The 115,343-nt window shown below is 41.7% G+C and carries 82 protein-coding genes and 1 tRNA gene (2 of these 83 running past the window's edge); 44 read left to right on the forward strand and 39 right to left on the reverse strand.

Features of this window, described 5'->3' with window-relative positions; all coding sequences use genetic code 11:
* Positions 1-534: the beginning of a S9 family peptidase gene (locus ACFQZJ_RS15110; protein ID WP_379935709.1), read on the reverse strand. Its footprint begins 1,629 nt before the window's first position; 534 of the gene's 2,163 nt are visible here — the first part of the coding sequence; it begins with the start codon at positions 532-534; the stop codon falls past the left edge of the window.
* A gap of 211 nt (positions 535-745) precedes the next feature.
* Here ACFQZJ_RS15110 and ACFQZJ_RS15115 point away from each other — a divergent pair, with 211 nt between their 5' ends.
* Positions 746-2,068 carry a hydroxymethylglutaryl-CoA reductase, degradative gene (locus ACFQZJ_RS15115; protein ID WP_379935710.1) on the forward strand — a complete coding sequence of 441 codons (1,323 nt, stop codon included), beginning with the start codon at positions 746-748 and terminating at the stop codon, positions 2,066-2,068.
* Positions 2,065-2,979 (forward strand): GYDIA family GHMP kinase, encoded by a 915-nt coding sequence (locus tag ACFQZJ_RS15120; RefSeq protein WP_379935711.1) that lies wholly within the window; start codon positions 2,065-2,067, stop codon positions 2,977-2,979. Before ACFQZJ_RS15115 ends, ACFQZJ_RS15120 begins: the two co-directional genes overlap by 4 nt.
* Positions 2,980-3,676: 697 nt before the next feature.
* Here the strand turns inward: ACFQZJ_RS15120 and ACFQZJ_RS15125 are convergent.
* The 14 genes from ACFQZJ_RS15125 to ACFQZJ_RS15190 all read right to left on the reverse strand — a co-directional run bounded on the left by ACFQZJ_RS15125 (position 3,677) and on the right by ACFQZJ_RS15190 (position 22,406).
* Entirely contained in the window at positions 3,677-5,797 is a 2,121-nt protein-coding gene (locus ACFQZJ_RS15125) for a peptidylprolyl isomerase (RefSeq protein WP_379935712.1), read from the reverse strand.
* A 93-nt stretch (positions 5,798-5,890) separates the two neighbouring features.
* On the reverse strand, positions 5,891-7,117 hold the full coding sequence (locus ACFQZJ_RS15130) for a hemolysin family protein (RefSeq protein ID WP_379935713.1): 1,227 nt from the start codon (positions 7,115-7,117) through the stop codon (positions 5,891-5,893).
* Positions 7,118-7,375: 258 nt separating this feature from the next.
* Entirely contained in the window at positions 7,376-7,984 is a 609-nt protein-coding gene (gene lptC, locus ACFQZJ_RS15135; protein WP_379935714.1) for an LPS export ABC transporter periplasmic protein LptC, read from the reverse strand.
* Position 7,985: 1 nt separating this feature from the next.
* On the reverse strand, positions 7,986-9,359 hold the full coding sequence (locus tag ACFQZJ_RS15140; RefSeq protein WP_379935715.1) for a tetratricopeptide repeat protein: 1,374 nt from the start codon (positions 9,357-9,359) through the stop codon (positions 7,986-7,988).
* Positions 9,360-9,398: 39 nt separating this feature from the next.
* On the reverse strand, positions 9,399-10,685 hold the full coding sequence (locus tag ACFQZJ_RS15145; RefSeq protein WP_379935716.1) for a hypothetical protein: 1,287 nt from the start codon (positions 10,683-10,685) through the stop codon (positions 9,399-9,401).
* Positions 10,686-11,414 carry a type III pantothenate kinase gene (locus tag ACFQZJ_RS15150; protein ID WP_379935717.1) on the reverse strand — a complete coding sequence of 243 codons (729 nt, stop codon included), beginning with the start codon at positions 11,412-11,414 and terminating at the stop codon, positions 10,686-10,688.
* Between the two features lie 21 nt (positions 11,415-11,435).
* Positions 11,436-13,166, reverse strand: coding sequence for a hypothetical protein (locus tag ACFQZJ_RS15155; protein WP_379935718.1), 1,731 nt, complete (start codon positions 13,164-13,166; stop codon positions 11,436-11,438).
* Positions 13,159-15,399, reverse strand: coding sequence for a tryptophan-rich sensory protein (locus ACFQZJ_RS15160; protein ID WP_379935719.1), 2,241 nt, complete (start codon positions 15,397-15,399; stop codon positions 13,159-13,161). Before ACFQZJ_RS15160 ends, ACFQZJ_RS15155 begins: the two co-directional genes overlap by 8 nt.
* Complete coding sequence (locus tag ACFQZJ_RS15165; protein ID WP_379935720.1) at positions 15,396-16,673, reverse strand: BatA domain-containing protein; 1,278 nt, start codon at positions 16,671-16,673, stop codon at positions 15,396-15,398. The genes ACFQZJ_RS15160 and ACFQZJ_RS15165 overlap by 4 nt, the downstream gene beginning before the upstream one ends.
* Before the next feature lies 1 nt (position 16,674).
* The gene (locus ACFQZJ_RS15170) at positions 16,675-17,571 is read right to left on the reverse strand and encodes a DUF58 domain-containing protein (RefSeq protein WP_379935721.1); all 897 of its coding nucleotides are present in this window, start codon (positions 17,569-17,571) and stop codon (positions 16,675-16,677) included.
* A gap of 56 nt (positions 17,572-17,627) precedes the next feature.
* Entirely contained in the window at positions 17,628-18,620 is a 993-nt protein-coding gene (locus ACFQZJ_RS15175; RefSeq protein ID WP_379935722.1) for an AAA family ATPase, read from the reverse strand.
* Positions 18,621-18,629: 9 nt separating this feature from the next.
* Entirely contained in the window at positions 18,630-19,250 is a 621-nt protein-coding gene (locus tag ACFQZJ_RS15180; protein ID WP_379936122.1) for a DUF4159 domain-containing protein, read from the reverse strand.
* Between the two features lie 171 nt (positions 19,251-19,421).
* The gene (locus ACFQZJ_RS15185; protein ID WP_379935723.1) at positions 19,422-20,738 is read right to left on the reverse strand and encodes a TldD/PmbA family protein; all 1,317 of its coding nucleotides are present in this window, start codon (positions 20,736-20,738) and stop codon (positions 19,422-19,424) included.
* Between the two features lie 27 nt (positions 20,739-20,765).
* Positions 20,766-22,406, reverse strand: a complete 1,641-nt coding sequence (locus ACFQZJ_RS15190; protein ID WP_379935724.1) for a TldD/PmbA family protein — start codon at positions 22,404-22,406, stop codon at positions 20,766-20,768.
* Positions 22,407-23,253: 847 nt separating this feature from the next.
* Between ACFQZJ_RS15190 and ACFQZJ_RS15195 the strand changes: the two genes are divergently transcribed.
* Both ACFQZJ_RS15195 and ACFQZJ_RS15200 read left to right on the forward strand, forming a co-directional pair.
* Positions 23,254-23,326 (forward strand) — tRNA-Phe (locus ACFQZJ_RS15195).
* Between the two features lie 150 nt (positions 23,327-23,476).
* Positions 23,477-23,761: a GIY-YIG nuclease family protein gene (locus tag ACFQZJ_RS15200; RefSeq protein ID WP_379935725.1), complete on the forward strand. Its 285-nt coding sequence runs from the start codon at positions 23,477-23,479 to the stop codon at positions 23,759-23,761.
* A 170-nt stretch (positions 23,762-23,931) separates the two neighbouring features.
* Here ACFQZJ_RS15200 and ACFQZJ_RS15205 read toward each other — a convergent pair whose 3' ends face one another.
* A complete protein-coding gene (locus ACFQZJ_RS15205; protein ID WP_379935726.1) occupies positions 23,932-25,500 on the reverse strand; it encodes a glycoside hydrolase family 32 protein in 1,569 nt (522 codons plus the stop codon).
* A 77-nt stretch (positions 25,501-25,577) separates the two neighbouring features.
* On the opposite strand from ACFQZJ_RS15205, the gene ACFQZJ_RS15210 reads away from it, so the two are divergent.
* From ACFQZJ_RS15210 to ACFQZJ_RS15225, 4 genes are read left to right on the forward strand one after another with little or no spacing between them, the layout of a single operon-like run.
* Positions 25,578-26,072: a rhodanese-like domain-containing protein gene (locus ACFQZJ_RS15210; protein WP_379935727.1), complete on the forward strand. Its 495-nt coding sequence runs from the start codon at positions 25,578-25,580 to the stop codon at positions 26,070-26,072.
* A gap of 53 nt (positions 26,073-26,125) precedes the next feature.
* Positions 26,126-26,803, forward strand: a complete 678-nt coding sequence (locus ACFQZJ_RS15215; protein WP_379935728.1) for a TIGR04282 family arsenosugar biosynthesis glycosyltransferase — start codon at positions 26,126-26,128, stop codon at positions 26,801-26,803.
* The gene (locus ACFQZJ_RS15220) at positions 26,800-27,615 is read left to right on the forward strand and encodes a purine-nucleoside phosphorylase (RefSeq protein WP_379935729.1); all 816 of its coding nucleotides are present in this window, start codon (positions 26,800-26,802) and stop codon (positions 27,613-27,615) included. Before ACFQZJ_RS15215 ends, ACFQZJ_RS15220 begins: the two co-directional genes overlap by 4 nt.
* A gap of 44 nt (positions 27,616-27,659) precedes the next feature.
* A complete protein-coding gene (locus ACFQZJ_RS15225) occupies positions 27,660-28,364 on the forward strand; it encodes a TIGR04283 family arsenosugar biosynthesis glycosyltransferase (protein WP_379935730.1) in 705 nt (234 codons plus the stop codon).
* Positions 28,365-28,366: 2 nt separating this feature from the next.
* Here ACFQZJ_RS15225 and ACFQZJ_RS15230 read toward each other — a convergent pair whose 3' ends face one another.
* The 7 genes from ACFQZJ_RS15230 to ACFQZJ_RS15260 all read right to left on the reverse strand — a co-directional run bounded on the left by ACFQZJ_RS15230 (position 28,367) and on the right by ACFQZJ_RS15260 (position 35,414).
* The gene (locus ACFQZJ_RS15230) at positions 28,367-29,401 is read right to left on the reverse strand and encodes an N-acetylmuramoyl-L-alanine amidase family protein (RefSeq protein WP_379935731.1); all 1,035 of its coding nucleotides are present in this window, start codon (positions 29,399-29,401) and stop codon (positions 28,367-28,369) included.
* Between the two features lie 212 nt (positions 29,402-29,613).
* On the reverse strand, positions 29,614-30,558 hold the full coding sequence (locus ACFQZJ_RS15235) for a hypothetical protein (RefSeq protein ID WP_379935732.1): 945 nt from the start codon (positions 30,556-30,558) through the stop codon (positions 29,614-29,616).
* 33 nt (positions 30,559-30,591) lie between these two features.
* Positions 30,592-31,857: an outer membrane protein assembly factor gene (locus tag ACFQZJ_RS15240; protein WP_379935733.1), complete on the reverse strand. Its 1,266-nt coding sequence runs from the start codon at positions 31,855-31,857 to the stop codon at positions 30,592-30,594.
* A 71-nt stretch (positions 31,858-31,928) separates the two neighbouring features.
* Positions 31,929-32,645 (reverse strand): hypothetical protein, encoded by a 717-nt coding sequence (locus ACFQZJ_RS15245; RefSeq protein WP_379935734.1) that lies wholly within the window; start codon positions 32,643-32,645, stop codon positions 31,929-31,931.
* Positions 32,642-33,649, reverse strand: a complete 1,008-nt coding sequence (locus tag ACFQZJ_RS15250; RefSeq protein ID WP_379935735.1) for a glycoside hydrolase family 113 — start codon at positions 33,647-33,649, stop codon at positions 32,642-32,644. Before ACFQZJ_RS15250 ends, ACFQZJ_RS15245 begins: the two co-directional genes overlap by 4 nt.
* Before the next feature lie 57 nt (positions 33,650-33,706).
* Positions 33,707-34,660: a hypothetical protein gene (locus ACFQZJ_RS15255; RefSeq protein WP_379935736.1), complete on the reverse strand. Its 954-nt coding sequence runs from the start codon at positions 34,658-34,660 to the stop codon at positions 33,707-33,709.
* A 25-nt stretch (positions 34,661-34,685) separates the two neighbouring features.
* Positions 34,686-35,414, reverse strand: coding sequence for a DUF547 domain-containing protein (locus ACFQZJ_RS15260; protein ID WP_379935737.1), 729 nt, complete (start codon positions 35,412-35,414; stop codon positions 34,686-34,688).
* 273 nt (positions 35,415-35,687) lie between these two features.
* On the opposite strand from ACFQZJ_RS15260, the gene ACFQZJ_RS15265 reads away from it, so the two are divergent.
* The 26 genes from ACFQZJ_RS15265 to argH all read left to right on the forward strand — a co-directional run bounded on the left by ACFQZJ_RS15265 (position 35,688) and on the right by argH (position 68,619).
* On the forward strand, positions 35,688-37,037 hold the full coding sequence (locus ACFQZJ_RS15265; protein ID WP_379935738.1) for an NAD(P)/FAD-dependent oxidoreductase: 1,350 nt from the start codon (positions 35,688-35,690) through the stop codon (positions 37,035-37,037).
* 71 nt (positions 37,038-37,108) lie between these two features.
* Positions 37,109-38,689 (forward strand): 4Fe-4S binding protein, encoded by a 1,581-nt coding sequence (locus ACFQZJ_RS15270; protein ID WP_379935739.1) that lies wholly within the window; start codon positions 37,109-37,111, stop codon positions 38,687-38,689.
* A 158-nt stretch (positions 38,690-38,847) separates the two neighbouring features.
* On the forward strand, positions 38,848-39,330 hold the full coding sequence (locus ACFQZJ_RS15275) for a toxin-antitoxin system YwqK family antitoxin (RefSeq protein ID WP_379935740.1): 483 nt from the start codon (positions 38,848-38,850) through the stop codon (positions 39,328-39,330).
* On the forward strand, positions 39,330-40,019 hold the full coding sequence (locus ACFQZJ_RS15280; RefSeq protein ID WP_379935741.1) for a glycosyltransferase family 2 protein: 690 nt from the start codon (positions 39,330-39,332) through the stop codon (positions 40,017-40,019). The genes ACFQZJ_RS15275 and ACFQZJ_RS15280 overlap by 1 nt, the downstream gene beginning before the upstream one ends.
* A gap of 1 nt (position 40,020) precedes the next feature.
* Positions 40,021-41,505 (forward strand): cellulose synthase family protein, encoded by a 1,485-nt coding sequence (locus ACFQZJ_RS15285; protein WP_379935742.1) that lies wholly within the window; start codon positions 40,021-40,023, stop codon positions 41,503-41,505.
* A gap of 478 nt (positions 41,506-41,983) precedes the next feature.
* Positions 41,984-43,273 carry an alginate export family protein gene (locus ACFQZJ_RS15290; RefSeq protein WP_379935743.1) on the forward strand — a complete coding sequence of 430 codons (1,290 nt, stop codon included), beginning with the start codon at positions 41,984-41,986 and terminating at the stop codon, positions 43,271-43,273.
* 82 nt (positions 43,274-43,355) lie between these two features.
* Positions 43,356-43,949 carry a cytochrome c nitrite reductase small subunit gene (gene nrfH, locus ACFQZJ_RS15295; RefSeq protein WP_379935744.1) on the forward strand — a complete coding sequence of 198 codons (594 nt, stop codon included), beginning with the start codon at positions 43,356-43,358 and terminating at the stop codon, positions 43,947-43,949.
* 12 nt (positions 43,950-43,961) lie between these two features.
* A complete protein-coding gene (gene nrfA / locus ACFQZJ_RS15300) occupies positions 43,962-45,467 on the forward strand; it encodes an ammonia-forming cytochrome c nitrite reductase (protein ID WP_379935745.1) in 1,506 nt (501 codons plus the stop codon).
* 93 nt (positions 45,468-45,560) lie between these two features.
* Positions 45,561-48,707 (forward strand): cytochrome c biogenesis protein, encoded by a 3,147-nt coding sequence (gene ccsA, locus ACFQZJ_RS15305; protein WP_379935746.1) that lies wholly within the window; start codon positions 45,561-45,563, stop codon positions 48,705-48,707.
* Positions 48,708-49,143: 436 nt separating this feature from the next.
* The gene (locus ACFQZJ_RS15310; protein ID WP_379935747.1) at positions 49,144-50,007 is read left to right on the forward strand and encodes a polysaccharide deacetylase family protein; all 864 of its coding nucleotides are present in this window, start codon (positions 49,144-49,146) and stop codon (positions 50,005-50,007) included.
* A 65-nt stretch (positions 50,008-50,072) separates the two neighbouring features.
* Positions 50,073-50,849: an agmatinase gene (gene speB / locus ACFQZJ_RS15315; protein WP_379935748.1), complete on the forward strand. Its 777-nt coding sequence runs from the start codon at positions 50,073-50,075 to the stop codon at positions 50,847-50,849.
* Positions 50,850-51,610: 761 nt separating this feature from the next.
* Complete coding sequence (locus ACFQZJ_RS15320) at positions 51,611-53,608, forward strand: monovalent cation:proton antiporter-2 (CPA2) family protein (protein ID WP_379935749.1); 1,998 nt, start codon at positions 51,611-51,613, stop codon at positions 53,606-53,608.
* Between the two features lie 251 nt (positions 53,609-53,859).
* Positions 53,860-55,203 (forward strand): mannosyltransferase, encoded by a 1,344-nt coding sequence (locus ACFQZJ_RS15325; protein ID WP_379935750.1) that lies wholly within the window; start codon positions 53,860-53,862, stop codon positions 55,201-55,203.
* A 235-nt stretch (positions 55,204-55,438) separates the two neighbouring features.
* Positions 55,439-56,080, forward strand: a complete 642-nt coding sequence (locus ACFQZJ_RS15330; protein ID WP_379935751.1) for a GNAT family N-acetyltransferase — start codon at positions 55,439-55,441, stop codon at positions 56,078-56,080.
* A gap of 150 nt (positions 56,081-56,230) precedes the next feature.
* On the forward strand, positions 56,231-57,427 hold the full coding sequence (gene argG, locus ACFQZJ_RS15335) for an argininosuccinate synthase (RefSeq protein WP_379935752.1): 1,197 nt from the start codon (positions 56,231-56,233) through the stop codon (positions 57,425-57,427).
* Between the two features lie 361 nt (positions 57,428-57,788).
* A complete protein-coding gene (argC, locus tag ACFQZJ_RS15340; protein WP_379935753.1) occupies positions 57,789-58,763 on the forward strand; it encodes an N-acetyl-gamma-glutamyl-phosphate reductase in 975 nt (324 codons plus the stop codon).
* A gap of 92 nt (positions 58,764-58,855) precedes the next feature.
* The gene (gene proC / locus ACFQZJ_RS15345) at positions 58,856-59,650 is read left to right on the forward strand and encodes a pyrroline-5-carboxylate reductase (RefSeq protein WP_379935754.1); all 795 of its coding nucleotides are present in this window, start codon (positions 58,856-58,858) and stop codon (positions 59,648-59,650) included.
* A 373-nt stretch (positions 59,651-60,023) separates the two neighbouring features.
* A complete protein-coding gene (locus ACFQZJ_RS15350; protein WP_379935755.1) occupies positions 60,024-61,151 on the forward strand; it encodes an aspartate aminotransferase family protein in 1,128 nt (375 codons plus the stop codon).
* Positions 61,148-62,347, forward strand: coding sequence for a glutamate-5-semialdehyde dehydrogenase (locus ACFQZJ_RS15355; RefSeq protein WP_379935756.1), 1,200 nt, complete (start codon positions 61,148-61,150; stop codon positions 62,345-62,347). Before ACFQZJ_RS15350 ends, ACFQZJ_RS15355 begins: the two co-directional genes overlap by 4 nt.
* Positions 62,347-63,129, forward strand: coding sequence for a glutamate 5-kinase (proB, locus tag ACFQZJ_RS15360; RefSeq protein ID WP_379935757.1), 783 nt, complete (start codon positions 62,347-62,349; stop codon positions 63,127-63,129). Before ACFQZJ_RS15355 ends, proB begins: the two co-directional genes overlap by 1 nt.
* A 9-nt stretch (positions 63,130-63,138) precedes the next feature.
* Positions 63,139-63,645, forward strand: coding sequence for a hypothetical protein (locus ACFQZJ_RS15365; RefSeq protein WP_379935758.1), 507 nt, complete (start codon positions 63,139-63,141; stop codon positions 63,643-63,645).
* A gap of 45 nt (positions 63,646-63,690) precedes the next feature.
* Complete coding sequence (locus ACFQZJ_RS15370) at positions 63,691-64,629, forward strand: acetylornithine carbamoyltransferase (RefSeq protein ID WP_379935759.1); 939 nt, start codon at positions 63,691-63,693, stop codon at positions 64,627-64,629.
* Between the two features lies 1 nt (position 64,630).
* Positions 64,631-65,380: an SDR family NAD(P)-dependent oxidoreductase gene (locus ACFQZJ_RS15375; RefSeq protein ID WP_379935760.1), complete on the forward strand. Its 750-nt coding sequence runs from the start codon at positions 64,631-64,633 to the stop codon at positions 65,378-65,380.
* A 38-nt stretch (positions 65,381-65,418) separates the two neighbouring features.
* Positions 65,419-66,195 (forward strand): acetylglutamate kinase, encoded by a 777-nt coding sequence (argB, locus tag ACFQZJ_RS15380; protein WP_379935761.1) that lies wholly within the window; start codon positions 65,419-65,421, stop codon positions 66,193-66,195.
* A gap of 1 nt (position 66,196) precedes the next feature.
* Positions 66,197-67,282, forward strand: coding sequence for a M20 family metallo-hydrolase (locus ACFQZJ_RS15385; RefSeq protein ID WP_379935762.1), 1,086 nt, complete (start codon positions 66,197-66,199; stop codon positions 67,280-67,282).
* Between the two features lie 59 nt (positions 67,283-67,341).
* A complete protein-coding gene (argH, locus tag ACFQZJ_RS15390) occupies positions 67,342-68,619 on the forward strand; it encodes an argininosuccinate lyase (protein WP_379935763.1) in 1,278 nt (425 codons plus the stop codon).
* An 87-nt stretch (positions 68,620-68,706) separates the two neighbouring features.
* On the opposite strand, the gene ACFQZJ_RS15395 is transcribed toward argH, so the two are convergent.
* The 3 genes from ACFQZJ_RS15395 to ACFQZJ_RS15405 all read right to left on the reverse strand — a co-directional run bounded on the left by ACFQZJ_RS15395 (position 68,707) and on the right by ACFQZJ_RS15405 (position 70,757).
* On the reverse strand, positions 68,707-69,033 hold the full coding sequence (locus tag ACFQZJ_RS15395) for a hypothetical protein (protein WP_379935764.1): 327 nt from the start codon (positions 69,031-69,033) through the stop codon (positions 68,707-68,709).
* Between the two features lie 85 nt (positions 69,034-69,118).
* Complete coding sequence (locus ACFQZJ_RS15400; protein WP_379935765.1) at positions 69,119-69,901, reverse strand: DUF4349 domain-containing protein; 783 nt, start codon at positions 69,899-69,901, stop codon at positions 69,119-69,121.
* Positions 69,902-69,962: 61 nt separating this feature from the next.
* A complete protein-coding gene (locus tag ACFQZJ_RS15405) occupies positions 69,963-70,757 on the reverse strand; it encodes an SH3 domain-containing protein (protein WP_379935766.1) in 795 nt (264 codons plus the stop codon).
* A 212-nt stretch (positions 70,758-70,969) separates the two neighbouring features.
* On the opposite strand from ACFQZJ_RS15405, the gene ACFQZJ_RS15410 reads away from it, so the two are divergent.
* Positions 70,970-71,332 carry a hypothetical protein gene (locus ACFQZJ_RS15410; RefSeq protein ID WP_379935767.1) on the forward strand — a complete coding sequence of 121 codons (363 nt, stop codon included), beginning with the start codon at positions 70,970-70,972 and terminating at the stop codon, positions 71,330-71,332.
* 4 nt (positions 71,333-71,336) lie between these two features.
* On the opposite strand, the gene ACFQZJ_RS15415 is transcribed toward ACFQZJ_RS15410, so the two are convergent.
* Positions 71,337-72,161: a PIG-L deacetylase family protein gene (locus tag ACFQZJ_RS15415; protein ID WP_379935768.1), complete on the reverse strand. Its 825-nt coding sequence runs from the start codon at positions 72,159-72,161 to the stop codon at positions 71,337-71,339.
* A 544-nt stretch (positions 72,162-72,705) separates the two neighbouring features.
* Between ACFQZJ_RS15415 and ACFQZJ_RS15420 the strand changes: the two genes are divergently transcribed.
* The 3 genes from ACFQZJ_RS15420 to ACFQZJ_RS15430 all read left to right on the forward strand — a co-directional run bounded on the left by ACFQZJ_RS15420 (position 72,706) and on the right by ACFQZJ_RS15430 (position 89,082).
* Positions 72,706-79,866 (forward strand): BspA family leucine-rich repeat surface protein, encoded by a 7,161-nt coding sequence (locus ACFQZJ_RS15420; protein ID WP_379935769.1) that lies wholly within the window; start codon positions 72,706-72,708, stop codon positions 79,864-79,866.
* 1 nt (position 79,867) lies between these two features.
* Positions 79,868-80,806 carry a PorP/SprF family type IX secretion system membrane protein gene (locus tag ACFQZJ_RS15425; protein ID WP_379935770.1) on the forward strand — a complete coding sequence of 313 codons (939 nt, stop codon included), beginning with the start codon at positions 79,868-79,870 and terminating at the stop codon, positions 80,804-80,806.
* 167 nt (positions 80,807-80,973) lie between these two features.
* A complete protein-coding gene (locus ACFQZJ_RS15430; RefSeq protein WP_379935771.1) occupies positions 80,974-89,082 on the forward strand; it encodes a BspA family leucine-rich repeat surface protein in 8,109 nt (2,702 codons plus the stop codon).
* Positions 89,083-89,164: 82 nt separating this feature from the next.
* Here the strand turns inward: ACFQZJ_RS15430 and ACFQZJ_RS15435 are convergent, their stop codons facing one another.
* Positions 89,165-90,007 (reverse strand): pseudouridine synthase, encoded by an 843-nt coding sequence (locus ACFQZJ_RS15435; protein WP_379935772.1) that lies wholly within the window; start codon positions 90,005-90,007, stop codon positions 89,165-89,167.
* Between the two features lie 128 nt (positions 90,008-90,135).
* Between ACFQZJ_RS15435 and ACFQZJ_RS15440 the strand changes: the two genes are divergently transcribed.
* Entirely contained in the window at positions 90,136-92,928 is a 2,793-nt protein-coding gene (locus tag ACFQZJ_RS15440) for an alpha/beta hydrolase family protein (RefSeq protein ID WP_379935773.1), read from the forward strand.
* A gap of 6 nt (positions 92,929-92,934) precedes the next feature.
* On the opposite strand, the gene ACFQZJ_RS15445 is transcribed toward ACFQZJ_RS15440, so the two are convergent.
* The 4 genes from ACFQZJ_RS15445 to ACFQZJ_RS15460 all read right to left on the reverse strand — a co-directional run bounded on the left by ACFQZJ_RS15445 (position 92,935) and on the right by ACFQZJ_RS15460 (position 96,980).
* A complete protein-coding gene (locus ACFQZJ_RS15445; protein ID WP_379935774.1) occupies positions 92,935-93,888 on the reverse strand; it encodes a carbon-nitrogen hydrolase family protein in 954 nt (317 codons plus the stop codon).
* Positions 93,888-94,793: a geranylgeranylglycerol-phosphate geranylgeranyltransferase gene (locus ACFQZJ_RS15450; RefSeq protein WP_379935775.1), complete on the reverse strand. Its 906-nt coding sequence runs from the start codon at positions 94,791-94,793 to the stop codon at positions 93,888-93,890. Before ACFQZJ_RS15450 ends, ACFQZJ_RS15445 begins: the two co-directional genes overlap by 1 nt.
* Before the next feature lie 17 nt (positions 94,794-94,810).
* Positions 94,811-95,749, reverse strand: coding sequence for a mevalonate kinase family protein (locus ACFQZJ_RS15455; RefSeq protein ID WP_379936123.1), 939 nt, complete (start codon positions 95,747-95,749; stop codon positions 94,811-94,813).
* A gap of 136 nt (positions 95,750-95,885) precedes the next feature.
* Entirely contained in the window at positions 95,886-96,980 is a 1,095-nt protein-coding gene (locus tag ACFQZJ_RS15460; protein WP_379935776.1) for a diphosphomevalonate/mevalonate 3,5-bisphosphate decarboxylase family protein, read from the reverse strand.
* Positions 96,981-97,218: 238 nt separating this feature from the next.
* Here ACFQZJ_RS15460 and ACFQZJ_RS15465 point away from each other — a divergent pair, with 238 nt between their 5' ends.
* Positions 97,219-97,692, forward strand: coding sequence for a TspO/MBR family protein (locus ACFQZJ_RS15465; RefSeq protein WP_379935777.1), 474 nt, complete (start codon positions 97,219-97,221; stop codon positions 97,690-97,692).
* Between the two features lie 165 nt (positions 97,693-97,857).
* On the opposite strand, the gene ACFQZJ_RS15470 is transcribed toward ACFQZJ_RS15465, so the two are convergent.
* From ACFQZJ_RS15470 to ACFQZJ_RS15500, 7 genes are all read right to left on the reverse strand, one after another.
* A complete protein-coding gene (locus tag ACFQZJ_RS15470; protein WP_379935778.1) occupies positions 97,858-98,394 on the reverse strand; it encodes a DUF1697 domain-containing protein in 537 nt (178 codons plus the stop codon).
* A 5-nt stretch (positions 98,395-98,399) separates the two neighbouring features.
* Entirely contained in the window at positions 98,400-99,677 is a 1,278-nt protein-coding gene (locus tag ACFQZJ_RS15475) for a BaiN/RdsA family NAD(P)/FAD-dependent oxidoreductase (protein ID WP_379935779.1), read from the reverse strand.
* On the reverse strand, positions 99,677-100,420 hold the full coding sequence (locus ACFQZJ_RS15480) for a glycerophosphodiester phosphodiesterase (protein WP_379935780.1): 744 nt from the start codon (positions 100,418-100,420) through the stop codon (positions 99,677-99,679). Before ACFQZJ_RS15480 ends, ACFQZJ_RS15475 begins: the two co-directional genes overlap by 1 nt.
* Before the next feature lie 2 nt (positions 100,421-100,422).
* Positions 100,423-102,291, reverse strand: a complete 1,869-nt coding sequence (locus ACFQZJ_RS15485; RefSeq protein WP_379935781.1) for an alpha-amylase family protein — start codon at positions 102,289-102,291, stop codon at positions 100,423-100,425.
* Positions 102,292-102,575: 284 nt separating this feature from the next.
* Entirely contained in the window at positions 102,576-104,867 is a 2,292-nt protein-coding gene (locus ACFQZJ_RS15490) for a glycoside hydrolase family 65 protein (RefSeq protein ID WP_379935782.1), read from the reverse strand.
* A 244-nt stretch (positions 104,868-105,111) separates the two neighbouring features.
* Positions 105,112-105,774 (reverse strand): beta-phosphoglucomutase, encoded by a 663-nt coding sequence (gene pgmB / locus ACFQZJ_RS15495; RefSeq protein WP_379935783.1) that lies wholly within the window; start codon positions 105,772-105,774, stop codon positions 105,112-105,114.
* A gap of 11 nt (positions 105,775-105,785) precedes the next feature.
* Positions 105,786-106,808: a LacI family DNA-binding transcriptional regulator gene (locus ACFQZJ_RS15500; RefSeq protein WP_379935784.1), complete on the reverse strand. Its 1,023-nt coding sequence runs from the start codon at positions 106,806-106,808 to the stop codon at positions 105,786-105,788.
* Between the two features lie 353 nt (positions 106,809-107,161).
* On the opposite strand from ACFQZJ_RS15500, the gene ACFQZJ_RS15505 reads away from it, so the two are divergent.
* The 4 genes from ACFQZJ_RS15505 to ACFQZJ_RS15520 all read left to right on the forward strand — a co-directional run.
* On the forward strand, positions 107,162-110,149 hold the full coding sequence (locus tag ACFQZJ_RS15505) for a TonB-dependent receptor domain-containing protein (protein WP_379935785.1): 2,988 nt from the start codon (positions 107,162-107,164) through the stop codon (positions 110,147-110,149).
* Between the two features lie 9 nt (positions 110,150-110,158).
* Positions 110,159-111,751 (forward strand): RagB/SusD family nutrient uptake outer membrane protein, encoded by a 1,593-nt coding sequence (locus ACFQZJ_RS15510; protein WP_379935786.1) that lies wholly within the window; start codon positions 110,159-110,161, stop codon positions 111,749-111,751.
* Positions 111,752-111,868: 117 nt separating this feature from the next.
* Positions 111,869-115,156 carry a VCBS repeat-containing protein gene (locus tag ACFQZJ_RS15515; protein ID WP_379935787.1) on the forward strand — a complete coding sequence of 1,096 codons (3,288 nt, stop codon included), beginning with the start codon at positions 111,869-111,871 and terminating at the stop codon, positions 115,154-115,156.
* A protein-coding gene (locus ACFQZJ_RS15520) for a hypothetical protein (protein WP_379935788.1) crosses the window boundary here: on the forward strand, positions 115,131-115,343 show its beginning. Its footprint extends 378 nt past the window's final position; only the first 213 of its 591 coding nucleotides appear in the window; the start codon lies at positions 115,131-115,133; the stop codon falls past the right edge of the window. Before ACFQZJ_RS15515 ends, ACFQZJ_RS15520 begins: the two co-directional genes overlap by 26 nt.

Raw genomic sequence — 115,343 nt, forward strand, 5'->3', positions numbered from 1 at the left:
TTTTACGCCGTCTTTCGTTATTGGTTGGGTTTGTCCACTTTCCAAATCCATCAAAAACAAGTTATTATCCATAACGTAGGCCACCCTATTGTTATCCGGAGATAATGTAGGCTCCTGAATCTTGGCGTCATTTATTTTTATGAGTTTTTTAGTAGCAATATCATACACATAAAAAATACCCAAGGTAGACCTCCTAAAGATAGATTCCACCTCTGTTGCGAGCAATAACTTGCTTTCGTCTTTGCTAAAACTATAGGAAGAAAAATCCTCCAACCCCTCTACATCGCCGGTAGAGATAAGGGTCTCTACTTTTTTCAAGGTACTATAATCGTATAAGTCTACGGAAACCAGACCTCTGTAGGGATCTTTGTTCAAAACCGTATACTGTTTCCCGTTGTTCATAGACCGCAATACATCCATACCCTGGGTAGCAAATTCATCTGTGTAAATATCGTTGACCGAAATTTGCTTTTTTTGTGCGGTGAGCAGCGTATTGGCACAAAGTAAAACAAGTAAAAGATTAATAATTCGCATAAAATGATAAATTTTGTTCCAACTTTCAAGTTTACCACTATTTCTGTAAAAAACCTTGAAATACGGCAAAAAAGACGCCCATTTTAAGACACTTAAGCACTGTTTCCGTTCTAGTCAATATCATTATCTTTACTTTTTATTTTCCAAATTTAACCAACACGCTTTGTTAGGTGCCTTATGCAGTTTTAAACAAGCGTAGAAACCTGAACAGATGACAACCCCGATAGCTGGATTTTCAAAACTTACCAAAACGGAGAAAATAGCATGGCTCACCAGCCAGTATACCAAGGACCCGGAGGCTTCCAAGCTACTCTTAGCTACCTATTGGAACGAAGATGATGCCGTACAACAATTGCACGATGAGTTCATAGAAAACACCATCACCAATTTATACATGCCATTGGGTATAGCGCCGAATTTTCTGATAAACGATAAACTATATGCCGTTCCTATGGCAATCGAAGAAAGTTCGGTGGTTGCCGCAGCTAGTAAGGCCGCCAAATTTTGGATGGACAGGGGCGGATTTACAGCTACGGTTACAGGCACTGAAAAAGTAGGGCAGGTACATTTTATTTTCCAGGGCGATTTTAAAAAACTTAACTTATTTTTTCAGTCGATCCAAGAAAAACTATACCAAGACAGTGCCCACTTAACGGAAAGCATGGCCAAACGAGGTGGTGGCATCTCATCTATCGAACTCCGGGACAAAACGGACGACCTGGCCAACTACTATCAACTGCACTGCACCTTTGAAACCAAGGATGCCATGGGTGCGAACTTTATCAACAGCTGTTTAGAGCAGTTTGCAACGACCTTAAAGAAAGAAGCTTTAAACCAGCACGCCTTTACCGATGAAGAAAAGAATATAGAAGTAGTGATGAGCATCTTGTCCAACTATGTGCCCAATTGCTTGGTAACCGCATCTGTAAGCTGTCCTGTAGAAGAACTAACCCTATCCTCTGATATTTCCCCGCAACAATTCGCGGAAAAAATGATACGTGCCATTACCATTGCCAAGGCGGAACCCTACCGTGCCGTAACACACAACAAGGGCATTATGAACGGTATCGATGCCGTGGTGTTGGCAACAGGAAACGATTTTAGGGCCATAGAGGCAGGGGTACACGCCTATGCCGCAAGAAAAGGTAGCTATAGCAGTCTTACCCATGCAGAAATCAAGGACGGAATTTTTAGATTTTGGATCGAGCTCCCCTTGGCGCTGGGCACGGTAGGAGGTTTAACAAAACTACACCCGTTAGTAAAGCTTAATCTGGAAATATTGCAAAATCCGTCTGCAAAGGAATTGATGCAGATCATTGCAGTTGCGGGACTGGCACAGAACTTTGCGGCGGTAAGCTCTTTGGTAACCACGGGCATACAAAAAGGACACATGAAAATGCATTTGTTGAACATGTTGAACCAGCTCAACGCAAATGCGAAGGAAAAGGAGCAATTGATAACACACTTTAAAACCAATACGGTAACCCATAGCGGAGTCACAAATGCACTTAAGCAATTGAGAAACCCATCATGACAGATTATTTTTATAGCAACGGAAAACTATTACTTTCTGGAGAATACGCCATTTTAGATGGTGCAGAAGGATGGGCCATCCCTACTAAATTTGGGCAAGGTTTAAAGATAACCCCATCTTCCTCAGGTATCCTTACTTGGAAAAGTTTGGATGTGGATAAGAATACCTGGTTTAAAGCAAGCTATACCTTAGCAGATTTTAAACAGCTATCCGCATCGGACGAAGCTATTTCCAAAACCTTGATCGGTCTTTTGCAAGAGGCAAGGGCCCTGCAACCTGCCTTCCTAAGCGAGTCAGCTGGCTGTGCAGTGGAAACCGAACTGTCCTTCCCAAGAAATTGGGGTCTGGGAACCTCGTCTACCCTGATAAACAATATAGCACAATGGGCAAAAATAGATGCCTATAGCCTCCTTAAAAAAACCTTTGGCGGCAGTGGTTATGACCTAGCCTGCGCCCAACACGACCATCCAATACTATTTAAAATTGAAGAGGGCCAAGCCGTTGTACGGAAAGCAAACCCTACACTGTCCTTTGTAGATCAACTGTACTTTGTGTACTTAAACCAGAAAAGGAATAGTAGGGAAGCCATAGCTGCATATAGAAAACGGTCTATAAATAAATTAGAACTGACCACAAAAATAACCGAGATAACTTCGGCACTTATTAGAGCAGGCTCCTTATCGGAATTTGAAAGGCTCTTAAATCTGCACGAGCACATCCTCTCCACTGCTTTGGACGTGCGTACCATAAAAGAACAGCTATTTTCCGATTATGAAGGAAGTATAAAGAGCCTAGGAGGTTGGGGAGGTGACTTTCTACTGGTAACGGCAAGAAAAAACACCTTTGATTACTTTAAGGCAAAAGGGTATAGCACCATCATATCGTATTCCGACATGATACTGAAAAATTAAATTATGGCCAGTTAAATTCCTTGATTGACTTAAGCAATTAATTAATACTCTTTATTAAGAATGGGCTAAGCCCAATGTCATTTAGTTGCCCGATTTCTAAGCTCGGGTCCGTTCCATGTTTTCATGGGAAGGACTCTTAAAGGCTCCTCTCTTGGGATCCCTGCCTCCGACGAACGAAGTATGAGTGAGAGGAAGGCACAGGTGTCCGCCAAAGGTGGACGGAGGGTTTGACCCGCAAACTTGCTCACGCCAGCTTGGTTCTTGACACGCATGCCGTTACCGACGCCAAGCTGAAAGAATGCACCAAACTTCCCCGGATTATACGGTGACGCCCCATACGTGGGCAATTTTGCGGTCATATCTCCCCGTCAGCAAAGCTGCCGCCCCTCTTTTCTAAAGAGGGGAGCAAAAAAATATGCATACATGATGTAACCGTAAGCCGAAATTTAACAGGTATGATGGCAAAGCAAGCTTAATAAATTACTGAAATCCAATAAACGTAGGGCTTAACATTTATTAGCTAAGTGCCTAAGTCAATTCCTTGATTCACTAAAGGGACTTTGGACATGGATACGACATTTCCCTAAGTCTTTGCATACGATATAACAATAATCGACTCTCCGGACGACTACGACTTATTTCATAAAAAAAGCCTCCGATATCTCGTAGGCTTTTTTATGGATTTTAGAAATAAAGCTTAATAAAAGGTGGCTCTTTTATCCTCTATTTCAGCACCTTCCTTTAATGCGTTATATACAGCTGTATTTACTCTATTTGCCGCATTCGTTTTTAAGGTATTAGCGTAGGTACTATAGTTGTCCAAGTTCGGTGCTTCCGTTCTGTTGGTAACCTCTATCATAAAGACACCTGTGTTGCCCTCCAACAATCCAGAAGTTTCGCCCGTTCCCATACCGTACGCTGTTCCTACTACAAGTGGCTCGCTACCAGCACCCGGAATAGTTGGCGACTTTACGGTTAAGGCGGATGCAGTAGAAACGGACACGTTGTTATCCTTTGCAAAAGCATCCATAGCCTTGCCCTTGTTCGCCGCTATAATTTGAGCAGCTTTACGTTCTTTCCTTAAAATAGGCAATACGGTCAAGGAAGCATCTTCAGGAGCCATTGGCCCTTCTTTATATTTTCCGGTAACCTGTACAACAGCATAACCGTTATTAATATTAAAACGCTTGATATCACCAACATTGGTATCCTCATTAAATGCCCATTGCACAACAGGACGCTGTAAACCAAGACCTGGCAAGTTCTCATCTAATTCCTTTATACGGTTTACAGGCCGTACCACATATTCGTTGGTTTTTGCAATACTAGAAAATTCATTTTCATTAGCGATCGTTTCCATTTCAAATTTAGTGGCACTTGTAAACAAAGCATTTGTGGTTTCCTCAGAAGCAACCACCTCCCTTGACAGGGTTGCCAGTTGCACGATATCTTCTTTATCATCTACCTTGATAATATGAAAACCGAAATCGGTTTCTACCAGACCTACTTCGTTAACAGGGTTGGAAAAAATAAAATCATTGTACTCCGCGGCCAATCTTCCTTGCTGAAAATACCCTAAGTCACCCCCTTGCGGAGCAGAAGGGCCGTCTGAATTATCCCTTGCAAAAGCGGTAAAATCAGCTATATTGTTCTTTACTTGCGCAAAAAGCTTCTTTGCCTTTGCCTCCGCTTCTTCCTTGGTCCTCTTAATTTCAGGATTTGCACGTGTTGCACCTTCGTAAGTAATTAATATATGACTGGATTTTACGGAACCATTTGGTTTTCTATCCATCATTTTAGTAACCTTATAGGAAGCACCATCTTTATAAGGACCATAAAACTGCCCTACCTGCAAACTCATTAAAGTATCCGCAACACTTGATGGCAACTCTTTTTTCGCTTTGTAAACCGTATCTAACTGAACATCGGAATATCGACTTAAAAAGGCGGCCATATCCTGTGTATTCCTGAATCCTCTTATGGTGTCGTTACGATCTGTTTGGGCGTTATACTCTATGGTGTCATCCAACAATTGCGTAACCGAAGCCTTAACCGCTTGATCATCTGCCTCCGATGGTTTTTCTTCAAAATAAACAAATCGAATGTCCCTAGCCTTTTCTTGCTTGTAATCCTCCTGATGCTTATCGACATAGGCCGCAATCTCCGCCTTACTAACCGTAATGGTACTATCGGCAATACTACTGTAGGGAACACGTACATATTTTATGTCCATTTTTTCGGTAGCCAGCTTATACTCCAATTCACCCTCTTTTAAAGTGGCGCCTACACCGGCTTTTACCAAATTAAAATAGGTCTGTTCCTTGGCCATCTGTACTATTTGCTCTTCGGTCTGCAACCAAGCCTCATATTGCGGAGGGTTGTTTACTTTCCAGTCCATTACCGTTTGACGGAACAAATTGGCATCGAACATTCCGTTTGCATCTTGAAACTGAGGGTTTTGACCGTAACCTGCCGTTTCTAAAAAATCAACAATTTGATCTTTTTCGATACCGATACCCAAATCGTTGAACTGCGCTCCAAGAATACTATTTCTAACCTCTTGGTCCCAAACCTGATTCATTACTTGTAAGGAAGAGGCTGTTGGCCCCATCTGCCTGGAGGCAACCTCCACTTTCTGTCTAAACTCATCAATCGAAAGTTCGTTACCGTTAATTTCCGCAACGGAGGATCCTACTTTAGTACCACCACCAAACTCACTGCTGGTAAAAACACCCGATATTACAAATGCAAACAAGGCCAGACCAATGATCAAGATCAAAACCGTAGTACGTTTTCTTATATTTTCTAAAACTGCCATTATATGGAATAATAAAAATTAGGTGGCGAAATTACCATTTTTAATTGAAATAATAAAAACTAAAAACACTGGAAACGATAGCAATAAAACCAATTAGTCCAAGTTTAGCAATTCTAGTGCAACCAAGTCTATCTTGGTACTGGACACCTCTATAATGGTAAACTTGAAATTATCCATTATGATCTCCGATTCCTTTTCGGGAATCTCACCTAATTGATGTACCAACATACCTCCCAAAGTCTCGTACTCATCCGATGAATTTAGATCAAGCTTGTAGTTTTCGTTGAGGTAGTCTACCTCTAAACGTGCGGAAAAAAGGAAATGTGTTTCGTCTATTTGCTCTTCCCTTAAATCCGTGCTATCATGTTCATCCTCTATCTCTCCAAAAAGTTCCTCTACAATATCCTCGACCGTTATAAGGCCCGATGTACCACCATACTCGTCCAATACAACGGCAATACTCTTTCTTTTTTTTATCAGCACATTTAAAATATCCTGAATAAGCATGGTTTCCGGAACAAACTCTACGGGAAGAAGGATACTTTTGATTGTTTTGGGTTTTTTGAACAGCTCGTAGGAATGTATATATCCAATTACATTATCAACGGTATCCTTAAAGACAAGAATTTTTGAAAACCCTGTCTCGGTAAATATTTTTGCTAAGTTTTTAGGGGTTTCATGTAGTTCTACCGCCATAATCTCGGTTCTTGGAACCATGACCTCGCGAGCCTTTACGGCCGCAAACTCCAAAGCGTTCTGAAATATCTGTATTTCCGAATCTACTTCGTCCTCCTCCTTTACGGTTTCCATTTGCTCGGTAATATAATCCCCAAGTTCTATTTTGCTAAAGGCTAGTTGCACATCATCACCCGGAGTACGGAACACATATTTCAATATAAAATCGGATACTCCGATAATGAACTCGGATATCAAGGAAAAGGCGATGTAAAAAACATAGGCCGGTATCGCCAACAATTTGAGTAGGGTGTTCGCATAAATTTGGAACAGGACTTTTGGAAGAAATTCCGCCGTAATAAGAATAACCAAGGTAGATATAATCGTCTGTGTCAACAAAACAAAATCCGTTAACATCAACTTTAGGAAGGCATTTTCAGGAGCTAGACCCGAAAACCAAGTTATGAGCAATTCACCCATAAAGAGACCATAGATCACCAAGGCGATATTATTGCCAATAAGCATGGTGGCTATGAACTTGGAAGGCTTTTTGGTGAGTCTGGTAAGCACTTTGGCCAAAAATCCTTCTTGCTTTTTTTCGATTTCTATATGAATCTTATTTGCAGATACAAATGCGATTTCCATCCCCGAAAAAAAAGCGGAAAAAAAAAGGGACAGTACTATAATTAAAACGTTTGGATCCACTATTGGCTGTCCTTATCCTTTTGGCGTTGTTCAAATTTCTTGCGATAATTTCTACGGAAAAGAAACATACCCGTGGATACAATTGCAAAAAATATAAAAAAATAAGCTTTGGACCTATCCGTACCCCAGTCCGTAAAAATCCTGTATAACGAAAAAACAGCAACTATTGCGTACAAATACTCTGTATATCTTAAAATCTTAATCATCTTCTTTTTCCTCTTTTATAAGCATTAAGCCAAATGTTTTGTGTGCCTTCATAATGCTAAGGTCTTTCTTTATATCCATGCCTTTACCGTCCATTACGGTGCCGTCTTCCGGATTGGTAAATTTAAACTTTTCTTGGGTAAACGCCCATTCGTTACTACGATCATAATAAAGCTGCGGCGTTTCGAGTTTTTTACCGTCATCGGATTTAATGATAACATTGCCTTTTAAATCTACAACCCCTGTAGCGGAATAAAGAATACCAAAATCGGCTTCTATAGTCGTACGCTCGTTCTTGTCATTAAAAATTTCCACAAAAAGACCCTCAGGGAACGTTTGATGGGGAAAAATCAAATTTTCAAAATCGTTCCTTATCGGACCCGAAAGTATTGCCATTACTTTTGATGAACCTGTATCCTCAGAGGTTATCTTTTCCGGTATTTCTGTATAGGTAAGAACAAAATTCTTGGCGACCCCCTGCGGAAAGATCTGCTTTTTAGCTTCGTCCCCAACACGTTTATAACCGTCCTTACAAGAAAAAAGCATTGCCGCGGTTACTACCACGGCAATGCTTTTGCAACTATCTAAAAAAGATTGTATCATCTTATAATGTAGGCACCTTTACGCTACCGCCTACCCAGCAAGAAAACGAAACCGTCTTACCTGCCATTCCGGAACTAAAGATCATTTCCTTACTCGGAGCTTTTGCCCTGTAACTTGCCACTGCCTGGTTTGCAGATGACCGTACAGAAGGATCTACCCTACCTGCTTTTGCGGCCATATCCGCTGCTTTCCAGTACATGGCACGCTTTTCAAAAGGTGTTGTTCCACAATCATTGGCACTAGAGGCATATAAGTTGGCGATCAGTAAATAAGCTCTTCCATTAGAACCATTTGCATCAATTGCTTTTTGCGCATAACTCCTTGCCGTAGATTTGCTACCCTTTCTTTTATTTATCGTTGCCACCTTCATGGCTATTTTAGATTTCTTAACTCCGTCTGTTTCCAGGCTCAAAGCTTTATCAAAATCCTTCATCGCTCCGCTAGAATCTCCACCTTTCATTTTAAGCGTACCTAAATAGACGAATATATCCGCAGATGGGTCTAAATTCTTTTGTGCTTCTACCAACTTCACAAAAAGGTCGTCATCCGTACACTCCTTGCTGAACATTCTAGAAACAGCACCCTTCACCCATTTAACATCGTTCTTTTTAGCTTCAAAATTCTTCTCATATAAAGGAATAAGATTGCTACAGTCTGCCAAGGCGCCCAACTTGGAATCTATACTACCAGCTATTTTACCGTAATTTTCGGAATAGGAGTTATAGGATTTTAGGGCGCGCTTTTCCTTTGATGTCAAGGTGCCGGCTTCTTCCTTTGGCAAAAGTTTACCGATTTTTACGGTAATTGCATCGTTCTCTTCCTCTATTTTAGTGGTGACCTCATCGTATACATCAAAGACTTCCTGCAACTCTTTTTTGCCTGCATTATGCAAGTCTACCAAAGAAGAAAAATATAGGTATAGGGCCTTAGGGTTTGTAAAGTTCTTTTTGTCTTTTCCGAAAGCATCGTTCAACATGCCGTACATCTTCTCGTCATCTATCATTTTCTCATCGCTCATCAACATAGCCTTATCGATATCCGTTTCGGCTATACTTGTTTTGGATGCATAATATTCCAATCTGCTATCGTACACATCCAATAACATTTGAACAAAGGCCTGCCTTTCCGCAGCAGGACCTTTCTCTATTTTTTGTTTTAAAATACGCTCACCATAAAAATAGGTGGCATAATTTAATTTAGGACATGTCTCATAGACCATTTTCCATGGTTCGTAAGCTGCATCATAATTTTTGACTTTTGCATGCTCCGAAAAAATAGAGAGATTGGTCATACATTCAGGATTCTGTGCCTGTGCATTACTTACCCCCATCATTCCTAGGAACATAATTGCCGTGAAGTAAATTTTAGTTTTCATCTTGTTTGCGTTTAAAGTGGTTAATGTACTAAATATTTTTTAGTTAATTTTTCTCTTCTGGAACCAGCGATCGTTTAATGAAAGTCCTACGTTTATCTTAATATAATTTTCCTCTATCAAATTTGCCCGTGTTGTTCCTCTTTTTCCTAATTCAAAACCTAGGTTAAGATTGGATAAACTTCGTCCCAGTGGTAGTCCAACTCCAAAAGTTATGCCAAAGTTATTAATTTCCACATCACTGACCACCATTCCGGTCTTGTCCAAACGCAGTCCTGCCCTGTATGTCATTTGTTTTAAATAACTTGAAAAAGAACCACTGTCCGGTGTAATAAATCCACCTAGTGCAAATGAACTCGCATCATTGTAAACCACATTTTCAACCCCTAAAAACGAATTTTCAAAAGCACTTAGCCCCTGAAAACTGTACTCCCCTCCAATGAACCATTTTCTATTTTCACCAAATCCCAAACCTAGGGTCGTTGTAGTGGGAATCTTGAGCTCGGTATTTTTTAAGTTCTGCGCCTCCAGATCTATGTTTATCTCTTCTATGGAGCCCCCTGTTGCCACCGAAAAAGAACCTATCCTACGTTCGTTCTTGCTCACAAGATTACCTTGTGTATTTACCCGTACAGAAGTATGTAGCGTATATTTATCGCTGATTGCGGGGGTGTAGTTTAAAGCGTAGTTGAAATCAAATCCATTTACCCTAGAGTTCCTTCTGTCAAAAGACCCGAACTGCACATCTTCTACCTGCTGTAACCGCTCACTGTCAAAAGTTCCAAAATTGTAGTTCACGGTCGCTCCAATGCTAAGGTTCTTTATAATTTCATAGCCAACGGAATAATACACCCTGTTCAGTCCGCCAGACCCGTTAAAGACATTTGTAAGCGGTTGGTTTCCCGTTTCTTGTTCATCGAAAAAATTATACCCTACCGAGGAAAAGGGCATTATCCCAAAACCCATACCTAATTTATTACCCAAAGCAAAACCTAAGGATAGGTAATCCAGGTTGGTAACGGCACTACTTTGTTCAGAGGTGAAATCCTCTAAACGAAATCGCTTATTGGATATGCCCGCAGTATATACTACCAAACCTTGATTATTCAATATATCCAAACCTAACTGTGCGTAAGCGGCCGGATTTCTATGATTGATGTGAATACTGTCAGCATAAACAGCAATACCTCCCATCATTTGATTTTCTACGGTGCCGGCAGTTCTTAAATCACCAATACCGAAATAAGAATAAGGAGAAACGGTTCCTTCTTGGGCGTACAAACCCGTGGTGGCGATGCACACAATTGCAACTACAATTTTTCTGATCATCTAATGCTTATTGTATTCTAGCAAATAATTAAGCCCCTTAAGGAGGAATTTGGAATCCGCAAAGATGGTATTTTTTAGTCGTTTAGACAAAAAATGACTATCACCCCCTGTTAAAATAACTGTTAAATGTTCAAAACGATGTTGGTATTGTGAGATTACCCCTTCTATTTCATTCAGCACGCCATGGACTACCCCACTGTGCATACAGCTGCTTGTAGCATTTCCGATAAAATCCAAGGGCGCTTCTTTTTTCAACAATGGCAATTTTTCCGTTTGTTCGTGCATGGCCCTGTATCTCATGTTGATTCCGGGGGAGATAGCGCCACCCAGGTACTCATTAAAATCATTTACAAAATCATAGGTAATACAGGTACCGGCATCTATGACCAAGGTGTTTCCTCCTTGATTATGGTAAAAAGCAGCCGTAGCCAGCGCTATTCTATCGATTCCCAAGGTTTGTGGTGTTGCATAACTATTTTTAAAAGGCACTTTTGAATTTTGGGACACTACATGAACCTCGCAAAACAGCATCAGTACCTCAAAGGCTTTCTCGTCCAGGTTTCCGACCGAGGCTAGTATTGCATGGTTTATTGTTGGAAAGCTATCAAAAACCGACTTCACTTTCTCCACAAAAACCGATGCTTCAAAATACTCATGGAACAGCAATTCGTTCTTTTTGAAAACCGCAAATTTCGTATACGTGTTTCCTATATCCACTACTAAATTCATGCTGTAAAGGTATAAAACAGATTAGGCTTTTAACTTTGGTGAACCCCATAAATATCCCATACAACCCAGAAAAATCAAAAAGAACCACCACCGACTTATTTCCGAGGGTATCGTTTTTTGTACGGCTGTATGCGCTACGGAATTAAAAAATCTATTGTTCTTTAGTATGTTGTCCGCTGCTGTTGCCGCTTTCCAATGAATGGTGTCCATAACATAATAATGCGCGGTAACACTCGTATCGCCTTCCATCCGCAGTGTATGCCAACCCTTACTTTTAGGATAGGTCCTGCCGTGCCACTTATCTTTGATCAAGGCGTTTTTAATAAGTGGGATGTTGTATGATGCATTGACCGCTACCTTAGGTTTTGACGTCCCCGTTCGTAAAGAAAATGATATTGGTCGATGCACAAAAGAAAAGGTCGATAGCTTTTCAAAAGTCCCCGTCACTTCTTTGGATTTGGCCATTGTATTTATAATATCCGTCCATATATTTTGGTAGGCATTCCTCTTCCCATCCAACATCAATTGATAGGTATTGTTTAAAATAGTGGTACCCACCAGTCCTTTCCCTTCTGCCAAGGCATACGAATGGTTCTCTACGGCAACACCCCTAGGGTCCGTTTTCCGAAAGTTGTATGGGTAGGTTTCAACCATACCTGTTTCAATTCTTACGTTCTTCCTTGATGCATCTCTCTCCATATCAAAATTAACCAACAAACCGTTAGACCTAAACAAAGTTTCATTGGGTTGCACAAAAATGCCCAATCCTTTTTCCCTTGTCAACTTTATAAGCACATCCTTGCTAGTTTTGGATAACCCCAAATACGTATCCGTATCCAAAACTACCAGATCAAAATCGTTTAGCTCCTTTTCACGAAAACCGTACACCGGACTTTGCTCGGTATTAAAATACTCGAACTTGTACTTGCCTTTGGTCATTTGACTTCGCACTACCACTTCATGACCTTCTTCCGCCAGGAAGTTTTTTAGATACTTGCTTTCAAAAGAGGGAAACCTATTACTTATGAACATCCGTAATCGTTTCTTTGCCAAAACTTCGACAGGAACGGGATCTGAATTCAGCACAGCACCGGTACTGTCTTTCTCACTGAGCCTATAAACAAATTTTCCTTTTGTTTTTACACTACCTCGTAAAGTAAAGCCTTGTTCTGCACCATCGTTTAAACGTATAGAATCCAAACCTTCGCCGCCAGGGGTTTCCAACACCAATAGGTTCCCTATAACTGGCTGGTTAAATAATCCGCTTACCAATACATCCTGTCCTGTTCGCAGGGTATTCCCGTATTTCAACTTAACGATACCTTTGGGATCAACTCCCTTAAGATAGCTCACAGAAACATCCTTAAGCTGCCAAAAGTCAAAATCCTGCAGCCCGTCGCCCAACACAATAATTTCATTTATTGAATCCAAAGCCTTCGAAAAATCCAAGCCCGGTCGGTATCGAATGGTTCGGATAGATTTTTCGGTGTCTTTGATACTATCCAACTGGGCAACCCTGTAATTATCCGTTAATACCATCGCTTTTCCAGAAACTTCCGTAAGCAATGTTGGTCTCAGATAAAGCAGCACCAAGGCCGTAATTCCTAAAAAAGCAACAAAGCTATTTACTAAGACCCGAGTGTGGAATTCCCCTCGCCATTCTTTCCACACAAAAAGCAGCACCATTGCAACGGCAAGAAGTATTACCGCCCACCACAACTCCTGATTTATAAAGTGAAGTCGATCAATCATTGCTTTCAAGGGCTTCTAAAAAAAGGTGATTTAGTTGTCCGGTGTAGCTATTACTTGCGCTAGGAACGGCTGTTCGGTCGGGCAGGGCTCGTAGCAATCCGGCATAGGCCAGGTTGATTCGGACCATATCTAGCTGCTCAGCTTCTGACAGCCATTTTAGATTTTGTAAGGTGTTGAGATACCTGTTAGGTTGGGCAATGGCCAAGACTGCAAGCTCATCTCCGGCAGCTTTTAATACTGACCTATCCTCTTCGGACAGTGTTCTATTCTTAGCGCGCACCAATGACAAAACTTGTAAGGCAGCTTTCATATTCGGATAGATTTCGTCCATTTTTAATTCCTCTGTCTTACGGAATCCTTTTACATCCTTTAATTCGCCACTTAAACGTTTTTCCTCTTTTATAGGTGGCGGATCAAAACCGATACGGTGCACATAAATTCGTGCGCTATTTTTTATTTCCTGAATCAGTTTCAAGGCCTTGTACTGGTACGGAAGTGATTTTTCGGGTTCGTAAAGGCGCAGGTACAATTCGGCATCCCACATTTCGGCCATGGCGTCCTTCAGCATACTTTTTAAGGACTTAGCGAACAAAGTAGATGCTTCCGGATCGCCATGGTTGTGTACATAGGCTTCCAGAGGGTCTTCCTCGGAGTCCGCTCCGCTCATCTGCTCGTCACCGTGATCATGATCATGGTCATGGTCATGCTCTTCATCGGCAACTAAATTATGTTCGTTACTGCCATCGTGTTTATGAGAGTATTCGTCCAGCATGTCGCCTGGAACGGTAGCCGCACCAATTTCTTTAGGTGCGGTGGGCGCTTCCGTTTCGTCGCCCATAAACTCGCCATATTTTATCCTAAGTGCTTTTTGATCAAACCCCAGTTCATTACTTCTAAAATTAAAATCGGGTTTCTTTAGCGCCGGTTTTTCTAATATTAACTGCTCCGTATCAATGATCAATTGCCGTTGGCTCCTAAAATAATCCGGCATCAGATCGGCCCCCATGGTGCCTTCCACGGCAAAAGCGTCTGTTGCGGTATCCTTGATGACCGAGAAATAGGTTTCGGTACGGGTGATATTGGCCTTGGGCTCCTTGTTGTCCTTTACTTCCACATAAAAATAAAGTTCATCGCCCGGTTCCATGCGCAGACTTCTTAAATCCATTTTCTTTTGAAGCGTGGCCGACTTGGATAATTTTTGCAACGGGGTATCAAAAGCTAAACGTTCCTCCCTAAATTTTACCGACTCGCCCGTGCCTTTACTTACCGTTGCTATAATCGCTACATCGGCAATACCAAAATCATCGGTAATACTGCTTGTGAACGTGAATTCTTGGGAATCCGTAGCCTCAAAAGAAGAAAACTGGGGCAACTTGTTCATCCTTACCTCTGGAGGTTCATCTTTAAACACTTCAAAACTGTATAGCGCGGACAGGTATTCGTTTTGTAGGGTATCCGTGAATTTTAAGCTGTAAAAACCAGCATTGCTTGCCTTTAGGCGATGCGTGTAAAGCGCATTATCCCATGTCATATCGGTTTCATCGGCACCAAACTGAAAAACGGCTTTTTTTATAGGTTGATTAAACCTGACAGCCCAATCTACCGTCGAGCCTTCCAATACTTTTACATTCATATCAGAAGTAACGGATGCCGACTTTCCCGTATACGACGGATAGCGTACCGTAATTTTTTGGCTTTGAACCACCGGCGGAACCACCTCCACGGAAAGCGAATCCAAAGGCTGAAACACTATTGCATCGTTTTGTGGAGGCGTATTTTTTGTGGTTTCAGCAGGTAACCTAATACCTGAATACTGAAGTAGCAACCCTAGACCAACGCAGCCTAGAGCAATACCTAAACTCTTGCCTATCTTATGTTTTAACCGAATTTTTCTCTTGCTAAAAACCAAGGTTTCGGCCGTTCGGTACTGTTGGATTTTGGCTATTGCACTCAATTCTTCATCTTTTGAAAACAACAGGTAAGTACTATTCTCCAATTCCTTTAGTGCGCTATCCAAATAACTACATACCTCCCTTACTCCAAATTTCCACGGCCTTACCCAAACCCCGTATAGCAGAATGGCAACCAGAAATACTACTGCGGCCATCCAAATACTAGGAAAAAGACAATACACCAATACGGCAATACCCAAGGAGACCAAACCGATTTCCGCTGTGCGGAAGAGGCGCCACCTAAGGAGTGTATTTTGTATAATTTGTTTGGCCGCTATCATTGTTTTCTAAATTTAGCCAATAGTCGCTCCAACATCAAAACGATCAGAGCGGCAATCCAAAACCAATTCGCCATTCCGCGCTGTTGCCTATCGCTATCAGCAGGTGCGAGATCTGCCCTAATCGGTAAAAAATCCGCCTCGGGCATTGTTCTTTTATCCAGCATACGCATTCTCTCTTCTAGTATGGGCCTATCTATCAAAATCATCGCTAATTCATCCGCCAGTCGTTCGTTTAAAACACGTTCTATCGTAAGACGCCGCGTAAGATAGTATAGCGTTTTGGTTGCCGTTTTGTTAATGCTACTTGTTGCAAGACTATCCGCCAGGTATTGTATTAATTTTCCCTTTATTTTTGGAGGTGTACTCCTTTTTAACCAGACAGAAAGGTCAAAATAGTTTTCATTGAAGGTTTTCGAATCAGCAACTTCCTTCAATTCTAGATGGCTTTGGGTATACTTGCCAACCGCCTTGAAAGCCGCGGCCAACAACTCCTTCTCCTTTAAAAACTCGTCATCGTAAGTGATTCCAATACGTAAGGTATCTTCAAGGCTTAGGGGAATATTTTTACTCGCACCATTTTGGGTTACCGAGATACTGTCTTTTGCACCATAAATTATATCCTCTTTTAAAATATGCTCCTGCACGATATCCGTATTGCCGGCTTCGCTCTTTACTGTATGTAAAATAACTCCATCTTTTACCGCCGTAGCTCCAACAAGGCTGTCTGTTGTAGCATCCTCATCCATAAGCACCCAACGCACATTCTTGGATATTGTGGGACGCATTCCTTGAACACCTTTTATCTTTCCCGTTGAAAACACCACAATACTTTCCGACTCAATATGTTGCAGCTCTTGCGCCAATTGCCAATATTTTGGGGTTTCTATGGGTATATTGTCCCTATCAACTACTGGAAAATCTTTTAAAAAAAATCGTTTGGGAACTTCCTGAGCGTCTCGCAAAACAGCATCCATTTTACCATTGTTCAATAAAGAAGGTTCAATGATATAGGTTAACGGAACTTTCGTCTTTTTAGTTGACAATACGGGTTGGGCCATGGCACACACCAGTAGCGACAATAAGAACATCCGCAAAAACAACAACAACAATTCGTTGAGCTTTATCTGGCGGGTCTGCTTGGTTTCCTGCTCCGTGAGGTATCTAATACTACCCACCTTTATCGTTTTTGCGTCGCCCTTGTTCAACAAATGAATCACAAAGGGCACCAATACTGCAAATAGCCCCCAGAGGTATGTTGGTTGCAGGAAACTCATATTAACTTAGTCGGATTCTTTTCTTCAAAAACAACTGCAAGGCCTCGTCCAAAGGAGCGTCGCACCTAAAAAGCTCAAAGCCGATTCCGTTGGATAAAAAGGTGTTTTTAACCGTTTCTAGATGTGCTTCCATAGCTTTTTGGTAGGATTTTTTGGCTTGTTTTGCATCTACTTTTATATGTTTTCCCGTTTCCAAATCTTCAAAAACTTTAGCGCCTGTGTAGTTAAATTCCAATTCATTGACACCCATAACCTGTAAAACGGCAACCTCGTTTCTTACTGTTTTTAATTCGGTGATCCATTGGGTGAGTTCGTTCTTATTCTCGTGCATATCGGTAACAACGAACAGTAATTCTTTCTGGTTTCGTTGGTGGATTTTGGCAAGGTCCTTCCTATCCATGGGCCAGCTCCCTTTATTTTTAAGGGTAACCAACTCGTTTAAAAAACGGTTAAAGTGTTGTTTGTGGGTAGTTGGATGTAGCATTTGCAACTGGGTGTCGTTAAGACCAAAAAGACCTATTTTATCCCCTTGCTGTTGGGCCAAATATCCAAGAGAGGCGACCAATACCCGTACATAGTCCATCTTTGAAAGGCCCTCTTCCCGATGCAACATGGAACCACTCGTATCTACAACGAATTTTACGGCTATGTGGGTGTCTATATCGGATTCCTTGATGTAATACCTACCGGAACGGGCCAACATTTTCCAATCCAACAAACGCATATCGTCTCCGGATTGGTATCCCTTATACTGACTAAACTCCAAACCCGGACCTACCCTTCTACTGCCATGCGAACCCGCCAAAAATTCGTCAACGATGACACGTGCTATGAGTGCCAAACCAGAAACGCTATTGATAATCTTAGGCTCTAAAAGTTGTTTGTACTCCTGCTTCACATTTTTATTATTTTGGATTTGTCGTTGTTGGCTCCGGACAGCTGCCCCTAAGTACGCTACTCTTGATTATCGAGTATGTTTTGGGTAACGGTATCCGAGGTAATACCTTCTGCCTCTGCCCTAAAATTTACGATAATCCGATGTCGCAATACAGGAAAGGCAACTTTTTTCAGGTCTTCCAAGGTCACTGCAAAACGCCCTGCCTGTAATGCCCGTGCTTTTGCTGTCAGAATCATGGCTTGCCCGGCTCTTGGTCCGGCACCCCAGCTTACCCAGTCTTTTACATAACCGCTGTTTATAGTTTCAGGTCGCGTAGCCCTTACGACTCTGTTTACATACGCGATAAGCTCCTTACTAATAGGCACATCCCGAACCAGTTTCTGCAACTGTATGATATCTTCGCCATCCAAGACCTTTTCTACCTTTACTTTTTTAGACCCTGTAGTCAACTCTAAAATTGATGCTTCTTCTTGTTCCGATGGATAGCCGATTTTAATGTAAAACAAAAACCGATCCTGCTGTGCTTCCGGCAAGGGAAAGGTGCCGGATTGCTCAATGGGGTTTTGGGTAGCCAAGATGAAAAAGGGTTTGTCCATAGGATAGGTCTGCCCGGAATAGGTTACCTCGAATTCCTGCATGGCCTCCAACAAAGCTGCTTGGGTTTTGGGCGGAGTTCTGTTGATCTCATCCGCCAAAATAATATTGGCGAAAATGGGACCTTTGTTAAACTTGAAGAATTTTTTGCCCGTGGTATGGTCTTCTTCCAAAATCTCGGTGCCCACGATATCCGATGGCATCAAATCCGGTGTGAACTGTATTCTAGAAAATTTTAATTCTATAGCCTGTGATATGGTTTTAATGAGCAGGGTTTTAGCCAAGCCCGGAACTCCTTCCAACAAGGCATGCCCACCCGCTAAAAAAGTAATCAGAAGTTGCTCCACCGTATCTTCCTGACCTACTATTACCTTAGCTATTTCTTGTTTTAGCACCCCTAGCTTCTTCGTAAGTGCCGTTATTTCCTTTTCCGCCGTTAGCAGCTTCTCGTCCATTTTATCCTGTTAAGAGGTTAATGCGTACATCACGATATTTACGCCAAACCGTGTGTTGTCTATTTTATACCAGCGTTTGTTCCTAAAATCATAATCCCACTCGCAGCCATAATCCTTATTACTGTATAGTACGCCGATTCTACCGTTTACTTCTATGGCCTTTAGATAGTCGTGTACCAAGTCGTCTCCCCAGCCGTTAAGTTCCTGGCTCGTTGTCGGCGGCCCGTCTTCAAACTTAAAAAAGATGGAATAGATTTCATGATCATTGGGTATTTTTTGCAAGGCATCCGCACCAAACAGTTCGTCCATCTGACGTTCAAAAGACTTGGCAAAAAGTCCATCTATATCATGGTTACAGTCATCAACGAAGACAAAACCACCGTTCTCCACATACTTTTTAAAGTTTTCCTTCTCCTTTTTGGTGAACTGCACCAGTTTGTGGCCAGAGAGGTAACAAAACGGACTTTTGAAAACAGCATCGTTGGCCAGCGGTACAATATTCTCCAGCGTATCCACTTTTAATGTTGTATACTCTACTAACGAATTTAAGAGGTTAGAAGGCATACGCTGGTCCACGTCCCAATCACCGGATTCATATTGTAGTCTCGTAAAGAAAAAAGCATTGCTCAAGGGCGGATTGAAATTGTAGATTATCAATTAAAGCTATCTAAAAGCAAACGTCTTTACGAGCATAGCGAAGTAATCTGTTGGTTTATAACCAAAAAGATACAGATTGCTTCGTGCCTCGCAAAGACGTCATGCTATTGTTTTAGACAATTCGCAATTATCACTTGGTCTAAACTATACCGCGTCCGAAAGACTGGTAAAGGTAAAGTCCCGAATCTTCATGTAGGGAATTAGATTCCCATCAACCCTAACCTGCTTACCAAGTGTTTCTAAATTATTCAACATGATAATTGGGCTTTCATTAAACCTGAAATTCTTTACAGGGTATTTAATAGCTCCATTTTCAATGTAAAAAGTACCATCACGTGTCAAACCTGTGTACAGCAACGTTTGTGGATCTACAGAACGTATGTACCATAAACGTGTGACCAATATTCCCTTTTTGGTACTCTTTATTAATTCCTCTAAAGATGCGTCACCACCGGCCATAATAAAATTACTAGGAAAAGGTACAGCATCAACTCCTTTTTCCTTGGCCCAAAACCGGTCATATGCCAAGTTTTTAACTACGCCATTTTCAATCCACGAAGTTTTCTTTAAAGGCTGACCAGCACCATTCCAAGTTGCACTGGGCACTTCAGAATTTAAAGGGTCTGACCAGAGATGAACACGTTCATCAACAATTTTCTCTCCTATTTTAGTGCCACCTCCTTCTTTAGACATAAAACTGCGTCCCTCATCCGCTTGACGAGCATTTATTGAACGACCGATACCATTTAAAAGGCCAAGCGCTGCGGAAGGCTCTAATATTACGGTATATTTCCCGGGCTCTATTGCTTTGGCCTCCTTAGAGAGCACTGCCTTGTCTATGGCAACCTTAGCGGCCTCGTTAGGATCAAATTTATTAATATCGTTAAAATCCCTGGAAACCCAACCTGAACCCGTTCCGTCATTACTTCGCATGGTTACGGTAAAGTCAACGTTCGTAGATTTGTTGTACGCAAAAAGTCCTTTTGAGTTCATCATAGCGCTAAAATCGCTGGAATCATCCAAAAATCCTGCCGCCGTAACATCTTTTGCCTTAGCTGGCTCAATACTGGCCTTTGCTACTTCTGCTCGGTAATCCGGACTTATTTTTGCCGTTGCCTCTACATAGGTAATAGATTCATCGTACACCTGAGGCCCTAAGGGCTCCATAAATTCGGAGTTTTCCGGAGAAAGCTTTGCTAGTTCCTCTGCACGTTTTACTACTTTTTCCAAGGAAGCATCATCGAACTCGTCTATGGTAGCCGTTCCCGATTTTTTTCCGAAACTGGACTGTATTACCAAGGTCTGGTTGGACTGATGACCCGCCGTGGAGACCGAGTTACGGGCATACCGTATATTTCCGCTCTCGCTTCCGCTTAGATTTACCTCGCAGACATCCGCGGTGGAAAAGCTGAGTGCTTTTTCCATTATTTTTCTAGCTTCTTCTTCTGTATATATTGCCATTGTCTTTTCTTTTGAATTGTGGTGCGTTTAAATAGAACGACCTGTGTTGATTACATTGATATCATTGAATCGGGTAGTAGAACTACCATGCGATACAGCACTTACCTGAGAAGGCTGCCCTTTCCCATCAAAGAAAGAACCGAACATACGGTAATCCCCTTCATCACAAATCTTAGCACAGGAATTCCAGAACTCCTGCGTGTTGGATTGATAAGCCACATCGTTTAACATGCCTACGATCTCCCCGTTCTTTATCTCATAAAAAACCGTTCCGCCAAACTGAAAATTGTAGCGCTGTTGATCAATGGAATACGAACCTCTACCGGCTATATAGATACCTTTTTCAACATCCTTGATCATTTCGGCAATGGAATACTTCTCTTTGCCAGGTTCCAAGGATACATTTGGCATCCGCTGAAACTGTACATCGTTCCAACTCTGTGCATAACAGCAGCCATGAGATTCGTTCTGGCCTATAATATTCACTTGATCCCTAATGGCCTGGTAATTCACCAAGGTACCGTTACGCACCAGATCCCATTGCTTGCACTTTACCCCTTCATCGTCGTACCCAACAGCACCCAGACTGCCTTCCATGGTTTTATCCGCAACAAGGTTCACGATGTTGCTTCCGTAGTTAAAATCGCCCGACTTCCATTTGTCCAAGGTCGCAAAACTGGTTCCGGCATAGTTGGCCTCATAGCCTAGTACACGATCCAATTCTAGCGGATGTCCTACACTTTCGTGAATGGTCAATCCTAAATGATTCGGCTCCAGTACCAAATCGTACTTTCCTGCATCCACGGATTTTGCGGTAAGCATTTCTGTAGCTTGTTTTGCCGCCTGTACCGCATCTTCTAAAATATCATAACTTTTTCTGTACAGGGTAATTCCGGCAGGACCTTCCAATTTTTCCGAAGCAATACCATCCATATACTCATATCCCATTCCCATTGGAGCGCTCATGGCCTGTCTGGTCTTAAAGGTACCGGCGGCACGATCTACGGCGGTTACTCCGAAGGTAGGCCAAATACGATGTACGTCCTGGTCTATATAAGAACCATCGGTAGAGGCAAAATATTTCTGCTCGTTTACCATAAACAAGGCCGAGTTTACAAAATTGGCACCATTGTCCATGGCAGCGGCATTGGCGCTCAATAATAGATCCACTTTTTCGGATACGGGAACTTCCTTAAAATCTTTCTTTATCGGTGTTTTCCAAGATACCTCTCCATGCGCCTGAACGGGAGCTAATTTAACTGGCTCCGTTTGTATTTTAGAGTTGGCCTTGGCGATGGCGACGGCTTGCATAGTGGCATTTTTAATTCCGTCCTCGGTAACACTATTGGTCGAGGCAAAGCCCCAGGTACCGTTAGCGATTACTCGAATCCCAATTCCGAAAGATTCTGTGTTCACCACATTTTGAACCTTGTCCTCTCTTGTAAAGACATATTGATTAAGATACCGGCCAATACGAGCATCAGCGTAGGTAGCGCCCATGGATTTTGCCGTATTCAAGGCCACATCTGCCATTCGTTTTTTTACAAGTACATCCATGCCCGGCTCTAAAAGCGCCTCTGAGTGAATGTTGTTCCCCATCATCGTTGTTGGCAACAATAGCGATGCTGCACCCATACCGGATAATTGAACAAAATTTCTTCTTTTCATCTAGTGTTTGATTAAGTCTGTGGAATTTCCCGTTACTACTATTGTAATTAGCTGAAGTACCACAGAGGAGTTTAGTCAGTTTAGAGCTATGTTTTCACATAATTCACGATTAATTTTTATTGATTTTCCTAAAATACAGAATTATACGGTGTGTCCTTATGCACTTTTAGATTTTATTAAGAAGAATTTATGATAATAGAAATTAATTCCGACCCCTATATATGATCGGAATTTAAATTTTAAATAGATCAGAATTATATGAATTTATAGCGTGTTGAAATACAATTACTTATATTTAAAAAAATACTCCGCCAAAAATCTTACTACGCTTTTTTTAAGATTTAGTTGGTATATCCTAAATTTGAAATTATATTTGCAGCCGCTTATGGCGACATGGTGCCTTAGCTCAGTTTGTGAGTCCCGAAGTTTCGGGAGACTGAAAATCCATACGTCCCTGGCCTGGCCAAAAGCCGCGGAGTTGAATGAAAATTGAAATATTGATAGTAATGGTGCCTTAGCTCAGTTTGTGAGTCCCGAAGTTTCGGGAGACTGAAAATCCATACGTCCCTGGCCCGGCGAAAAGCCGCGGAGTTGAATGAAAATTGAAATATTGATAGTAATGGTGCCTTAGCTCAGTTTGTGAGTCCCGAAGTTTCGGGAGACTGAAAATCCATACGTCCCTGGCCTGGCCAAAAGCCGTGGAGTTGAATGAAAATTGAAATATTGATAGTAATGGTGCCTTAGCTCAGTTTGTGAGTCGCGAAGTTTCGGGAGACTGAAAATCCATACGTCCCTGGCCCGGCGAAAGGCCGCGGAGTTGAATGAAAATTGAAATAATGATAGTAATGGTGCCTTAGCTCAGTTGGTAGAGCAATGGACTGAAAATCCATGTGTCCCTGGTTCGATTCCTGGAGGCACCACAAAAACTCCCTGTAGACTTTAAGTTTACAGGGTTTTTTGTTTCAATTAACTCTTTAAAAGAAAAAGCTATGTTGGTTCCCCCGAAATTTCGGGGCTGGAAGCACCACTCCCCTACAGACGTAAAGTTTTTTCTTTATATTGATTTCACAATGCATTATCTATACATTCTTTACAGCGAGAAAATTGATAAATACTATATCGGAGAATCACCTGATATTGTCAATAGATTGGAACAACACAATTCTCATTATTTTGAAAAGGCATTTACCAAAGCTGCCGATGATTGGGAAATTATAGTTTCTGAGAAATTGAACAATAAGGGTGATGCAGTCTATCTGGAAAAATTCATCAAACGAATGAAAAGCAAAACCTTCATTCAGAAAATCATCAAGGACAATGACATTCTAGCGGATATCTTAAGTAAAAAACCATAACGCTGGTTCTCCTGAAGGATTGGTGTTGGAGACACTAAATGAATAACATATATAATCCAATATGCGCAAGGTTTTTAGTTGTAGAAGTGGTTTAAACTTTTATCCTCTTTTTCTTTAGTATTTTTCATTTTTATAATTATTCCTTCTTTCTTATCCGATTCAGACTACCACTACCAAACCCGTTTCACCCCACACTCACTAAACTGATTCACTTTAATCTCCTTATTCGACCTATTCAAAAATTCCAGTTTGGTGTAGACATCCCTAGGAAATATCTGATTCGTCATCACATACTGCCCTTGGTTCACAAACAGTTCTATGGAGGAGGCGTCCAATAAAATACGGATTTCAATGGGGCCATCGGGCAGGTTGGGCATAGGCATTTTTTGCACTCCGGTGGCGAAGTTGTCTTTGAAGTCGGTTAATCCGGAGGTTCGCCTATCAAAGTTGAGCATGTTATTTTTCCCGTCCATCGCAATAGCGAGACTGTCGGCACTATCATTTTTTAGGCTTACAACAAAATCCCTGGCGGTAGTCGTAAAACGAATCTCCGATTGGTTTTGCCCTATCATTTTCATGGTATGCGTTCTATTTGCCGCAATAGGGATATCCTGTGCCGTTACCCCCTTATCCAACAGCGATTCAAAATTAGGGATCGGGTAATTGTTTAGCTCATAGTTTCCGTTAGGCTTATGCAACGATAACGTTCTGGGAACGGTCATGGCACTGCGCCATTTTTCGGTAGGGGTATCCCGGGCATAGTCCCAATTGCTCATCCAACCTATAAAAATACGTTCGTTGTTTGGGGTGTTGTTATAGGTAACGCCAGCGTAGTTGTCCCTTCCCAAGTCCAACCATTTGTTTTCTTTCTGGTCGGAAGTAAAGGTCTTACCGTCAAAATCGCCTACAAAATACTGGGTGCCACTACCCCCATTGGGTGCGCCGGGATTAATACTGATCAGTAGCACCCATCTCACCTCATCGGTTCCTTCTACCTGTAAAGGAAATAGATCCGGACATTCCCAAACTCCGCCGTGGGCGCCTTGGTCTTTTCCAAATTCGCTAACATACTCCCATTCCTTTAAATTGGGTGAATTCCATATCTGCAAATGGTCCCCTGCCACCAAGAGCATGGTCCAAAGTTCTTCTTTTTCGTTCCAGAACACCTTAGGATCCCTAAAATCCTTGATTCCGTAGTTTCCAATGACCGGATTGCCTTCGTACTTCATCCAGCTATCCCCATTATCCAAACTATAGGCAATGCCTTGGGTCTGGAAATCTTTCCTTCCTGCTTTTTCGCCTTCCATTAAGTGATAGGTGAAAATGGCCACCAATGCTGGGTTCTCTTTTGTCCCAAAACCGGAGGTATTATTGATATCTAACACCGCACTTCCAGAAAATATGAGTCCGTTTTCATCAGGGTAAAGGGCAATAGGCTTGTGTTCCCAATGCACCATATCCTTACTTACCGCATGGCCCCAATGCATAGGCCCCCAAACAATGTCATCCGGGTAATATTGATAAAACAAATGGTATACTCCTTTATGATAGACCAATCCGTTAGGGTCGTTCATCCACTTTTCTTCCGGGGTAAAATGAAATTGCGGCCTGTAAGGCTCCATATAGTAGGTAGAACCTTGTTCTTCTTTTACTAGCTCTTTTTTCTCCCCTTCCTCTTTGCAAGAAAAGAACGTTATGGCAAGGGCAATTACGAATGTTATTTTGAAGTTAGATGGCATAGTTTAGCTATTTTTTGGCTTTCTCGCTCGGTTTTCAACCCTACTAAAATACTACCTTTGTAAAAACAAAATATCAGATGATGCGATTTCTTTCCCTTTTAGTCCTACTGCTCTTGTTGCAATCGAGTGTTTTTGGACAGACCAAATTGGACAAGACCTTAAAAAAATGGAATACGGAATCCGTACCCTATATTCAGCCTGAAAACCTTACGGACACCCGATCCTTTACCATTTTGGATACCCGTAAAAAAGAGGAATACGAAGTAAGTCACCTAAAAGATGCCCTTTGGGTGGGCGACAAAGCCTTTGACCCCAATAAAGTCCTTGAAGAAATTCCCGATAAAGCAGCACCCATAGTTGTGTATTGCTCTATAGGTGTCCGTTCCGAGGATATCGGAGAAAAGTTATTGGCACTTGGCTATACCAACGTACAAAACCTGTATGGCGGTATCTTTCAATGGAAAAACAATGATAGGGCCGTTTATAATGCTAAGAACCAACCTACGGACAGTGTACATGCGTTTAGCAAACATTGGGGCAGGTTACTTTCGAAAGGGGTTAAAGTATATTAAGTAGTAGTTGTAGTAGTTGTAGTAGTAGTAGTAGTAATAATAAAAAATAAAGATTGGGAATACTTCAAACGAACAAAACGGAAAAGGACGAAAAGACCATTGATTTTACCTTGGCGAAATCTAAAAACCTATTACTTATTTTTACCAGAAATCCACAATTGGGCAAGTGCAAAACACGTTTGGCGGCCAAAGTGGGCGATGAGGCTGCCTTGGATATTTATAAATTCCTATTAAACCATACCGTGCAGATTACGGCTGGTCTGTATGCAAAAAAAACGGTCTACTATTCCGAAGAAATTTGGGAAGAAGATATCTGGAACAACAGCATTTTTGACAAAAAGCTCCAAAAAGGAAATGACCTTGGCGATCGCATGGCAAATGCTTTTTTAGCCGGTTTTCAGAATAATTTTGAAAAAATCATCGTTATAGGGAGTGATATGCACGACCTGTGCCAAGAAGAATTGGAAACAGCTTTTAAGGCCTTGGATAAAAATGATTTTGTACTAGGGCCAGCAACGGATGGCGGATACTATCTACTGGGCATGAACCGTTTTAAACCGGAACTATTTAAACATAAAACTTGGGGCACGGATACAGTATTACAGGATACCCTAGAGAACCTAAAAGACGAAACGCTTACACTTCTTGAGGCCAAAAACGATGTGGATATGTATGACGACATTAAGGATAATGCGGCGTTTGCCCCTTTTTTAAAACATATAAAATTATGATGAAAAAACAATTGGAAGAATCGGTTGCCTACCTGCAAAGCAAAGGTTTTGACCAGCCCGAAATAGGAATCGTACTGGGTACCGGTTTAGGGAAAATGATAGATGAAATTAGAGACCCGATCGAAGCGCATTACAACCACATTCCATTTTTCCCCTTGGCTACGGTAGAATTTCATGCCGGAAAATTGGTCTATGGTAGTATTGAGGGTAAAAAAGTAGTGATGATGCAAGGCAGGTTTCACCTGTACGAAGGTTACGACCTGTTGGATATCACCTACCCCATTCGGGTAATGCATCAACTGGGTATCAAAAAACTGTTTATATCCAACGCCGCGGGTGCCATTAACCTAAATTTTAAAAAAGGGGACATGATGCTTTTGGAAGACCACATTAATTTACAGGGCGGCTCACCCTTGGCTTTTAAAAACGTAGCAGCATTCGGCGAACGTTTTGCAGATATGTCCGAGCCTTATGATGTTCCAATGCGTCTTAAACTAGAAGAAATAGCACTAAAGCACGGAATATCCTTAAAAAAAGGGGTGTACGCCTCCGTAGTGGGGCCTCAACTAGAAACCAAGGCAGAATACCGAATGTTAAAAATCATAGGTGCAGATGCCGTGGGAATGAGCACGGTACCCGAAGTTATCGTGGCCAACCATTTGGGACTGCCTATTGTGGCCGTATCGGTACTAACGGATGAATGCGACCCGGATAACCTTAGCCCTGTGGATATTGCCGAGATAATTGCCATTGCGGAAAAAACGGAGCCCAAAATGGTACAGCTATTTAGGGAATTGATCAAGCATTTGTAACGTTCTGGCCGCTAAAACTACTATTTGGGAACCTCCCTAGTTCTATGAAAGAAAACAGCCCCCAAATCAGTGTTGTCATTCCCGTTCTTAACGAAGAAAAATATATTAAAAAGGTACTGACGCACATCAAAAAGAATGCCCGTAGTGGTCGTATTCTAGAAATATTGGTCGTTGATGGAGGTAGCACGGATGCTACCGTTGCCATCGCAATTTCTTTAGGGGCAACAGTAATTTCGTCAGACCGTGGCCGGGCCAGACAAATGAACCTTGGAGCAAAAATGGCAGCAGGGGAACTGCTGTATTTTTTACATGTGGATACCATACCTCCCCTAAACTTCGATACCGATATTCTTAACAGCTATGTAAACGGATTCGAGGCCGGTTGTTTTCGACTGCAATTCGACACTTCTCATCCCGTACTTCGATTTTTCGCTTGGTGTAGCCGCATGAACTATCAAATCTGTAGAGGAGGAGATCAATCCCTCTTTATTTCTAAAAACCTATTCCTTAGATCCGGAAAGTTCAATGAGTCCTACATCATTTATGAAGACAATGAATTTATAGGCAGGTTATATAAATTGGCAAACTTTACGATAATACCTACTGCGGTTAAAACCTCGGCCAGGAGATATCGTCAAAAAGGGATCTTCACCTTGCAGTATCATTTTGGTGTGGTACACCTAAAACACTATTTAGGTACCGGTCCGGAGGCATTGTATTCCTACTACAAAAAGCATATTGCCGTGTAAGCTTACTTTGCTTCAAAATCCAATAATACGCCTTCCCCTATCCATTTGGCAAGTGCCTGGCGGTTATCCGGATCCAAAATACGGCGTTGGTCTTTGCTGTTTTTTATGTTCCCGATTTCTATAAAGGTCATGGCGGGGTGGGTCTTTTTTACCAAATACAGGGCCGTACGATCTTCAAAAGTACCTGAGTAGGTACGGTTGGGCTGATATTTTTTATACTTTGCCTTAAAAGTCTTATGAATACTCTCCGCTAATTTTTTCCCGTTTTTACTTTTTTCATGATGATAAAAGAAAACATCGATATTCTGTCCCACACTACGACTATCTACATGGGTAACTATGAGTCTTTGGTACTTCCCTTTATGTTCCCTGTAGAGCCCGTTTACAATATCAACACGTTGTTTTAAACGGGCTACCTGGTTCAGGGGAATGGTTTTGTCCGGGTAGGCGACCTCATCCCTATCTATCTCCAAAATTCTATCGTCACGTATACCATCATCCTCATCCCTTATAATAATATATACCGTAGCACCATGTGCCAATAGTTCCTTGGCCAAACGCAAGGTAATATCATAAGCATATTCGTCTTCGGCAATAGCCGTATTGGCATAAACGGCCATAGCACCCGGGTCCGGCCCACCATGTCCGGAAACCAAGTAGTACACATTGTCTTTTAACCGCTTACTTTTTTCAACGACGGTTTTATGTTTTTCCCCAAAAATATCAAAGGTCTCACTCTTTATTTCCTTAACTATTTTTGATGCTATCTGAATTGAATCTATTTTTTGAATACTATCGATTACACCAGGAATTTGGTAAGAACGCCCTTCGTACAAATGAACGCTATCCCTTAGGTTTTGGATATTGAGAGCAATAAAATTATCATAATACTCGTACGGACTCACTCCATTTTTTCTCAAGAGCGAAAGGATTCCGTCCCCTTTTTCTGCAACTACCGTTTTAAGGGAGTCTTGTGCACTCCCTAAAAATCCTATCAAAAGAAAGGTAAAACCAAAAATAAAGGAGCATCTAACCATAGCAATCAAAAAAAACAAAATCTATGCCGAAATTAGGAATAATACCAATTTAAGTTTTGAATGTCGTATTGAAAATTTGAATTATTTTTTTCTCAGTTTAGGAATGAAATCCAAACATAGTATTGGCTATGGTTCTATTTTATGACGACAAATGAGTAAAAAAGAAACTTGGATGCGACATCTAGAATTTAAATTGGTATAAATGGCCAAGCTCACTCAGCACTGTTCGTAGCCGCGTGATCTTGGAGAATACCTTTGGCTACCAGTTGCGGCAATGAAGATTTTGCAGAACGTATAGGTATGCCATTTGGTTCACCGTTAATATCCATAATCGTTAAGGAGGGCAGTAGATTCTTCGCCAGGTATACATTTGGAGCATCAATGAAAGGAGAAATACCCTGATCGGCCTTTACTTTTCCCAGGGCGTTCTTTTTAAAAAGTTCCCTAAAAGCGACTGCCAATCCATGACCATCAGCACTTTTATCATAGTGATGCATCGCAATGGATACCCCCTTTTTACGCTGTTTCAAATCACGAATCATAAGGACTCGTTGATACGCACCGTTATGCTTTAGATACCTCTTGTTAACGATGCTCGTGAGTTCGCCAAAATCGGCAATCGTATTTTCAATTTCCTCGGTCGTGCTATCCTTAGGTAAAGGTATGTTCCCTTTTTCCAGAACATAGACCCTTGCTCCGCGTTCCATTAAATCCTTGGATAAGTTTAACGTAAAATCGTCCAAGGGCTTGTCCATTTTATCCTGATTGCCTTGTGCATCCACGCTAGTATACAGCAAATAGTACACGGTTTTGTTTAAGGTAGAGTCCCTTTTCTTCATAGTTGCCAAGTCGGTATCGAACAGCGGTATCTCTTCATTTTCATCTACACGAATTAAGGTACCCATTCTTTTAAAAGAGTCGGGCGCATCTGGCAGTATATATTTCCTGCCCACGACCAATTCGCTTGCACCTTTTATTGCGTCCTTGTTCAATTCCAAAAAGTTCACATAATAATTTACGGGATGTATCCCCGATTTCCTTAAAATAGAAAATATACCGTCTCCTTTCTGGGCCACTACGGTATCTAGCTGTTCTTGCCCAAAAGTTATGGAATAGCTACATAAAATAATTAAAAAAAAGAGGGGATTCATTTTCATGCGTACCGTATGATTAGGTTTGAACAAATATTGTTAAAAATATTGACCAATTCCAAAGACTATTCCACGATCACCGTCTTTTGTAATACCATATCCATAATCTATTCTAAAAATCGCGTTAAAAATCCGTTTGTGCATAAAGCGAAAACCTACACCCGGATAGATCCGTATGTTTTGATCATCCAAAAAATCGCTGAAATCGCCTCCAGGATTTCTCCAAGAACCACCGTCCACAAAAAAATTGCCCTGTAATACAAACCAGTTTTTATCTATCAGCGTATGGCGATATTCGGTATTGAAAACAATGGCTCCGGTACCACGGTCTATGGTGTTTCCTACCCCGCGTATATTCAGGTTGTTATCTACGGTAAAGGGCGCGAACGGACTATTAACATTGCTCGCCAGGCCCAATCGTAACCTATTGGCCCAATTTCCGCTGGCACCTACCCTTTTGTAATACATAAAGTCGTTGAACCCAATAAGAAACTCGGGCAAAGCACTATCCGAACTCCCTACGTACTGAAAATTAAGGTTGCTCCTAAAACCATCTAAATAGTGGTAAAAATAATCGATGTCGTCATACTCATATATCAGTTTGAACAGGTGCTTGTCCACATTCAAATTTAAGGGTACGTTGGGCCGTGTCGCCCCGGCAAGGTATTGGTAATCCTCTGTAAAAAGACTAAAGCCAAGTTCCATCCGGTGCTTAAAACAAAACTCATATAGGCCTAAAAGTTCAAATCCGGTGTTGCTATACCGATAGTCTGCCGTATCATCGGAAAAAAAAACGGGTTCTTGTGTGGTAAAATCATTATAGTTGAAAGCCAAGCCCAGTTTGTTGGAAAACAAATAGGGCGCCCTGATGCTTAATCCGTAGGAATTAAAAACATCCAACTGATAGAATCCGCCTAAAGTTATATTGTTGCCCAGAAAATTAAATTCCTGTAGTCCGATCCTGAATGCAAAATCGTCATTGGCAGAACTAAAAAGGTTCGCAAAGGGAATTAAGGTAAAATTCTCTTCTATGGTATAGGTTACAGCGTATCTTTTATCTACCGTGGGAGCAACGGAGTAGTAGGCATGGGATACGGACGGCAATCTTTTTAATCGGGTTATATCTTTACCCAACAACACAGAATCCAAATACATTCCCGCCTGTAATGCTATTAGTTTTTCTATTGCCGCAGACTTGGTTTTTTTAAGACCTGCCAACTTAATCTCCGAGATGGTCCCTTCCTGAGCCTGTAAAAGGGCGCAACAAAAGCCTACAACAAAAAATATACTAAGGTTTAACTTCATTGCCTATTTAATAGCAGCTCAAAAATAGGTATAACTTGCTGTAAAAGTATCACAATATGGATGGATGCTTATTATGGTGTAAAACCGGTTACTGCAAAAAGGTTCACCCAATTATCCTCGCTAACCGCTAAAAGGGTAACACCATAAGGTGTGTTTGACTGTAATGCCGTAGGCGCACCCGGAGTTATATTCAAGACCACATTATCCAACACGTAGAATCTAAAAAACCGGTCTAAAGTATAGGTACCGGAAATTAAGTTATTATCGGCATCTGTAACCACTTGAAAATAGATTCTTGTATCATCGTATGACCCATCTTCCCACATAATCAAGGGATTACTACTATTTTGCTCCACGGTAATATTGGTAGTACTATATTCCGTGGGTTTTGTCCTATTTTTTATTCTTATTGGATTGGAAAGGTGTACGGCACCGTCTTCTTCAAAACTTACAATGACCCATTTCTCTTGATCGATCGCAACATCAAACTTTTGTAAAAATCCATTAAAAACATCGGAGAGGGGCGCCACTAGAGGCGTATAGCTCTCAAAATTGTTCTTGTCGATCCTATCGCTAGTCGCCTCAAAATATTGAATGTTGCTTGCTCCAGGTCTGGGATACAGAAAAACACTGACCAAATCATCGGTTTCATTACTTGCCGCACATGCTATTACGTTATCTAGCACTACCTCCCTATTTTGAAGATACAAGGCTAAGGAGTTCTCCTCTACCAAATCCTCCGAACAAGAGGCAAAAAAAAGAAAACAATAGAAGATGTATTTTTTCACTCGCTAAACAATTTAAACTGACTTTCTATCACTTTCTGCGCAGGTTTGTTCTGCGGCGTAAATCTGTTATCGGCCTTACCCCCAGATTTATCGTGCTGTATGAACCATTTCCAGACATAGCCGCCCGCGAACCAATCTTCCGACCAAAACTCTTGAAAAATAGCTTTCTTGGCATTTACCTGGGCCTGCAGATTAACACCTTCCTCGGTGCGATCTACCAACCATGGTTTTTTTGCCGTAAAATCCATGCTGCGATACCCGAACTCGGTAAACAGTACTTGCTTATCGTTTGCCGTGGCCACTTCTATTATCTTGGTTTTCCACCGTTGCCAACCTTCCCTAAGCTCCGCTACCGTAGGTGTTTTAGCATCCGATAAGGGAAAATAAGCGTCAATACCTATGTAATCCAGTTCTTTCCAGAACGGCGTGCGCTTGTATTCGTCCCAGTTGGCGGCATAGGTTAGTTTGCCCTTGTATACTTTCCTAATTTTAACGATAAGCCGGTGCCAATACTCCGGCCTGTTTTTTACAAATTTTTCAAGTTCGGTACCAATACAAAAAATAGGCACTTGGGTCTCTTGGGCCAAGGCGGCATAAGAGAGTATAAAACGTTCATAGGAGTCCTCAAACTCCAGCCATTGTTCCTCTGTCTGCATGGTTATGGTTCCGGTAAACTCGCCCTTCCATACCCAAATTTGGGGTTTCAACATTACGGATATACCGTTCTTTTGCAGCAGTTCTATATATTGCTTGGCTCCTTTCTTCGTTTCCCCAAACCATTGCCTATCGGTATCAAAAATTATTTCAGGATGCACCGTTTCGCGCATAAATCCAAAGGGCATAACGGCGGCACTATTGGCATTTACCTTTAGCACCTCCGCTACGTGGGATTGTACCACTTCTTCCCGCGATGCTACAAAACTCACCCCATTTATTTTCTGTTGTGCCTCACCGGAACAGCAGCATTGTAAAAAGCAAAGAAAAATTAAGCCTAAATTTTTCATAGAAGGTAGTTTAGCCTTCTAAAGTAGCAAATTTCCCTGCTGCGAATAGAACATCGCTTAAAAAATACCTCTAACCCCAAAGTTAAATGTTTGGCCGAGCCCCGTATTGTTACCTCTAACGAAATTAGTGTATAAGACTTCAAAATTCAGTGCATTGGTTAATTGATATTTTGCACCGCCGCCCAACGCGGTAAAATCCTGAGCAAAATTATTTCCAAGGTCCAAACGTTGTGAGTGCTGTGCCAAGGCCAAAACCGTAAATTTAGAACTTGGAAAATAACTAATAAAAACACCGGGGTTTATATTCAGGCTGTTATTCGCAAAACTTCCTCCTACAGTATTTTCATTCGAATCTTGAGTTGAAGCCTTCCCAAAATTGAATTCTGTGGTAAGCTCCGTAAATAATTGCCATTTATTTCCCGGAAAGGTATAGTCGTAAAACAGTCTATTCTGCCAAGCAAACCCATTCTGCTCCAAGAAAATGGAGTTTCTTAACCGATTTCCATCAGCATCTAAGATACCATCTTCCGTTTCATTATCTATTAAAGGAATAAAGAAAGAACTCTGTATGCTAAAATTACTGATTGAAGGAAATGGTACAAATTTAATAGATGGAGCCAAAGCTGTTAAGCCAGATCGGGCAACCCCGGTTTCCCCACTAAAATTAAAAACATCTAAGGCACCTCGATCATCATTTGGAGAACTTTGTATATTAGATCGCAACCTCGCGATAAAACCTAGGTTAAGCCTCTTGTTTTTTCCAACGCCTGTATAAAACTCCAAAGTAGACGTAAAAAAAGATTGTCTGGGTTGTATACCCTCGGCGAAGGTACTTTCCGTTTCCGTATATAGGTTATTGAACCATTTAATATCAACCTGCCCTTTACCTATAAGCTTAGACGGAGTATATTGTTGAATATTAGTTAATTGCGGTATACTGTCTTGTGAAAACCCTGAAAAAAAAGCAAAAAGGGTTACGATAAGAAACGTGTTTCTTTTAAAATAATTCATTAGTGGTGATTTATGTTATTGTTTGTTATTTAATTGACTCGTTCAAGGTCCAATCGTAGGGATAATAAGAGACCTTACTATCTTTTGGCAGTTTTTCGGTTCTATACGTATTGATGTAGTCTACCAGACTCGTACCGTTCTGCGTAAAATCTCCGGTATACCATTCAAAAATTTGGGAAATCTGCACTTTCTTTTTCTTTAGTCTGATGAAGTTGTTATCGTTAAGTGCCTTTACTGTCTGTTTTTGCAGTTGCTCATCCAATGTATTTGGCATATACGCGTTAGGAATAATTGGAGGACACCCCAACCCGGCACAGACCAATACAAAGTGAAACCGTGCCTCTTCCGGGAAATTGGCACGCAGCAATTTATTTTCTATATCGTTCAAGGTGATGTTCTCGCCACCCACATCGTGGGTTATCTTATCAAAAAAACCAGGTACGTTTAAAGGTGATTTTAAAGGATAATTGTTCACTACACTATTGATTACCAAAATATTATAGGTATTGATCCAAAACGCTTGGTAATTGGCGACATCTGTTTTCTGTACGCTAACTTTCTTAGCAGCTGCCACTAGCTTGTTCAATTTTTCCGGGTTGTTTTTTATGGCCGCATAGTCAACACGACCATTTTGTACGTTACTTTTTAGAAAGCTGTCCGTACCGGCGAAAAAATCATTTACACCCTGAGCTGTAATTCCCTGCGAAAACATTACCAGCGCTATAAGGCTTAGATATTTCATTTTATTTTTCATAGTAATTTTAATTTGATCGGTAATGTGGCATCTGTCGTAACTTTTTGTTTAACCCTACAACACCTCTTCTTTTTTGTGATTAATTTAAGATTTTCTTTCCTGCATCTTTATATGAACGCTTCACCTTACTATAAACAACACTAAATCAATTACTTTGCAAACATCAACCTTAAGTATCACGATTTTATAACGAATTTAAAATCTCTTAAAATTACGTATCCCTTGTTAAGTTATTACCTTTAGCTACGACACACCTATCAACAAAACCAATTTATGAACCATATTGTTATTATTGGAAACGGCATATCCGGAGTTACGGTGGCACGCCATGTACGAAAACTATCCGACCATAAGATTACCATTATTTCTGCCGAAACAGACTATTTTTTCTCCCGTACAGCACTCATGTACGTGTATATGGGACACATGAAATTTGAACACACACAGCCTTATGAAAATTGGTTCTGGAAAAAAAACCGGATAGACTTGGTAAACGGCTTTGTGAACAAGGTAGAAACCTCCGATAAGAACGTTGTTTTATCCAACGGAACTAAAATCAGCTACGACAAACTGGTTATTGCAACAGGTTCCAAACCCAACAAATTTGGCTGGCCCGGACAGGATTTAAAAGGCGTACAAGGGCTGTACTCCAAACAAGATCTGGATGAGCTGGAAAAGAATGCACCGAACAAGGAAACCTGCAAAAGAGCAGTGATCGTTGGTGGCGGACTCATAGGCATTGAAATGGCAGAAATGCTCCGATCCCGAAAAATACCCGTTACTTTTTTGGTACGCGAAAAAAGTTTCTGGAACGGTGTTTTGCCCGCAGGGGAATCTGCCCTTATAAACGAGCACATTCTGGAACACCATATAGATTTACGTTTGGACACCAATTTGGTAGAGATCATAGCCGATGAACATGGAAGGGCCAAGGCCGTAACCACCGACAAAGGCGACACGATCAATTGTAATGTAGTGGGATTAACGGCCGGAGTAACCCCCAATATCGACTTTCTTAAGTCTTCCGACTTAGCACTTGGTAGGGGCGTAAAAGTAAACCGGCTTCTAGAAACCAGCGCAAAAGATGTCTATGCCATTGGAGATTGTGCAGAACAACATGAGGCCATTGGCAACCGCAGACCCATAGAGGCCGTTTGGTACACCGGCCGTATGATGGGCGAGGCTTTGGCACAAACCTTATGTGGTAAACCAACGGAATATAAGCCAGGGCATTGGTTCAACTCTGCCAAATTTTTGGATGTAGAGTACCAAACCTACGGATGGGTGTTTAGCGAGCGTTCTAAAAAAGACAACGAACAACATTTTCACTGGCGCCACCAAAAAGAAAAAATCTGCATTACGATAGCCTACGACCAAGAAACTAAGTTGTTTTTAGGCATCAACACTTTTGGAATCCGCATGCGGCACGAAGTTTTTGACCGCTGGCTCACGGAAAAAAGAGGTGTAGACCACGTTATGGAATACCTGAAAGACGCCAATTTTGATCCGGAGTTTTATAAAGCATACGAGGATGAAATTGTTACCAAATACAATAAAGAGCAAGGAACGAACATCGCTACGAAGAACAAAAGCTGGACACGGATCTTTAGCGGGGCAAACTAAGAAAATAGGAGATCCCCATCTTAATCCAAACAGGTTGGGCACAAGCGTGGGCATACTAATTACAGATATTTATGAAAGCAATAAAAAACATAGGACTGGTTATATTTCTAATAGGGCTGGCCATATTTACGATACTTCCGGTTATCGGTACTTATAAACTTAGCTCGGACACCTTTGCAGCGTTTGTGGCCTCAAAAAAAATCAAGAGCGAACTCTTCGTTTCTGAAATAGAAGCGAAGGTAGTAGGGACAACTTTTGAAGGGATGATGGCCTTCTCCCCACAAATAACCGAGGCGCTGGAACTGGCCAATGCATCACATCGAAAAAACAAGGAGTACAAAAAAATCATTTACACCGGCCCGCATGATATGGCCGCGGAGCTGGGCAAGAAATCGGGCGTTGGGTTTCTAGTCGAAAATAAAGGTTTGATGTGGTTTTTGACCTTTGGCCTAGGTATTATAGGATCGCTTATGTTTATTCTTCCCAATGTAATTCTTTTGGGACAAAAAGGCATTAAAAATGACGGCATATACCACCAAAGCAGTACCAACCAAGGGTGGGTCGCCTGGATGGTGTTTATCTTTTTAGTGGGTTTTTATTTGATTCTATACTTCCGTTCGGAGTATGCCGTAAACTGGACCTATTTGGTAGACCCCATTAGCGAAAGCCTGAGCGGAAACCCTGCAGGACATTGGTTCGTTTATGGATTTATGTACTGTGTAGTAATGACCGTAATGGCGGTTCGGATGTACATAAAATACCGGCATAACATCTACCAAGTGTTTCGTACCACATCGGTACTGTTTTTCCAAATCGTATTTGCATTTCTTATTCCTGAAATCATGGTACGGTTACAAATGCCCTACTATGATTTTAAAAATGCGTTTCCGTTGGATTACGATTTCTTTTTTCAGTGGAACTTAAAATCGCTCTTGGCCAGTGGCGGCATTGGTATATTCATTCTATTTTGGGGCGTTTTGCTCACCTTGGTCATCGTACCCGTAATGGTATATTTCTTTGGCAAACGCTGGTACTGTTCTTGGGTGTGTGGTTGCGGTGGTTTAGCGGAAACCTTGGGAGACCCTTACCGGCAACACTCCAGCAAATCGCTCTTCTCTTGGAAAGTGGAACGCTGGTTGGTACATGGTGTTCTTGTTTTCGCAGTAGTCATGACCGGACTAACCTTATATAGTTTCTTTGCAGAAACGGGTACTGTGTTGGGTATTAAAACTTCAAGTGTGCAAAGTACCTATAGTTTGTTGATAGGAGCGGTTTTCGCCGGCGTCATCGGCACAGGGTTTTACCCTATTTTTGGTAACCGGGTCTGGTGCCGGTTCGGTTGTCCTTTGGCGGCCTATCTCGGTTTTGTGCAACGGTTTAAATCTCGATTTAGAATTACCACCAATGGCGGACAATGTATTTCCTGCGGTAATTGCTCTACCTATTGCGAAATGGGAATAGATGTTCGGGCGTACGCGCAAAAAGGAGAAAACATTGTTAGATCTAGTTGTGTTGGCTGTGGAGTATGTTCCGCAGTATGCCCTAGAGGGGTCTTAAAACTGGAAAACGGTCCGGAAAAAGGGCGCATAAATCCCACCCAAGTGCTTTTGGGCAATGATGTGGACTTAATAGAGCTGATGAACGAGAAATAGATCTTAACGGTTAGAAAATAAAAAATGATAGTAGGAAACAGCATTGAAAAAAGAACTGTTTTTACGCACAGGGAGCCTTAATATCTTGTTTCTTTACCACGAGTCCAAAAACAAATGTTAGTATTTTTCAATACCTTCGACCTATTAAAACAAAAACCGTGTTTCGAAGAATATACATCCTATTGGCCTTTGTTTTGCTGTCGGCTACGGTTCCAGAAGACAACACCTACGAGAAGTCCTACTATGAAAATGGCAAGCTTAAATCCGAAGGTTGGCTGCGGTTTAACGTTAAGACCGGCTATTGGAAATTCTACCATGAAAACGGAAGACTTTCTTCCCAAGGGCATTATGAATATGGTAAAAAAGAAAAATACTGGTATTTCTACAGTAAGCATAGTGTACGGGAACAAGAGGGCCATTTTGCAGATGGAGAAAAAATAAACTGGTGGCTTTTTTATGACAAACAAGGTCGTATCAACCATAAATGCCAACTCAACAAAGGAGTAAAAAACGGGTTTTGCCTAAAATATATAGATAACGAATTGACTTCTGCCGAAAAATATAAAAATGGAAAAAAAATTAAGGAATGGTCCAGTTTCGGTGCTTTTAGAAAAGATAATTCAATGTCCGACTTAAAGTAATGGCAGTTATCACAGTAATCATTCCCGCATTTAACGAGGCAGATTCCATTGGTCCAGTTATAAACGAGTTACCCTTATCGGTATCTGAAATAATCGTAATAAACAACAACTCCACGGACCATACTGTAAAAAATGCTCAAAACGCTGGTGCAACGGTACTATCGGAAAATAGGAAAGGCTATGGTTACGCCTGCCTTAAAGGGTTGGATTATGTAGCCAAACAGTCCAAAGCACCCGATATCATCGTATTTATCGATGGAGACTACTCCGATTATCCAGAAGAATTGGATAAGGTGGTAGCTCCCATTTTAAAAAATGACATCGACTTTGTTGTAGGCGCTCGTGTACAAAAGTTAAGGGAAGAAGGTTCCATGACTCCACAACAGATTTTTGGCAACCGGTTGGCCACTTTTTTAATGCGTTTATTTTTTGGCGCAAAATTTACGGATCTAGGTCCGTTTAGAGCCATTAAGTACGAAAAACTCAAAGAATTGGAGATGGAGGACAAGACTTATGGGTGGACGGTAGAAATGCAGCTGAAGGTTTTGAGAAAAAAAATGACATATACCGAAGTACCAGTACGTTACAAAAAAAGAATTGGTGTTTCTAAGGTGTCCGGCACCGTAAAAGGCAGTATATTTGCCGGCATAAAAATATTGACTTGGATATTTAAATACAGTTTAAAATAATATGGCACTAACCATTGCTTACATCATTATTGCAATTTACAGTATTTCGCTGCTGTTGATTTTCTTTTATAGCTTGGCCCAACTAAATTTATTAGTAAATTATTTGGGACAAAAAAGACAAAATCAAACGGCCCCCAAATACAACTTGTTGGACCCAAAAGAAATCCCGTTCGTAACCATCCAGCTCCCCGTCTACAACGAAGAGTATGTAATGGAGCGTCTTTTGGAGAATATTGCCAAGATAGAATACCCTAAAAGCAAACTGGAAATACAGGTGTTGGACGATTCTACGGATGAATCTGTCCTCGATACCGCTAAAAGCATAGCTGCTTTAAAAGAGACAGGATTGGACATTACGCACATTCGTAGAACAGACCGCTCAGGATTCAAAGCAGGTGCTTTAAAGGAAGGCTTGGAGATTGCAAAAGGTGATTTTATCGCGATATTCGATGCCGATTTTCTTCCTGCCCCGGATTGGCTAAAGAAAACCGTCATTTACTTTAAGGACCAAGAAATAGGTGTTGTACAGACCCGTTGGGGCCATATTAACCGGGATTATTCTACCTTGACCAAGATACAGGCCTTTGCACTGGATGCGCATTTTACCCTGGAGCAGGTTGGACGTAACGCCAAAGGGCATTTTATTAATTTTAACGGTACCGCAGGTATTTGGAGAAAAGAGTGTATCCTAGATGCAGGGAACTGGGAAGGTGATACCTTAACAGAGGATTTAGATCTAAGTTACCGTGCACAGTTAAAGAACTGGAAATTCAAATATTTGGAAGACGTGGAAACACCCGCAGAACTTCCTGTCGTGATCAGCGCGGCAAGGTCCCAACAGTTCCGATGGAACAAAGGTGGTGCGGAGAACTTTAGAAAAACCGTGCTAAGCGTTGTTTCTGCAAAGAATATTCCCTTTAAAACAAAATTTCACGGAGTTATGCACTTGTTGAACAGTTCCATGTTCCTTTGTGTATTTATCGTGGCATTTTTAAGTATTCCCATGTTATACATTAAAAATATGTACGGTCATTTGGCTTGGGTATTCGAGGCTACGAGTTTCTTTATTATAAGTACTTTAATCCTTTTTGTTTGTTATTGGTTTACCTACAAGAGCATTCAAGGAAGTGGTTTCAACAAATTTGTAGATTACATCAGATTGTTCTTTACATTTTTCTCCGTGGCCCTTGGTTTCTCTTTACACAATTCCATAGCCGTATTGGAAGGACATATAGGTAAAAGAAGCGAATTTGTTCGCACACCAAAATTCAATATTAACAACCTTACGGAGAGCTGGAAAGGCAATAAATACCTAACCAAGAAACTTTCCCCTAATATGATCTTGGAGTTCGCCTTAATGGTGTACTTCCTGTTTGGTATGTATAGTGCTATTCCATTAAACGATTTTGGATTGTTTCCGTTTCACTTAATGTTGTTCTTGGGTTTTGGGTTTGTTTTCTTTAAATCCTTGACAGCTAGGGCGTAAATACCTTATACAATCGATATTCAAAAAAGAGGGCCAATTGGCCCTCTTTTTTTTGGTTTCATTTTGAATTGTTGGACGGCCTATGGACCTCATTGGTCCATATAAAAATATACCTACTTAGCCTGCTCCAATCGCATATCGACTAAAAATGAAAATCTTTGAATCAAGCACAAGAAGTATGCCTTGGAAACCTTATAACAACCGCACAAATAATGGTCAAAAACTTTCCACAATAGCGGAAAACGACCTGCCAAATAAGAGCGTTTCATATTTTTTTCAAGAAAATTTGCTCCAATAAAACATTCTTTTTTTAAAATAGAGTAACGCCGTCAAGCTCCGTTTAGCTTAATCTCATAGCACTCTAGACTAATCAAAAACAGCTTACAAATCGATTAGCCGGAACTGAAAATATGACAATTGTCATAAGTTTCCCCTGCACTATTCTGTTCCTTTGTGCCATACTTCTAAAGAAGGTGTGATGAGACAAAACAACCAACTACCACTACTTAAAATTTTTCTTTTTATTGCACTATTTGGCTTTGTACAAGAAGCTTTTTCCCAATTGGAAATTAGTGCGGACATACGCCCAAGATTTGAGTACCGACATGGGTTTGGAAACCTTTTTCCGGACAACACCGATCCCGCCGCTTTTGTGGTGCAACGTTCCCGTTTAAATTTCGATTATCGGATGGAAAAGCTTACCATGGCGATAAATGTGCAGGATGTAAGCGTATGGGGAGACACCAGACAAATAGATCCCACGGATAGGAATAACTCTTTTTCCTTGTTTCAGGCTTGGGTAAATTATAGTTTCAACGAAAATTGGTCTACCAAACTGGGCCGCCAAGTTATTTCCTATGACGACCAACGTATTTTTGGTGAGCTGGATTGGGCAATGCAGGGTCGTTTTCACGATGCGGCGCTGTTAAAGTACCATAAGGGTACCTTTAACGCTGATATAGGTTTTGCATTTAGCCAAGAAGGAACCAATTTCGAGAACAACGGTTTCTTTTTACAAGGTGCCTTTACCTATAAAGCGATGCAATACGCTTACTTAAAGAAAACTTGGGAGAGCGCATCGGCCAGCTTTTTACTTTTAAACACCGGTTTTCAAGATTTTACGGATGCCACCAATACGGTACCGGATGGTGTTTTTTACAGACAGACCATTGGTTCGCATTTTAAATTTCCAATCAGTACCCTAAACTTTATTGGCTCGGCCTACTACCAAGGCGGAAAATCCAACGGTACCACTGACCTCAGTTCCTATAATCTGGCCTTGGAAGCGAACTACAAGCCCAACAGCGTCCTATTTGGATTAGGATTCGAAGTACTTAGCGGTACCGATCAAGATGGGGATTCCAAAAACAAGTCTTTCTTTCCCCTTTACGGCACCAATCACAAGTTCAACGGTTTTATGGATTATTTCTATGTGGGCAACCATGCCAATAATGTAGGACTTAACGATCTATACGCGAAAGCAGTTTTTAAGACCGGTGAAAAATCGACCTTACTCACCAAAGTCCATTATTTTGGAGCCAATGCAGAACTAAGCAACAATGCGAATGCATATCTGGGAACAGAGATAGATCTGGTCTACACGCAACAATTGATAAAGGCGGTAAAACTGAATATTGGCTACTCCCACATGTTCGCATCGGAAAGTATGAGCCTCATCAAGGGTGCACGACCAAACGACAATACCAACAATTGGGCGTGGGCTCAACTAACTATCAAACCGATGCTTTTTACAAGCGGCAAGGACTAATTGTACAGCGCTAAAGAGACCAAAACAAAAGAAATATAGGATTTAAAATAAAGTAGCTATTTCATTAACATAAAATTGAGAATTGAAATTTAACGTTAACATATTGCCCAAAAGTGGAAAATGGAGGAAAACCGCAGGTTTTTTTATCGCCGTGGTCATTGGCATAGGTATGTTCATAGCCCATGAGGCCAAGATTACTTCTTACTTATCGGACGACCCCCAGGCCTGCGTTAACTGCCATGTAATGACTCCGGTGTACAATAGTTGGATGAAAAGTTCGCACCGCGAATGGGCCAATTGTAACGATTGCCATGTACCACACGACAATGTGCTTACGAAATACTATTTCAAGGCCAAAGATGGCCTCTACCACGCATCGGTCTTTACGGCACGGGCAGAACCGGATGTCATAAAAACAAAAGAAGCCTCACAGGCGGTAGTACAACAAAACTGTATCCGTTGCCATGTACAGCAAGTGACCCAGACCAAATATGACGGCTGGCTGGAAGGTCATGATGAAAGCAGGACCGGCAGGCAATGCTGGAGCTGCCATACCCATGTACCGCACGGCAAGGTGCGCGGACTTACCACGGTAAAATACAACCTGGCACCCTTACCCACAGATAGGGAAGAAGCGGTCATACCTTCTTGGTTGGAAGAAGAACTAAAAAATTAAAATACAGAGAAGATGAAAAATAAAGTATTGTTTGTCGTAACCATCGTAGTGGTATTCCTGCTTGGACTTTTGGCTTCGAGCATTATCAATAGAAAATCCGAGGCAAAATACCAATATGTTCCTAAAGTGAACATTGCGGAAAACGAACCCAGAAACGAGGTATGGGGCGAAAATTTCCCCTTGGAATATCAATCTTCCCTACAGACCCTGGACACTACCTTCCGGTCTTACCAAGGTGGTTCTGGAATGACGGACATGCTTGAGGAATATCCAGCCTTTGTTATTCTATTCGCCGGCTATGGCTTTTCAAAGGATTACAACCAAGGCAGAGGTCATGCCTACGCTGTTGACGATGTACATAATTCCTTACGCACCGGAGGCCCACAAGAAAAGGACGACGGCCCCATGCCCGCTACCTGCTGGACCTGTAAAAGTCCGGATGTACCCAGATTAATGAACGAGATCGGGGTGGCCGAGTTTTACAGTGGCACTTTCGCCGAAAATGTATCCGAAGTCGTCAATCCTATTGGCTGTGCCGATTGCCACGACCCAAAAAGCATGAAACTGCGTATTACAAGACCTGCGCTTGTAGAGGCTTTTGACGCTATGGGAGAGGACATCAACCTAGCTACACATAACGAAATGCGTTCCTTAGTTTGTGCACAATGCCACGTAGAGTACTATTTTGACAAGACCAGACCCGGCGAAGAGGGCGTTCCCTATCTTACTTTTCCTTGGAAAGACGGTATGACAGTGGAGGATATGGAAAACTATTACGATGCCATTGAATTTACCGACTGGACACATAAATTAAGTAGGGCGCCCATGCTAAAAGCGCAACACCCAGGTTACGAAACCTTTAAGACCGGAGTACATGCAGATCGGGGCGTTTCCTGTGCGGATTGCCACATGCCGTATAAGAGTGAAGGCGGACAAAAATTTACGGACCACCACATCCAGTCCCCCCTTAACAACGTCTCCAATGCCTGCCAGGTTTGCCATAGGGAGGATGCCAATAAATTGATAGAAAACGTATATGAAAGACAGCGTAAATCTTCCGAGACGCGGGAAAAATTGGAACACCTATTGGTAAGTGCGCACTTAGAAGCCGAAAAATGCTGGAACTTAGGTGCAACGGAGGAACAGATGAAACCTATCCTTACCGATATCCGCCATGCGCAATGGCGTTGGGATTATTCCGCGGCATCACATGGTGCTTCGTTTCACGCACCTGTAGAAATTGCAAGGGTCATAGGTAGCGGCTTGGCAAAAGCCCAGGAAGCCCGTGTAAAACTGGCACGTATGCTGGCGGAACTGGGCCACAACAAACCTATTGATATGCCGGACCTTTCTACCAAAGCAAAAGCCCAGGAATATATTGGCCTGGACATGCAAAAAGAAAATGCCGCAAAAGCCAATTTCAAAGAAAACGTATTGCCAAAATGGTTGGAAGAAGCCAAGGCACGGGAGGCCAAAATGGACGATGCCAAGACCGTTGTTTCCACGGCGAACGATTAATGTATAGTAGCTAGTATTTTAACCAATAGTACATAGAGGTCGTTTAAAAGATAGCGTATTGTTTTTTGAACGACCTTTATATTTTACCCAATTATGAACAAATTATACCGCTTTTTGGCCTCGCCCAGTCTGGCCGTTGTACTGCTTTTTGTATATGCAGTTGCCATGGGTGCCGCCACCTTTATAGAGAACGATTTTGGTACCGCTACCGCTTGGAAACTCATTTATGATGCCTGGTGGTTTGAGTTGGTGCAGGTAGGCCTAGGCGTCTCTTTTTTAATGAACACGTTCAAGTACAAGCTATGGACCATAAAAAAATGGCCCATATTGTTATTCCACCTATCCTTTATCATAGTGCTATTGGGCGCAGGCATTACCCGTTACATCTCTTACGGTGGCGTTATGCGTATCAGGGAGGGGAAGGCCAGCAATACCATTATTTCGGATGCCAATTACCTGCATGCCCACATGTCCAAGGACGGCACCGTAAAAATGGTAAAGGAACACCTTAATTTTTCCCCATTAAGTGATAACGATTTTACCATTGCGACCGATTTTAACGAGCAACCCGTTATCATATCCTATAACGAATTTGTAGCCGATGCGGTTCCCCAAATTATAGACAACGCCCCCAACGGAAAACCCATGATACAGATGGTGGTTTCATCGGGCAGCGGTAGGGAAACCGTTTTTCTGGAAAAAGGGGAAATCGAGGCCATTGGCGAGCACCGCCACTTGGTAGGCTTTGATGTTGATGAACCGGACGTTATCAATATTAAAGAGAAAGACGGGGTGTTCAGCCTCTATTCGCCCCGTACCCTCAGTTCTTTCGTAATGGCTACGGAAACGGCAAGTACCTTAAAAAAGGACACCTTGCACACCATACAATTAAAAACCCTGTACCGCGACGGCGATGCCTCCTTTGTTCCCACTACCTATCACCCCAGCGGAGAAATTGGTTTGGTAAGTTCTGCCGAAAAAATAAAGGACAACGACGAGCAAAAGGACGATGCCCTAGTGGTGAACGTTACCGTGGGCGACCAAACGGAAACCGTGACCCTACTCTACCGTCAAGGTTTTTTACCTACCAAACATGAGATTACCGTCAATGATGTAAACCTGTCGCTCTCCTATGGTGCGGAACCCATTACCACGCCCTTCTCCATTCAATTGGACGATTTTCAGCTAGAACGCTATCCCGGTTCTACGAGTCCATCTTCCTATGCAAGCGAGGTACAGGTTATAGAAGGCGAGACAAAAACCCCGCACCGCATTTTTATGAACAATGTACTGGACCATGCCGGCTATCGCTTTTTTCAGGCCAGTTATGATACGGACGAGAAAGGCACCGTTTTAGCGGTAAGCCATGACGCCGTGGGAACCTACGTAACCTATCTGGGGTATTTCCTAATGATGGTAGGTATGTTCTTTACCCTTTTTGGGAAAGCAAGTCGGTTTACCCTGATCAACAAAAAATTAAAGGCCCTAAAAAATACGGCCGTATTACTATTTGCCCTAGGTTTTTCATTTAGCGCAAAAGCACAAATGGAGGCGCCACAGGAACCCGTCATAAATCTACAGACCATTACCCAGCAGACCATAGACACACAACATGCCGATATGTTCGGTAGGTTGATGGTGCAAGATCTCGATGGCAGAATAAAACCGATAAACACCTTGGCCTCGGAATTCTTGCGAAAACTGTCCCGAAAATCTTATTTTATCTATACCGAAAAAGGTAAAAGTGTCCGTTTTAATGCCAACCAGACCTTTTTGGCCATGCAGGCGGCCTCCAACCTGTGGCAATTTATTCCGATTATAAAGGTCGATGCGGATAAGGGAGGTGAACTCTTTCAAGGTTTGGACATTAGCGAGGACGGACTGGTTTCCTTCAAAGGCCTCTTGGGCGAATCGGGCAAATACCTCTTGGCCGATGTGGTCGAGGCAGCCAACAAAAAGAAACCTGCGGAGCGCAGTGAGTTTGACAACGAAGTCTTGGATGTGGATGAGCGTTTCAACATTCTTTTTAATGTGTTTTCGGGCAATTATTTGAAGATATTCCCTAATAGCCTGGACGATAACAATACCTGGCACAGCCATACGCACCACTTTCAGGATTTCCCTAGGGAAGACGGCCAGTTTGCCCAACAGATCATTCCCAACTACTATAAGGATGTGAATAATAAGGACTGGCTAGCGGCAAGCGATAAATTGGCCTATATCAAAACCTTCCAAGATGTTTTGGGCGAAGAAATCATCCCCGGTAACCAGCGGGTAGAGGCAGAACTGTGGTACAACCAGCTGAACCTCAACTTTTGGCTGTTTCAGGTATATTTTGCGCTGGGCGCGTTCTTATTGATTTTGGCAATCATAAAAATATTCACCCAGAAAAAAGGCATCGATGTTGCTTGGAACCTCCTTATTATTGCGACACTTATAGGGTTTATACTCTTTACCGGCAATATCATTTTACGCTGGTACGTGGCACAGCACGCCCCCTGGAGCAACGGCTACGAAATGCTGGTCTTTGTCGCGTGGACATTGGTACTCTGCGGACTTTTGACGTTTAGAAAATCGGACTTTGCCTTGCCCTTGGCAACGCTATTTGCAGGTGCGCTCCTGTTCGTTAGCTATCTGGACTGGCTAAGTCCCGAAATCACCAACCTCATGCCCGTACTCAAATCCTTTTGGCTAAAAGTACACGTGGCCACCATTGTAAGCAGTTATGCGCCCTTGGCCCTATCCGCCATCTTAGGTTTTATGGCCTTGATACTTTATATTGTGCGCACAAAGGCCACAAAAGCGGTCATTAACGTAAAGATCAAGGAGATTACCTATATCAATGAAATCGCCATGACCATTGGTCTTTTTGTATTGGCCATCGGCACCTTTTTGGGCGGCGTTTGGGCCAACGAATCCTGGGGCCGCTACTGGGCTTGGGACCCCAAGGAAACTTGGGCGCTTATTAGTATTATCATCTATGCCATTGTACTGCACCTGCGCTTTATCCCTGCGCTAAAGAGCCGATATGTACTAAATATGGTGAGCATGTTCGCCTTCGCCTCGATCGTCATGACCTCTTTTGGTGTCAACTACTACCTCAGCGGCCTGCACAGTTATGCCTCTGGCGATCCCGTGCCCATTCCTAGCTTTATTTATGTGTTGATTGCGATAGGGGTAATAACAGCTATTTTGGCCTATGTGAGGAAGAACGCTTTTGAGAGGAAGAAGGTGTTGTAAGGCGTTGGCGGTTTTTGATTTGCACAAAACTTGCTGGTACACGAAAGTTATGTGTACTATTAACACAACCGAAAAACTCTTTTAAAATCCGTATTTTGACCCAATAAAACATCAGGTATTAAAATCATTGTGAAACACATTCGAAGACCATTCCTTGTTCGCACAAGCATCAATATCTTACCGAACCGATTAAGCAAGTAAAACAAGGGCCACAGCTTATAGCCTGGTGAAATTTCTTTCCTTGTCCGGCGGAAGCCAGGCGCTCATGCCATACCGATAAAGTAGCACATATAACCGATACACAAACAATAGCTTGGCAGTAGCTCTGCCTTGATTATCCTAACATAGCTACCAGCCAAAGTAAAGCTAAAACCCATTTTTTTCTTTACATTGTAAACGCGTACAATTAGTATTAATAGTTCCTAAAAAAAACCACATGAACATCGCACAACAGTTAGGATACCAAGAGCAAACCAAACTACTGATCATACATGCAGACGATGCCGGCCTATCCCATTCCCATAACCGGGCAACCATAACCTGCCTAGAAGCGGGGCTTGTAAATTCCTACAGCATTATGGTGCCCTGCCCTTGGTATTATGAAATGGCGGTTTTTGCAAAGAACAATCCCCACTTTGATTACGGCATACATCTAACGCTTACCTGTGAGTGGAAAAATTATAGATTCGGGCCGGTTGCACCGCTATCGGAAGTCCCTAGTTTGGTAGACGAACACGGCCATTTCTTTAAAACAAGGGAAGCACTTAGGGCCAACGCCAAACCGGAACACGTTGTCAAGGAACTGGATGCGCAAGTACAAAAAGCACTACGTTTCGGGTTACAACCAACGCATTTGGATGTACACATGTACAGTGTTGGAGCAGATGAAATTTTTTTTAATAGCTACAAAGCCCTGGGTGCAAAATATAAACTACCGCTAATGATCAACAAACAGCTAATAACCATGACAGGATTGAACCCAGAAACCACAATTAGCCCTAAGGACCTGTTGACCAAAAATATTCTCATTGGCAACTTTGAGCTTTTCAAAACAGGAAAACTTAGTGATTACTATGCCAATACAGCGGAAGAATTGGTTCCAGGGCTTAATGTGCTTTTGATTCACCCAGCATATAACGATGATGAAATGCGTGGTATTACGGTAGACCATCCTAATTTTGGAGCGGAATGGAGACAAATAGATCTTGACTTTTTTTCAAACCCACAGCACAAAGCATTGTTTCACCAAAAGGATATTCAACTCGTAACTTGGAAACAAATCGGGCATATACACAGCTAGAGCTATAGTTCTAAACTTAAAACCCAACCTAGCCATTCTGAATTAATCGATAACAAGAAAACAACATGAACAACATAGCAATCCAAGGCCTACAATGGGACGCCAAATCTTCTTTTCAACAAGGCCCTGCAAAAGCACCTGCCTTAATCCGGAAAGTACTTTATAACGATGCTATGAACCTGTATTCCGAAAACGGTATTTCCATAGAACACAAAGCAATTACGGATAAAGGGGATTTTAAAATTTCGGACTATTTTGATATTGAAAAGATTACCCGTGAGCACTTAAAAACAAACAACAAAATCCTTTCCTTGGGCGGGGACCATTCGGTTACCTTTCCCATTGTAAAGGCATATCACGACAAATACCCCAAACTGGATATTTTACATATCGATGCCCATGCGGACCTATACCACCAATACGAAGGCGACCCCTATTCCCACGCCTGCCCCTTTGCAAGGATTATGGAAAATGGCTTTGCCGTAAAACTCGTTCAAGTAGGAATCAGGACCTTGAACCCACACCAAGCGGCACAGGCAAAAAAATATGGGGTAGAGATACATGAAATGCGGAACTTAGATGTAGATGCGATTCCAAAATTTGAGAATCCGCTCTATATTTCATTGGATATGGATGGCTTTGATCCCGCCTTTGCTCCCGGTGTTTCGCATCACGAACCTGGCGGACTCACTTCTAGGCAGGTAATCAACCTTATACAAGGAATAAAAACGGAAGTCGTTGGTGCAGATATCGTGGAATACAATCCTGATCGGGATTTTCAGGATATGACCGCCTATCTGGCCGCCAAGATGATGAAGGAACTTTTAGGTAAAATGATATAGCGACACCCTTGGGCATCCGCATAAAAAAATAAATTAGTGGAACGATACGGACACCTACATTGATTTGCCCAAGTATGACGAATTCTTACGGCAAAAGCTCCTGTTCTAAAGATAGGCATGGCAATTCTATTGACCATACCATTCCAGCTTAAAACTAGCCCTCGGTATCCTTGTTGGCGTTTTGGGCTAGAGTATCAAAAAAGGTTGGTCAAAAGAAATTTCCTCAGCAATAATCCTAAGCTAACCTATACCCTTATACCGGTTCGCGTTTAAAATTCAGCCAAAGAAATTGAATAGTATTTTTGGCCTGCGTGAAAGAAAAATTAGGCATAGCCTAGCCACGGCTTATTTTTATTTTGAAGTAGGATGTAGAAAGACATAATTTATCGGCTTATTTTCAATTGGGAAATGGTAATACTTACCTCTGGTACAACAAAAACACTTTGTTTCCTTTAAATGATGTACTTTAACATAGTGTACCAATTTAAAGTCTAGATTCCGCATAAAATCAGTTTGTTTTTTACCCCTTTGTCGTCATAGAATAGAACCGTAGCCAATGCTATGCTTGGATTTCATTCCTAAACTGAGAAAATAATAATTCAAATTTTTAATACGACACTTAAAACATAAATTGGTATTTCTACCGGAACCATTACGTTCTGCTTTGGCCCAAAGGACAAAAAAAGCCTGATATCTCTTTTACATAGCCGAATTTGTTCCCTTTTTTTCGTTTAATTTTACCCTTTTAATAAATGCTACAAATGATATTACCGCTTATACAAATCCCATTACTTCAGGACATATTGGTGCTATTAGTGTTTTCGGTGGTCATCGTATTTATCCTTCAACGCCTTAAATTACCTTCCGTAATCGGGTTTTTAATCGCCGGTGTCATTATTGGCCCCTACGGCTTAAGTTTGGTAAAGGAAGTTGAGCAGGTAGAGATTCTTTCCGAAATTGGCGTAATCCTGCTACTGTTCGTCATCGGTATGGAACTGTCCATTAAACAACTGGCATCCATAAAGAAAACCGTTTTTTTGGGTGGTTTTTTACAAATGGGAATTACCCTGGCCGCTGCGGGTCTTATCTACTACTTTCTTGGTAATTCTTGGAACGAATCCGTATTTATCGGGTTTTTATTTTCGTTATCCAGTACCGCCATTGTGTTAAAAACACTACAGGATCAACACGAAATGAATACTCCCCATGGTAGAAACGCCCTCGCTATTTTAATATTTCAGGATATTATCGTGGTTCCTATGATGCTAATAACCCCATTGATCGCTGGAGAATCTGGAGATTTAACCACTAGCATACTAAGTTTACTATTAAAAACGGGCGTTGTTATCGTACTTACGGTATTACTTGCACGCTATGTAGTCCCGGAACTCATGCATGCCGTAGCAAAGACGAATAGCAAGGAACTATTTTTACTTCTAACGGTCACCATCTGTTTTGCGGTGGCCTTTATAACTTCGGAAGCCGGACTCTCACTGGCACTAGGAGCATTTATGGCGGGTCTTATTATTTCGGAATCGGAATACAGTTACCAAGCCACAAGCGTAATATTGCCCTTTAGGGAACTGTTTATCAGTTTCTTCTTTGTCTCCATAGGCATGTTGTTGGATCTAACGTTCTTCTTTGATAATATTCCTACTATTCTACTGTTGCTCCTTGCCGTTTTCGTAATCAAATCCTTAGCCGCATCCATAGCGGTGGCTTTGTTAAAATATCCGAAAAAAACGGTGATTCTTACAGGTCTTTCACTTTTTCAAGTAGGCGAATTTGCATTTATCCTTTCCAAAGTAGGTATCCAATACGACCTGCTGGATGCAGAAACGAACCAATACTTTTTGTCCGTTTCCATTGTATCCATGTTACTTACGCCCTTTGTGATTATTTTCTCCGAAAACATGGCCAATAAATTCATTGGCGTTTCCCAAAAATTGGGATATCTGAACAATAAAAGCCAGCATCCAGAACTAGAGGAACTTCCGGGAACAGAGTTGAACAACCACCTTGTCATTATCGGTTATGGTATTAACGGAAGTAATCTTGCCAAGGCAGCGGCGGACAGTAATATCCCGTATGTGGCCATTGAAATGAACGCCGAAACGGTAAAACGGGAACGCAAAAAAGGAGTACCCATTATTTTTGGCGACGCCACACAGGACCATATTTTAGAAAAAGTCCACCTTTCTGATGCACGGGTAGCGGTGATTGCCATATCGGATAATGTAGGGACCAAAATTGCTATAAAAAACGTGCGTTCCCATTCGGAGTCACTTTACCTTGTGGTGAGGACAAGGTATGTAAAGGAAACCTCGGAACTCATAGCCCTTGGAGCGGATATCGTTATACCCGAAGAGTTTGAGACCTCGGTACAGATCTTCTCCAGGGTACTGCAAAACTTTTTGATACCCGAGGACGATATTGAACATATTGTGGAAAAAGTACGGGCGGATAATTACCAACTCTTTAAGGACGACCAAAAACGCGCTACCACCTATAAGGCCAAAAACCATCCGGAATTTCATATCACCTGTTTAAAAATAACATCGGATAGCAATAAGTTTTTAGGCAAACCATTAAAGGATTTAAAACTTAGGGCTAACTATGGCATCAACATTCTGGGCATTATGCGAAAAGATGACATTTTGGACGCCATACGCCCAGAAGAAACTTTAAAACAGCATGATATCGTGTATATACAAGGTAATCCACATGATGTTGAACTTTTTCATAAGGTGATAAAATAACGTTTAAGGTAAATGAAGAGTGGGGCAAATACCTTTTGACAGAACGGGTAGGCACAGGACTAGATTTCGATTGTTTCTCTAGCCATTGGAAGGTTTAACACCAATTTAAATGATTTAATTACAACTAGGAACAACAAACACAGACCTTCTAGAAAAATACTTCCTATAGCTGTGCAGGTACCATGTTAATGCTGCACTTCCTCCTTTTTTACATCAAAACAGCTAAATTAGCCAATGCAAGAAACAGATCAATGGCCAATAGATTAACAACATACCTCAAACTCCACAAGGTATCGCTTATACTGGCACTTCTAAGCATGCTCTTCTATTATACCTTTGCCTATCATTTGGAGCGTACCGATTTTCCAAAACTAGTGGGGCTCTTTGCAGCTTTGTTCTTTTTATGTTACAAACTCATACAGTTCGAAAAATGGAACGTAAATTTCCTGTTTTCCGTTGGTCTACTTTCAAGGTTCGTTTTTTTGTTTGCGGAACCCAATCTTTCACAGGATTTTTATCGTTTTATTTGGGATGGCGAATTGGTCAGGAATTTTCTAAATCCTTATGTTGCCGTACCCAATACATTGGTTTCCGAAACCAATCCTATAATCTCCAATGCAGAACAACTACACCAAGGTATGGGCGGTTTAAGCGCTAGACACTATAGTAATTATCCTCCATTAAACCAGTTGTTATTTGCGTTGGCGACATTTTTAGGTGGAAAAAGTATTCTGGGTGCTATCATTGGGTTACGAAGTATTATCATTCTGGCAGATGTAGGAATCTTTTATTTTGGCAGAAAACTATTGAAAAAACTCAATAAATCTCCCCACCTTATTTTTTGGTATTTCTTAAATCCGTTGATTCTTGTAGAATTAACGGGCAACCTCCATTTTGAAGGAGTAATGCTATTCTTTTTTGTTTGGGCGCTCTACCTCATTTCCGTTCATAAATGGCAATGGGCTGCGGTGGTCTATGCCTGTTCCATTTCGGTGAAACTAGTACCCTTATTATTTTTACCACTGTTCTTAAAACATCTTAAACTCAAAAAAAGTATTTCGTTCTATAGCATCATAGGTGTAAGCTCGCTTTTGCTTTTTCTTCCGTTCTACTCATCGGATTTCTTGGCCAACTATTCAAAAACGATCGGACTCTGGTTTTCAAATTTTGAATTTAATGCAAGCCTTTGGAACGTGGTAAAACAAATTGGAATCCAGTTCAATGCAAAACCATGGGAACTTATTAAGACCTATGGTAAAGTTACGCCTATACTCACCATTATAACGGTGGTGCTGTTTACCTTTCTTAGAAAGAATGAAAAATTACCGGTTCTTATCACCTCCATGCTTTGGGTCCTTGCCCTCTATTATTTTCAATCTGCAACGGTACACCCTTGGTACATTATTTTTTTGGTGACGCTCACGATTTTTACTCCCTACCGCTTTGCCCTAATATGGTCCGCCATGGCCGTGCTAAGTTACTACGCCTACTCCCAAACCGATTTTAAGGAAAATGCTTGGTTGCTCCTGCTTGAATATATTTCGGTATTTGCTTTTGTAATCTATGAATTCATAACATATCGTAACAAAACCTGATGTTTTTGTAAAAAACAAGGTTTAGATTAGTTGGATTAAAGATAATTTGTACATTTACCTCGTAATGAACGAAACATACTACATATTAACCTCTCCAAGCAGCACTGCTCCTGTACGTCCGTTCGCTCCCCGTCGCCGTCGCCCGTAAGGGTATGAATTATTTATGGAAATAGGTGAGTCCATTTCTGCACAAGCAAAACCAAATTTATTTATTACTTTCTAAAACCATATAGCAATGAAACTTGTTGTTGCTAACGAATCACATTTTAAATACGCCCAGGATATTTGCGATACCATTGAGGAATCCGCAAAAGTACGTGGTACTGGAATCGCAAAACGCACACCAGAATACATCCAGAAAAAACTACAGAACGGTAACGCTGTCATCGCTTTAGATGGCGAAATCTTCGCTGGCTTTTGCTATATCGAAGTCTGGGGGCACGGTAAATACGTGGCCAATTCCGGACTTATCGTACACCCAAATTTTAGGGGGCAGGGCCTGGCGAAGAAAATAAAACAACGTGTTTTTGACCTAAGTAAAGAGAAGTTTCCGGATGCTAAAATTTTTGGAATCACAACGGGACTCGCAGTAATGAAAATCAACTATGAGCTTGGCTACAAACCGGTAACCTTTTCCGAACTAACGGACGACCCGGAATTCTGGAAAGGATGCCAGACCTGTAAAAATTTCGATATTCTTACCCGTACGGAGCAAAAGTTATGCCTTTGCACAGGTATGCTGCACGACCCCAAAGCAAAACCAGAAGTAAAAAAAGACAAAGTAAACAGTAAAGCTTTTAAAAGGTTACGTAGTATTAAGGAGAGCCTGTTTTTAAAAAGAAAGGCATCCCCTAGCCCCTCCCAAGGAGGGAAATAAAAGAAACTGCGATATATATTCATACGCTAAATTGAATAAAACGATAAGGATTACGATACCTGATAAAGCGTAAAATCTCGAAAAAACGAAACGAATTTTCACCCATACCGATATAAACCCAGTACAAGCGTGGAAATAAAAACAAATAACATGAAGAAATTAGTATTAGCCTACAGTGGCGGATTGGACACCTCCTACTGCGCCAAACATCTATCACAGGACAAAGGGTTCGAAGTCCACGCCGTGAGCGTAAACACGGGCGGATTCTCATCCGAGGAAATCAAGAGTATTGAAGAAAAAGCATTGGCCCTCGGTGCGGCATCGTACACCTCTATAGATGCCGTACAGACCTTCTACGACAAGGTGGTGAAGTATCTCATTTTCGGAAATGTTTTAAAGAACAACACCTATCCCTTATCGGTAAGTGCCGAACGTATCGTACAGGCTATAGAAATTGTGAACTACGCTAAGAAAATGGGCGCCAACTATATTGCCCATGGTAGCACAGGTGCCGGCAACGACCAAGTGAGGTTCGACATGATTTTCCAGATTATAGCCCCTGAAATAGAAATCATTACACCCATACGGGACAATAAATTATCTCGCGAGGCGGAAATAGCCTACTTAAAAGAAAACGGTGTGGACTATCCGTGGGAAAAAGCAAAATACTCCATCAATAAAGGACTTTGGGGTACATCGGTTGGTGGCGACGAGACCTTAACCTCCGAAAAACCCTTGCCGGATAGTGCCTACCCCAGTCAATTACAGGAAAAAGAACCATCGGAGGTAAAACTTACCTTTAACAAAGGGGAATTGGTGGCCATCAATGGAGAAAACGACTCGCCCGTTACTAATATTGAAAAATTGGAAGCGATAGCATCCAAATACGCAATTGGCAGGGACATTCATGTGGGGGATACCATTATCGGTATCAAAGGCAGAGTAGGTTTTGAGGCAGCCGCAGCATTGATCATCATTAAGGCCCATCATTTATTGGAGAAGCACACCCTTACCAAATGGCAGCAATTCCAAAAAGAACAACAAGGTAATTTTTACGGCATGTTATTGCACGAAGGCAATTACTTGGATGCCGTAATGCGCAATATTGAAGCGTTTTTAACGGACACACAAAAAACAGTCTCCGGCGATGTTTTTGTGGGCCTTTATCCTTTTCAGTTCCGGCTAAACGGCATCTCATCGCCCCATGATTTAATGAATGCTTCGTTTGGCAGTTATGGCGAAATGAACAAAGGATGGACGGCGGACGAGGCAAAAGGCTTTATAAAAATACAATCCAACGCAGGGAAGATTTACAATCACGTAAATAATCCTGGCGACCAGGTTTAAAAAAGGAGAGCGATGCGTTTAGGTGTGAGAGCTTAATGGTTGGTGGTTAGATGATAGCGAAATTATCTCATGTGCAAAAATATCTTGAAGCACAAAACGTCCCCTCCCCTTGGGGGAGGGCTAGGGAGGGGTCAGCCAGCAGGTTGAAAACTAAAGAAAACAGATATTAAATCATCTGGTTAAGTTGAATCCAATGCAAAATGACCCAACGAAGCACAAAACGTCCCCTCACCTCAGGGGAGGGCTAGGGAGGGGTCCGTTGAAAAACCGAACTATACGATTAGAAAAACGATAAAAACACAATGATAAAATACAAACGAAGTGCATTTAATAGTTGTGTTTCAAATTGAAATTTAAAAATATGATAACAGCAGGCATCATAGGCGGTTCTGGATATACGGGCGGGGAACTCATCCGAATCCTATTGCACCATCCGGCAATAGAGATAGATTTTGTGTACAGCACAACAAGGGCAGGAAAACCATTGGTATCTGCCCATGCCGATTTGTTGGGACAAACGGAACTTAATTTTACAGGTGATGTAAACGTGAACGTGGATATTGTTTTTCTCTGCCTAGGCCATGGGAATTCCACCAAATTTTTACAGGAACATCCTTTTTCAGCTAATACAAAAATCATCGACCTTAGTAATGATTTTAGACTACAGGCCGATGCAAATTTTAATGGAAAGCACTTCGTATACGGTCTACCGGAACTCAACAGAACCCATATAGAAAATGCGCAATACATTGCAAATCCGGGCTGTTTTGCCACAGCGATACAATTGGCGCTTTTACCTTTGGCCAAGGCAAAAAAAATAAATGCGGCCGTACACATTAACGCAATAACCGGCAGTACGGGGGCAGGGGTTAGTCCGTCCGCTACCTCCCATTTTAGCTGGCGAAACAATAACGTAAGCTGGTACAAGCCGTTTACGCACCAACATCTAGGGGAAATAAATGAAAGTCTTACCTCGTTACAAGAGGATACGAACGAGTTATTTTTTCTTCCCAATCGAGGAAATTTCACTAGGGGAATTCTAGCCACGGCATACACACATTTTAAAGAACCTTTGGAAGTAGCACAAGAACTGTATACCCAATTTTATTGGCATGCGCGGTTCACGCAGGTAGCAAAAGAACCTATACATCTAAAACAAGTCGTAAACACCAACCAGTGCCATATTCATTTGCACAAACATGAAAACACCTTGCTCATCACTTCGGCCATAGATAATTTGTTAAAAGGTGCATCCGGACAAGCGGTACAAAACATGAACCTGATGTTAGGATTGGAAGAGGATTTAGGATTGAATTTAAAAGCGGGAGTATATTAAGTATGGAGTATAACATATTCAGTAATAAGAAATTATTGTCAAACAGAAATGAGTACTTCATACTTTGTAATCATTTCTAATTACTATCAATCATGAAAATAGCCATCATAGGAGCCGGAAATTTAGGATTATCAATAGCCAAAGGCATTTTGCACAGTAATGGTGCTACCAGCATGTACCTGACGAAGCGAAATACCGATAGCATAAAGGATTTTGAAAAATACGGGAACGTTACCGTCACCAGAGACAATGCAGAAGCCGTGAAAAATTCGGATATTTTGATTTTTGCGGTGCAACCGGCGCATTTCGCACAAATATTAGAGGACGTAAAACCCCTACTGACCGAAAAGCATGTGGTAATTTCCAGCATTACCGGGTTTGTAATCGATAAGATAGAAGGTATCATCGGCAAGGACAAATACATCATCCGTAGCATGCCCAATACCGCTATTTCTGTCGGTAAATCCATGACCTGTATCTGTAGCAACGTAACAGGAAAAAAACGTATTGAACTTGCTAAGTCCATTTTTAACAGAATGGGACATTCCATGGAAATCCCCGAAAATCAAATGCAGGCGGCCACGGTTATATGTGCCAGTGGCATTGCCTTTTGGATGCGCCTTATCCGGGCTACCACCCAAGGGGCCATTCAGCTTGGTTTCGACGCCAAGGAAGCACAGGAACTGGCCATGCATACCTGTAACGGAGCTGCGGATTTATTAATAGCATCCGGCAACCATCCGGAGGAAGAAATAGACAAGGTAACCACCCCTATGGGCTGTACCATACAAGGGCTCAACGAAATGGAAATACAGGGATTGAGCTCTTCTTTGATACAAGGTATTGTGGCTTCCTACAACAAAATAACCGAGTTTAAGGCAAAGTGAGAAGTGAGAAGTGAGAAGTGAGAAGTGAGAAGTGAGAAGTGAGAAGTGAGAAGTGAGAAGTGAGAAATGAGAAATGAGAAATGAGAAATGAGAAATGAGAAATGAGAAATGAGAAATGAGAAATGAGAAATGAGAAATGAGAAATGAGAAATGAGAAATGAGAAATGAGAAATGAGAAATGAGAAATGAGAAAAATATCCTGAAAAATGATTACAAATTCAAAAAAAACAACGGTTACTTTTTACCAATTACGAACTACTATTGGACTACCCTACCCTCTACCCTCTACCCTCTAAAAACTACCCTCTAAAAACTACTCACTAATGAAAAAAGTACACTATTTAAAAAACCATTGAATTTGAATTTTTAAGACATGAACTTATTTGACGTATATCCACTCTACAACGTAACCCCAGTGTCGGCAAAAGGTATTGTCGTTACCGATGACAAAGGGCAAGAGTATTTAGATTTTTATGGTGGCCATGCGGTAATTTCCATAGGGCATTCGCATCCACACTATGTAAAACGGCTTAAAGAGCAATTGGACAAAATCGGGTTTTATAGCAATGCGGTACAAAACCCGTTACAGGTAGCGTTGGCGCAAAAATTAGGGCAACTTTCCGGATGTGAAAACTACAATCTATTTCTTTGCAATTCAGGGGCGGAAGCCAATGAAAACGCCCTCAAAATAGCATCGTTCCATACAGGAAAATCGCGCGTAATCGCCTTTAAGAACGGTTTTCACGGGCGTACCTCCGCTGCCGTGGCGGTAACGGATAACGAGGCTATAAACGCACCGTTGAACAAACAGCAAAAAGTTACGATCCTTCCCTTGAACGACCTTGCGTCCTTTACCTCCGAAATTGGCAAAGGTGACGTTTGCGGTGTTATCATAGAAGCCATACAAGGAGTTGGAGGACTGGATGAGCCAACGACCGAATTTTATCAGGAAATCGCAAAAGCTTGCCAAATCAACAATGTCGTACTTATTGCAGACGAGGTACAGTCCGGTTTTGGAAGAAGTGGAAAATTCTTTGGTTTTCAACATCATGGCATAGTGCCCGATGTTATCAGTATAGCCAAAGGAATGGGCAATGGATTTCCGGTCGGCGGCATTCTTATTCACGAAGATATAAAAGCTTCCTACGGACTTTTAGGAACCACCTTCGGAGGCAACCACTTGGCATGTGCAGCCACCATGGCCGTTTTAGAGGTGTTGGAAAAGGACAAACTTATCGAAAATGCAGCCGAACTAGGCCATTATTTTAGGAAAAAGGCTTCAGAAATCCCACAAGTGAAACGGGTAAAAGGCAGGGGCTTAATGTTAGGGCTGGAATTTTATTTTGAGGTCTCGGAACTACGTAAAAAACTAATCTACGAACAACATTTGTTTACCGGTGGTGCAAAAGATAAGCACGTACTACGAATTTTGCCCGCGTTAAATATTACCAAAGAACATATCGATATTTTTTTCAACGCCCTAAAAGAAGAACTAACGTGAATACCCAACTGAAAATAGTACAACGTAACGCCGTCCTACTTTCCATGGCAAGACATATCCAGGAAAATAAAAACGCCGTACTAAAGGCCAACCAAACCGATCTGGATGCCTACGACGGTGACAATATTTCTATGCGGGATAGATTAAAAGTGGACCAGAACAAAATCGACGGTATGTTACTCTCCTTGGAACAATTGGCGGCCGAACCGGATCCTTTGGGCATTGAACGGTTCGCGACCACCCATGAAAATGGAATGTATGTTAGCAATAAAACAGCTCCTTTTGGTACCATTCTTATTATTTACGAATCTAGACCGGATGTAACTATTGAAGCTACAGGAATAGCGTTTAAATCAGGCAATAAAATCTTGTTAAAAGGCGGTAAAGAATCCTTGAACAGTAATTCGCTTTTGGTGGACCTATGGCATAAGGCACTGCAAGAAAATAATTGTGACACTAATTGGGTCACGTATTTACAGTTCGATAGAACCCAAACACAGGCATTTTTGCAAAAACCCACACAAAAGCTGGATCTGATCGTACCCAGAGGCGGGGAACGGTTGATCGCATTTGTTAAAGAACATGCTACCTGCCCGGTAATCGTTAGTGGGCGCGGAAATAATTTTGTTTACGTTGATTCCGAAGCCGATCTACAAATGGCCCTGGATATTATCATCAATGCCAAGACGACAAAAATATCGGCATGCAATGCGTTGGACAAAGTTCTTGTTGCTTCAGATCTGGTTCGAAAACATCAATTTCTACTACATTTAATTCAAGAGTTACAAAAATATAAGATTGAAATTCTCGCGGACAATGCCTTGTCAAGTCTTAAGGGCACCCAGCCGGTTACGGATGAACACGTTTGGCACGAGGAGTTTTTGGACTATAAAATAGCAATTGGGCAAGTGTCCGATATGGCGGATGCCATTTCTAAAATAAATACTTATGGCGGTGGACATTCGGCCGCCATCATTACAACGAATACCGAAAAAGCCGATATCTTTATGGAAGCGGTAGATTCGGCCGCGGTGTATCACAACGCCTCTACCCGGTTTACCGATGGCGGACAGTTTGGATTAGGCGGCGAGCTTGCCATAAGCACGGACAAACTGCATCAAAGGGGACCTATAGGCCTACAGCATTTAGTGACCAACAAGTGGTATATAAAAGGAAATGGACAAACGAGGAGCTAATGACGAAACAAAGAATCTTACTAAAAATCGGTTCCAATACCTTGACCAAGGAAACCGACCAGATTTCCAGAGGAAAAATAGAGGATATCGGTAGGCAAATTTCAAATCTAAAGGATGACTACGAATTTATAATCGTAAGTTCCGGAGCAATCGCAGCCGCTAAACAATTCGTAAAATTAGAACATAATGGCGAAGAAATTACGGTTAAACAAGCACTGGCAGCTATTGGCCAACCCCATTTGATGCGCATTTTTCAAGAGAATTTTAGGGAATTGGGACTATTTACATCGCAATGTCTTTTGTCGTATTCCGATTTTGAAAAACCAGAATCAAAAGAGAACATCAAGAACACTATAAATGTCCTGGTAGCCAATAATTTTATTCCTATCATCAATGAAAATGATACCGTTGCCACCGATGAAATTCAGTTTGGCGACAACGATAAGCTTGCCGCTTTAACGGCCTCCCTACTAAAAGTAGACCTATTACTGATCGCTACGAATACGGATGGCATTTACACCAAGGCATCCTTAGAAAATGGAAAACCTGCAACCATCAAAACCGTTTCCCGTATTGATGATCTTTTGAAAGAAGTTCGTCTAGAAAAATCGTCACATGGCACAGGTGGTATGCAATCCAAAATTGAGGCCGGCACCATTGCCCAGGGCGCAGGTATAGAAACATGGATCGTAAACGGGTTACGGGACAATTTTATAATGGATTCACTTGAGGAGAAATCCAAACACACCAAAATAGTGCCTCGAAAGCTTTTGAAGAACTAAAAAAAACGCATGATGAAAACTAAAATAATTCTTTTACTGTTGGGTATCCTATCCCTAGGGAGTTGTAAACAAGAAAAAAGCACGGAAATTAAAACCATCCCTCCGGTAAATTTCGAACAGGAAAAAAAAGCGATTTTGGAAACCTTACAAAGCGAAACTACAGTTGCTTTTCAAAGGAATTATGAAGCTTGGACAGAAAAATGGGTTCATGATGAGAACATCTCAAAAACATATATAAACTTTGAAGATAGCACACATTCAGAAGCTATTGGCTGGAATAAAATAAGTGCATTCGTTAAAGCATTTATGGAAGAACATCCCGAACCGGAACCAGCACCTAAACTAGTGAATGATATTGATGTTCGACTTTACGGAAATGGAGCATGGGTAAGTTTTGAACAGGTAGACTCGTTACGCGGACTAAAACGAGAGACCAGACTCATGGAAAAAATAGAAGGACAGTGGAAAATTGCAGGTATGCACACTACGATTTACGGGTTTGATAAAAACAAATAGTTATAACTAAAGTTAAAAAATAGAACTGAAAATAGCTGCGTACAGATGAAACACTACCTATCCCTAAAAGATATCGATTCCCTACCCGAATGGGTAGCAGAAGCCAGAAAGCTAAAAACAAATCCAAAAGCCCACAAACAACTAGGCGATGGAAAAACCATCTGTTTGCTCTTCTTTAACAATAGTTTGAGAACACGCCTAAGCACCCAAAAAGCGGCGATGAATTTGGGTATGGACGTTATGGTCATGAATTTTGGCAACGAAGGTTGGCAGTTGGAATATGAAGATGGTGCCATAATGGACCAGGGAAAGTCCGAACATATAAAAGAAGCGGCAAAGGTCGTTTCCCAATTCTGTGATATCGTTGCCATCCGTGCCTTTGCCTCCCTAACGGATAAAGAAAAAGACGAAGCGGAAGTGGTTTTGAACGGCTTTATAAGACATGCTTCCATTCCCGTTGTGAATATGGAAAGTTCCGTTGGTCATCCCTTACAGGCCCTTGCCGATGCCATAACATTAGAGGAACATAAAACCAAAACGAAACTAAAAGTGGTGCTGTCCTGGGCGCCACATCCTAAAGCATTGCCGCATGCCGTGGCCAATTCCTTTATAGAAATGATGCAACTGCAGGATGCCGAATTTGTAATTACACACCCCAAGGGATATGAACTGAGTCCTGAGATCACAAAAGGTACAAAAATAGAATACGATCAAAAAAAGGCTTGTGAAAATGCGGATTTTATCTATGTGAAAAACTGGAGCAGCTATACCGATTATGGAAAAGTTTTAAATGAGAATAAGCTTTGGATGATGACGGCGGAAAAACTAGACAAGGCGAAATTTATGCATTGCTTACCGGTACGTAGGAATGTAGTCGTTGAAGACGCAGTCTTGGACAGTGGGCAAAGTTTGGTGATCGAACAGGCGAACAACCGCACCTATGCAGCGCAGGTGGTTTTGAAGAAATTGTTGGAACATAACTAAAATGGATTTAAAACTAAAGGACAAGGTTTGTATCGTAACCGGTGCCACGAGCGGCATGGGAAAGTCCATAGCTACCCTATTTCATGCGCATGGCGCCAAGCTTGTGATATCCGGAAGGAATAAAGAACGGGGGAATTCCTTGGCCAAAGAACTTGCAGGAGCTGTTTTTGTTTCTGGGGATGTAAGCGAACCCCAGTACAACGCACTGCTAGTAAAAACGGCCATGCAACATTTTGGGAAATTGGATATTGTATCACTAAATGCAGGCACTTTGGGTCTTGGCAATGTGGTTGAATTGTCGATGGAAGACTGGCATAAAACCGTAGATGTCAATCTTAGTGCTATTTTTTATATGTCCAAACACGCCATACCCCACCTGGAAAAATCGAACGGCACCATCTTGATCAATGCGTCCATTGCCGCCTATAAAAGTTTTCCTAATCACCCGGCCTATTGTGCTTCCAAAGCAGGGGCCGTTGCACTGATGAAGCAGCTAGCAGTAGAATATGGACCAAAAGTAAGGGTGAATGCCATTTGTCCCGGTCCGGTAGACACACCCTTTATCTGGGATTCTGCCAAAGCCTTTGCGCATCCGGAAAGCGCTGTTGAAGATGCAGGAAAAGCAACGCTCATGAAACGTCTAGGAACCCCTGAGGAAGTATCCAAACTAGCACTATTCCTAGTGTCAGAGGATGCTGCTTGGATTACGGGAACCGCAATGACCATTGACGGAGGAATATTAAATGCGTAAAACAGATTCCAGCCTTCGCTAAAAAGACGGAAAAAATAATGAAAAAACTATCAATCATAAAAATCGGTGGTAATGTCATCGAAAACAAACAGGAACTTAGCACGTTTTTAAAACTTTTCGCTAAACTAGACGGACTTAAAATCTTAGTCCATGGCGGCGGAAAATTGGCCACTCAATTGGCAACTAAACTAGGCATCCAATCGAAGATGGTCGCTGGCCGCAGAATTACCGATGCCGAGACCCTTGAAGTGATTACTATGGTTTACGCTGGGTTGGCCAACAAAAATATTGTGGCCCAATTACAGGCCCATAAGTGCAATGCCATTGGATTGAGCGGCGCTGACGGTAATATGATCCAAGCACATAAAAGACCTGTAACCGAAATTGATTATGGCTTTGCAGGTGATGTAGATGATGTGAACAAAAACATTATTTCCAAACTATTAAAAGCAGATTTAACTCCCGTTTTCTGTGCGATGACCCACGACGGCGAAGGACAATTGCTTAATACCAATGCTGATACAATTGCCTCGGAAATTGCCATTGCCATGAGCGCATTCTACGAAACAACACTTTATTATTGCTTCGAAAAAAAAGGCGTTTTACAAAATATTAAAGATGAAGATTCGGTCATCTCACAAATTAACAATCGGAGTTACACAAAGCTCCTCAACGAAGGTATCATAGTGGATGGGATGATACCTAAAATTGACAATTGTTTTTATGCCGTGGAGCGTGGCGTAGAAAAAGTATGTATCGGACACCATTCAATGCTCGCCACCAAAGACGGACTTTTTACAACAATTACCCTATAACATGACACAGCAGGAACTTACCCAAAAAGCTATCGATTTGCTTAAAACCCTAATTTCGATCCAATCCTTTTCCGGGGAAGAAGACCAAACCGCGGATGCCATCGAAGCTTGGTTCAAATCTTTTGATATTCCTTATGAACGCGTCCATAATAACGTATTTGCGAAAAACCAATACTGGGACGATAGCAAACCAACGCTGCTTTTAAATTCACATCACGACACCGTAAAACCGAACAAGGCATACACTAAAGACCCATTTCATCCGCATATAGAAGACGGAAAGTTATACGGTTTGGGCAGTAACGATGCCGGTGGCTGTCTGGTGTCCCTTATCGCCACCTTTAACCATTTCTACGCTGCCAAAAACCTCAACCATAATTTATTGATGGTAGCATCGATGGAAGAAGAAAATGCAGGTCCCAACAGTTTGCGCGGCTTGCTTCCACAATTGCCAAAAATTGATGTCGCCATTGTGGGCGAACCTACCCTCATGCAATTGGCGATCGCCGAAAAAGGCTTGGTCGTTTTTGATGCCGTAGTAAAAGGGACGCCTTCCCACGCGGCACATCCAAACGATAATAACTCCATTTACAATACCATTGAAGTCTTGCAGTGGTTCAAAAATTACAAATTCGAAAAAACCTCCGAAGCCTTGGGCGATGTTAAAATGACCGTTACCCAGATCAATGGCGGTAGCCAGCACAATGTGGTTCCATCACAAGTGGAACTGGTTATCGATGTGCGCGTGAACGATGCCTATTCAAACAAAGAAATTGCCGATTTACTGAAGGCCGAGGCACCCTGCGAAATCAAGGAACGTGGACTCAAGCTCAACTCCTCAAAAATTGACAAAGAGCATCCGCTGGTGCAATCGGGCATCACTTTAGGAAGAACAACTTATGGTTCTCCTACCCTATCGGACCAAGCAGCACTTAGCTGCCAGTCCTTAAAACTAGGGCCCGGAGATAGTACCCGTTCCCATTCCGCGAATGAGTATATTTACGTGAAGGAAATTGAGGAGGGAATTGACCTCTACATTAAAATATTGAAAGGATTCCTAGCGCCTAATCCCCAAAAAGGGCAGTAAGAGGCAGACTAGAAAACCTTATACTAATTACTACAAACTAACTACTAAATACTGAGCGTATGCGACTCTGGGACAAAGGCTTTAGCACCGATAAAAAAATAGACCACTTTACCGTGGGTAACGATCGTGAACTCGATTTACATTTGGCCAAGTACGATGTCATTGCCTCCAAAGCACATGCTAAAATGTTAGGTAAAATTGGACTACTAACAGAAAAGGAGACCAAAGAGCTCGTTACCGAGCTGGATAACATTACTGCAAAAATCGAAAATGGCACTTTTGTCATAGAAAATAATTTTGAGGATATGCATTCCAAAATTGAGTTTCAACTGACCTTGGCCTTGGGGGATACCGGAAAAAAAATCCATACCGCACGGTCTAGAAACGACCAAGTTTTGGTGGCCATGCACCTGTATTTAAAAGATGAACTAGCGGAAATCAAATCGATGACCAAAACTTTGTTCGATTTGCTGTTGAACCTAGCAGACAAGTACAAAAGAGTACTCCTGCCCGGGTACACCCACTTACAAATTGCAATGCCTTCTTCTTTTGGACTTTGGTTTTCGGCGTATGCAGAGAGCTTGATCGATGATCTGTATTTTGTGGATGCCGCCTATAAAGTAGCCGACCAAAACCCCTTGGGAAGTGCGGCCGGATACGGCAGTTCCTTTCCCATTGATCGCAGTTTCACCACCAAGGAAATGGGCTTTGAGACCCTAAAATATAATGTGGTGGCCGCACAAATGAGCCGAGGAAAAGTGGAAAAAGCAACCGCTTTTGGAATGGCCAGTATTGCCGCTACCCTATCCAAGATGGCCATGGATATCTGTTTGTACATGAGTCAGAATTTTGATTTTATTTCCTTCCCGGATGAATTGACCACGGGTTCCAGCATTATGCCCCACAAAAAGAATCCCGATGTTTTTGAACTGGTAAGGGGCAAATGCAACAAACTGCAATCCATTCCCAATCAGCTTACCACGGTCATCAACAACCTGCCCAGTGGCTACCATCGGGATTTGCAGTTGGTGAAAGAAATTATAGTGCCCGCCATTCAGGACATGAAGGCTTGTTTGGAGATCATGAGCTTTAGCTTGCGCGAAATACAGGTGAACGAAGGCATCTTGGAAGACCCCAAATATGATTATTTATTTAGCGTAGACACCCTTAACGAACTGGTGCAGGACGGTATGCCCTTTCGGGATGCCTACAAAAAAATGGGGCAGGAGATTCAAGATGGTAAGTTTACCCCAAAACGAAACTTAAAACACACCCACGAGGGTAGTATAGGGAATTTATGTTTGGAAGATATTCGGAAGAAGATGGGAGGAATCTAACTCTTTCCTCATACAATACCGTGCGATTTGGGTATAGGTTTTATATGTTCGCCTAAATATTTTCTAATTGGCTAGAGTAGAATGATATTAGTCATTTACAGTCCTTGTTTCCACCTCAATCCCTTCCGTAGCGGGATAATACACTACCGAGGCAACATAGCCGACACACAAAAATACTATAATCAACAGGATTCCCTTAAAGACAGTCTCTCCTATATTCGTAAAAAATACCGCACCCAAGAAACCGAGTAAAAATAGTAACGATGCCCCGGTAGCAAACACGATAAAAAAGAACATACTTAAACCGTCTGCACCGCCATCGCCGTTAAAATTAAAATAATACGTTAACCAACTAAAAAATAAGGTGCCCGTTGCCGTAATGATTATGGGAAGCCTATCCGTGAGCTTATGCATATAAAATGTATTTAATCTATATTTCGACTAGGTTACAAACTAATATTTGGTTACCGAAAACATAACGCTAACCGGAATGTGCGTCTTAAGCTTGTGCCTTCCTAGGCTTTCGCCATACCAGCCAAAACACAATTCCAAAAACCAGAATCAAGAACGGCCAAATATTGATGAGCCCTACAAAGAACCAAATAAGATTGTCCCAGCCGTTTTTGAATCCGTTGGCGAACTTGTTCCCAAACTGGGTTTGAGTGGGTATGGTCCGATAAAAACCCATCGTCAAGGTAGCAAGGGAGACCTGGTTTTCTAAATAGTTCATCCGCCCCTCGATCGACTCTATTTCGGAACGCAGTAGTCCCAGTTGCTTTTCTACCTCCAATAATTCGGTAACGTTTTTGGCTTCTTTTGCGATTTCCAAATACCTATTTTCCAATTCTTTCTTGGTCTTTAAACGCGCCTGTACATCCAAAAACTCCTCTGTAACATCCTTTATTACAATACTTTTACTGTCGAACTTTGTAACACCCTTTGTGGCATCTTTTAGGAGGGCATCAAAATGCGCTGCAGGTACCCGAATCGCTATCGTATTCCTTATACTACTGCTAGATTTGTACTCTTGGTCCGAGGAAACATAGGCTTTGTATTTTTCTACACTCTCAAAAATAGATTTTCTGGTAGCAGCCATATCATTGGTCTCAAAACGTACGTTGCCCTCTTTTATGAGTTTGCGCTGTTGCCCTGACGATTCCGTTTGGGGCAGTGGACTTACTAACGATTCATCCATCATCTCAAATGAACCATTTTCGTTGTTTGAGCAGCCAAAAAAGAGCATCGAACCGAATAAAGTAAAAAGTATGGATTTTAGTTTCATGTTATTTTTTGTGGATTTCTCCCTTTTATAGCACCTTGGATTTAAGAAATCCGCCGCATTACTATTGCTCCGTTCCTTTAGGTAACAATTGCCCGTTCTCCCAACGTAGTTCGCGTGTGGTAGAGCTAATATGGATTTCGTTACTGGCCTCATCGCCATATTCGCCCTTCTCCACTTTATAAACGATACGGTTGGCCACGCCATGCTCCTCCGCAGGGAAAATCAACTTTTCGTTGTACCAATTAACGCCCGCCTCGGAAAAAAGGGTGGTCGCGATGGCTTTTTTAAGTCCGTGCTTGGTCTCAAAAAAATAGATATCGCCCCCTATTACCCCACAAGCCTCGGGGTGGTTTGCTATATGCAAAATGTCCGTGACCCCATCAAGGCCCATGTCTCCCATAAGGGCTATGGTAAGTCCGGCCGGTCCCAAGGCCGTACTGGTCTCCTTAAACACGGATGGGGCATACAGGCTGCGCACCAAAAGATGGTAACCAAACCCCTCTTTTTTATAGGCGAAAAGGTAAGTGGCGGTATCGGTTGTCTTTTTTTCCAAGGAAATCAGTCCACCTAAAACAAACCCCGTTTTACCCTTGTACTTCACTTTATAAAAAGGCGAATCGATGCCGTTGTATGCAATGGTCTTGTTCGTTTTCTCCACGATCTCCACTTCGCTGCCAATTTTGAGCAAGTTCAAGACCTCAGCGTTTAGATCGGGAGCCGTTCTAAATTTTACGTCGTTGCCGAAAAGCGCATACGAGGTGCCCTCCTTAAAATCGACATAGATATCATGATATATGGGATCTTTTGCTATTACTACCGTGGTAACTAAAAATAGAATGGCAAGTATTTTATGCATAAGGTCAAGAGTTTATGATACAGAATATAGCTGATCATTGATTTAACGGCTAAAATACCGCTTAAATTGCCTTGGAAAACCCCTGTAAACCGTGGTATGGATTTGGCCGTAAACAACTAGCGAGAAAACCAGTCTTAGAACTAACTTGCCTTGGCTATAGCTTCTAAAAACTTGAAAATCAGAATCTGGATGGATAAAAACAAGAGGAACTTATGAATAAAACACGTAACCTTGCAACAATTCTGCACCTTGCAACAATACTACTGATCTTAAATTTAAGTGCATGCTCCTCGAATGGGTCCAAGATAGCCGAGGTAGATGTTGAGGGGGGGGTTATCCTTCATTCGTCACCAAATTTTCAAGGGTACTTCTACCAAGGTTCAGATTCCAATTTTCACTACTTCGTTAGCCGGTGGAAACACGTAAAAGACAAACGTTTTAAATTAAGCAATAGCGAAGTATACCTAAATGAGCCTTTCCAATTCGAGACCAACGAGCAGGCTATAGATTTACTAAAAACACAAGCCGCTTTGGGAAAAGAAACAACACGGATACCCTACATTTTTCTTGAATAATCTATTAAAACCTGTTCCGTAGTACGGTATCCAAAGCAAACTTTCTAAAGTACAATACATTGGTGGTATCCTGTTTTTCGGCCTTTATCCAGGCCTCCAATTCGGTTGGGGTGTATTGGCTCCTATGACAGCGCAGTGAGGCAAAAGCCCTTTCTTCGTCTTGGGGGCTGAACCTGATCTTGGTGTGCAGCAGATCAGGATGCGTCCACCCTAAGCCCCAATCCGCGGGGAACTTCTTGGTCTGCTCTTTGGTCCAGGCAAAGTAGTACAGGTCTATTTGGTTTACCCAATTCTCTCGCAGCAAGATCTCGGTCGTAAACACACCTATCATGCGATGGTCCGGATGGCCGGTATCACCCTCGGGACCAAAGGTCAAGATCACGTCGGGGTTCAATTCCTTTATTTTGTCCTTGATACGCTCCTTTAATTGCGCCGCTTCTTCATAGAAATTATGGTAGCCGTTGAGTCCCAATCCGTCTTTGGCCCCTAAAAAGTGTGGTGGATGCACGCCCAGTTCTTCGCAGGCACAGGCCATTTCTTGGGTTCTAACGGCAACTAGGGAATCACCCGCGGACATGCCAAAATGGTCGCTGACCCCGTAGCGGCCATCGGTGGCGATCACCACCTGCACCTTGGCCATAGCGCCATATTTGGCCAGCACCGGACCTACGGCGGTCTCATCATCGGGGTGGGCAAAAATGGCCATGATGGTCTTTGGTTCTTCCCGTATCGCCTTCTGCAAAAATGGCTGACCTGAGGCGCCCATGGAAACAAGTAAAAATGCCGTTGATAAAATTGATTTTAATACTCTCAATGTCTTTGGTTCCATACGTATTTTTGCCTGATGAGTTTTAAAAATAGTGTTTTTGGCCGAATACCGTTCCAAGTGCGAGGGCAATCCTATTTTGTTGCCAGTTTTGGTGGTACCATTCGCCAATTGTTAACACCATCCTATGCATTTAAAACAACCTAAACTAGGATTCACGGTTTTCCGTCCTAAGTATTCCTGATTACCTTACTAACAAACAACCTGGTTACAAAAGGAAGAACAAATTATTGATTCTTTTTGCAATAAATGGTTGCCAATACCCGTATTAACCAAAGAGCGGACATACTGTTCTCCCAAGTTCCCAGCCATTTATGTCATACCTAAAAAGCCTTTAGTATTTATAGAATTTTCTGTTTTACCATATCGTAAAAAAATAACGACCCTGGTGTTAGATCATTCCACTCATTTTTCACGGAAAACCGTGTAACCTTATTATCCCACTTCCCTCACCTTTGTAGCCCTTAACTCACTGAAAACAGTGAAAAATGCTATTTGTTAAAATATTCGCCAAAACAATTCGTTATTGACAAATACCCAAAATATCATGGCTAATCGACTACTCACCGTATTTATACTACTTCTTAACGTTTGTCTATATTCACAATCCTTTACTTCTACCTGGAATACCACATATACAACAACGGGGTCTTCTGCAAATAATGAAATTACAATTCCTACCAATCCAGCTTTTACCAACTACAATTACACGGTAGATTGGGGAGATGGAACTACAGATACAGGAGTAACCGGCAACATTACCCATACCTATATGGCTCCGGGAACCTATACCGTAGCCATAAGCGGCGTTTTTCCAAGTATTTACTTTAATGATACCGGTGATAGGAATAAAATTATTGAAATAATCGATTGGGGAACCATTCAATGGGAAACCATGGAAAATGCCTTTTTTGGTTGCGAAAATATCAACTTTGACGCTATTGGCGCACCAGACCTTTCCCAGGTTACCTCTTTGAGAAATATGTTCAGAGAATGTGCCTCCTTTAATGGTATCTTAAATGGTTGGGATGTAAGTACCATTACGGATATATCAGGTATGTTCGCCTATGCAGAAATTTTTAATAGACCGCTTGATCTTTGGAATACGATAAACGTTACGGATATGTCGTTCACGTTCAACAGAGCAAGAAGATTTAACGAGCCTTTGGACAACTGGAATACCAGTTCGGTCGTTACCATGGAATATCTATTTTCGGAAGCAGGCAACTTTAACCAAAATATAAATAATTGGGATGTAAGCCAAGTCACCAACATGGCGGGTACCTTTAGATATACCAATAGATTTGATAACCCGTTAAATAACTGGATTGTCAACAATGTAACGGATATGTCAGAAATGTTCCAAGGTTCCGCTTTTAACCAACCTTTAAGCACCTGGGTTGTGGATAATGTGACCAATATGAGCGGTATGTTCAGGGAATCAGAATTTAACCATCCCATAGGCAATTGGAACGTATCCAATGTAACGGATATGTCCGAAATGTTCATGAGACACAGGACATTTAACCACCCGTTAAACAACTGGGATGTAAGTAATGTTACAGATATGTCCAGTATGTTCAGTGGCTGGGCTTGGGACGCTATCTACAACCAGCCCTTGGATCAATGGGATGTTGGTAATGTTACCGATATGAACGAAATGTTCCGGGAGAATCATGTTTTTAATCAAGATATTAGTGGGTGGGACGTGAGCAACGTTACCGATATGAGCCACATGTTCGAACAGGCAGATAGCTTTAATCAAAACATTAATGATTGGGATGTTGATAACGTTACCGATATGAGTAGCATGTTTCAACAAGCAGCGGTATTTAATCAACCTCTAGATAATTGGACCGTTTCGAATGTTACAGATATGAGTAACATGTTTTATTTGGCACCTTTATTCAACCAAGCTTTAAACAGTTGGGATGTAAGTCAAGTCACCAACATGGATAATATGTTCAGAAACAGTCCCGTGTTTAATCATCCTTTACATGATTGGGATACAGGGAACGTTGCCAGAATGGAAAATATGTTTAATTCCGCAAGTAGCTTTAATCAGAATTTAGCGACATGGAATGTTAGTAATATAACACGTATGACCAATATGCTATCTAATTCCGGACTTTCTCAAGCAAACTATGACAATACCTTAATCGGATGGGCGGCACAAGCTGTAAACCCAAATGTGAGTTTAGGAGCTACAAATCTGAATTATTGTGATGGTAGAATTGCGCGTGAAGAATTAATAGACAATTTCAATTGGAACATAAACGGAGATATTATTAACTGTTCATTTGTATTGTGCACGAACCTGGTTTCCCCTCTTGATGGAGATACTAACGTACCTACCAATGCCAATTTAACGTGGGCGGCCACTCCTGGTGCTACAGGATACAAGGTTACCGTTAAAATTTTACGGGGAGGCGTGGAGTCCACACCTTTCGATAGTTATGATGTTCCCGGTGGAAATACCGTAGGTCTTAACCTAGAAGACCTTTCAGGTAATGACTTATTGCAAGCGGGCGATGAAGTTTCCGTTCTTATCGTTCCATATAATAATACCGACGGCGATGCCGTGGGTTGTACCGAGGAAACTTTTACCGTGGTGGCAAGTTGGGTCAATAGTCCGGCCGCCTTTAAACTAACCTACGATACCCAAATTACGGATGCCGACACTACCCCCGCCAACCAACTTAAAATAGAAACAAATACAGGATACCCAGATTATCTTACCTATAATTATTCCATTGATTGGGGCGATGACCAATTTGACAATAACGTAACAGGGGACATTACCCATACCTATCTTGCTCCTGGTGTATATACTATTTCTATCATAGGAAATTTTCCGGCACCTTATCACAATTACTCTAACACGGATAATATAAAACTTGTATCCATAGATCAATGGGGAACACAGGAATGGCAGTCTATGTTACGTGCGTTTTATTATTGTAACAACATGGAATACAATGCGACGGACGTTCCAGATCTGAGCACTATTACCTCCATGTCAAGTATGTTTGCAGGTTGTAATCTTTTCAATGGGAATATAGATAATTGGGATGTAAGTAACGTAACCGATATGGGAAGTTTGTTTATTGGTGCCAGGCAATTCAATCAACCTTTGAACAGTTGGAATGTTGAGAATGTAACCAATATGTCGACCATGTTTCTTGCTGCCAATAGTTTTGACCAACCACTAAACAATTGGGATACAAGTAATGTTTTAAATATGTCTCGCATGTTCGAACAAACCGATGTATTCAACCAAAATATCAATAATTGGAACGTTAGCAATGTGACCAATATGTCGGGTATGTTCGAGAGGGCCGAAAGCTATAATCAACCTTTAGATAATTGGGATGTTAGCAATGTCACCGACATGAGTAAAATGTTCAACGGATTCGTGGTAGATATGATTTTCAATCAACCTCTGGACAGTTGGGATGTTGGCAATGTTACCGACATGAGTGAAATGTTTCAAAGAAATATCGATTTCGATCAGTTTTTGAACTCATGGGACACCTCTAAGGTCACCAATATGGCAGAAATGTTTATGGACACGGATAATTTTAACCAACCTCTGGACAATTGGGATGTTTCATCGGTAACGAACATGCAGTCCATGTTTTCGGGTGCTGAAGTATTTAATCAGGATATAAATGTCTGGAATGTCACCAATGTCACCACAACCAGTTCAATGTTCAGTAACGCGGGCGCTTTTAACCAACCCTTGAGCAATTGGGACGTAAACTCCGTTGTGAACATGTCTTCTATGTTTAGGAGAGCAGAAGCCTTTAACCAACCCTTGGACTCGTGGGACGTAAGTGCGGTAGCGAATATGTCTTCTATGTTCGAAAGCGCACTTGTATTTGACCAACCACTTAATTCATGGGATGTTTCGTCTGTAACGCTTATGAACTCTATGTTCGAGGAAGCTTCGGTATTTAATAATTCAATAGGCAACTGGAACGTGGCCTCGGTCACTAATATGGAAGCCATGTTCAAAGATGCTACGGTATTCGATCAGGAAATCCAAAATTGGGATACCGGAGAAGTGCTTACAATGGAAGAAATGTTCCGAGGCGCGGCTGCCTTTAACCAAACTCTCGAAACATGGGACGTTTCCTTCGTTTCGACCATGGAAGGCATGTTCGAGGATGCGATTGCCTTTGACCAACCATTGAGTTCTTGGAACATGGCATCGGTAAATACCATGAAAAATATGTTTAAAGGTGCCACTTCATTTAACCAAAATATAAATTCATGGAACGTAAGACAGGTCAATACAATGGAGGAAATGTTCAGGGGCGCAAGCACGTTTAACCAAAACCTTAACAATTGGAGAGTGGCAGGGGTTGGCACTATGCAATCAATGTTCGAAGACGCCATAGCCTACAACCAAGTTATGGACCAATGGGATTTTGGAACTGTGGATATGAACGCTATGTTTAACAACGCAACTGCATTTGATCAGTATTTAGGCGATTGGGACGTTAGTGGCGTGAACGACATGGAAGACATGCTCAATAACACGGCACTTACAAGGGAAAATTATGACAACACCTTAATTTCCTGGTCGGACCAAACGTTGACAAGTGGTATTACCTTAGGAGCGGATGGATTGCCTTATTGTGATGCATTGGAAGAGCGACAGTCCATGATAGACACCTTCGGATGGACCATTGAAAATGATGTCTTGGACTGCCCAGTGCCGGAATGCACCGTATTGGCATCACCATTGAACGGAGCAACAGATGTTCCGGTCAATACTAATTTAACTTGGGAGCCTGCCCTTTTTGCACGAGGTTACAGAGTTACGGTAGGTACGAATCCAGGGAGCAACGATGTTGTAAATAATGAGACAATAAGCGAAACATCTTACGAATTCACGAACGACTTTGGTACCGGTGATATAGTATATGTAACAATCGTCCCTTTCAATGATGAAGGAGATGCTATAGGGCCATGTACGGAAGAGAGTTTTACTATTTCAAGTGACCCAGCTACTATTCCAGAATGTACCACACTAACTTCACCGTTAAACAATGATACCGATGTTGCCATCAATACAGACCTAAGCTGGACCCCGATAGCAAATGCCGATGGCTACAGAATAACCGTGGGAACTGCCACAGGAGCATCGGATATTGCAAATGTAGATGTAAACAACGTAACAAGTTATGAATTAACAAACGACCTTCCGGAAGATACCGAGATATTCGTAACCATTACACCTTACAACGATGAGGGAGATTCGGTCGGGTGTGCCGAAGAAAGCTTTACCACGGAAATTATACCTGTTCCTCCGGTTTGCACCTCCTTATCCAGCCCGGTAAGCGGAACTACAGGAGTACCCGTAGATACAGATATAAGCTGGAACGCCGTGGCTGGGGCTACTGGTTATTTAGTGAATGTAGGCACCACCCAAGGTGGTATTGAAATAGCCAACGGTATAGATGTTGGAATGGATACGATGTACAGTTTTCCTGAGGACCTTCAGCAAAACAGAACCCATTACGTAACCATTATCCCTTATAATGATGTTGGTGATGCCGTAGGGTGTACAGAAGAAAATTTTAGAACCGGCAGCTCCAGTTTAACAGACCCACCAGCTCGTACAACATTAAGTATGCCAGCTGCGAATGCAACCGATGTGGCCCTGAACACGGATTTAACTTGGAACCCCGCTGCAAATGCCACCGGCTACCGCTTAGCGGTAGGAACCAGTGCAGGAGCAACGGACATCTATTCGGGAGCCGTAGGTAATGTTACCACATGGGATTTAACAAACGATCTACCGGAAAATACGGAAATTTTTGTAACCATAACCCCTTTTAATACCAACGGCGATGCTGTTGGGTGTACTTCGGAAAGCTTTACAACAATAGATCATCTTCAGGTTCCAAATTGCACCACGTTAAGCTCCCCGTTAAACAACGCAAGCAACGTTTCATTGGATTCGGATATATCATGGAATGCGGTAACGGGCGCAACAGGATACCGACTTAGACTAGGTACTTCTGCAGGCAATGCAGACCTTTTTAGCGATGATGTAGGGAATGTGCTCACCTTTAGTCCCTCCGTGAGCTTTGTGGAAAACACGACTATTTATGTAACCGTAATTCCTTATAATTTAGATGGAGATGCCGTGGGTTGCCAAGAGGAAGAATTTACAACGGAAAATAGTATTGAAGTTCCAAGCTGTACCCAATTAAATAGTCCTATGAACGCTGAAACAAATGTTGCCGTTACATCCGCTATTAGCTGGGATGCCGTTACCAATGCAACAGGCTATAGACTTAGGGTGGGTACAAGTACCGGCATGGCCGATATTTATGAAGGAGACATAGGAAATAACTTAACCTATACGTCTATCGGTGCCTTTGAAGAAAACACAACTATTTTTGTAACGGTAACTCCTTACAATGCCGATGGAAATGCAATGGGTTGTGCAGAAGAAATTTTTACCACAGGAACTACCCTAGGTAGTCCCGATTGTACCTCGTTGACCCTACCGTTAAATGGTGCTACGAATGTACCCGTAACTACCGACATTTCCTGGAACGCGGTTTCAGATGCGGACGGATATAGACTTACCATAGGAACCGCATCTGGAGCTAACGACATCATGGATAATATGGATATGGGTAACCTACTTACCTATAACCCAACTGCCGACTTTGAAGAAAACACAGAGGTATTCATTACTGTAGTTCCTTACAACGGTCTTGGAGCTGCAATGAGTTGTACCGAAGAGCGGTTTGTAACCTCAGGTGCCCCAATCTCGGATATACCTATGTGCACCAACTTAAATATGCCTTTAGATATGGATATTTATGTTGTACTTTCTACGAACATATCTTGGAATACAGTAGCCAATGCAGACGGGTATCGATTGTCTATTGGAACCTCATCAGGTGCTACGGATATTTTAAACAGGGAAGATGTTGGCAACAACACTGTTTTTGACTTGGCGAACGACCTACCGGAAAACACAGAGATTTTTGTAACCGTAATTTCGTATAACGGGGATGGGGAGGCAGCAGGTTGTACGGAAGAAAGTTTTATTACGGAAACCTTGGTTCCGGACCTTCCGGTATGTACCGGCATCAACTTGCCCATGAACGGAGATACGGACATTCCCGTAAACACCTCACTAAGATGGAATGCCGTTGGTAACATAGATGGTTATATTTTAACCATTGGCACTAGCGATGGTGCAACGGATATAATCGATGGCCTAAACGTAGGGCTTACCACAAGCTATGAACTAACGGAAGACTTGCCTTCTGGTCAAGAAATATTTGTTAGTATCATTCCATATAGTGGTGACCAGAGATTAGAAAATTGTAGTTCACAGTCCTTCGTTACCCTATTTGAGGAACCAGAGGACACCGTTGACGACAATACCCTTTATGGATTTTCTCCCAATGGTGATGGCATCAATGATTTTTGGACCATAGATGGTATAGAATCCAGTCCGGATAATATTGTAACCATTTACAACAGATGGGGAGATATAGTCTTTCAGGTACAGGGATACGATAACAGGTCCAATGCTTTTAATGGAACCGCGAACAAAAAAAACGATCTTGGGGCGAACGAGTTACCAAACGGCACCTATTTCTTTACTATTGAAGTCACAGGAGAACATAATCTAAATAAACTACAAGGCTACCTAGTCATAAAGCGATAACATGATGAAACACACAAAATTCTATATCGCTATTGCAGTGCTAAGCATACTTGTACAATTTGGCCATCAAAACCTTAATGCACAACAGACCCCTACTTTTGGAGAGTACAATTTCAACCCTTATTTAATCAATACAGCCTATGCAGGTCTTGCCCCAAGTACAGAGGTGACCTTGAACAACTCGGGCTTTTTCAACAACATAGAGGGCAGTCCAAGAAGTTTTGCCCTCAGTATCCATAGTCCGTTCAACCGCGGTAAGGTAGGACTTGGCGCAGGGTTCATCCGTGACGAGATCGGGGTAACCACCTCCACCAGTGCCTTTGCCACGTATTCCTATAAAATTTTCTTCGATACCAAGAACGATAGACCGTATTGGCAGATTTATACGCCAAATTCCCTATCATTTTCCATATCACCGGGTGTACAGCAATACCAGGATAATTTATTGGAACTTGGAATTGTAGGAGACCCTAATTTCGCGGCCAATATAGATGCTACCATCCCTACCGTTGGTGTGGGTATATTACTGAACTTGGCAAACTTCTACGTGGGACTTTCCTCCCCGAACATCCTTGGGGACGCTTTGGCAACCAATGATCAAAATCTTGACTTAAAAAGTCCGTTCTACGGTTATTTTGGATATCGATTTTTCTCTAACCAATTCGAGGAAATTATGATCAAACCAAGTGTATTGCTCAAACGTGAAACAGGTGCGCCGTTACAAATAGACACCAACATATCCTTCAGTTACAAGAACAAATTTGAACTGGGAACGGGGTACCGGTCCAATTCATCCATCAACCTTTTGGCAGGAATCTATGTGGTAAAGAATATAAGAGCGGTCTATAACTATAATGTTACCTTTAATGACTCTCCTCTTGGTAATACACATGGTGTTATTGTTAGCTATCTTTTTGGAGAAGGGTATGCTAGGGATTAAGATTGTAGAATAAAGAACGCCTTATGTACTTTTTCGTAAAAGGCTAACTTGTACATTTGTTTAAAAGTCGGTTTTTACATCTCAACCTTGACCATCTATATTGCTGATTTTCATTAAAAAAGAAAATTATAGAGGTCTAAGAATTTTAACTAAAATATCCTGCAGCTATGTATAAATATTTATTTGCACTTTTTGCCTTGTTTTATATAAGCTCTGTATCTGCAGCAGATATTTTTGTGGATCAATCTGCCGCTTCCGGTGGAGATGGTTCAACTTGGGCTCTGGCTTTTCAAACTATCGAAGAGGCAGTTGCAATAGCAGCTTCTGGAGACACCATTTTTATTGCTGAAGGTATTTACCGACCGGAAAATGAAATTGATATAACGTTTCCTTTAAATATAAGAGGGGGTTATCCTCAGGGTGGTGGTATTCAGAACATCAACCTTTACACCACCCAAATCCAGGCTGATTTTAATGCGGCAAGTTTACTATTAAGGATTTTCGATATTACTACTAATGCTGATTTTTCAATTGTGGGCATTCGTTTTTTTAATTTTAGAACAGCTATTGATTGTGATGCTAACCTATATATTAATCAAGTAACCTTTGAGGGAGCGATCGGCAATGATGTTACACTTGGAGATACGGCATCGTGCTCTATTAACAACAGTATATTTTCCAATAGTGCCGGAAACTCTATATCTGCGAATGACAGCATCATAACTAATCTTAATATATCCAATACCATTTTTGAAAATGGTACGGAAAGAGCCGTATTATTAGGCGATGAGGTTGTAAATTTTACAATGAACGATTGTATCGTAAGGAATTACAATGCCCCAACTAGAAATATAGTGACATCAAGAGCAACCACTGCTAACTTATCGAACATTATTGCTACAGAAAATATATCTAGTGCCGTATTCCTGGTTTCGGATGGTGAAATCACATTTACAGACCTAACTGCTTTAAATAATGTTGGTAGTGGTAGAATTATTCAACAATCAATCAGTGGTGTCTTAAATGTTTACAACTCTTTATTTGATGGTAATAGCGGCAATTCATTTTCATGCATTCAATCTTCCCAGGGAGAATTGAATCTAGATAATAGTGTTTTTACAAATAACAGTAGTATTGGAAGCGCTGCTATCTTAAATAGTAATATGTCGAACACCACCATCACCAATTCCTCATTTAATAATAACTCAGCATCCGGAACATTTAGTAATTCAGTTTTTGACTTTACTGGAAACCAGACCCTTGATATTTTAGTAACTATTGACAATTGCGAATTCAAGAACAACATCTGCTCTTTTGCGGCCCTTGAAATTGAATACTATTTAGACCTAATATTAAACAATTGCCTGTTTGAAAATAACGGTGGAATTAATAGTGGTGATTTAGACTTATTATTGTTAGACAGCGCGAGCATTACCAACAATACATTCAAGAATAATTCAAGTAATAAACCCGTAATTGACATAGGGGTCATGAACGTGAATGCAGCGCTGATTGAGAATAATACATTCATAGATAACAACGGAAGAGATATTAACGCATCCAGAATAGATGACTTTACGGTAGCTAACAACAGGTACTATGGAGATAATGCACTGGTTGGGTTTGATCGCGTTCCCCTGGCCAAAATGACCAATGACTATTTTGAAGGGAACAGCAGTGGTAATCGTTTCATGCTTATTGATGAAACCAGTTTAACAATGACAAATTCAGTTATGATTTCTACCATGCAAAATGGAAATCATAGAATTATTGATTCTGCTAGTGACGTTTCTTTAAACTTAGTCAATTCTACATTTTCAGCCACCGATTTTAACGACACTAATGTGAGTGTAGGCTTTAATGCCGATTCACCTTCAACTGCAAGAAACACGGTAATTTGGTCTGGAAGTGATTTATCACAAAGCGGTTTCCATGGTGCTACCACGAACCTACAGGTTAGAAATTCGCTAATCAAAGGCGAGGACCCTACCGGGGCGGGCAATTTAGATGGCACAATTAACAGCAACAGACCAAGGTTTGCAAATCCTGCCGAAATTGATTTTAGAATGTTGGACTGCTCACCAACCATAAATGTTGGCCTTAATACCTACAATTCTGAATCGTTAGATCTTTTAGGGAATACTCGGATTTTTGAATCTACCATAGACATGGGAGCTTACGAATTACAAGTTCCCGCAAATGCTAGTTGTACAACACCAGATTTACCGGCTTGTACAAACCTAATCGCTCCAGGACCAACCGATGGCGCTGTAGATGTCGCTTTAAACACAACTATTTATTGGAATGCAGACCCCAATGCAACAGGTTATATTCTTAGGGTTGGAACAGCTTTGGGTTTAAGCGATTTAGTAGATGAACTTCTAGGGAACCAAACCAGTTACTCACTTTTAAACCTACCTGTTAACGCTCCCATTTTTGTTAGAATTGTTCCTTTCAACGGAGAAGGTAATGCACCTGGTTGTTCCGATGAAAGTTTTACGACCCAAGATAATTCACAAGAGCTTTCATGTACCTATCTTGTTAGTCCTGCAAATGGGGACTCTATAACTCCCACCAATCTTAATGAAATAATATGGAATGATGTTGCCAATGCAGATGGATATAGAATAACCATTGACGGAAGCTCGAGCAACGTAAACGATGTCACGAATTTAGTGGTCAATGGAAACTCCCATCCTTTCAGTAATGATTTTGACCCTGGAGAAACTGTTTCCGTAAGTATAATTCCATTCAATACTGATGGTAATGCCATGGGATGCACTACGGAATCCTTTACCATAAATTCATCACCCACCAACAGACCTTTTATCACCACTTGGGAAACTACTACGGCCAATGAAACCATTACTATACCTACCAGTACCGTTGTTGGCCCCTACGACTATACCATTGATTGGGGCGATGGTACTATTGACAACAATGTAGCAGGCGATATTACCCATACGTATGCCACACCAGGTATACATACCGTAAGCATCACAGGAACCTTCCCTCAGATGTATTTTTTCGGAACACCGGTTGATCGTGACAAAATATTGACCATAGAGCAATGGGGAGATATTGTCTGGGAGTCATTTTCTAGCTCCTTCCGAGGTTGCAGTAGGCTAAACATCACAAACCCTAATATTGATGTGCCCAATTTAAGCCTAGTAACAAATATGTCGGCAGCCTTTGCGGATGCCACATCCTTTAATGGCGATATAACACAATGGAACATGGGTACTGTCACCAATATGGCCAATCTATTCCAAAGAACTAGCAGTTTTAACCAAGATATTGGCAATTGGGATGTTAGCAATGTGCAAAACATGACCCGCATGTTTGAAAGTGCTATCGCATTCAATCAAGATATCGGTGGTTGGGACGTTGGTAATGTGACCAATATGGCAGTAATGTTTGCCATTGCCACAAATTTCAACCAGGACATTTCTGGATGGAATGTAAGCCAAGTGACCAGTATGAACACAATGTTCGGCTCCGCGGAAAACTTTAATCAAGATATTGGAAGATGGAATGTGAGTAATGTTGAAGATATGGTTCAAATGTTCATTGGAGCAGAAGCTTTTGATCAGGATATCAGCTTTAAACCAGGTCTTGGTATTCCTTCTGGAGATGCGTGGAACACAAGTAAAGTTACGAGCATGTCTTCTATGTTTTGGGGAGCTGAGACTTTTAATCAAGATATTGGAAACTGGGAGGTAGGTAATGTTACCAGTCTCAGGTCAATGTTTGGTAATGCGATAAGTTTCGATCAAAATCTTGGAAATTGGGATGTTAGCAACGTAACAGATTTTGTTTCAATGTTTCAGAGCATAAGTCTTTCTACAGCAAATTACGATGCCCTTTTAATAGGTTGGAACGGCCAAAACTTACAACCTGATAGGTTTTTTACTGTAGGAGGAAGTCAATATTGCGAGGGAGCTGCTGCCAGGGCCAACATGATCGGTTCGGACAATTGGAACATAAGAGATGGCGGACTTGCAGGGCCAACAGTAACTGATTTAGCGGACCAAAATCAAATAAATTCGTATACGCTACCTGCAATAACCGGGACCCAACTAACTGGTGATGAAGCCTATTACACAGAGACCAATGGCGGCGGCACGAGGTACGAAGCAGGAGAAACCATCAATTTTGCCGATTTTCCAACATACCCCATAACCCTATACGTTTATGATGGTGCCGGCTCCTGCTCAAGTGAAGAATCCTTTGAACTGTCTCTTACAAGTACAGCCCCAACAACTGATGCTTTTATAACCACATGGCAAACCACTAGTGCAAATGAAGCGATAACAATTCCCACCATAGGAGGTGGTTACAATTATACAGTAGATTGGGGCGATGGTACAACTACTACTGGTGAAATGGGGGATGCTACGCACACTTATATTACACCAGGTATATATACCGTAAGCATTACCGGTGATTTTCCTAGAATCTTTTTCAACACCAACGGAAATCCGACTGCAACGGACAATTCTTCCAAGATCCTTACTATAGAACAATGGGGCAACAACCCTTGGACCTCAATGGAGAGAGCTTTTACCGGGTGTATCAATTTAACCGGAAACTTCTCTGACTCCCCTGACTTATCCAATGTAACCAACACTTCGGGAATGTTCGCTACCTGTAGACTTTTCAATTCCAATATAGACAACTGGGATATGAGTAATGTTACCGATATGGCTTTTATGTTTCAAAACAATAGCAGTTTCAACCAACCGCTAAACAGTTGGAATGTTTCTAATGTAACGAATATGTTCATTATGTTCCAAGGAGCAATAATTTTTGATCAACTTCTCGATAATTGGATTGTAGAAAACGTCACTAATGCTGACAGAATGTTCGATAATGTTACACTTTCTACAGCTAATTATGATGCTTTATTAGTAAGTTGGAATGCACAAAATCTACAACCCAATGTTATATTCGATGGTGGTGATAGTCAATACTGTGAAGGTGAAGCTGCAAGAGCTAATATGATGGCAAGTGACACTTGGGCAATTACCGATGATGGTCTTGCAGGGCCAACAGTAACTGATTTAGCGGACCAAAATCAAATAAATTCGTATACGCTACCTGCAATAACCGGGACCCAACTAACTGGTAATGAAGCCTATTACACAGAAACCAATGGCGGCGACACAAGGTACGAAGCAGGAGAAACCATCAATTTTGCCGATTTTCCAACATACCCCATAACCCTATACGTTTATGATGGTGCCGGCTCCTGCTCAAGTGAAGAATCTTTTCAATTAACTATTACAAACACATCAGCTCCACCTCTATGTACAGCACTTAATTCACCAGCTGATGCGGCAACCGATATTCCTATCGACCTTCCCGAAATTTCTTGGGATGCCGCCGCAAATGCCGATAGCTATAGAATCACAATTAACGGAAGTACAAGCGATATCAATGATGTGACCGACCTTATCGTCAACGGAACCTCACATCCATTTACCAATAATTTTGATAATGGGGAAACCGTGAGCGTAACCATCGTGCCCCTCAACGGAACGGTTGAGCCTATAACAACCTGCTCTCAAGAAAGTTTTACTATTGCTTCTGGGATTACACCAAACTGTACAAATTTAATAGTTGAGCTTAATAACGCCGTAAATATTCCTATAGATACGGATATTTCTTGGAATACTATTGCCAATGCCGATGGGTACAGGTTAACGGTGGGAACCAGTTCTGGGGGCAATGATATCTTGGACAATGAAGATGTGGGCAACCTAACGACTTATGACCTACTGAACGACCTCCCTGAAAACATACAGATTTTTATCACAATAGTACCTTACAATGCCGTTGGAAATGCAACTGGCTGTGCCGAGGAAAGTTTTACAACCGAAGCCATAACCATAGTTCCGGATTGCACCGCTCTAACAGTTCCTGCCAATAATGCAGTGGATGTTTCCGTAAGTACAGATTTAAGTTGGGTTCTTGTAACGAATAGTGATGGCTACAGGGTAACGATTGGCACAACTTCAGGGGGTAACGATATTCTGGATAATTTTGATGTTGGTAACATAGGCACCTATGATCTAACCGATGATCTGCCAGAAGATGCCGAGATTTTTGTTACCGTCATCCCGTACAATTCTGCCGGAAGTGCAACTGGCTGTTCTGAATCGAGCTTTAGAACAGAGGCCAATGCCTCCATCCCTGAGTGCACTTTATTGACTAGCCCGGTAACCGGTGCAACCGACGTTCTTATTTCTACCAATTTAACATGGACACCCATTGCAAATGCCAATGGATATCTCTTGAATATGGGCGCCACTAGTGGGGGGACCGAAATAACCGATAACCTGGATGTAGGCAATCAAACTACCTATAACGTGATAGGTAATCTTCCACTGAACACTAGGATATTTGTTACGGTCATTCCTTACAACGACTCTGGAAATGCTTTAAACTGCACAGAAGAAAGTTTTACTACAGTAGCTTCGGCCAACCTGCCGGATTGCACAACACTTACCTTACCCGTTAATGGGGAAACCAACGTAGATGTCAATACCAACTTGGAATGGAACGCCATACCCGATGCCACGGACTATCTTATTGGGGTAGGTACCATACCGGGGGTCAACAATATTTTAGGTGCAAACTTTGACACTCCATTCATTGATCTGCCAGTAGCGTTACCAGCTGCAACGGTGATCTACGTAACCATTATACCCTACAATGCTGAAGGTGAATCCATTGGGTGTAGTTCTGAGAGCTTTACCACCGCAGGAGGCCCTACACCACCACGCTGTACCACACTTATCAGTCCTACTGATGGAACTACGGACGTTGCCATTGAACTAACCGAAATTTCTTGGAACCCCTCACCCAATGCGGATGGCTACCGTATCACCGTAAACGGCAGCACAAGCGACGCCAATGATGTAACGGACCTGGTCGTCAACGGAACCGCACATCCCTTTACCAATAATTTTGAAAACGGAGAGACGATAAGTGTCAATATTATTCCTTTTAATGCGGATGGCAACGCCATTGGCTGTGCCCCTCAAACCTTTACGATTACCAACGCTAACGGGGCCAATCCACCCAACTGCACTACCCTTTCATTTCCTTTAGGGAATGAAACGAACATTTCGTCAAGCCTTGATCTAATTTCGTGGAACGGCGTGCCAGATGTCAATGGATATCGAATTACCGTTAACGGCAGTGAAAGTGATGTGAACGACATAAGTGATTTGGTGGTAACCGGAATCTCCTACTCGTTTAACAATAATTTTACTCCTGGTGAAACGGTGAGCGTCACCGTGGTTCCCTTCAATAACGATGGTGATGCTTTAGGTTGTACCGCAGAAACCTTTACTATTAGTGATTCGGGTGAAGACGTACCAAACTGTACCTCCTTAACAGTTCCTGTGAACGGAGCTGTAAATATACCTGTGGACATCAACCTTTCTTGGAATCAAGTCGCCAATGCGGCAGGATATTTACTGACCGTGCAAACCGAGGGCAACGATGTTATTATACCTGAGACGGACGTAGGCATTCTTACATCTTTCGACCTACCGGAAAACTTACCTTACGGTACGGTTATACAGGTTGCGGTCACCCCTTACAATTCCGATGAAGTATCTGTTTCCTGTACTTTTTCGCAGTTTACCACAGCGCAAGAAACAGATGTACCTGTCTGTACTAGCGTAAATTTGCCTATGGCGGGAGACACAGATGTTCCCATAAATACCACCATTCGTTGGAATGCGGTAGGTAACGTCGAGGGCTATATTCTAAACATAGGCACCAGTGAGGGAGGTACGGATATTGTTAGAGATCTGGATGTAGGCCTTGCAACATCTTACGAACTCATGGAAGACCTGCCCCATGATCAAGAGATATTTGTGGGCATTATTCCCTATAACCAAACCTCCAATACAGAAAATTGCGAGTCGCAGTCGTTTGTCACCATATCCGAAGAGCTACAGAAAGATGACGAGACCTCCTATGGCATATCGCCCAACGGTGACGGTATCAACGATTTTTGGGTAATTGATGGTATAGAAAACACTCCGGACAACACCGTATCCATTTATAACAGGTGGGGTGATTTGGTGTATCAGGTACAAGGCTACGACAATGCTTCCAATGCCTTTAACGGAACGGCGAACAAAAAGACCAAATTGGGCGCGAACAATTTACCAAGTGGCACCTACTTCTTTAAAATTGAGGTCACGGAGGCGAACGACCTTAAAACATTACAAGGTTATGTGATTCTAAAGCGATGAATTTTACTCATACTTTAAGACTATGAACCACAATCTGTATCTTTTTGAATGTAAATTTGACTAAAAACCCTGCCCTATAACCCTATTTGACCATATTAAAATTGATAACCTCTTGTTCGGTCAAAAAACGCCAGTGACCTCTCGGAAGATCTTTTTTGGTTAATCCGCCGTACACTACACGATCCAACTTTACAATCTTATAATCAAGTTGATTAAAAAGACGTTCCAGGATTTTGGCACGGGAACTAAAGATTTCAATTCCTACTTCGCGCTTTGGTGCATTGTCGATATAACTGATATCCTGCACACGTACTACCTTTTCGTCTACCATAACGCCTTCCTTTATTTTCTGAAGGTCCGCAGCGATCAAATCGCGGTCCAATACCAAATGGTAAATTTTACGTAATCCGTTGATAGGACTTTTTAAACGTTTGGTCAGGTCTCCATCATTGGTGAACAACAACAGCCCGGTATCCTCTTTTTCCAATTTATCTACCGGCAACAACTTGGATTTGGATGCGTTGGATATTAAACCTGAGACATGTCTTTTTCCTTTTTCGTCCCTAATAGTGGTACTAAAATCCTTGGGTTTGTTCAATACCACATATTCCTTTTTAATGGGATTCAATAGTCGACCATCGAACTTTACCTCATCCGTTAATTTCACCTTATAACCCATTTCGGTTATCGGTTTCCCGTTCACGGTAATATTCCCGGCAGCTATATAAATATCGGCGTCCCGTCTGGAGCATACGCCGGAATTGGCCACATATTTGTTTAAACGGATGGAATTGGGGTCGGAGGCTTGTTTGGGCGCAGTGCTCCTTTTAATGGGTGCATTGCCTCTTGCATAGCTGTTCTTCTTAAAATTACCGCCCTGTCTGCCCGACGCTTTTTTACGCCTGTTGGAATCGTCCCTACTCATAGTACTCATATTTAATGCAAAGGTAGGAAAGCGTTCCATATCAAATTGGAATTGTATGTTTTAAATCGATTTTCGGCATCCTACTTACTTTATTTAATGGCTATATTTAAAAAATTATAAAAACTGTTATGCTTAAACATTCATTTTTACTTTTTGTTGGATTGATGTCCTTATCTGTATTTGCCCAAAAAAAGGTATTGGACCATACCGATTACGAACTATGGAATACCATTCAAAACCCAATGATTTCCTCCAATGGATCTTATGTACTTTACCTACTGGAACAAGGAGAAAAGGATGCGACCCTTATGGTGAAGGATACTAAAGGAAAACTGATTTTTGAGCATGAGCGAAGCAAAAAAGCAGCGTTTACCTATAATTCCGACTTTGTACTGTTCACCATTACCGCTTGGAAGGACAGTATACGTGCCATGAAAAGCAGAAAAATCAAAAAGGCAGACCTCCCAAAAGATTCCTTGGGCATATTAAATCTAAAGACCAACGAACTGACAAAAATCGCCCAAGTAAAGTCTTACCATTTACCTGAAAAATGGTCGGGCTATGTGGCCTATTATCTGGACGAAATTAAAGAGGAAAAGAAAAAAGACACCCTTACCGATGGAAAGGAAAAGAATAAAAAACCAAAAAAAGAAGATAAAAAAAACGGCTACCACCTCGTGTTACGAAATTTGAACACTAACGAACAGGACACCTTGCACTACGTAACGGATTTTGCTTTCGCCAAAGAAAGAAAATCGCTAGCCTACGCCACCACCGGTAAACAAAAAGAAGATGATGCATCCGTAGGTATTCTAGATATCGAATCCCAAACCCGTACGCAGGTGCATAGTGCCAAAAAGGCCAAGTACTTTAACCTAAGCCTTAGCGATTCCGGAAAACATTTGGGTTTTGTTGCGGATACCGATACCACAAAAGTACAGATACGCCCCAATGGACTTTACCGGTGGACAAAAGGAAATGAAAAAGCGACTAAACTACTAGATGCTCCCAGTGTTCCAAAAGGCTACATGGTATCTTCCTATGGTGCTATCGAATTCTCCAAGGACGAATCCAAACTTTTCTTTGGATTGGCAACACCGCCAATTATAAAAGATACTACACTTACAGAGGACGAAATCGTAAAGGTGGAAGTATGGACCTACGACGAACCAAGGTTATATACCGTACAGGAATTGCAGTTAAAAAACGATACCATTGCCTCCTACCACGCCGTTGTGCATCTGGACAACAACAAGGTAATACCCTTGGCAAGTACCGACTTTCCCAATACGGAACTGGGCGATGAAGGCAATGCCAATTATGCGCTAACAAACACCACTTTACCGCACGAACTGGAAAGTCAGTGGACAGGAAGACGGGACAACGATTATAAACTGGTAAGTACCGCAACAGGAGAGACCCTGCTCTCCCTCACAAAAGTACCGCGATTGGGATTAAGCCCAAAAGCACAATATGCCTACGGCTATAACCGCGTAGACAGCACATGGGTAACCTATTCCTTACCGGACGGTAGCTTCACGGCCTTAACAAAGGGCAAACAATTTTTTAATGAAGAAAACGACTACCCTAATTTTCCATCATCCTATGGGTCGGCCGGATGGACAGAAAATGACGACCATCTGATTCTCTATGACCGCTATGATATCTGGCAATTTGACCCAAAGACAGGTACAGGCACGAAACTAACATCGGGCAGGGAGCGTAAAACGGTATATCGGTATATTTCCTTGGATGAAGAACTGCGTTATATCCCTTCCGATAAAAAATGGTTGCTGAGTACATTTAATGAAGAAACAAAAGACGCCGGATACGCCCAGTACCATCCTAAAACCAAAAAAACAAAGGTTCTGGTATCCGGTCCATATCGGTATTCCCAGCCCATAAAAGCAAAACAAGATGACGCCCTCTTGTACACCCGAGAATCCTTTATCGAATTTCCAGATCTACGATTATCCGACCTAAACTTTAAAAAATCACTGAAATTAAGTGATGCCAACCCACAACAAAAAGACTACAACTGGGGCACCATAGCACTCGTGAAATGGATTTCCTTGGATGGCAGGGAACTGACCGGTATGTTGGTAAAACCAGAAAATTTTGATCCGAACAAAACCTATCCCATGCTGGTCAACTTTTACGAAAAAAGCTCGAACGGACTTCATAGGCACCGTGCACCCAAGGCGGAACGTTCTTCCATTAACTACAGTTTTTACACGAGCCGGGGCTATGTTATCTTTAATCCGGACGTTCATTATCGCGTGGGTTATCCTGGTGAAAGTGCCTTTAATGCGGTCATACCCGGTGTCACTTCCATTATTGAAAAAGGTTTTATTGACAAAGACAATATTGGCGTACAAGGCCATAGCTGGGGCGGTTACCAAATTGCCTATTTAGTGACCAAAACCGATATTTTTAAAGCAGCGGAATCCGGAGCGCCCGTACCCAACATGATCAGTGCCTACGGCGGTATTAGATGGTGGACAGGGTTGAGCCGACAGTTCCAGTACGAACATACCCAAAGCAGAATAGGCGGTACCCCTTGGGAATACCCTGCCCGATACGTGGAGAACTCCCCTATTTTTAATATCGACAAAATAAATACCCCATTATTGATCATGCATAACGATGCGGACGGACATGTGCCTTGGTACCAAGGTATTGAATTTTTTGTGAGTTTGCGTAGGTTAGGAAAACCCTCTTGGTTCTTAAACTATAATGGCGAACCGCATTGGCCCTTAAAACTCCAGAACAGAAAGGATTTTAATATTAGAATGGCGCAATTCTTTGATTATTATCTAAAAGGAGAGCCAAAACCCATGTGGATGGAGCGGGGCGTACCACCTATGGAAAAGGGGGTACAACAGGGGTATGAGTTGATACCAACAGGAAGCGAAAGGTAAATTGGCCTACTTATCCTTGAATCTTACCGTAGACTGCCGTTCCCTATTCACGGTCAATTGGGTAATATCCGGTCGGGAATAGTGTCCTACGGCATCAAAATTCTGGCGTTCTTCGTATATACGGTTGAAATCTAAAGTATGGTAAAATAATCCTTCTTTACCTATAATGGGTTCCACCAGCCATTCCCCATCGGGGGCCGCAATGCAAGACCCCCCGTTAGCTAATACATCCGGAGCGGCTGCTAGGAGCTTTTCCAAATGGGGAGTTCCTTCTGGGAAATCCTCTTTTTTCATTAGTGATGAAACCGAAAGTACATAACTACGGGATTCTCTTGCAATAAATCTGGTAATATCCTTCGTATTATGCTCGCTTCCGGGCCACACTGCGACGTGTAAATTTTCTCCTTGACCGTAAAGCGCAGCCCTGGGTAAGGGCATCCAATTTTCCCAACAATTGAGTCCGCCTACCGTAAACTGCTTTAAGGGGTGCACTTGAAGCCCGTTACCATCGCCTGGAGCCCAGGTCAGGCGTTCATCGTACGTAGGCTGTAATTTTCTGTGTACCGATTTAATTTCGCCGTTTTGATCAATATAAACCAAAGACGCATAAATACTATGACCGCCCCGGTCTTTGGGACGTTCCATTATTCCAATATATATTGCAATAGTATGTTGGCGGGCCAAGGTGCACAAACGATCTAATTCCCCTGCTTCGATCTGCACCGAATTCCTAACATAATGGGCATGAAGTTCCTTATTCACCTTTAAATCCCATTTTGCGCCATCCGTTAAGGCCAACCAAAAGGGATAACCGGGCAATAGGGCTTCTCCAAATACCACTAACTCGGCTTTTTGGGCGGCCGCATCCGAAACCGAAGCTTCTATTTTTAATAGGGTGGCTTTCTTATCCAACCAAACGGGAGAAATTTGTGCCAAGGCTACTTTAAGTATATTGTCCATTATAAAATACGATTTAACACCAGATCCACATCGATCAATAAAATTCCAAAAACTCCGGACACGATAATAAACTTCAAGATATTATGCAGCCAAATATAATGTGCCTTGGTGGTCGCTTTTGGCAATAAACTCAAAAAAAGTAGTAATAGTGCGACACAGCCCTTGAAAAAATAGTCCATATACCCTATTTCAAATCTAAAGATAAGTAATAGAGAAGGTATTAAAGTAAGTACTATCAATATACTTATCGCAACCTTGGAAACCTTTGGTCCGTACATAATAGGAATAGTCCTATAGTTCTGAGCCAAATCCCCCGGTATATTCTCCAAGTCCTTAATCATTTCTCGTGCCAATATCAATAAAAACAGAAATACGGCATGAACAAAAATGACCGGTTCAAAATTCTTGTAGTAGACAAACACAACAAAAAATGGGGTAATAGCCAACATGGCCGAAACAAAATTACCCAAGAACGGTACTTTCTTTAGTTTATGCGAATAAAACCAAATACCAAAGATATACGTGGAGAAAAACAATACCGCACGAAAGGAAACATAACTTGCTAAAAAGACCGCAACAAAGTTTAGAACGAAATACGTACTAAGTTTAAACCGCTGACTCACCAAACGATCCAACATGCTTTTGGTAGGTTTATTGATCAAATCTTTCTCCGCATCGTAAAAATTATTGATGATATAACCACTGGCAATGACCAAAGTAGAAACGAGTACGAGCAGAAACAAGTTAATGTCCAATACAACCTCCCGTAGCGGCAAATTGGGTGCAAGTATATAAATGGATGCCAAATACTGTGCAAGCGCAATGACCAAAACATTGTAACCGCGAACAACGGAAAACAGACTCAGCACCTTTAACAGCAAGAGTTTGTTTTTTCTATTAAGCATGTTGGGTGTGGGTATCGCTAAAAATTATAGACCACCTCTAATTGGTAGTCCTTAAGTGCGGATTTAGCCTTATCTATATCTTCTGTAAAACCAAGGATATAACCACCACCTCCGGAGCCACAAAGCTTAAGGTAATAGTCGTTGGAATCGATACCTTGCTTCCAAAGTTCATGGAACTTGGCGGGAATCATGGGTTTAAAGTTATCCAAGACCACATTGGAGAGTTGCTTTAAGTTACCGAACAAGGATTTCACATTTCCGTTAACAAAATCCTCTACACAAGCATCGGTGTGTTTTATAAACTGATTTTTCAGCATGTTCCTAAAACCTTCGTTTTTCATTTGCTCCATGAACAATTGCACCATGGGAGCAGTTTCGCCCGTTGCGCCACTGTCCAATAAAAATACGGCACCCCTACCCTGGGTATGCTGTGAAGGAATGTTGGCAGACTCTATATTGTCTTGCGAATTGATCAATATGGGCAAGCTTAGATAGCTGTTCAAAGGATCCAGACCAGAAGATTTTCCGTGAAAAAAAGATTCCATCTTGCCAAAAATCGCCTTTAGGGACAATAACTTCTCCCTAGTAAGATTTTCCAAAACCGTTATTTTATCGTTGGCATATTTATCATATATAGCAGCTACCAAAGCACCGCTGCTACCAACACCGTAGCCTTGCGGTATGGAACTGTCAAAATACATACCATTGGCAACATCGGCCGCTAAACGTTCATTATCAAAAGTGACCAAGTTTGGCTCATCTTTGGCCAACTGCTTTAAATACGTTGCAAAAGAAGCGAGGCTTTCGTTAGATTTTTTGGCTACTGTAGAGGTATTGTTGTCGCACTTTAAAGCACCGTTATAAAAGTTATAGGGAATCGATAGCCCTTTGGAATCTTTTATGATTCCATACTCGCCAAATAATAATATTTTAGAATAAAATAAAGGTCCTTTCATGGTAGTAACTTCGTCTGAACTGCTCACGCTAATGATATAAAGATAAATACTGTTTAACAAAGTTTGCGCTTTTTTATACAAAAAGACAACTTTATTAGTTCTTTAGTGGCTCTAAAACGTCCTTTTTTAGATTTAATTATGATTCTTGAGGTAAAAACCGTGCCCCAAAACCAATTTGATCGCAAATATACTGTTGGTTTTGACAGAACGCAATCAACTCATCAACAATAAATTGAAGTACTTCCTCCTTTTCATTTTCCGGATATAGTACATGCACATTGGCACCCGCATCCAAGGTAAAGGAAACATGGGTTTTACTGCGCTCCCTAAACGCCCATATTCTATTAATTATCTCTAGGGTATTAGGCTTCATCAATATAAAGTAAGGATGGCTCGTCATCATCATGGCATGTAAGGTCAAGGCCTCGCTCTCCACAATTTTAATGAACGTATCCAAATCCCCCTCTTTAAAAACCTTTTTCAGTTTTGAAAGGTTATCGTGTGCTTGGGAAAAACGCTGTTCGGCAAACGGATGTCCGTGCATTAAGTCATGCCCTATAGTACTGCTCACTTGTTTCTCACCTTTATCGACCAATAATATAGTATCCTGATACTTTTTAAAGACCGTATGCACCTCATGTGGGTATTTTACACCGTACAGGTCAGAACTCTCTTTGGTATTCTCATGCACCCCCCATTGCACCAAATCCCCCTCCAAGCTTCTGCACGCGCTTCCGGAACCCAACCGTGCCAAAAAAGAAGCTTTTTTGGTCAAAAATTCGCCGGACATATTTGGATTCAACTCTTTTTCCAATTGCATCAAACACAGTGCTAGGGCAGACATACCGCTAGCCGAAGACGCAATTCCACTGCTATGCGGAAACGAGTTGGACGTTTCAATTTTAAAATGATACTCCTTAAGAAAAGGAAGATATTGTTCAATACGCTTAAAAAAGGTTTCGATCTTAGGTCTGAAATCTGGCTTGGGCTGTCCCTCAAAAAACAAATCGAAAGAAAAATCAGGGGAGGTTTTCGACAGCTTATCGTACGTAACAAAAGTAGTGGTGGCGCAGGCGTCCAAAGTAAAACTAATAGATGGATTCGCCGGAATCTGATTTTCCTTCTTCCCCCAGTATTTCACCAAAGCTATATTGCTAGGAGATCTATAACCTACTTTTCCTGTTGTTTTCTGGTGGGTATATGCTGAGGGAACAAAATCTTTTTCGGTCATTAAAAATCAGTTTTGTGCAAAGATAGTTTTTAAGCGATTCAAATAAAAGGTATTACACCCAACGCAAGCCCTGAGTCCAAAAAATAAGATGTAAACTTTAAATGAGTACTTGGACCAATAGTACGCCCTAAAAGCGGAAAATAATGCAACTTGCGATTCTAAGCACGCCATACGCCATCTTAAAATGGAGTTTCACTACTAAAAATAAATCCCTATTTTAGGCAAAAACCGCCACACCTTGAAAAGAAAACTTACGTACATCGCTATTAGCGTTTCTATCTGTCTCATTATTGGTTTTCTTGCCAGCGTAGCCACCCAGAGTTCGGTGAATACATGGTTTACTACCCTTAACAAGCCCAGTTTTAATCCGCCAAGTTGGCTTTTTGCACCGGTATGGACCGTACTCTATATTCTCATGGGAATTTCTGCAGGTTGGGTATGGGCCAAGGGCTTTCATCACAAATGGGTAAAAACAGGCCTGTACCATTTTGGCTTTCAATTGCTTTTAAACGCCTTATGGAGTATTGCTTTTTTTGGCTTGAGAAATCCGTTTTTGGCCTTACTGGTCATCATCTCACTTTTAGTAATGCTATCCCTAACGATACGATGGTTCTACGTAGTTAGTCGAGTAGCTGCATTACTTCTTGTACCTTATTTACTCTGGATATGTTTTGCTACAGCATTAAATTATAAGATTTGGGAGATGAATTGACGGAGGAAGGTTCAAGGTTCAAGGTGAGATACGATACATATTTTATGGGCAAGAAACAAAATAAGTTTTGGTTGCTCACAACGTTTAACATGACATGTGGTTTATTCCATGGACCATAGCTGTTCCGTATCTGTATACGATAGTACGTTGGCAAATTTCAAACCATCAAAGTAAGGCCAGCACTTTTTGCATTGTTCTATAATTCCTGGCCGTAGCGGTCACTTGTAACTTGGATTCAACAAGAGTGTTGTTAAGTCTGGCTTTGCCATAACCATTTAGACATAACAGATGAACACAGTTTTCTGTAGTTTTAAACTCTTCGTTGGCAAAACTGAGCCCATTAAAAACCTTTAATAATTCTTGGGCCGGCGGTTCAAACAACAGTACAAAATATGTTTCGTTCATACTGATGTGCACTTCACGATTATACGGACTCTGGGATAAAATAAGTGCTGTTTGTTTTTTGGTCATTACTAAGACCGGAACACTAAAACCAAAAGTGTTTTCTATGGTCTTTCCAATAGTTTCGCTAATTAGATCGGTAGAACGCATCTCACTTTCAAATACTATGTTTCCACTTTGGATATACGTTCTGACATTTTTAAAACCAGCATTTTCTAAGGCCAATCGTAATACCGACATTGGCATCCTGTTCTTACCTCCAACATTTATGCCTCTTAAAAAAGCAATAAAGGTATTCATCTAACTTACTGCTTTTCTTTTTCGCTTTTGATTATCCCCTTTGCGGCCAAATAGCCTCCTGTCCAAGCATTTTGGAAATTGAAACCGCCGGTAATCGCATCCACATCAATAATTTCGCCCGCAAAAAACAATTGTGGCAAGCGTTTACTTTCGTAGGTCTTAAAATTGATCTCTTTCAGTGCCACTCCGCCGGCTGTCACAAATTCTTCCTTAAAGGTACTTTTTCCACTTACCTGAAAGACACATTTTGTAAGTTGATCGACTAGCTGCTGCAGCTGTAGTTTAGAAACTTCGGGCCATGTTTCCTTCTCGCTTATTCCTGCGGCGTTCACCAGGTTTTTCCAAAGACGTTTGGGCACATCCAAAACCTTGGTACGCAGTACGGTCTTGCGTTCCACTTCCTTTACTTCCATAAACAGGTCCAATAATCCGTTTGGATGATATTCAGGAGCCCAATTCACTGAAATTTTAAATTGGTAATTATATTTTTTTAACAACAGCGCTCCCCAAGCCGATAGTTTTAAGATTGCAGGACCGCTCATTCCCCAATGGGTAATCAATACAGGTCCTTCTGAAAACAACACACCTTCCTTTACTTCTTTAGATCTAAGTTTTTGATGCTGCATCTTTTTGTCCAGAACAGTGACCTCGGCCAAAGTACTTAGCCCAGGAATATCGGCGATACGCTTATCGGAAATATTAAAAGTAAACAAGGAGGGAGCCGGTGGAACTATGGTATGACCCAATTGCTGTACTAGTTTCCAAATTTTTGGATTGCTTCCCGTGGCCATGACTACGTAGCGAGCCTTAAAAGTTTTTTCATGTGCTTGCACCTCCCAGAAAACTTCGTTGTCATTTTTCACTAGCTGTATACCTGTCACCGAACAACGGGTATGTAGCTCCACCCCCAAGCGATCAGCCTCCGATGTAAAACAATCTATAATGGTCTGGGAAGAATCACTGGCAGGAAACATTCGGCCATCGTCCTCTATTTTAAGAGCAATGCCCCTTTTTTCAAAAAAGCCCACGGTATCGCCACTGGCATAGGAATGAAAAGGCCCTAAAAGCTCTTTTTCTCCCCTGGGGTAATTTGTGCTTAGTTCTTTGGGATCAAACTGTGCATGGGTTACGTTACAACGGCCACCGCCAGAAATCTTTACTTTGGTAAGCACTTCTTTACCCCGTTCCAAAATAGCTGTTTTTAGATTTGGCAGATCCTCCGCTATGTGTATGGCAGCATAAAACCCAGCAGCTCCGCCACCTATGACCAGTACATCGTACATTACTGTACGCGTTCCGGAAAGTTGGTAATAATGCCATCTACACCCAGTTCTTTCATCGCTTTAATATCCTCGGGCTCGTTAACGGTCCAGGTGTAAATCTTAAAACCTGCATCCTTAATTTTCTTGGTTACCTCAGCATCCAAGTTTTCAAAATATGGGTTTATGGCAACAGCGTTCAACTCTTTGGCAACATCTAAGGCTTCTATGGGATTTCCCTCCGTAAGAACAGCGATATCCACAGTTTCGTTATACTTGCGCATGGCCCTTAGTTCATCCCAATTAAAACTGGAGATGATAAAGTTCTCGGGTGACCAACCTCGAGATTCTGTATAAAACTTAATTGTATGATTCACCTTATCGGCAGTATTTGCCCCTTTAAGTTCAATATTGAGCGCTACTTTATTATCTATCAATTTTAAAACATCTTGAAGCATCGGTATTTTGTGGCCACCATCCAATATTAATCGGCTTAAATCCGAAATATTATACTCCTCAATATTTCCAGGGCCGTTTGTAAGTCGATCTACGGTCTTGTCATGAAAAACTACTACTTCCCCACTTTGTATTTTAAACACATCGATTTCTATCATATCCACACCAAGGTCCAGTGCTTTCTGAACGGATGCCAAGGTATTTTCGGTTTCGTGCCCCATTGCACCTCTATGACCAATGACCAAAGGTTTATTCATATCACAGGAATTAAAAAGAACAATTATGGCTAAGGGAATAATTTTTTTGAACATGTTTATTCTAATTTTAATGTAAAGATAAATGATTCTAGAGGATGAAGGGCAACCGCAATATGTCCTTCACCATTTTGTACCAGTAAGAGTTTCTCGGAACCATAAAGACCGTCTACCACTACATAATCTCCATCTTTAAGTTTCCATTCTTGAATAATTTCTTTCGGAATTCTTAAATCCAGCGCATATCTTTTTTCGCTATCGAAGTTAGAAATTACTACGGTCTTTTCATTTTCTATCCATCGCACGTATGAAAAGACACGATGATCATAACCCGCAGTATGCTCTTTGTTGTAAAAGTGAATTTCTTGATATTCTCCCATTAAAGCATCGCTACCAATGGTAAAGTTCAATAACCGTTTGTAAAAGTCCCGTAAAAGGGTTTCCTCCCTTGTAAGTTGGCCGCCATCAAACTTTTTGTCGTTTACCCATCGCTGAAAACTGGGCACCCCGATATAATCGAAAATAGAGGTTCTGGACGGACTCCCAAATCCTGCATGTTCCGCAGCAGGCTCTCCTGTTTCCTGGCCAAAATAAAGCATTGTAGGTGCGGTGGTAGAAGTTGCGGAAACCACCATGGCCGGCATTCCTTTTTTGGCGTCACCGGCAAATTCCGGACTAGCAATTCGTTGCTCGTCATGATTTTCCAGAAAATGCAACATATTATGTTCAATATCCTGTAGCCCATCCAATACTTTAGGGATATGGTCCGTCCATCCATGGCCCTGCATAATATGTTTTATGCTGTCGTACAATTCTACCTTATCATAGAGGTAGTCCATTTTTCCCTTATGGATGTATTCTCTGTACAAACCTGGATTATAGACCTCTGCCAGTAAAAAAGCTTCCGGATTTTTTGTTTTGATGGCAGAGTTCATATAGCTCCAAAACTCCACAGGAACCATTTCTGCCATGTCGTAACGAAAACCATCTACGCCAAAATCAATCCAATACAGAGCAATATCCTTGAATTTGTTCCAAGAATCGGGTACCTCCTTACCCTTCCAAAACTCAAAATGAGCCTGTACGTCCCTATTCCAAAAATCTTGAGGAAGTTGTTCAAAATCCAAAGTACCATCTGGCCGAACGCCATAATTAATTTTTACCGTTTCATACCAATCGTTCATATCCGGCTGTGACAATCTAGAACCGTTCCCCGTCCATTTTGCGGGTACTTCTGTAAAGGTGCCGTTGGCCAAGGCATTGTTTTCTCCACCTAAGGGCGCATATCCGTCGCGCCACTGCGGAACCTTAAAAGAACTCCCCGGTATATAGTAAAAATTATTGTCCTTATGATAGGCTACCGCGGTATCATCATTGGCACCAAAATCCGACACTCCTATTGGATTGGTACGTCCTTCATAACCACGCGCCACATGATTGGGAACAATGTCTATAATGACTTTCATGCCCTGCTCGTGCGTCCTATTTATAAGGGCCTTAAACTCTTCCAGCCTATTTTCCGGATTAACGGCAAGGTCGGGATTCACGTTATAATAATCCTTAACCGCATAGGGAGAGCCTGCCCTACCCTTTACTACGTCCGGATCGTCGTTTGAAATACCGTATTGGGTATAATCATTGATTACTGCGTGATGCGGAACGCCTGTGTACCATATATGCGTGATGCCTAAATCTTTAATTTCCTTTAACGCCTTGGTAGTGAAATCATTAAACTTACCAACTCCGTTCTCCTCAATGGTACCCCAAGGTTTATTAGTGGTATTTGTGTTTCCGAACAAACGTGTAAACACTTGGTACACGACGATTTTTCTGTTTTTTTTATTTTCTATGTCCATTGGTATCCTTTCTTTCAGGTTAGGTGTGCAACAAAAACCCAATAGCAAAAGTACAATGTAATAGTTCTTCATAAGGCGAAGTGATTTTTTTGTTATGTTTTTAATTCCGAAACATAAACTTCCAAAAAGTATCCGATTTGTACGCTCTCCCATTTGGACGATAGTAACCGCTTTACATCTGTCCTATTATACCCCGTCCAATTTATAAAATCAATCCCTTCTAAGGCGCACCATTCGCCGTTAAGCCGATATCAAATGTCTCTAAATATTGACTTTAAACCTTAAACAACCCTTTGCTTTACACCTTGAACTCTCACATGGCCAAACCTTGAACCTTACATCTTGAAACTTTGTTCTTAAACCGGTTTCAACACCTTGCGCTCGCCGTTCACACGAATGGACATACCTTCCTGGCCACCCTCCAAAACAAACGTCGCACCCTCCTGTGTTACGGTCACCTTTAAAATTCGATTTCTAAAATTGACCTTAAAGGAATAGGTTTTCCATTGTTTGGGTATTTGGGGCGTAAAGGAAAGCTTATCGTCCAACACCCTCATTCCGCCAAAACCTTCAACAATGCTCATCCAGGTACCGGCCATAGAGGTAATGTGCAAACCCTCTTCCACCTCTTTATTGTAATCGTCCAGATCTAAACGGCTAGTGCGCAGGTAAAACCGGTATGCTTGTTCCATCCTCCCTAACTTTGCTGCCTGTATACTATGTACGCAGGGCGACAAAGAAGATTCATGTACGGTAAACGGTTCGTAGAAATCAAAATGCCTTTCTAGGGATTCTGTAGTGAAATCATCCTCAAAGAAGTAAAATCCTTGCAACACATCTGCTTGCTTAATATAAGGTGAACGGAGGATACGGTCCCAGCTCCATTTCTGATTGATGGGCCTTGCCGTTTTTGGCAAATCGGCCACTTTTACAAGTTCTTTGTCCAAGAAACCATCTTGTTGCAGGTATACCTGATGCTTTTCCGAGAATGGAAAATAAAGATTATCCGCTACCTCTTTCCACGCTTCACACTCTACATCCGTTAATTTTGTTTTTCCGATTATCCGACCGTAATCGTCCGAATATCCATCTTTGACCTTGTTCAACTGCTCCAAGGTATACTCAATACACCATTTTGCGATGTAGTTCGTATACCAGTTGTTGTTGACATTGTTTTCATATTCGTTGGGGCCCGTTACACCGAGCATCACAAATTTCCCTTTTTCTTCGGAAAAATTGACGCGCTGATGCCAAAATCTGGATATTCCAATAAGTACTTCTAATCCCATTTCAGGTATATAACTGTAATCACTGGTATATCTATAATAATTAAAGATTGCAAAAGCGATGGCACCGTTCCTGTGTATTTCCTCGAACGTAATTTCCCACTCGTTATGACATTCCTCGCCGTTCATGGTAACCATGGGATACAAGGCCGCTCCATTGGAAAATCCTAATTTTTGTGCATTTTCGATTGCTTTTTCTAAATGATTATATCGGTACTTCAGTAATTTTCTGGCCACAACATGATCTTTGGTGGCCATATAAAAAGGAAGGCAATAGGCCTCCGTATCCCAATAGGTGCTCCCACCATATTTTTCTCCCGTAAAACCTTTGGGACCAATATTCAATCTAGAGTCCGTTCCTAGATAGGTCTGATTGAGCTGAAATATATTGAAACGTATTCCCTGTTGGGCTTTAACATCGCCTTCTATGACAATATCGCTCATGTGCCAAATAGCGTCCCATGCCTCTTTCTGTTTTTTCAACAAGGCATCAAAACCCAAGGCAACGGCTTTGTCCAAAACCGAGTTTGCAGCTGCCACTAGTTTATCGGATCTATGGTTGCGCGAAACAGTGTATCCTCCAAATTTGGTCAAGGTAACTGTTTCCTTTGCTTCTACTTTCTGAGTAAAGGTAAACGAAACAGTAGTGTCCGTTTGATTGACCAAACCTTCGGAAACCAAGTTGCCCTTATACTCCAAAAAGGCCTGCATATAGGTACAGGTCTCAAATTTGGTCTTCATTGTATGTGCTTCGATAAAGGCACGGTTTTCGGTAGCACTTACCTTGGTAGTATTCCAGAATTTATCGTCCCAGTTACTGTCCTCATTGGTGATACCACTGTCCAAATAAGGCGCAAAGACAATTTCCGCATCAGAATTTACAGCTGTAACACTGTAGGATATAGCACCTAATTCGTCAAGTTCCAAACTTAAAAAACGTAATGTTTCCACTTCAACTACTATTCCGTTGGCAAGCGTCGTCACAAAGCTTCTTTTGTACCAGCCTTCTTGCATATTTAGCTCCCTCCGAAAATTAGAAACGGTTTTACACGTGTTCAAATCTAAGGTCTCACCATTTACGTACACCGCTATACCTATCCAGTTTGGTGCGTTCAACACTTTGGCGAAATATTCCGGATATCCGTTTTTCCACCACCCCACACGCGTTTTATCAGGATAGTAGACCCCCGCAATGTAACTCCCCTGAAAGGTTTTTCCGGTATACGTTTCCTCAAAATTGGCCCGTTGCCCCATGGCACCATTTCCGATACTAAAAAGACTCTCGGAAGATTTTACACGCTCCGCATCAAAACCCTCTTCAATGATGGACCAATTGTCCGCTTTTATATAATCTTGATTCATTCAAAAACTCTTATAATCGTTGTTCTTATTTTTTTCTTGGCTATGCTTTATTTTTTTTCGCTATCCCCTTTGAATCCCGAACAATCGGGAGGGAGAACGAATCCGCCTTTGGCGGAGAAAGTGGGGTTTTATCCACAAACTAACCCACGTACTCCTTGGCTTATACTACTGTACGGCAAAACTGTACGTGGGCGAACCCTCCGTCCGAAAGTGGACACCTCCCTTGATATCAAGGGAGGAACTTTTAAACCTCGTACGTAACCAAAGTCTGCAAAAATTCAGTATCCATTTCCGTAAAATCAGCAAAATTATAGTTTGCTTCGGATAAAATTTTAGCATCCCCGATACCAATACTGATCATCCCCGCTGCATTCGCCGCTTGTATACCTGCAAGTGCATCTTCAAAAACGACACAATCCGATGGGTTTACCCCTAGACTTCTGGCTGCAATCAGAAAAACTTCGGGATCAGGCTTCGCTTTTGTTACGTTGTTCCCATCTACAATGGTATCAAAATAAGATAGGAGTCCCACTTTCTCCAAAATAGGACGCGCATTTTTGCTTGCAGAACCTAGGGCTATGGGAATTTGCCTATCCTTGAGAAAGTCTAAGACCCTGGGAACATCCGGTAAAATCTCCGAAGCGTTCATATTTTCGATGTATGCCAAATAATCCTCATTTTTATCCACCATCCACGCATCAAACTGTTCTTGGGTTGCGTTGATATTTCCAATATCCAACAAAATCTCCAAGCATCGTTTTCTGCTTACGCCTTTAAAAAGTTCGTTCTGTTGATGGGTAAACTCAAACCCTAATTCATTAGCAAGCTTCTTCCAAGCCAGGTAATGATATTTGGCGGTATCGACAATAACACCGTCCAAATCGAAAATAAATCCAATGCTACGCATTTATCCTATAATTAATTGATTGTTGACTTCCTTCTAATAATGGTAGCCTGTATAACTTCTGTAGTAAAAACTTCGTCTTCTTCGTTAAAATCGTTCTCTATTTTTTCTATGAGCAATTTTGCGGCCAACGCTCCCATCTTATCCCCATGTTGTGCCACGGTGGTTAATTTAGGAACCGAATACTTGGACAAAATACCATCGGTAAAGCCAATAACAGATAAATCCGTTGGGATATTTAAACCTATACCTTGTGCCGCACTAAGGCAATGCACACCAAATATTTCGTTTACGGTAAGCACGGCATTAATGTTATTCTTTTTCAAGAAAGAACCCACCCCGTCTATTTCTTTGTTATAAGGTAGTCTAAGAATATGGTTTTCATCAACGGTGATATTACTTTCCCGCAATGCCCTCTTGTATCCTTGTTCCCTGGCGTTACTTACACTAAAAAAACTATCCGTGGTGAGCAGGGCAATTCGTTTTCTCCCTTCATTGATCAGGCTCATGGTTGCCTCATAAGAAATTTGCTCATCGTTGAGTACTACCTTATCACAGGCTATTTCATCTGTAACCCTATCAAAGAGTACTAACGGCATACCTTGATCCATCACCTCTCTAAGGTGGCGAAAATCCTTTTTCAACTGTGTTTCGCCTGCCAAAGCCATTATAAAACCGTCTATACTGCCATTGGCCAACATTTCCATATTTACGACCTCGCGATCAAAGGATTCGTCCGATACACAGACTATGACATTATATCCGCGTTGATTCGCATAATGTTCAATTCCCCTAAAAACCGTAGTAAAAAAATGATGTACGATATCCGGTATAATGACCCCAATATTCTTTGTTCGCTTATTTTTTAGACTAACCGCAATGTTGTTGGGCTTGTAATTATATAGTTTCGCGAACGCCTGTACCTTATCCTTGGTATCCTCACTAATCTCACTACTCCCTTTTAGTGCTTTTGATACCGTTGAAATTGACACGTCCAATTCCCTGGCAATATGCTTTAAAGTTATTTTTCTTCTCAAGACAGAAGGTATGAATTAAACTATGATTCTTTTTAAACTGTCAATTTAACGACTAAAATCCAAAATACGCTATTTGAACGGGAATTTATTATTCTAGCACAAAAAAGAGAAAAATGTTAAAGAATTTAAGGAAATAAAAAAGTACTATATTTGTAATATCATATTGAACATGAGGTTTAATTATGAAACTCATAATTCCTAAGGGGCGCTATTACCAAACCCCTAATGACCGAAAGTTATTAACACGAAAACGGTTTCGCTGTTTTCCAATCTGGCTTTTGGTGGTTTTTAACAAATTATTTGTATACTTTTCGTTCCTTAATAAAATTAACTCAACTTTAAATTAACTGTTTATGAAGATTACACTACTAAAAAGTCTGGCGATCGTCGGAGCGTTTTTATGCTTTGGACTATCACAGGCGCAAGAGGTGTCAGGCACAGTTTCTGACGCTAACGGACCTTTACCGGGCGCAAGCATTGTGGTCAAAGGCACAACAAACGGCACACAAGCGGACTTCGATGGCAACTACACCATTTCGAATGTTGCAGCAGATGCAGTCCTTGTCTTTAGCTACATTGGCTACAAATCACAAGAAGTGGCGACCAATGGCCAAACAAGTATCAATGTAACTTTAGAGGAAGACGCACAAGCACTCGAAGAAGTTGTAGTGGTTGGGTATGGTAGTCAGGCCAAGAAAGAGATTACATCCGCAGTTACTAGTGTCAATGCCGAGGATTTCAACGTAGGGGTTGTAGATAATCCTGCGCAATTGCTACAAGGTAAGGTTGCAGGCCTTAGTATTAATAACCCGGGCGGAAACCCAAACCAGTCCCCAACAATACGTTTACGGGGCATATCCACAGTAGGTGGTAATCAAGAACCTTTGGTGGTTATTGATGGTGTTTTGGGTGGGTCATTGGACAGTGTAGACCCTTCCGATATTAAAAACATAACCGTTCTCAAAGATGGTTCAGCAGCGGCCATATATGGATCGCGTGCATCTTCCGGGGTTATCGTTGTTACGACAAAAGGTGGCCGTACAGGACAGCCATTGAGCATTACATACAATGGTCAATTAGGTATTCAGGGAATTGAGAACCAAATTGATATTATGAACCGTGATGAATTTTTGGCAGCCGGCGGTACTGATCTGGGCTCAGATACCGATTGGAGGGATTTGGTCACACAAACAGGCATTGCTCAAGTACATAACATTTCTGCCTCAGGAGGTACCGAAGATATGACCTTTCGCGTTGGAGCCAACTTTAGGGATACCGAATCAATTGCTTTAAACCAAGGTTTTAATCAAGCTAATTTTAGAACTAATTTTACCGGCCGTCTTTTTGACGACAAATTAAAAGTAACGGTTAATACAGCTTTTACGACCAGAACATCCCAAGTTGGTTTTAATGAAGCCAACAGGTATGCAACGCTTTACAACCCTACTGCACCCGTTTTTGGAGATGACGCCCCGTTTGCGTTCAATGGCGCACAGTTTGGTGGTTATTTTGAAACCTTAGGGCTGTTCGATAGCTTTAACCCGGTAGCCATTGCGGAACTAAGCCGAAACGATAGAGAAGCAACCACATTGAACTACAATTTGAACTTGGATTACAAAATTTCTGATTCCTTTTCGGTAAATGTAAATTATGCGGAACAGGATATCAAAGAAAATGGTGACATTTACCACCCTGTAACTAGTTACTGGAGAGGAAATGCACTAAGCCCAACACGTCGTGGACAAGCGGAATTCTTTTCTAGGGAAGAAACCTTCTCCTTGTTCGAAGCCTTCGGTACCTACACGGGTAATGTAAACGACTTCGTAGATTTTACGGTAACAGGTGGCTATTCTTTTCAAGAAACAAACAACAACTTTAATTTTTTATCCCTTGGGGATTTTCCTGCTGGTGTTGATTTTGATTTTAGTAATAGAATCCAAGATGCACAGGACAGACTGGAAGCAGATAGAATTGACGCAAGTAGTTCTCGTGCCGATGGCGACCGTATCATTCGTTTCTTTGGTCGACTTAACGCAACATTTGACGATGCTATATATTTCAATGCGGCTTTAGCACGTGAAGGATCTAGCAGATTTGGGTCAGAAAACCAATGGGGTATATTCCCCGCCCTATCATTAGGTGCAGATTTGAACAAGTACTTACAATTGCCAAAAGTTAACTTGTTAAAAGCCCGTTTAGGTTGGGGGGTTACAGGATCTATCCCACCAGAGGTTGGCTTATTTGCTCAGGCATTCACAGTTCAGAATGGTGCTAATGGCCAGAGCGGTGCCCAAACAACACTAAACGATGGTCGAGCACCAAATCCTGATTTGAAATGGGAGGAGAAATCCGAGATTAACCTAGGATTCGAATTCGCTACAGAACGTTTTGGCGCCACTTTGGACTTGTTCGATAGAGATATCAATGATTTTATTACTTTCGCAAATCGAGACAATTCGGATGGCTTAGGAGACCGTGCATGGGTAAATGGTGGTGTTCTTGGTGTACAAGGGGTTGAATTCTCTGTAAATTATGACGTTATTAAAAGAGATAACCTACGGTATAATACAGGAATCGTTTTCAGTCATAATAAAACTATTTTGGAAGAGTTTCCACAAGGTGATCAAGTTGATGGTAACTTAGGGTCGCCTGGCCAGAATAATACAAACGTAATTCTAATTCGTGAAGGCGAAGAAGTGGGTCAAATTTGGGGACCACGTTGGACAGGAAGTCTTGACGCAAACGGCACACCGATACTTGCAGATACCAATGGTGATGGGAATTTAGTTACTGGTCAAGGTAGTGCCTTGGCCGAGGATGTCGATTTTGAAGTGTTGGGCACAGGATTACCTGATGCAGAAATAGGTTGGTCCAACCAAGCTAATTTTGGCAATTGGGACGTGAACGTATTCTTTAGAGCGGTAATTGGCCATAGTTTGGTGAATAGTTTCAGGGCGTTTTACGAACCTATCATTGGCTCACAGTCCTCTTATAACTTTGTAAATACCGCAAACGCCAACCCAGCAATAAAAACAGCACAATTTAGCGATTACTATGTAGAAAAAGCAGATTTCCTTCGTTTGGACAACATGGCAATAGGCTATAACTTTGATTTGAAAGAAGATAGTTATTTAAAGGGCCTTCGTGTCTCAGTAGCAGCACAAAACCTATTTACGATAACGGGTTACGACGGAGTAAATCCAGACCCTATCGCTGCAGATGGTGGAGATTTAGGAAATCTGAGATCAGCTCAACCGAACGTACTTATTCCTGGTATAGAAAGACGTGAAGCCTATTTTACAGCAAGAACGATTACCATTGGATTGAATGTTAATTTTTAAAAAAAAACTATGAAAAAATTTATTAAACTTACGTTGGCAAGTCTAGCCCTTGTAGCTTACTCTTGCACAGATTTAGATGATGATTTGGAAGACACCTTGACCGAGGAATTCAATGTAGAAGGGGTATCTACAGGATCTAGTGGAGGCGGAGATGGACCTCTATTGGCTGCATACTCCAGACTAAGAGCTGGTTCCGCCAACAATAACGGCTGGTATGCCTCCTCCTCTGTTACCGCAGATGAAATGTCCGTTCCACAAAAAGGAGGTGACTGGTTTGATGGAGGTGTTTGGATTCAGCTCCATCGCCACACTTGGGATGCCGCACACCCACAAATAGAGAATGCCTACAACGATGCGTACGTTGGGATAGGGGAGTGCAACGGAGCATTGGAGAGTGGTAACCTAGATGCAGACCAAACCGCTCAGGCAAGAGTCTTAAGAGCTTACTATTATTGGAGGCTTTTAGATTTATATGGAAATGTAAAAATTATCACTTCAGTTGGTGTTGATGCACCACAATCCGATCGTGAAACTGTATATAACTTTGTAGAGTCCGAATTGTTGGCTGCTCTTGGCATAACGGAAGTTACGGCCAATCTTGATCTGTCTGCTAGTCCTCTGGGAACTGGCGTAAATAACTATAGGATAAACCAGTATGCCGCATTAGGGGTGTTGTCCAAACTTTACTTGAATGCAGAAGTATATATTGGTGTTCCTAAATATCAAGAAGCGGACTGGGCAGCTACGTACATTATAGATAATGGACCTTATGTTTTATGTGCTGACGGGTGTATAGCACCTAACGCGTCTAAAAGGCCATCTATAGATAGTGACCCAGAAACTTTAGAAGGTTATGCAGCTGTATTTGCTACCACGAACGAGAATAATCCTGAAATTATCTGGTCTATTGAATACACTAGTACTGGACTTGGAGGTATGAACTTCGCACACATGACCTTGCATGGCCCTAGCCAATTAACGTATGCGTTAGACGCCGCTCCTTGGAACGGATTTTCAGTCTTAGAAGAATTTTATAATAGCTACGAAGATGGAGATGCTCGTAAAGAAGCCAACTTTTTAGTAGGTCCTCAAACCGATTTCACCGGAAACGCGCTTTTGGACTTTGCTGCGGATGACGACGATTTACAAGTAGATTACACCCCGGCAATCAACGAACTGGAACCTAACGCGCAACGCCAAGCTGGTGCTCGGCTAAAAAAATTCAATTTTGCCGTTTTAGGGAGAAACGATATGGACAACGATATGCCCATTGTTAGATTAGGCGATGTACATTTGTTGCGTGCCGAGGCACGATCTCGGGCTGCCGGAGATTGGAATCTTTCCTTACCAGATGTTAATGCCCTTAGAGCTAGAGCCAATGTTGCACCTTTAGGAACCATAGATGCGGATGGCTTCTTAGCCGAAAGAGGAAAAGAAATGTTCCAAGAAGCAAGCAGAAGAACAGATTTGATTCGTTTTGGAAAATGGTCTGACTCTTGGTGGGAAAAGACAAACTCAGATTCATTTAGAAATTTAATGCCGATTCCTGTAGAGCAAATAAATGCGTCAGAGGGTACGTTAACCCAAAATCCAGGATATTAATCTACGTAATCCTTAACATACTAAAGGGGTTGTTCTTTTCGGACAGCCCTTTTTTTTAGCACTACTACCCATGAACTATCTTTGCAACCTCCTACATTAAAAACAAATATATCATTCATGAAACTTTATGCTTTCCTGATTGTTCTTCTTTTGTTTTCATGTGCGGAACATAGGCAAAAAGAGTCTCCGCTATTTGTACAAAAGGACAGTACTACCGGCTTACATTTTGAAAACAAGCTAGTGTACGACGAAGGCTTTAATCCTTACTTGTACCGGAATTTTTATAATGGTGGGGGTGTAGCCTTAGGAGACATCAATAACGATGGTTTAGTAGATATCTACCTTACCGGAAACATGGTGGACAACAAACTATTTTTGAACAAAGGTAATTGGGAGTTTGAGGATATCACAGCTAATGCAGGAGTTGCCTGTACCAATGTATGGTCTACCGGCGCCACCTTTGCCGATATAAATAATGACGGTTATCTAGATCTTTATGTATGCAAATCGGGAAAACCAGGCGGCACCAACAGACATAACGAACTGTTCATTAATCAAGGAGACATGACCTTTAAGGAAGAAGCCAAGAATTATGACTTGGATATCGAAGGACTATCCATACACTCCGCTTTTTTTGACTTTGACAAAGACGGCGATCTTGATGTTTATATCCTAAACAATTCCCTAAAATCCATAGGCGGTTTTGACCTCAAAGAAGGACAACGAAACATACCCGACGCATCAAAAAACGGCAACAAATTTCTCAGAAATGACGGGGACCATTTTACGGACATTACGGAAAAGGCCGGTATTTATTCAAGTAAAATCGGCTTCGGCCTAGGAATAACCTTAGGGGATTTCAATAATGACAACTGGACGGATATTTACATAGCCAACGATTTTTTTGAGCGTGATTATCTGTACATCAACGACACCGAAGGTGGTTTTAAAGAAGATTTGGACTCCTATTTTGAATCTATTTCGATGGGTGCCATGGGAGTAGACATGGCCGACCTAAATAACGACGCACTTACAGACCTTATGGTAGCGGAAATGCTCCCCGCCACGGATGAGCGTAAAAAGACCAAAACACTTTTTGAATCATGGGACAAACAACAGATCGCCGCAAAGAAAGGCTACTTTAACCAATACGCCAGAAACACATTACAACGTAACTACGGCCCATTCGGTTTTCTAGAAATTGGCCGACAGGCAGGAGTAGCCGATACGGAATGGAGTTGGGGCACCCTCCTTTTTGACATGGACAACGATGGCCTAAAGGATATTTTTGTAAGCAATGGCATTTTTAAAGATTTATTGGACAGGGACTACCTAGCCTTTGAGGGTAATGAAGAGAACATAAGAAACAGCCTCCGTAAACGTGAACAAAATGTCATAACCTCCCTAATAGACGCCATGCCCTCACAAGCAGTGCCGAATGGAGTGTTTCGAAACAATGGGGCTTTTAATTTTGATGCTATTGGCGATTCTTGGGGGTTGGCAACGCCTAGTTTCAGTAATGGCAGTGCTTATGGCGACCTGGACAATGATGGCGACTTGGATCTTGTGGTAAACAATGTAAATATGCCTTCGTTTATATACGAAAACATGACGGATAGCCTTACACATAAAAGCCTAAGGATCAATTTAGTACATGCCACTACAAAAAGTCCCGTAATCGGTGCCAAAGTCATCCTTAAAACTGAAGGAGAAATCATAGGTTACGGTGAAAATTTTGTATCCCGGGGTTTTCAAAGTAGCGTTCCCTATGGGCTTCATTTTGGACTGGGAAGTGTAACCAAAGTAGACTCTTTACTAGTTACATGGCCTAATGGTACTACTGCTGTCCTTACAGATGTAGAAAGTAATAACCTAATAGAAATAAAACAACCTACCCTAACTGCAACTACAGACACAACTTCTTTAGAACATGATATCGAATCAACATACAATGTACTTCAGCCATCATTTCCATTATTTACGTTTGAACATAAGGAAAACCGTTATATCGATTTTGACAACGAGCGGTTATTAAGTGGCATGAGCAGTAACGAGGGACCTGCCATGGCAGTTTCCGATATTAATGGCGATACCCTACAGGACTTTTATATGGGTGGTGCAAAATACCAGTCGGGCAGCCTGTTTCTATCTACATCTTCCGGATACCACCAAATACAAACACCATTTAATGCCGATAAAGAAGCAGAAGAGACCGATGCCTTGTTTTTTGACGCCGACAATGATGGAGACATGGACCTGTATGTATGCCATGGAGGGAAGGCATTTTCATCAACCTCCGTTAGCCTAAACGACGTTCTGTACATAAATACAGGCGAAGGTAATTTTATAAAATCCACTACCGCCCTAAAATTTCCTTTTCCTATAAGTTCTTCCGTAGTTACTGCAGCAGATTATGATAACGATGGAGATATCGATCTATTTGTAGGGGAACGCTACAAGACTAATTTATATGGATTACCGGGGTCTGGCTATCTACTGGAAAACAATGGCGATGGAGAATTTAGTTTACTAGATATTCCATTACTTAAGGACATTGGAATGATTACCCAGGCCCAATGGGGAGACCTTAATGGAGATGGATGGGAGGACTTGATTATACTTGGGGAATGGATGTCTATAAAAGTATTCCTAAATCAAGAGGGGTTACTTGGAGATAAAACCGTAGAACTGGGATTACAGAACAACTCCGGACTCTGGACAGCGCTACATCTTGCCGATGTAGATAGTGATGGTGATCTGGATATTGTCGCTGGTAACTTAGGGCATAATACCTTTTATGCGGAGGGGATGAAAATGTTTATTGCTGATTTTGACGGTAATGGCTTTAAGGAACAGATTATTTGCCAAAAGCGAAATAACAAATACTACCCCATTGCAGATAAAGACGAACTGGTATCTCAACTTCCTAGTTTAAAAAAGAAATTACTCTATTATGCAGATTACGCTAAAGCCGATATGGGTGATATTTTCTCACCGAACCAACTAAGTACAGCCCTACAATTGGAACTGGAAAATATTACCTCTACCCTTTTTATAAATAATGGAAGTACCTTTACAGCGCAGGAATTACCAACAGAAATTCAACATGCACCTGTATATGCCATAAACTCCAAGGATATTGATGGAGACGGTCATACCGATTTATTTTTTGGAGGTAACCAGTTTTTAATAAAGCCTCAGTTTGGGCGCTATGATGCATCAAAAGGATGGGCTATCTTTGGCCCTTACGGCGATAATGAGAATAAAAACAACCTAATTCCTTTGAACATTGATGGTCAAATACGTAAACTAAATTGGGTAAAGGATAATAAAAAAGACATTTTAACAGTAGGAAAGAATAATGAGAAAATCGAGTTTTATGAAGTTAACGACATTAGGAAATAGTGTTATATTTTGCGTACTACTATGTTTTGCAAGCTGCTCGGGTTCAGAATATGACCAATTGGTAAAACAGGAAATGGCAAGTGGTATAGTACATGATTCTCTTTTGTTCGATTTAAAAATGGGACAGAGCAAAGACCATTTCTTTAAATCTTGCTGGAAGTTGAACCAAAAAGGAATTATCTTCAAT

Source organism: Maribacter chungangensis, assembly GCF_042676845.1.
Taxonomy (GTDB): Bacteria; Bacteroidota; Bacteroidia; order Flavobacteriales; family Flavobacteriaceae; genus Maribacter; species Maribacter chungangensis.

Bases quoted from the DNA above. Each gene is read 5' to 3' on its own strand.
- ACFQZJ_RS15210 (WP_379935727.1), top strand. From the start codon at position 25,578: ATGATGCGATTTCTTTCCCTTTTAGTCCTACTGCTCTTGTTGCAATCG.
- ACFQZJ_RS15285 (WP_379935742.1), top strand. From the start codon at position 40,021: ATGGCACTAACCATTGCTTACATCATTATTGCAATTTACAGTATTTCG.
- ACFQZJ_RS15250 (WP_379935735.1), bottom strand. From the start codon at position 33,649: ATGAAAAATTTAGGCTTAATTTTTCTTTGCTTTTTACAATGCTGCTGT.
- ACFQZJ_RS15185 (WP_379935723.1), bottom strand. From the start codon at position 20,738: ATGGCAATATATACAGAAGAAGAAGCTAGAAAAATAATGGAAAAAGCA.
- ACFQZJ_RS15410 (WP_379935767.1), top strand. From the start codon at position 70,970: ATGAATAAAACACGTAACCTTGCAACAATTCTGCACCTTGCAACAATA.
- ACFQZJ_RS15205 (WP_379935726.1), bottom strand. From the start codon at position 25,500: ATGCCATCTAACTTCAAAATAACATTCGTAATTGCCCTTGCCATAACG.
- ACFQZJ_RS15430 (WP_379935771.1), top strand. From the start codon at position 80,974: ATGTATAAATATTTATTTGCACTTTTTGCCTTGTTTTATATAAGCTCT.
- ACFQZJ_RS15505 (WP_379935785.1), top strand. From the start codon at position 107,162: ATGAAGATTACACTACTAAAAAGTCTGGCGATCGTCGGAGCGTTTTTA.
- ACFQZJ_RS15310 (WP_379935747.1), top strand. From the start codon at position 49,144: ATGAACATCGCACAACAGTTAGGATACCAAGAGCAAACCAAACTACTG.
- speB (WP_379935748.1), top strand. From the start codon at position 50,073: ATGAACAACATAGCAATCCAAGGCCTACAATGGGACGCCAAATCTTCT.
- ACFQZJ_RS15240 (WP_379935733.1), bottom strand. From the start codon at position 31,857: ATGAAGTTAAACCTTAGTATATTTTTTGTTGTAGGCTTTTGTTGCGCC.
- proB (WP_379935757.1), top strand. From the start codon at position 62,347: ATGACGAAACAAAGAATCTTACTAAAAATCGGTTCCAATACCTTGACC.
- ACFQZJ_RS15325 (WP_379935750.1), top strand. From the start codon at position 53,860: ATGGCCAATAGATTAACAACATACCTCAAACTCCACAAGGTATCGCTT.
- ACFQZJ_RS15395 (WP_379935764.1), bottom strand. From the start codon at position 69,033: ATGCATAAGCTCACGGATAGGCTTCCCATAATCATTACGGCAACGGGC.
- argG (WP_379935752.1), top strand. From the start codon at position 56,231: ATGAAGAAATTAGTATTAGCCTACAGTGGCGGATTGGACACCTCCTAC.
- ACFQZJ_RS15190 (WP_379935724.1), bottom strand. From the start codon at position 22,406: ATGAAAAGAAGAAATTTTGTTCAATTATCCGGTATGGGTGCAGCATCG.
- ACFQZJ_RS15160 (WP_379935719.1), bottom strand. From the start codon at position 15,399: ATGATAGCGGCCAAACAAATTATACAAAATACACTCCTTAGGTGGCGC.
- ACFQZJ_RS15140 (WP_379935715.1), bottom strand. From the start codon at position 9,359: ATGAAAACTAAAATTTACTTCACGGCAATTATGTTCCTAGGAATGATG.
- ACFQZJ_RS15415 (WP_379935768.1), bottom strand. From the start codon at position 72,161: ATGGAACCAAAGACATTGAGAGTATTAAAATCAATTTTATCAACGGCA.
- pgmB (WP_379935783.1), bottom strand. From the start codon at position 105,774: ATGCGTAGCATTGGATTTATTTTCGATTTGGACGGTGTTATTGTCGAT.
- argB (WP_379935761.1), top strand. From the start codon at position 65,419: ATGAAAAAACTATCAATCATAAAAATCGGTGGTAATGTCATCGAAAAC.
- ACFQZJ_RS15475 (WP_379935779.1), bottom strand. From the start codon at position 99,677: ATGTACGATGTACTGGTCATAGGTGGCGGAGCTGCTGGGTTTTATGCT.
- ACFQZJ_RS15150 (WP_379935717.1), bottom strand. From the start codon at position 11,414: ATGAATTTAGTAGTGGATATAGGAAACACGTATACGAAATTTGCGGTT.
- ACFQZJ_RS15120 (WP_379935711.1), top strand. From the start codon at position 2,065: ATGACAGATTATTTTTATAGCAACGGAAAACTATTACTTTCTGGAGAA.
- ACFQZJ_RS15220 (WP_379935729.1), top strand. From the start codon at position 26,800: ATGATGAAAAAACAATTGGAAGAATCGGTTGCCTACCTGCAAAGCAAA.
- ACFQZJ_RS15385 (WP_379935762.1), top strand. From the start codon at position 66,197: ATGACACAGCAGGAACTTACCCAAAAAGCTATCGATTTGCTTAAAACC.
- ACFQZJ_RS15330 (WP_379935751.1), top strand. From the start codon at position 55,439: ATGAAACTTGTTGTTGCTAACGAATCACATTTTAAATACGCCCAGGAT.
- ACFQZJ_RS15480 (WP_379935780.1), bottom strand. From the start codon at position 100,420: ATGTTCAAAAAAATTATTCCCTTAGCCATAATTGTTCTTTTTAATTCC.
- ACFQZJ_RS15255 (WP_379935736.1), bottom strand. From the start codon at position 34,660: ATGAATTATTTTAAAAGAAACACGTTTCTTATCGTAACCCTTTTTGCT.
- ACFQZJ_RS15115 (WP_379935710.1), top strand. From the start codon at position 746: ATGACAACCCCGATAGCTGGATTTTCAAAACTTACCAAAACGGAGAAA.
- ACFQZJ_RS15260 (WP_379935737.1), bottom strand. From the start codon at position 35,414: ATGAAAAATAAAATGAAATATCTAAGCCTTATAGCGCTGGTAATGTTT.
- nrfA (WP_379935745.1), top strand. From the start codon at position 43,962: ATGAAAAATAAAGTATTGTTTGTCGTAACCATCGTAGTGGTATTCCTG.
- ACFQZJ_RS15350 (WP_379935755.1), top strand. From the start codon at position 60,024: ATGAACTTATTTGACGTATATCCACTCTACAACGTAACCCCAGTGTCG.
- ACFQZJ_RS15450 (WP_379935775.1), bottom strand. From the start codon at position 94,793: ATGCTTAATAGAAAAAACAAACTCTTGCTGTTAAAGGTGCTGAGTCTG.
- ACFQZJ_RS15280 (WP_379935741.1), top strand. From the start codon at position 39,330: ATGGCAGTTATCACAGTAATCATTCCCGCATTTAACGAGGCAGATTCC.
- ACFQZJ_RS15435 (WP_379935772.1), bottom strand. From the start codon at position 90,007: ATGAGTAGGGACGATTCCAACAGGCGTAAAAAAGCGTCGGGCAGACAG.
- ACFQZJ_RS15445 (WP_379935774.1), bottom strand. From the start codon at position 93,888: ATGGACAATATACTTAAAGTAGCCTTGGCACAAATTTCTCCCGTTTGG.
- ACFQZJ_RS15320 (WP_379935749.1), top strand. From the start codon at position 51,611: ATGATATTACCGCTTATACAAATCCCATTACTTCAGGACATATTGGTG.
- ACFQZJ_RS15265 (WP_379935738.1), top strand. From the start codon at position 35,688: ATGAACCATATTGTTATTATTGGAAACGGCATATCCGGAGTTACGGTG.
- ACFQZJ_RS15290 (WP_379935743.1), top strand. From the start codon at position 41,984: ATGAGACAAAACAACCAACTACCACTACTTAAAATTTTTCTTTTTATT.
- ACFQZJ_RS15230 (WP_379935731.1), bottom strand. From the start codon at position 29,401: ATGGTTAGATGCTCCTTTATTTTTGGTTTTACCTTTCTTTTGATAGGA.
- ACFQZJ_RS15460 (WP_379935776.1), bottom strand. From the start codon at position 96,980: ATGACCGAAAAAGATTTTGTTCCCTCAGCATATACCCACCAGAAAACA.
- ACFQZJ_RS15125 (WP_379935712.1), bottom strand. From the start codon at position 5,797: ATGGCAGTTTTAGAAAATATAAGAAAACGTACTACGGTTTTGATCTTG.
- ACFQZJ_RS15490 (WP_379935782.1), bottom strand. From the start codon at position 104,867: ATGAATCAAGATTATATAAAAGCGGACAATTGGTCCATCATTGAAGAG.
- ACFQZJ_RS15130 (WP_379935713.1), bottom strand. From the start codon at position 7,117: ATGGAAATCGCATTTGTATCTGCAAATAAGATTCATATAGAAATCGAA.
- ACFQZJ_RS15145 (WP_379935716.1), bottom strand. From the start codon at position 10,685: ATGATCAGAAAAATTGTAGTTGCAATTGTGTGCATCGCCACCACGGGT.
- ACFQZJ_RS15405 (WP_379935766.1), bottom strand. From the start codon at position 70,757: ATGCATAAAATACTTGCCATTCTATTTTTAGTTACCACGGTAGTAATA.
- ACFQZJ_RS15510 (WP_379935786.1), top strand. From the start codon at position 110,159: ATGAAAAAATTTATTAAACTTACGTTGGCAAGTCTAGCCCTTGTAGCT.
- ACFQZJ_RS15370 (WP_379935759.1), top strand. From the start codon at position 63,691: ATGAAACACTACCTATCCCTAAAAGATATCGATTCCCTACCCGAATGG.
- ACFQZJ_RS15400 (WP_379935765.1), bottom strand. From the start codon at position 69,901: ATGAAACTAAAATCCATACTTTTTACTTTATTCGGTTCGATGCTCTTT.
- ACFQZJ_RS15270 (WP_379935739.1), top strand. From the start codon at position 37,109: ATGAAAGCAATAAAAAACATAGGACTGGTTATATTTCTAATAGGGCTG.
- ACFQZJ_RS15440 (WP_379935773.1), top strand. From the start codon at position 90,136: ATGCTTAAACATTCATTTTTACTTTTTGTTGGATTGATGTCCTTATCT.
- lptC (WP_379935714.1), bottom strand. From the start codon at position 7,984: ATGATACAATCTTTTTTAGATAGTTGCAAAAGCATTGCCGTGGTAGTA.
- ACFQZJ_RS15365 (WP_379935758.1), top strand. From the start codon at position 63,139: ATGATGAAAACTAAAATAATTCTTTTACTGTTGGGTATCCTATCCCTA.
- ccsA (WP_379935746.1), top strand. From the start codon at position 45,561: ATGAACAAATTATACCGCTTTTTGGCCTCGCCCAGTCTGGCCGTTGTA.
- ACFQZJ_RS15420 (WP_379935769.1), top strand. From the start codon at position 72,706: ATGGCTAATCGACTACTCACCGTATTTATACTACTTCTTAACGTTTGT.
- argC (WP_379935753.1), top strand. From the start codon at position 57,789: ATGATAACAGCAGGCATCATAGGCGGTTCTGGATATACGGGCGGGGAA.
- ACFQZJ_RS15225 (WP_379935730.1), top strand. From the start codon at position 27,660: ATGAAAGAAAACAGCCCCCAAATCAGTGTTGTCATTCCCGTTCTTAAC.
- ACFQZJ_RS15470 (WP_379935778.1), bottom strand. From the start codon at position 98,394: ATGAATACCTTTATTGCTTTTTTAAGAGGCATAAATGTTGGAGGTAAG.
- ACFQZJ_RS15485 (WP_379935781.1), bottom strand. From the start codon at position 102,291: ATGAAGAACTATTACATTGTACTTTTGCTATTGGGTTTTTGTTGCACA.
- ACFQZJ_RS15515 (WP_379935787.1), top strand. From the start codon at position 111,869: ATGAAACTTTATGCTTTCCTGATTGTTCTTCTTTTGTTTTCATGTGCG.
- argH (WP_379935763.1), top strand. From the start codon at position 67,342: ATGCGACTCTGGGACAAAGGCTTTAGCACCGATAAAAAAATAGACCAC.
- ACFQZJ_RS15375 (WP_379935760.1), top strand. From the start codon at position 64,631: ATGGATTTAAAACTAAAGGACAAGGTTTGTATCGTAACCGGTGCCACG.
- ACFQZJ_RS15235 (WP_379935732.1), bottom strand. From the start codon at position 30,558: ATGAAAATGAATCCCCTCTTTTTTTTAATTATTTTATGTAGCTATTCC.
- ACFQZJ_RS15455 (WP_379936123.1), bottom strand. From the start codon at position 95,749: ATGAAAGGACCTTTATTTTATTCTAAAATATTATTATTTGGCGAGTAT.
- ACFQZJ_RS15155 (WP_379935718.1), bottom strand. From the start codon at position 13,166: ATGATTGATCGACTTCACTTTATAAATCAGGAGTTGTGGTGGGCGGTA.
- ACFQZJ_RS15165 (WP_379935720.1), bottom strand. From the start codon at position 16,673: ATGAGTTTCCTGCAACCAACATACCTCTGGGGGCTATTTGCAGTATTG.
- ACFQZJ_RS15425 (WP_379935770.1), top strand. From the start codon at position 79,868: ATGATGAAACACACAAAATTCTATATCGCTATTGCAGTGCTAAGCATA.
- ACFQZJ_RS15200 (WP_379935725.1), top strand. From the start codon at position 23,477: ATGCATTATCTATACATTCTTTACAGCGAGAAAATTGATAAATACTAT.
- proC (WP_379935754.1), top strand. From the start codon at position 58,856: ATGAAAATAGCCATCATAGGAGCCGGAAATTTAGGATTATCAATAGCC.
- ACFQZJ_RS15175 (WP_379935722.1), bottom strand. From the start codon at position 18,620: ATGGACGAGAAGCTGCTAACGGCGGAAAAGGAAATAACGGCACTTACG.